The organism is Staphylococcus sp. HMSC062H10, from assembly GCF_001836945.1.
GTDB classification, from domain to species: Bacteria; Bacillota; Bacilli; order Staphylococcales; family Staphylococcaceae; genus Staphylococcus; species Staphylococcus aureus.
In genome coordinates this window covers 36,934-152,276 of the sequence record NZ_KV830980.1, presented here as the reverse complement: position 1 = coordinate 152,276, position 115,343 = coordinate 36,934, and the positions used below count along the sequence as shown (strand labels likewise).

Annotated in this window: 106 protein-coding genes, 1 tRNA gene, 1 pseudogene and 1 riboswitch (1 of these 109 running past the window's edge); of the genes and pseudogenes, 79 read left to right on the top strand and 29 right to left on the bottom strand. The window is 32.3% G+C overall.

Annotated elements, in window-relative coordinates:
* The 5 genes and pseudogenes from HMPREF2658_RS08285 to HMPREF2658_RS08265 form a co-directional block, all read left to right on the top strand.
* A protein-coding gene (locus tag HMPREF2658_RS08285) for an SH3 domain-containing protein (protein ID WP_070854322.1) crosses the window boundary here: on the top strand, window positions 1-516 show its 3' portion. 930 nt of this gene lie to the left of the window's left edge; only the last 516 of its 1,446 coding nucleotides appear in the window; its start codon lies beyond the left edge, outside the window; it ends in the stop codon at window positions 514-516.
* 242 nt (window positions 517-758) lie between these two features.
* Window positions 759-911, top strand: a complete 153-nt coding sequence (locus HMPREF2658_RS08280; protein ID WP_001788502.1) for a hypothetical protein — start codon at window positions 759-761, stop codon at window positions 909-911.
* A 70-nt stretch (window positions 912-981) separates the two neighbouring features.
* Complete coding sequence (locus HMPREF2658_RS08275; protein ID WP_000139425.1) at window positions 982-1,092, top strand: hypothetical protein; 111 nt, start codon at window positions 982-984, stop codon at window positions 1,090-1,092.
* A gap of 1 nt (window position 1,093) precedes the next feature.
* Entirely contained in the window at window positions 1,094-1,279 is a 186-nt protein-coding gene (locus tag HMPREF2658_RS08270) for a hypothetical protein (protein WP_001286805.1), read from the top strand.
* 682 nt (window positions 1,280-1,961) lie between these two features.
* Window positions 1,962-2,101 (top strand): annotated as a pseudogene (locus HMPREF2658_RS08265) (hypothetical protein).
* A 5-nt stretch (window positions 2,102-2,106) separates the two neighbouring features.
* Here HMPREF2658_RS08265 and HMPREF2658_RS08260 read toward each other — a convergent pair.
* Complete coding sequence (locus HMPREF2658_RS08260; protein ID WP_000274031.1) at window positions 2,107-2,421, bottom strand: hypothetical protein; 315 nt, start codon at window positions 2,419-2,421, stop codon at window positions 2,107-2,109.
* 364 nt (window positions 2,422-2,785) lie between these two features.
* Here HMPREF2658_RS08260 and HMPREF2658_RS08255 point away from each other — a divergent pair, with 364 nt between their 5' ends.
* From HMPREF2658_RS08255 to HMPREF2658_RS08220, 7 genes are all read left to right on the top strand, one after another.
* A complete protein-coding gene (locus HMPREF2658_RS08255; protein ID WP_000582326.1) occupies window positions 2,786-3,826 on the top strand; it encodes a hemolysin family protein in 1,041 nt (346 codons plus the stop codon).
* A gap of 13 nt (window positions 3,827-3,839) precedes the next feature.
* Window positions 3,840-4,907 (top strand): NAD(P)H-dependent flavin oxidoreductase, encoded by a 1,068-nt coding sequence (locus HMPREF2658_RS08250; protein WP_000267233.1) that lies wholly within the window; start codon window positions 3,840-3,842, stop codon window positions 4,905-4,907.
* Between the two features lie 298 nt (window positions 4,908-5,205).
* The gene (locus tag HMPREF2658_RS08240) at window positions 5,206-6,054 is read left to right on the top strand and encodes a DUF72 domain-containing protein (protein ID WP_000608123.1); all 849 of its coding nucleotides are present in this window, start codon (window positions 5,206-5,208) and stop codon (window positions 6,052-6,054) included.
* A gap of 12 nt (window positions 6,055-6,066) precedes the next feature.
* Window positions 6,067-6,894 carry a sulfite exporter TauE/SafE family protein gene (locus tag HMPREF2658_RS08235; protein WP_000927629.1) on the top strand — a complete coding sequence of 276 codons (828 nt, stop codon included), beginning with the start codon at window positions 6,067-6,069 and terminating at the stop codon, window positions 6,892-6,894.
* A 26-nt stretch (window positions 6,895-6,920) separates the two neighbouring features.
* Complete coding sequence (locus HMPREF2658_RS08230) at window positions 6,921-8,240, top strand: bifunctional metallophosphatase/5'-nucleotidase (RefSeq protein ID WP_001241244.1); 1,320 nt, start codon at window positions 6,921-6,923, stop codon at window positions 8,238-8,240.
* Between the two features lie 83 nt (window positions 8,241-8,323).
* The gene (gene lipA / locus HMPREF2658_RS08225) at window positions 8,324-9,241 is read left to right on the top strand and encodes a lipoyl synthase (protein WP_070854319.1); all 918 of its coding nucleotides are present in this window, start codon (window positions 8,324-8,326) and stop codon (window positions 9,239-9,241) included.
* A gap of 129 nt (window positions 9,242-9,370) precedes the next feature.
* Window positions 9,371-9,754, top strand: coding sequence for a YutD family protein (locus HMPREF2658_RS08220; protein WP_000598444.1), 384 nt, complete (start codon window positions 9,371-9,373; stop codon window positions 9,752-9,754).
* A 78-nt stretch (window positions 9,755-9,832) separates the two neighbouring features.
* Here the strand turns inward: HMPREF2658_RS08220 and HMPREF2658_RS08215 are convergent, their stop codons facing one another.
* On the bottom strand, window positions 9,833-10,099 hold the full coding sequence (locus HMPREF2658_RS08215; RefSeq protein WP_000566643.1) for a DUF3055 domain-containing protein: 267 nt from the start codon (window positions 10,097-10,099) through the stop codon (window positions 9,833-9,835).
* Window positions 10,100-10,196: 97 nt separating this feature from the next.
* Here HMPREF2658_RS08215 and HMPREF2658_RS08210 point away from each other — a divergent pair, with 97 nt between their 5' ends.
* From HMPREF2658_RS08210 to dltD, 9 genes are all read left to right on the top strand, one after another.
* Window positions 10,197-10,631 carry a DUF86 domain-containing protein gene (locus tag HMPREF2658_RS08210; RefSeq protein ID WP_000273986.1) on the top strand — a complete coding sequence of 145 codons (435 nt, stop codon included), beginning with the start codon at window positions 10,197-10,199 and terminating at the stop codon, window positions 10,629-10,631.
* On the top strand, window positions 10,631-11,410 hold the full coding sequence (locus tag HMPREF2658_RS08205) for a TIGR01457 family HAD-type hydrolase (RefSeq protein WP_000816182.1): 780 nt from the start codon (window positions 10,631-10,633) through the stop codon (window positions 11,408-11,410). Before HMPREF2658_RS08210 ends, HMPREF2658_RS08205 begins: the two co-directional genes overlap by 1 nt.
* A gap of 32 nt (window positions 11,411-11,442) precedes the next feature.
* Complete coding sequence (locus tag HMPREF2658_RS08200; protein WP_000239118.1) at window positions 11,443-12,402, top strand: 2-hydroxyacid dehydrogenase; 960 nt, start codon at window positions 11,443-11,445, stop codon at window positions 12,400-12,402.
* A gap of 254 nt (window positions 12,403-12,656) precedes the next feature.
* A complete protein-coding gene (locus tag HMPREF2658_RS08195) occupies window positions 12,657-12,767 on the top strand; it encodes a hypothetical protein (protein WP_001790652.1) in 111 nt (36 codons plus the stop codon).
* Between the two features lie 47 nt (window positions 12,768-12,814).
* Complete coding sequence (locus tag HMPREF2658_RS08190; RefSeq protein ID WP_000837752.1) at window positions 12,815-12,967, top strand: teichoic acid D-Ala incorporation-associated protein DltX; 153 nt, start codon at window positions 12,815-12,817, stop codon at window positions 12,965-12,967.
* A gap of 15 nt (window positions 12,968-12,982) precedes the next feature.
* Window positions 12,983-14,440, top strand: coding sequence for a D-alanine--poly(phosphoribitol) ligase subunit DltA (gene dltA / locus HMPREF2658_RS08185; protein ID WP_000129643.1), 1,458 nt, complete (start codon window positions 12,983-12,985; stop codon window positions 14,438-14,440).
* A complete protein-coding gene (dltB, locus tag HMPREF2658_RS08180; protein WP_000613541.1) occupies window positions 14,437-15,651 on the top strand; it encodes a PG:teichoic acid D-alanyltransferase DltB in 1,215 nt (404 codons plus the stop codon). Before dltA ends, dltB begins: the two co-directional genes overlap by 4 nt.
* Window positions 15,652-15,668: 17 nt before the next feature.
* Window positions 15,669-15,905, top strand: coding sequence for a D-alanine--poly(phosphoribitol) ligase subunit 2 (gene dltC, locus HMPREF2658_RS08175; protein ID WP_000395692.1), 237 nt, complete (start codon window positions 15,669-15,671; stop codon window positions 15,903-15,905).
* Window positions 15,902-17,077, top strand: a complete 1,176-nt coding sequence (dltD, locus tag HMPREF2658_RS08170) for a D-alanyl-lipoteichoic acid biosynthesis protein DltD (RefSeq protein ID WP_054194541.1) — start codon at window positions 15,902-15,904, stop codon at window positions 17,075-17,077. Before dltC ends, dltD begins: the two co-directional genes overlap by 4 nt.
* Window positions 17,078-17,339: 262 nt before the next feature.
* Here dltD and HMPREF2658_RS08165 read toward each other — a convergent pair whose 3' ends face one another.
* A complete protein-coding gene (locus HMPREF2658_RS08165) occupies window positions 17,340-17,582 on the bottom strand; it encodes a NifU family protein (protein ID WP_001141883.1) in 243 nt (80 codons plus the stop codon).
* Between the two features lie 100 nt (window positions 17,583-17,682).
* On the opposite strand from HMPREF2658_RS08165, the gene HMPREF2658_RS08160 reads away from it, so the two are divergent.
* Window positions 17,683-18,006 carry a YuzD family protein gene (locus HMPREF2658_RS08160; RefSeq protein ID WP_000401414.1) on the top strand — a complete coding sequence of 108 codons (324 nt, stop codon included), beginning with the start codon at window positions 17,683-17,685 and terminating at the stop codon, window positions 18,004-18,006.
* A 59-nt stretch (window positions 18,007-18,065) separates the two neighbouring features.
* Here the strand turns inward: HMPREF2658_RS08160 and HMPREF2658_RS08155 are convergent, their stop codons facing one another.
* A complete protein-coding gene (locus HMPREF2658_RS08155; RefSeq protein ID WP_000794020.1) occupies window positions 18,066-19,130 on the bottom strand; it encodes an NAD(P)/FAD-dependent oxidoreductase in 1,065 nt (354 codons plus the stop codon).
* A 316-nt stretch (window positions 19,131-19,446) separates the two neighbouring features.
* Here HMPREF2658_RS08155 and HMPREF2658_RS08150 point away from each other — a divergent pair, with 316 nt between their 5' ends.
* The 6 genes from HMPREF2658_RS08150 (at window position 19,447) to HMPREF2658_RS08125 (ending at window position 25,443) form a co-directional block, all read left to right on the top strand.
* Entirely contained in the window at window positions 19,447-19,683 is a 237-nt protein-coding gene (locus tag HMPREF2658_RS08150; protein WP_001068337.1) for a YuzB family protein, read from the top strand.
* Between the two features lie 12 nt (window positions 19,684-19,695).
* Window positions 19,696-20,055, top strand: coding sequence for a HesB/IscA family protein (locus HMPREF2658_RS08145; RefSeq protein ID WP_001143497.1), 360 nt, complete (start codon window positions 19,696-19,698; stop codon window positions 20,053-20,055).
* A gap of 453 nt (window positions 20,056-20,508) precedes the next feature.
* Window positions 20,509-21,717: an NAD(P)/FAD-dependent oxidoreductase gene (locus tag HMPREF2658_RS08140; protein ID WP_070854316.1), complete on the top strand. Its 1,209-nt coding sequence runs from the start codon at window positions 20,509-20,511 to the stop codon at window positions 21,715-21,717.
* A 130-nt stretch (window positions 21,718-21,847) separates the two neighbouring features.
* The gene (locus HMPREF2658_RS08135) at window positions 21,848-23,323 is read left to right on the top strand and encodes a M17 family metallopeptidase (protein ID WP_054194542.1); all 1,476 of its coding nucleotides are present in this window, start codon (window positions 21,848-21,850) and stop codon (window positions 23,321-23,323) included.
* Window positions 23,324-23,733: 410 nt separating this feature from the next.
* On the top strand, window positions 23,734-25,050 hold the full coding sequence (locus tag HMPREF2658_RS08130) for a Na+/H+ antiporter family protein (protein WP_000606324.1): 1,317 nt from the start codon (window positions 23,734-23,736) through the stop codon (window positions 25,048-25,050).
* 18 nt (window positions 25,051-25,068) lie between these two features.
* The gene (locus tag HMPREF2658_RS08125) at window positions 25,069-25,443 is read left to right on the top strand and encodes a PaaI family thioesterase (RefSeq protein ID WP_000149294.1); all 375 of its coding nucleotides are present in this window, start codon (window positions 25,069-25,071) and stop codon (window positions 25,441-25,443) included.
* 55 nt (window positions 25,444-25,498) lie between these two features.
* Here the strand turns inward: HMPREF2658_RS08125 and HMPREF2658_RS08120 are convergent, their stop codons facing one another.
* The 9 genes from HMPREF2658_RS08120 to HMPREF2658_RS08080 form a co-directional block, all read right to left on the bottom strand.
* Window positions 25,499-26,653, bottom strand: coding sequence for an FAD/NAD(P)-binding protein (locus HMPREF2658_RS08120; RefSeq protein WP_000558761.1), 1,155 nt, complete (start codon window positions 26,651-26,653; stop codon window positions 25,499-25,501).
* Window positions 26,654-26,915: 262 nt separating this feature from the next.
* Window positions 26,916-27,272 (bottom strand): Na+/H+ antiporter Mnh1 subunit G, encoded by a 357-nt coding sequence (gene mnhG1 / locus HMPREF2658_RS08115; RefSeq protein WP_000590451.1) that lies wholly within the window; start codon window positions 27,270-27,272, stop codon window positions 26,916-26,918.
* Window positions 27,250-27,543 carry a Na+/H+ antiporter Mnh1 subunit F gene (mnhF1, locus tag HMPREF2658_RS08110; protein WP_001016306.1) on the bottom strand — a complete coding sequence of 98 codons (294 nt, stop codon included), beginning with the start codon at window positions 27,541-27,543 and terminating at the stop codon, window positions 27,250-27,252. The genes mnhG1 and mnhF1 overlap by 23 nt, the downstream gene beginning before the upstream one ends.
* On the bottom strand, window positions 27,543-28,022 hold the full coding sequence (mnhE1, locus tag HMPREF2658_RS08105) for a Na+/H+ antiporter Mnh1 subunit E (RefSeq protein ID WP_000290674.1): 480 nt from the start codon (window positions 28,020-28,022) through the stop codon (window positions 27,543-27,545). The genes mnhF1 and mnhE1 overlap by 1 nt, the downstream gene beginning before the upstream one ends.
* A 1-nt stretch (window position 28,023) precedes the next feature.
* On the bottom strand, window positions 28,024-29,520 hold the full coding sequence (gene mnhD1 / locus HMPREF2658_RS08100) for a Na+/H+ antiporter Mnh1 subunit D (RefSeq protein WP_000573077.1): 1,497 nt from the start codon (window positions 29,518-29,520) through the stop codon (window positions 28,024-28,026).
* Complete coding sequence (gene mnhC1, locus HMPREF2658_RS08095) at window positions 29,513-29,854, bottom strand: Na+/H+ antiporter Mnh1 subunit C (RefSeq protein ID WP_000402803.1); 342 nt, start codon at window positions 29,852-29,854, stop codon at window positions 29,513-29,515. The genes mnhD1 and mnhC1 overlap by 8 nt, the downstream gene beginning before the upstream one ends.
* Entirely contained in the window at window positions 29,854-30,282 is a 429-nt protein-coding gene (mnhB1, locus tag HMPREF2658_RS08090) for a Na+/H+ antiporter Mnh1 subunit B (RefSeq protein WP_001081626.1), read from the bottom strand. Before mnhB1 ends, mnhC1 begins: the two co-directional genes overlap by 1 nt.
* Window positions 30,275-32,680 (bottom strand): Na+/H+ antiporter Mnh1 subunit A, encoded by a 2,406-nt coding sequence (mnhA1, locus tag HMPREF2658_RS08085; protein WP_000054618.1) that lies wholly within the window; start codon window positions 32,678-32,680, stop codon window positions 30,275-30,277. Before mnhA1 ends, mnhB1 begins: the two co-directional genes overlap by 8 nt.
* Window positions 32,681-32,810: 130 nt before the next feature.
* A complete protein-coding gene (locus HMPREF2658_RS08080; protein ID WP_070854314.1) occupies window positions 32,811-33,194 on the bottom strand; it encodes a kinase-associated lipoprotein B in 384 nt (127 codons plus the stop codon).
* A 63-nt stretch (window positions 33,195-33,257) separates the two neighbouring features.
* Between HMPREF2658_RS08080 and HMPREF2658_RS08075 the strand changes: the two genes are divergently transcribed.
* The 5 genes from HMPREF2658_RS08075 to HMPREF2658_RS08055 all read left to right on the top strand — a co-directional run bounded on the left by HMPREF2658_RS08075 (window position 33,258) and on the right by HMPREF2658_RS08055 (window position 38,983).
* Complete coding sequence (locus HMPREF2658_RS08075) at window positions 33,258-33,851, top strand: peptidylprolyl isomerase (protein WP_000035064.1); 594 nt, start codon at window positions 33,258-33,260, stop codon at window positions 33,849-33,851.
* 415 nt (window positions 33,852-34,266) lie between these two features.
* Entirely contained in the window at window positions 34,267-34,644 is a 378-nt protein-coding gene (gene ygs, locus HMPREF2658_RS08070) for a S1 domain-containing post-transcriptional regulator Ygs (protein WP_001067294.1), read from the top strand.
* Between the two features lie 360 nt (window positions 34,645-35,004).
* Window positions 35,005-36,132 carry an NADH-dependent flavin oxidoreductase gene (locus HMPREF2658_RS08065; RefSeq protein ID WP_000838022.1) on the top strand — a complete coding sequence of 376 codons (1,128 nt, stop codon included), beginning with the start codon at window positions 35,005-35,007 and terminating at the stop codon, window positions 36,130-36,132.
* Window positions 36,133-36,439: 307 nt separating this feature from the next.
* The gene (locus HMPREF2658_RS08060) at window positions 36,440-37,630 is read left to right on the top strand and encodes an ornithine--oxo-acid transaminase (RefSeq protein ID WP_000167314.1); all 1,191 of its coding nucleotides are present in this window, start codon (window positions 36,440-36,442) and stop codon (window positions 37,628-37,630) included.
* 108 nt (window positions 37,631-37,738) lie between these two features.
* Entirely contained in the window at window positions 37,739-38,983 is a 1,245-nt protein-coding gene (locus HMPREF2658_RS08055) for a Glu/Leu/Phe/Val family dehydrogenase (RefSeq protein ID WP_000138487.1), read from the top strand.
* A gap of 448 nt (window positions 38,984-39,431) precedes the next feature.
* Here HMPREF2658_RS08055 and HMPREF2658_RS08050 read toward each other — a convergent pair whose 3' ends face one another.
* From HMPREF2658_RS08050 to HMPREF2658_RS08040, 3 genes are all read right to left on the bottom strand, one after another.
* Complete coding sequence (locus tag HMPREF2658_RS08050; RefSeq protein WP_000185324.1) at window positions 39,432-40,361, bottom strand: glycerophosphodiester phosphodiesterase; 930 nt, start codon at window positions 40,359-40,361, stop codon at window positions 39,432-39,434.
* A gap of 241 nt (window positions 40,362-40,602) precedes the next feature.
* A complete protein-coding gene (gene argH / locus HMPREF2658_RS08045; RefSeq protein ID WP_000066054.1) occupies window positions 40,603-41,982 on the bottom strand; it encodes an argininosuccinate lyase in 1,380 nt (459 codons plus the stop codon).
* A complete protein-coding gene (locus HMPREF2658_RS08040; protein ID WP_000660057.1) occupies window positions 41,972-43,177 on the bottom strand; it encodes an argininosuccinate synthase in 1,206 nt (401 codons plus the stop codon). The genes argH and HMPREF2658_RS08040 overlap by 11 nt, the downstream gene beginning before the upstream one ends.
* Before the next feature lie 350 nt (window positions 43,178-43,527).
* Here HMPREF2658_RS08040 and HMPREF2658_RS08035 point away from each other — a divergent pair, with 350 nt between their 5' ends.
* From HMPREF2658_RS08035 to HMPREF2658_RS07995, 8 genes are all read left to right on the top strand, one after another.
* Window positions 43,528-44,859 carry a glucose-6-phosphate isomerase gene (locus tag HMPREF2658_RS08035; RefSeq protein ID WP_000148855.1) on the top strand — a complete coding sequence of 444 codons (1,332 nt, stop codon included), beginning with the start codon at window positions 43,528-43,530 and terminating at the stop codon, window positions 44,857-44,859.
* 925 nt (window positions 44,860-45,784) lie between these two features.
* On the top strand, window positions 45,785-46,360 hold the full coding sequence (locus HMPREF2658_RS08025) for a TVP38/TMEM64 family protein (protein WP_000007965.1): 576 nt from the start codon (window positions 45,785-45,787) through the stop codon (window positions 46,358-46,360).
* Window positions 46,361-46,364: 4 nt separating this feature from the next.
* Window positions 46,365-46,889 (top strand): signal peptidase I, encoded by a 525-nt coding sequence (gene lepB, locus HMPREF2658_RS08020; protein ID WP_000758209.1) that lies wholly within the window; start codon window positions 46,365-46,367, stop codon window positions 46,887-46,889.
* Between the two features lie 15 nt (window positions 46,890-46,904).
* Window positions 46,905-47,480: a signal peptidase I gene (gene lepB, locus HMPREF2658_RS08015; protein ID WP_000711897.1), complete on the top strand. Its 576-nt coding sequence runs from the start codon at window positions 46,905-46,907 to the stop codon at window positions 47,478-47,480.
* 159 nt (window positions 47,481-47,639) lie between these two features.
* Window positions 47,640-51,116: a helicase-exonuclease AddAB subunit AddB gene (gene addB, locus HMPREF2658_RS08010; RefSeq protein ID WP_000172361.1), complete on the top strand. Its 3,477-nt coding sequence runs from the start codon at window positions 47,640-47,642 to the stop codon at window positions 51,114-51,116.
* Window positions 51,117-54,770, top strand: coding sequence for a helicase-exonuclease AddAB subunit AddA (addA, locus tag HMPREF2658_RS08005; RefSeq protein WP_070854312.1), 3,654 nt, complete (start codon window positions 51,117-51,119; stop codon window positions 54,768-54,770).
* 165 nt (window positions 54,771-54,935) lie between these two features.
* Window positions 54,936-55,838: a fumarylacetoacetate hydrolase family protein gene (locus HMPREF2658_RS08000; protein ID WP_000670752.1), complete on the top strand. Its 903-nt coding sequence runs from the start codon at window positions 54,936-54,938 to the stop codon at window positions 55,836-55,838.
* 326 nt (window positions 55,839-56,164) lie between these two features.
* A complete protein-coding gene (locus HMPREF2658_RS07995; protein ID WP_000902814.1) occupies window positions 56,165-56,554 on the top strand; it encodes a YisL family protein in 390 nt (129 codons plus the stop codon).
* Between the two features lie 313 nt (window positions 56,555-56,867).
* Here the strand turns inward: HMPREF2658_RS07995 and HMPREF2658_RS07990 are convergent, their stop codons facing one another.
* Together HMPREF2658_RS07990 and HMPREF2658_RS07985 are read right to left on the bottom strand one after the other, a co-directional pair.
* Window positions 56,868-58,184 carry a CoA-disulfide reductase gene (locus HMPREF2658_RS07990; RefSeq protein WP_054194544.1) on the bottom strand — a complete coding sequence of 439 codons (1,317 nt, stop codon included), beginning with the start codon at window positions 58,182-58,184 and terminating at the stop codon, window positions 56,868-56,870.
* Window positions 58,185-58,235: 51 nt separating this feature from the next.
* The gene (locus HMPREF2658_RS07985; protein ID WP_001182436.1) at window positions 58,236-59,060 is read right to left on the bottom strand and encodes a Cof-type HAD-IIB family hydrolase; all 825 of its coding nucleotides are present in this window, start codon (window positions 59,058-59,060) and stop codon (window positions 58,236-58,238) included.
* A 113-nt stretch (window positions 59,061-59,173) separates the two neighbouring features.
* Between HMPREF2658_RS07985 and HMPREF2658_RS07980 the strand changes: the two genes are divergently transcribed.
* From HMPREF2658_RS07980 to clpB, 3 genes are all read left to right on the top strand, one after another.
* A complete protein-coding gene (locus tag HMPREF2658_RS07980) occupies window positions 59,174-59,482 on the top strand; it encodes a metal-sulfur cluster assembly factor (RefSeq protein ID WP_000390575.1) in 309 nt (102 codons plus the stop codon).
* 579 nt (window positions 59,483-60,061) lie between these two features.
* Window positions 60,062-61,876 (top strand): acyltransferase family protein, encoded by a 1,815-nt coding sequence (locus HMPREF2658_RS07975; protein ID WP_001044231.1) that lies wholly within the window; start codon window positions 60,062-60,064, stop codon window positions 61,874-61,876.
* A gap of 202 nt (window positions 61,877-62,078) precedes the next feature.
* Complete coding sequence (gene clpB / locus HMPREF2658_RS07970; RefSeq protein ID WP_000353969.1) at window positions 62,079-64,688, top strand: ATP-dependent chaperone ClpB; 2,610 nt, start codon at window positions 62,079-62,081, stop codon at window positions 64,686-64,688.
* A gap of 58 nt (window positions 64,689-64,746) precedes the next feature.
* On the opposite strand, the gene HMPREF2658_RS07965 is transcribed toward clpB, so the two are convergent.
* Window positions 64,747-65,616, bottom strand: a complete 870-nt coding sequence (locus HMPREF2658_RS07965; RefSeq protein ID WP_001047063.1) for a LysR family transcriptional regulator — start codon at window positions 65,614-65,616, stop codon at window positions 64,747-64,749.
* Between the two features lie 130 nt (window positions 65,617-65,746).
* On the opposite strand from HMPREF2658_RS07965, the gene HMPREF2658_RS07960 reads away from it, so the two are divergent.
* The gene (locus tag HMPREF2658_RS07960) at window positions 65,747-66,262 is read left to right on the top strand and encodes a YbhB/YbcL family Raf kinase inhibitor-like protein (RefSeq protein WP_054194545.1); all 516 of its coding nucleotides are present in this window, start codon (window positions 65,747-65,749) and stop codon (window positions 66,260-66,262) included.
* A gap of 310 nt (window positions 66,263-66,572) precedes the next feature.
* Complete coding sequence (locus HMPREF2658_RS07955) at window positions 66,573-67,007, top strand: MAP domain-containing protein (protein WP_000769691.1); 435 nt, start codon at window positions 66,573-66,575, stop codon at window positions 67,005-67,007.
* Between the two features lie 255 nt (window positions 67,008-67,262).
* Here HMPREF2658_RS07955 and HMPREF2658_RS07950 read toward each other — a convergent pair whose 3' ends face one another.
* Entirely contained in the window at window positions 67,263-67,448 is a 186-nt protein-coding gene (locus tag HMPREF2658_RS07950) for a YjzD family protein (protein ID WP_000682088.1), read from the bottom strand.
* 294 nt (window positions 67,449-67,742) lie between these two features.
* Between HMPREF2658_RS07950 and HMPREF2658_RS07945 the strand changes: the two genes are divergently transcribed.
* The gene (locus HMPREF2658_RS07945) at window positions 67,743-68,684 is read left to right on the top strand and encodes a beta-ketoacyl-ACP synthase III (protein ID WP_001100526.1); all 942 of its coding nucleotides are present in this window, start codon (window positions 67,743-67,745) and stop codon (window positions 68,682-68,684) included.
* A gap of 11 nt (window positions 68,685-68,695) precedes the next feature.
* Window positions 68,696-69,940 carry a beta-ketoacyl-ACP synthase II gene (fabF, locus tag HMPREF2658_RS07940; RefSeq protein WP_000081241.1) on the top strand — a complete coding sequence of 415 codons (1,245 nt, stop codon included), beginning with the start codon at window positions 68,696-68,698 and terminating at the stop codon, window positions 69,938-69,940.
* Between the two features lie 54 nt (window positions 69,941-69,994).
* On the opposite strand, the gene HMPREF2658_RS07935 is transcribed toward fabF, so the two are convergent.
* The gene (locus tag HMPREF2658_RS07935) at window positions 69,995-70,366 is read right to left on the bottom strand and encodes a DUF3899 domain-containing protein (RefSeq protein ID WP_000915164.1); all 372 of its coding nucleotides are present in this window, start codon (window positions 70,364-70,366) and stop codon (window positions 69,995-69,997) included.
* Window positions 70,367-70,608: 242 nt separating this feature from the next.
* On the opposite strand from HMPREF2658_RS07935, the gene opp3b reads away from it, so the two are divergent.
* From opp3b to opp4C, 10 genes are all read left to right on the top strand, one after another.
* Window positions 70,609-71,535 carry an oligopeptide ABC transporter permease gene (gene opp3b / locus HMPREF2658_RS07930; RefSeq protein ID WP_000521533.1) on the top strand — a complete coding sequence of 309 codons (927 nt, stop codon included), beginning with the start codon at window positions 70,609-70,611 and terminating at the stop codon, window positions 71,533-71,535.
* Complete coding sequence (gene opp3C / locus HMPREF2658_RS07925) at window positions 71,535-72,605, top strand: oligopeptide ABC transporter permease (RefSeq protein WP_000829643.1); 1,071 nt, start codon at window positions 71,535-71,537, stop codon at window positions 72,603-72,605. Before opp3b ends, opp3C begins: the two co-directional genes overlap by 1 nt.
* 15 nt (window positions 72,606-72,620) lie before the next feature.
* Window positions 72,621-73,703, top strand: coding sequence for an ABC transporter ATP-binding protein (locus HMPREF2658_RS07920; protein WP_000140054.1), 1,083 nt, complete (start codon window positions 72,621-72,623; stop codon window positions 73,701-73,703).
* Entirely contained in the window at window positions 73,693-74,634 is a 942-nt protein-coding gene (locus HMPREF2658_RS07915) for an ABC transporter ATP-binding protein (protein WP_001258350.1), read from the top strand. The genes HMPREF2658_RS07920 and HMPREF2658_RS07915 overlap by 11 nt, the downstream gene beginning before the upstream one ends.
* Before the next feature lie 18 nt (window positions 74,635-74,652).
* Window positions 74,653-76,308 carry a peptide ABC transporter substrate-binding protein gene (locus HMPREF2658_RS07910; protein WP_000197092.1) on the top strand — a complete coding sequence of 552 codons (1,656 nt, stop codon included), beginning with the start codon at window positions 74,653-74,655 and terminating at the stop codon, window positions 76,306-76,308.
* 211 nt (window positions 76,309-76,519) lie between these two features.
* Entirely contained in the window at window positions 76,520-78,235 is a 1,716-nt protein-coding gene (opp4A, locus tag HMPREF2658_RS07905; protein ID WP_000517178.1) for an oligopeptide ABC transporter substrate-binding protein, read from the top strand.
* 50 nt (window positions 78,236-78,285) lie between these two features.
* Window positions 78,286-79,272: an ABC transporter ATP-binding protein gene (locus HMPREF2658_RS07900; protein WP_001067045.1), complete on the top strand. Its 987-nt coding sequence runs from the start codon at window positions 78,286-78,288 to the stop codon at window positions 79,270-79,272.
* A 2-nt stretch (window positions 79,273-79,274) separates the two neighbouring features.
* Window positions 79,275-80,255, top strand: a complete 981-nt coding sequence (locus HMPREF2658_RS07895; RefSeq protein ID WP_000427779.1) for an ABC transporter ATP-binding protein — start codon at window positions 79,275-79,277, stop codon at window positions 80,253-80,255.
* Entirely contained in the window at window positions 80,248-81,210 is a 963-nt protein-coding gene (opp4B, locus tag HMPREF2658_RS07890) for an oligopeptide ABC transporter permease (protein WP_000593421.1), read from the top strand. Before HMPREF2658_RS07895 ends, opp4B begins: the two co-directional genes overlap by 8 nt.
* An 11-nt stretch (window positions 81,211-81,221) precedes the next feature.
* Window positions 81,222-82,103, top strand: coding sequence for an oligopeptide ABC transporter permease (gene opp4C / locus HMPREF2658_RS07885; protein ID WP_001180265.1), 882 nt, complete (start codon window positions 81,222-81,224; stop codon window positions 82,101-82,103).
* Window positions 82,104-82,144: 41 nt separating this feature from the next.
* On the opposite strand, the gene trpS is transcribed toward opp4C, so the two are convergent.
* On the bottom strand, window positions 82,145-83,134 hold the full coding sequence (trpS, locus tag HMPREF2658_RS07880; RefSeq protein WP_000448938.1) for a tryptophan--tRNA ligase: 990 nt from the start codon (window positions 83,132-83,134) through the stop codon (window positions 82,145-82,147).
* Window positions 83,135-83,428: 294 nt separating this feature from the next.
* Here trpS and spxA point away from each other — a divergent pair, with 294 nt between their 5' ends.
* The 4 genes from spxA (at window position 83,429) to pepF (ending at window position 87,878) form a co-directional block, all read left to right on the top strand.
* Window positions 83,429-83,824, top strand: a complete 396-nt coding sequence (spxA, locus tag HMPREF2658_RS07875; RefSeq protein WP_000258003.1) for a transcriptional regulator SpxA — start codon at window positions 83,429-83,431, stop codon at window positions 83,822-83,824.
* A gap of 371 nt (window positions 83,825-84,195) precedes the next feature.
* Window positions 84,196-84,915 carry an adaptor protein MecA gene (gene mecA, locus HMPREF2658_RS07870; protein ID WP_001217728.1) on the top strand — a complete coding sequence of 240 codons (720 nt, stop codon included), beginning with the start codon at window positions 84,196-84,198 and terminating at the stop codon, window positions 84,913-84,915.
* A 120-nt stretch (window positions 84,916-85,035) separates the two neighbouring features.
* Window positions 85,036-86,022, top strand: a complete 987-nt coding sequence (locus tag HMPREF2658_RS07865; protein WP_000959271.1) for a competence protein CoiA — start codon at window positions 85,036-85,038, stop codon at window positions 86,020-86,022.
* A gap of 47 nt (window positions 86,023-86,069) precedes the next feature.
* Window positions 86,070-87,878 (top strand): oligoendopeptidase F, encoded by a 1,809-nt coding sequence (pepF, locus tag HMPREF2658_RS07860; RefSeq protein ID WP_000082725.1) that lies wholly within the window; start codon window positions 86,070-86,072, stop codon window positions 87,876-87,878.
* A 459-nt stretch (window positions 87,879-88,337) separates the two neighbouring features.
* Here pepF and yjbH read toward each other — a convergent pair whose 3' ends face one another.
* The 3 genes from yjbH to HMPREF2658_RS07845 form a co-directional block, all read right to left on the bottom strand.
* Entirely contained in the window at window positions 88,338-89,144 is an 807-nt protein-coding gene (gene yjbH, locus HMPREF2658_RS07855; RefSeq protein WP_000896697.1) for a protease adaptor protein YjbH, read from the bottom strand.
* A gap of 22 nt (window positions 89,145-89,166) precedes the next feature.
* Entirely contained in the window at window positions 89,167-89,532 is a 366-nt protein-coding gene (locus HMPREF2658_RS07850) for a truncated hemoglobin YjbI (protein ID WP_000214067.1), read from the bottom strand.
* A gap of 103 nt (window positions 89,533-89,635) precedes the next feature.
* The gene (locus HMPREF2658_RS07845) at window positions 89,636-90,229 is read right to left on the bottom strand and encodes a CYTH domain-containing protein (RefSeq protein WP_000224615.1); all 594 of its coding nucleotides are present in this window, start codon (window positions 90,227-90,229) and stop codon (window positions 89,636-89,638) included.
* 185 nt (window positions 90,230-90,414) lie between these two features.
* On the opposite strand from HMPREF2658_RS07845, the gene HMPREF2658_RS07840 reads away from it, so the two are divergent.
* From HMPREF2658_RS07840 to fabI, 7 genes are all read left to right on the top strand, one after another.
* Window positions 90,415-90,762: a UPF0738 family protein gene (locus HMPREF2658_RS07840; protein WP_001242102.1), complete on the top strand. Its 348-nt coding sequence runs from the start codon at window positions 90,415-90,417 to the stop codon at window positions 90,760-90,762.
* A 16-nt stretch (window positions 90,763-90,778) separates the two neighbouring features.
* The gene (locus tag HMPREF2658_RS07835; RefSeq protein ID WP_001077683.1) at window positions 90,779-91,414 is read left to right on the top strand and encodes a GTP diphosphokinase; all 636 of its coding nucleotides are present in this window, start codon (window positions 90,779-90,781) and stop codon (window positions 91,412-91,414) included.
* 16 nt (window positions 91,415-91,430) lie between these two features.
* Window positions 91,431-92,240 (top strand): NAD kinase, encoded by an 810-nt coding sequence (locus HMPREF2658_RS07830; protein WP_001270834.1) that lies wholly within the window; start codon window positions 91,431-91,433, stop codon window positions 92,238-92,240.
* On the top strand, window positions 92,237-93,091 hold the full coding sequence (locus HMPREF2658_RS07825) for an RluA family pseudouridine synthase (protein ID WP_000669934.1): 855 nt from the start codon (window positions 92,237-92,239) through the stop codon (window positions 93,089-93,091). Before HMPREF2658_RS07830 ends, HMPREF2658_RS07825 begins: the two co-directional genes overlap by 4 nt.
* A gap of 20 nt (window positions 93,092-93,111) precedes the next feature.
* Window positions 93,112-94,497 carry a magnesium transporter gene (mgtE, locus tag HMPREF2658_RS07820; RefSeq protein ID WP_000062413.1) on the top strand — a complete coding sequence of 462 codons (1,386 nt, stop codon included), beginning with the start codon at window positions 93,112-93,114 and terminating at the stop codon, window positions 94,495-94,497.
* Window positions 94,498-94,506: 9 nt separating this feature from the next.
* The gene (locus HMPREF2658_RS07815) at window positions 94,507-96,351 is read left to right on the top strand and encodes a monovalent cation:proton antiporter family protein (protein WP_000395154.1); all 1,845 of its coding nucleotides are present in this window, start codon (window positions 94,507-94,509) and stop codon (window positions 96,349-96,351) included.
* Window positions 96,352-96,628: 277 nt separating this feature from the next.
* Window positions 96,629-97,399, top strand: coding sequence for an enoyl-ACP reductase FabI (gene fabI / locus HMPREF2658_RS07810; protein ID WP_000933195.1), 771 nt, complete (start codon window positions 96,629-96,631; stop codon window positions 97,397-97,399).
* A gap of 195 nt (window positions 97,400-97,594) precedes the next feature.
* On the opposite strand, the gene cozEa is transcribed toward fabI, so the two are convergent.
* Entirely contained in the window at window positions 97,595-98,680 is a 1,086-nt protein-coding gene (gene cozEa / locus HMPREF2658_RS07805; protein WP_000933107.1) for a lipoteichoic acid biosynthesis protein CozEa, read from the bottom strand.
* A 340-nt stretch (window positions 98,681-99,020) separates the two neighbouring features.
* Here cozEa and HMPREF2658_RS07800 point away from each other — a divergent pair, with 340 nt between their 5' ends.
* The 3 genes from HMPREF2658_RS07800 to HMPREF2658_RS07790 all read left to right on the top strand — a co-directional run bounded on the left by HMPREF2658_RS07800 (window position 99,021) and on the right by HMPREF2658_RS07790 (window position 102,193).
* Window positions 99,021-100,589 carry an alanine/glycine:cation symporter family protein gene (locus HMPREF2658_RS07800; RefSeq protein ID WP_000570704.1) on the top strand — a complete coding sequence of 523 codons (1,569 nt, stop codon included), beginning with the start codon at window positions 99,021-99,023 and terminating at the stop codon, window positions 100,587-100,589.
* Window positions 100,590-100,732: 143 nt separating this feature from the next.
* Window positions 100,733-101,491, top strand: coding sequence for an esterase family protein (locus HMPREF2658_RS07795; RefSeq protein ID WP_000889180.1), 759 nt, complete (start codon window positions 100,733-100,735; stop codon window positions 101,489-101,491).
* Window positions 101,492-101,683: 192 nt separating this feature from the next.
* On the top strand, window positions 101,684-102,193 hold the full coding sequence (locus HMPREF2658_RS07790) for a YjcG family protein (protein ID WP_000600388.1): 510 nt from the start codon (window positions 101,684-101,686) through the stop codon (window positions 102,191-102,193).
* 111 nt (window positions 102,194-102,304) lie between these two features.
* On the opposite strand, the gene ltaA is transcribed toward HMPREF2658_RS07790, so the two are convergent.
* Together ltaA and HMPREF2658_RS07780 are read right to left on the bottom strand one after the other, a co-directional pair.
* Entirely contained in the window at window positions 102,305-103,495 is a 1,191-nt protein-coding gene (ltaA, locus tag HMPREF2658_RS07785; RefSeq protein ID WP_001154224.1) for a lipoteichoic acid biosynthesis MFS flippase LtaA, read from the bottom strand.
* Window positions 103,473-104,648, bottom strand: a complete 1,176-nt coding sequence (locus HMPREF2658_RS07780; RefSeq protein WP_000258636.1) for a diglucosyl diacylglycerol synthase — start codon at window positions 104,646-104,648, stop codon at window positions 103,473-103,475. Before HMPREF2658_RS07780 ends, ltaA begins: the two co-directional genes overlap by 23 nt.
* 431 nt (window positions 104,649-105,079) lie before the next feature.
* Between HMPREF2658_RS07780 and HMPREF2658_RS07775 the strand changes: the two genes are divergently transcribed.
* The 7 genes from HMPREF2658_RS07775 (at window position 105,080) to HMPREF2658_RS07745 (ending at window position 115,040) form a co-directional block, all read left to right on the top strand.
* Window positions 105,080-106,564: a UDP-N-acetylmuramoyl-L-alanyl-D-glutamate--L-lysine ligase gene (locus tag HMPREF2658_RS07775; RefSeq protein ID WP_000340128.1), complete on the top strand. Its 1,485-nt coding sequence runs from the start codon at window positions 105,080-105,082 to the stop codon at window positions 106,562-106,564.
* The gene (locus HMPREF2658_RS07770) at window positions 106,554-106,805 is read left to right on the top strand and encodes a YueH family protein (RefSeq protein ID WP_000247590.1); all 252 of its coding nucleotides are present in this window, start codon (window positions 106,554-106,556) and stop codon (window positions 106,803-106,805) included. The genes HMPREF2658_RS07775 and HMPREF2658_RS07770 overlap by 11 nt, the downstream gene beginning before the upstream one ends.
* Window positions 106,805-108,367 (top strand): peptide chain release factor 3, encoded by a 1,563-nt coding sequence (locus tag HMPREF2658_RS07765; protein WP_001049954.1) that lies wholly within the window; start codon window positions 106,805-106,807, stop codon window positions 108,365-108,367. The genes HMPREF2658_RS07770 and HMPREF2658_RS07765 overlap by 1 nt, the downstream gene beginning before the upstream one ends.
* A 119-nt stretch (window positions 108,368-108,486) precedes the next feature.
* Window positions 108,487-108,593, top strand: a riboswitch (yybP-ykoY riboswitch).
* Between the two features lie 75 nt (window positions 108,594-108,668).
* Entirely contained in the window at window positions 108,669-109,472 is an 804-nt protein-coding gene (locus HMPREF2658_RS07760) for a TerC family protein (RefSeq protein ID WP_000928413.1), read from the top strand.
* A 218-nt stretch (window positions 109,473-109,690) separates the two neighbouring features.
* Window positions 109,691-112,015, top strand: coding sequence for a S1C family serine protease (locus HMPREF2658_RS07755; RefSeq protein ID WP_083320054.1), 2,325 nt, complete (start codon window positions 109,691-109,693; stop codon window positions 112,013-112,015).
* Between the two features lie 16 nt (window positions 112,016-112,031).
* A complete protein-coding gene (locus HMPREF2658_RS07750; RefSeq protein WP_000021872.1) occupies window positions 112,032-113,390 on the top strand; it encodes a TrkH family potassium uptake protein in 1,359 nt (452 codons plus the stop codon).
* Window positions 113,391-113,528: 138 nt separating this feature from the next.
* On the top strand, window positions 113,529-115,040 hold the full coding sequence (locus HMPREF2658_RS07745) for a bifunctional metallophosphatase/5'-nucleotidase (RefSeq protein ID WP_000414181.1): 1,512 nt from the start codon (window positions 113,529-113,531) through the stop codon (window positions 115,038-115,040).
* Between the two features lie 179 nt (window positions 115,041-115,219).
* Here HMPREF2658_RS07745 and HMPREF2658_RS07740 read toward each other — a convergent pair.
* Window positions 115,220-115,308: transfer RNA gene (locus tag HMPREF2658_RS07740), tRNA-Ser, on the bottom strand.
* Between the last annotated feature and the right edge of the window lie 35 nt (window positions 115,309-115,343).

Below are 115,343 nucleotides of genomic sequence, written 5' to 3'. Positions count from 1 at the left end.
AGATTACACAACGAATTCACTTCAACATCATGCCCACACAGAAGCTCAGTATTGCACACTGGTTTTGACCCAGTAACTCGTGGCCTATTGCCGGAAGATAAACAATTACAACTTAAAGACTACTTTATCAAGCAAATTAGAGTGTATATGGACGGTAAGATACCAGTTGCCACTGTCTCTAATGAGTCAAGCGCTTCAAGTAATACAGTTAAACCAGTTGCGAGTGCATGGAAACGTAATAAATATGGTACTTACTACATGGAAGAAAGTGCTAGATTCACAAACGGTAATCAACCAATCACTGTAAGAAAAATAGGACCATTCTTATCATGCCCGGTAGCTTACCAATTCCAACCTGGTGGATATTGTGATTATACAGAAGTGATGTTACAAGATGGTCATGTTTGGGTAGGATATACATGGGAGGGGCAACGTTATTACTTGCCTATTAGAACATGGAATGGTTCTGCCCCACCTAATCAGATATTAGGTGACTTATGGGGAGAAATCAGTTAGAATGACATAGTCATGTCTATTTGAGCAGGTGCGTTACATACCTGCTTTCTATTTACATTTAAAGATAAAATGTGCTATTATTTTACTAGAACTTTTTAACATTTCTCTCAAGATTTAAATGTAGATAACAGGCAGGTACTACGGTACTTGCCTATTTTTTATGCAAATTTAAAAAAACACTTGCTTAATAAACAATTGTTTAGTATAATTATATTTGTAGGTTAGTTGATGACTTACAAATTATGTGTAAGGAGGTGAAAAGCCTCATGCTAGACATAATAAAAACACTTCTAGAACATCAAGTATTGGCAGTACTGATAATTCCAGAAGTGTTAAAACAACTTAGAGAATGGCATCTCGGCTACCTAGACCGAAAGCCAAACAACAAAGATTAACATTATGCTTGGAGCCTGATGGCTCCTCCTTACACTTATATAATATAATATTATTTGGAGGTTTTCAATTATGACAGAACAAATGTATTTATTATTGTTTTTATTAAGCCTACCATTGTTATTATTTATCGGGAGAAAAACACATTTTTATTGTTTAGATAAAAAGAATGGACGTAGATAATATGAGTGATTATAAATTAAAAATAATTGAATTGATCAAAAGTGATATAACAGGTTACCAAATTCACAAACAAACTGGCGTAGCGCAATATGTAATTTCACAATTAAGGCAAGGAAAGCGCGAAGTAGATAACTTAACTTTAAATACAACTGAAAAACTATACAGTTACGCACGACAAGTGTTATAATATAAATGTGAAATGGTCATTCTTGAAATGACTCGGTCGCTACTGGCACAGACCGTTTAAAGTGTCACCACAACATGAACTGAGAATTCATATGACGTTGCTGACGAGCGACAAAGCTCTGTGTTCCTGGATGGGAGTAAGTTTGTGTGGTGGTGCATAACAAGTCGCTGAAATATTTGCGACATAATAAAGCATATTATCGGTTTTATTAAGTGCTAAAGGCACATCTTAACCACCCATACTAGTTACTGGGTGGTTGTTTTTTATGTTATATTATAAATGATCAGACCACACCACCTATTAATTTAGGAGTGTGGTTATTTTAATATGTGAAGCTAAAATAACTACAAATGATACCATTTTTGATACCAAAAAATAATAACCTCAAAATTTCGAGAGAAATAACTTCATTTTAAATCGCATTAAATCAATGTTTCTATAAAAAAAGTCCTTAAAAATTAGTTTTTTCAATCGAAATGGAAGGTAGTATTGGATAGCTTTAAACTACGTTGTTAAGCTATTCTTAACTGTCGAAAACGGTTATTGATACCATTTTGATACTGAATATAACAAAAAGCCACATTACTGTGGCTTTTTTGTTTTATAACTAAATCGGATTGATAGATAAGCTTTGTACTTATTTATATCAGTCCGATTTTTTGATTGGTGTAAAAAATAATCATTGGTGGAGGATAAAGCGACAACACAAATACAACATGATTGTGGCATTAGAGTGCTGGTCTTTATTAAATTAATTGAAAACTACACCAAATATTTTTTAAAGATGATTCGATAATAGTTCGATTAAGTTTCAATGTATAAGTAAGTTAAAATAAGAAAACTATTAATAATATTAAGTTCACTACAGATGTTGCTAATGGACCGTAAGTTTTAAAGCCATCTTTACTTTTATAACCAACAATCGCATCTAAAAATTGAACTAAAATCATTGCAATGGATATAGTTATCAAAAATATAGCACTATGAATGACTAAAGAAAAAATAGCTAATAAAAATAAAGGTAAGCTTCGACTAAGTGCATAATATGCATTTATATTATGGCTAGATGCACATGCTTGAATTGAATAACCTAAACTTACACTGGCACTAATGATTGTAAATATTGCTAAAACAAAATACATGTTAATCCTTCTTTCTATATTTGAATATAAACAAGTACTTGTCTAAAGATATTTAAAAGATAATTAGAATAAATTTATGAGAAACTTGTTGCTAAAATTATAACGGTTTCAAATTATTATAACTATGTCATAAACTGAATTTGTTGAAATTTTTCATTATGTAAATTTATTCGTAACAATCAGGTCGAACTATAGCATCATTTTACTAATGAATGCATTAAAGTAACTATGATTAAAAATGCATATTAATTATCATTATTAAGTCTATTATATATAATGAATTTTAACTGGTTTATTAAACGAGAACGTCGGGAATTAAGTAACTACAATAAAAATAAGATATGACAATAAGGAGACTACACGCGTGATCATTGCCATAATTATATTGATATTTATTTCGTTTTTCTTTTCAGGAAGCGAGACAGCATTAACGGCTGCCAATAAAACAAAATTTAAAACTGAAGCTGACAAAGGTGATAAAAAAGCAAAAGGCATTGTAAAGTTGCTTGAAAAACCAAGTGAGTTTATTACAACGATTCTAATTGGGAATAATGTCGCGAATATTTTATTACCAACACTAGTTACAATTATGGCTTTACGTTGGGGGATTAGCGTTGGTATTGCATCAGCTGTGTTAACAGTTGTTATCATTTTGATTTCCGAAGTGATTCCCAAGTCTGTCGCTGCAACATTTCCAGATAAAATAACAAGGCTTGTATATCCAATTATTAATATTTGTGTAATTGTGTTCCGTCCTATCACATTACTTTTAAATAAGTTGACGGACAGTATTAATCGAAGTTTATCTAAGGGACAACCTCAAGAACATCAATTTTCAAAAGAAGAATTTAAAACAATGTTAGCAATTGCTGGACATGAAGGCGCTTTAAATGAAATTGAGACGAGTAGGTTGGAAGGTGTCATTAATTTTGAAAATTTAAAAGTAAAAGATGTTGATACAACACCTAGAATTAATGTGACGGCATTTGCTTCAAATGCGACATACGAAGAAGTTTATGAAACGGTTATGAATAAGCCATACACTAGATATCCAGTGTACGAGGGAGATATTGATAACATTATTGGGGTGTTTCATTCTAAATATTTGTTGGCTTGGAGTAATAAAAAAGAAGATCAAATTACAAACTATTCAGCTAAGCCATTATTTGTGAATGAACACAATAAAGCTGAATGGGTATTACGTAAGATGACTATTTCTAGAAAACATTTAGCAATTGTGTTGGACGAATTTGGTGGTACTGAAGCGATAGTGTCACATGAAGACTTAATTGAAGAATTATTAGGTATGGAAATTGAAGATGAGATGGATAAAAAGGAAAAAGAAAAACTTTCTCAACAGCAAATTCAATTTCAACAACGGAAAAATCGCAACGTATCTATATAAGGAGCGAACAGCTATGTGGAATAAGAATCGACTTACTCAAATGTTAAGTATTGAATATCCAATTATACAAGCAGGTATGGCAGGAAGTACGACACCGAAATTAGTTGCATCAGTAAGTAACAGTGGTGGATTAGGCACAATAGGCGCAGGTTACTTTAATACGCAGCAATTAGAAGACGAAATAGATTATGTACGCCAATTAACGTCAAATTCTTTTGGTGTAAATGTCTTTGTACCAAGTCAACAATCATTTACCAGTAGTCAAATTGAAAATATGAATGCATGGTTAAAACCTTATCGACGTGCATTACATTTAGAAGAGCCGGTTGTAAAAATTACCGAAGAACAACAATTTAAGTGTCATATTGATACGATAATTAAAAAGCAAGTGCCTGTATGTTGTTTTACTTTTGGAATTCCAAATGAATCTATTATAAAAAGATTGAAAGAAGCAAACATTAAGCTTATAGGTACAGCAACGAGTGTTGATGAAGCTATTGCGAATGAAAAAGCGGGTATAGATGCTATCGTTGCTCAAGGTAGTGAAGCAGGTGGACATCGTGGTTCATTTTTAAAACCTAAAAATCAATTACCTATGGTTGGAACAATATCTTTAGTGCCACAAATTGTAGATGTCGTTTCAATTCCGGTCATTGCCGCTGGTGGAATTATGGACGGTAGAGGAGTTTTGGCAAGTATTGTCTTAGGTGCAGAAGGGGTACAAATGGGCACCGCATTTTTAACATCACAAGATAGTAATGCATCAGAACTACTGCGAGACGCAATTATAAATAGTAAAGAAACAGATACTGTCGTTACAAAAGCGTTTAGTGGAAAGCTTGCACGCGGTATCAACAATAGGTTTATCGAAGAAATGTCCCAATACGAAGGCGACATCCCAGATTATCCAATACAAAATGAGCTAACAAGTAGCATAAGAAAAGCCGCAGCAAACATCGGCGACAAAGAGTTAACACATATGTGGAGTGGACAAAGCCCGCGACTAGCAACAACGCATCCCGCCAACACCATCATGTCCAATATAATCAATCAAATTAATCAAATCATGCAATATAAATAATCGACCGCAATCCACAAAAGCACAAGCACCCCCAAACTTTATTTTAGCGCTTGTCATTTCGTGGATTGCGTTTCTATTTTACCAATCTAATTAAACGAAATTATCGAGCTAAAGTTCGCTAAAATGATTATGATTAAACGAAAACATCAAGCTAAAGTTCGCTGAAATGATTATAGTCAAACGAAAACATCAAGCTAAAGTTCACTGAAATGATTATAGTCAAACGAAAACATCAAACTAAAGTTCACTGAAATGATTATAATAAAAGTTATATGGTATGATGACATTGGTGATATATATGATAAACATCGGATTAACAGGTTGGGGTGATCACTATTCATTATATGAAGATTTAGAACGCCAAACCGATAAACTTAAAACATATGCTGGACATTTTCCGGTTGTCGAATTAGATGCGACATACTATGCGATACAACCGGAAAGAAATATATTGAAATGGATAAAAGAAACGCCTGATACATTTGAATTTGTGGTCAAAATTCATCAAGCACTCACATTGCATGCAGACTACAAATCATTTGCAGATACAAGGCAAGAACTATTTGATCAATTTAAGAATATGTTAGAGCCCTTACATACACAGAAAAGGTTAGCAATGGTATTGGTTCAATTTCCGCCATGGTTTGACTGCAATGCACAAAATATCAAATATATTTTGTATGTAAGACAGCAATTACAAGCATTTCCAATGTGTGTAGAATTTAGGCATCAATCATGGTTTAGTGATGCATTTAAAGAACAAACATTGGCATTTTTAACAGAACATCAAATCATTCATGCAGTAGTTGATGAACCACAAGTGAAAGATGGCAGTGTACCTTTAGTCAATCGAATCACAAATGAAATTGCGTTTGTACGTTATCATGGACGTAATCATTACGGTTGGACTAAGAAAGATATGTCAGATCAAGAATGGCGAGATGTACGCTATTTATATGATTATAATGAGCAAGAATTGATAGACTTGGCACAAAAGGCACAAATATTAGCACAAAAAGCTAAGAAAGTTTACGTCATATTTAACAATAATTCTGGTGGTCATGCAGCTAATAATGCCAAAACATATCAGCGATTATTGAATATAGAATATGAAGGGTTAGCACCACAACAATTAAAATTATTTTAAGAGGCGACGACTATGTTATTAACAATTACATTATTAGTTCTAATCGGTGGTTTGTCAGCAATCATCGGATCAATCGTAGGCATTGGAGGCGGTATTATTATCGTTCCAACAATGGTTTACCTCGGTGTTGAACATGGATTACTACATAATATTACAACACAAGTAGCGATAGGGACGTCTTCAGTCATTCTAATTGTGACTGGACTTTCTTCATCGCTTGGATATCTAAAAACAAAACAAGTTGATATTAAAAATGGTTCCATCTTTTTATTTGGACTATTACCAGGTTCATTGCTTGGGTCCTTCATTAGTAGATATTTAACATTTGAGTCATTTAATTTATATTTTGGTATCTTTTTAATTTTCGTAGCCATTTTATTAATGATAAGAAATAAGATTAAACCGTTTAAAATATTTGATAAACCAAAATATGAAAAAACTTATGTAGACGCTAAAGGTAAAACATATCATTATAGTGTGCCGCCTTTATTCGCTTTTGTTACTACATTTTTAATTGGTATTTTGACAGGTTTATTTGGTATTGGAGGTGGCGCACTAATGACGCCACTAATGCTTATTGTATTTAGATTTCCACCTCATGTAGCTGTTGGAACAAGTATGATGATGATTTTCTTTTCAAGTGTCATGAGTTCTATAGGGCATATTGCTCAAGGGCACGTAGCATGGGGTTATGCAATCATTTTAATTATTTCTAGTTATTTTGGTGCGAAAATCGGTGTCAAAGTGAATCAGTCAATTAAGTCAGATACGGTAGTAACATTATTGAGAACAGTAATGTTGTTAATGGGTATATATTTAATTATTCGTGCGTTGATTTAATACAACTTAAAAAGGAGGACGTCAATTTGAGGCTTACAATTTATCATACTAACGATATTCATAGTCATTTACATGAATACGAACGCATTAAAGTATATATGGCAGAACAACGGCCACGACTTAATCATCCTTCTTTATATGTTGATCTAGGTGATCATGTAGATTTATCCGCACCTATAACTGAAGCAACTTTAGGTAAAAAGAATGTGGCATTACTAAATGAAGCAAAATGTGATGTTGCAACCATCGGTAATAATGAAGGGATGACCATTTCACATGAAGCTTTAAATCACCTTTACGACGAAGCAAAATTTATAGTGACATGTAGCAATGTTATAGATGAATCAGGTCATTTACCAAATAATATCGTTTCTTCTTATATTAAGGATATAGACGGTGTGAAAATACTATTCGTTGCAGCGACAGCACCTTTTACCCCATTTTATCGTGCACTAGATTGGATTGTTACCGATCCACTTGATTCTATAAAAGAAGAAATTGAACTTCAACGAGGTAAATTTGATGTATTAATCGTGCTAAGTCATTGTGGCATTTTCTTCGATGAAACATTATGCCAAGAATTGCCTGAAATTGATGTCATTTTTGGTAGTCATACGCATCATTATTTTGAACATGGTGAAATTAATAATGGTGTACTGATGGCGGCAGCTGGAAAGTATGGTAATTATCTTGGAGAGGTTAATTTAACTTTTGAGGCACATAAAGTAGTACATAAAACTGCAAAGATTATTCCTTTAGAAACATTACCTGAAGTTAAAACTTCATTTGAAGAAGAAGGAAAAACGCTAATGTCTAATCCGGTAATTCAACATCCAGTAGTGCTTAAGCGTAGTATGAACCACATAACTGAAGCTGCATACTTATTAGCTCAAAGTGTTTGTGAGTATACACATGCACAATGTGCCATCATCAATGCTGGCTTACTCGTTAAAGATATTGTAAAAGATGAAGTGACAGAATATGACATTCATCAAATGTTACCGCATCCGATTAATATGGTAAGGGTTAGACTTTCTGGTGTGAAATTAAAAGAGATTATAGCTAAAAGTAATAAGCAAGAATATATGTATGAACATGCACAAGGTTTGGGTTTCAGAGGGAATATATTTGGAGGATATATTCTTTATAATTTAGGGTACATTCATTCTACAGGGCGTTACTATCTGAATGGAGAAGAAATCGAAGACGACAAAGAATATGTACTAGGTACGATAGATATGTATACGTTCGGTCGTTATTTCCCAACATTGAAAGAATTACCAAAAGAGTATTTAATGCCAGAGTTTTTAAGAGATATATTTAAAGAAAAATTATTGGAATATTAAAAAGTAAGATTATTGGATTTTCATTTGTCATGAATTTCGATATAATGTTTAAAGATACACTTAACAGGAGGGTATGTGTTGTTATGGCGACAAAAAACGAGGAAATATTACGTAAACCGGATTGGTTGAAAATAAAATTAAATACCAACGAAAACTATACAGGACTTAAGAAGATGATGAGGGAAAAAAAACTTAATACTGTATGTGAAGAAGCTAAATGTCCTAATATACATGAATGTTGGGGTGCACGTCGTACAGCGACATTTATGATTTTAGGTGCCGTATGTACAAGAGCTTGTCGTTTTTGTGCGGTTAAGACAGGTTTACCTAATGAACTTGATTTAAATGAGCCTGAACGTGTAGCTGAATCAGTTGAATTAATGAACTTGAAACACGTTGTTATCACTGCTGTTGCGCGTGATGATTTAAGAGATGCTGGTTCAAATGTTTATGCTGAGACAGTACGTAAAGTTAGAGAAAGAAATCCATTTACAACGATTGAAATTTTACCATCAGATATGGGCGGGGACTATGATGCGTTAGAAACATTAATGGCTTCAAGACCTGACATTTTAAACCATAATATTGAAACTGTTCGTCGATTAACACCGAGAGTTCGTGCGCGTGCGACATACGACAGAACATTAGAGTTTTTACGTCGTTCAAAAGAATTACAACCGGATATCCCAACTAAATCAAGTATTATGGTTGGATTAGGTGAAACTATAGAAGAAATTTATGAAACGATGGATGATTTACGTGCGAATGATGTAGATATTTTAACGATTGGTCAATATTTACAACCTTCACGTAAACATTTAAAGGTTCAAAAATATTACACGCCTTTAGAGTTTGGTAAATTAAGAAAAGTGGCAATGGATAAAGGGTTTAAACATTGCCAAGCTGGACCTTTAGTACGTAGTTCTTATCATGCGGATGAGCAAGTAAATGAAGCTGCTAAAGAAAAGCAACGCCAAGGTGAGGCACAGTTAAATAGTTAATATTTAACCATTAATAAGGCATAAAGGCTTAGTTTGTACAAAACGAACGTGTCATAGAAGTAATCATTATTTTTATGAAACACTAAAAGTATAAACTGAGCCTTTCATTGTCATAGATAGGTGAAGAATTTGATAAAAGTAGATCAACATTACTTTGAATTAATAGAAAATTATCGCGAATGTTTTAATGAAGAACAATTTATTGCTAGGTATTCAGATATTTTAGATAAATATGATTACATTGTTGGTGACTATGGTTACGATCAATTACGATTAAAAGGTTTTTACAAAGATTCTAATAAAAAAGCAGAGATGAGTAAACGTTTTTCAAATATTCAAGATTACATATTTGAATATTGTAACTTTGGTTGTCCTTACTTTGTATTAAGACATTTGTCTAAACAAGAGGTTAAAAAGTTAATCGAAGAAGTTCATCCGTCTGATGTGATAGATGACGACAATAAACTTCAAGATGTGAAGATTAAGCCAACCATTCAAGATACTGAACATTAATAAAACCCTTAGCTAGATTGAAAATGGGAATCATGCAATTCAAGCATGGACCTGTAATCTAGTTAGGGGTTTTTATCTTTAATGAATGACTTCATTTAAATACTCAGTAATTTCATCGCCTTCTTCAGCATTTACACCTAAAATATGAGCGATATAGCCTTCTTCTTTTAAATCATCAGTACCGATAATACCGAATTTATTTGTTTGCATATTAAGTACGAGTGTCTTACCATAATGTCTATTTGTATGGACTAACATTAAATCATATCGACCATGCTCGCCAACAAAACCAACAAACTGAACTTGACTCTCTTCGTTGTCATCATATAAATACATATCAATCATTTTGTAGCGACTCCTTTTAAAAGTAGTAAAGTTAGTATAACGACAAATGAAGTATACTGCAAAATTATGATAATATATAAGCGAGAGGTGACAAGGAATGTATTTTGTAGACAAAGATAAACTAACTCAGAAATTAGCCTATTTACAAGCATTAACTGATGATTATTATGAGAGTAAGCACAATCATTATGCATTTGAACGTATTGCTCAAATGTTGATAGAATCATCGGTAGATATAGGGAATATGATTATCGATGCATTTATTTTAAGGGATCCTGGTAATTATAAAGATGTGATTGATATATTAGAACTAGAAAATGTTATTACTAAAGAAACACAGCAGGCGATTAATAAAACTGTCGATATTCGTAAACAATTTACATATGATTACACAGTCTTAGATATTAAGGTTATCATGCCAATGTTTGATGACGCATTACCTTATTACAAACAATTTATTACAGAAGTAACGACATTTTTACATCAAGAAAATGTACCAGTAACAGCTTTTGGTAAAGGAGAAAATCAATAATGAAACAGTATAAAGCGTATTTAATCGATTTAGATGGCACAATGTATATGGGAACAGATGAGATTGATGGAGCAAAACAATTCATCGATTATTTAAATGTAAAAGGCATTCCTCATTTATACGTAACTAATAATTCAACGAAAACACCTGAGCAAGTAACTGAAAAATTACGTGAAATGCACATTGATGCTAAACCAGAAGAGGTTGTAACGTCAGCGTTAGCCACTGCTGATTATATTTCAGAACAATCACCAGGAGCATCAGTATATATGTTAGGTGGGAGCGGTTTAAATACTGCGTTAACCGAAGCGGGACTTGTCATTAAAAATGACGAGCATGTTGATTATGTAGTTATTGGACTTGACGAACAAGTTACATATGAAAAGCTTGCGATTGCAACGTTAGGTGTAAGAAATGGAGCAACATTTATTTCTACAAATCCAGATGTGTCAATTCCAAAAGAACGAGGATTTTTACCAGGGAATGGTGCTATTACAAGTGTTGTAAGTGTATCGACAGGCGTATCGCCACAATTTATTGGTAAACCAGAACCGATCATTATGGTTAAAGCATTAGAAATTTTAGGATTAGATAAATCCGAAGTTGCTATGGTAGGCGATTTGTACGATACCGATATTATGTCTGGTATTAACGTAGGTATGGATACGATTCATGTACAAACAGGTGTATCTACGTTAGAAGATGTGCAAAATAAAAATGTGCCACCAACGTATTCTTTTAAAGATTTAAATGAAGCAATAGCTGAATTAGAAAAATAGATATAGTCATTTTATAAAGTAGGTGAATTGATTTGGTAAAAATAGTTGTTTCGAGGAAAATTCCGGATAAATTTTATCAACAATTAAGTAAACTTGGTGACGTTATTATGTGGCAAAAATCATTAGTGCCTATGCCTAAAGATCAATTTGTGACAGCACTTCGTGACGCAGATGCTTGTTTTATCACATTAAGTGAACAGATCGATGCAGAAATTTTAGCACAATCACCAAATTTAAAAGTAATTGCGAATATGGCTGTAGGGTATGACAACATCGATGTTGAAAGTGCAACAGCGAACAACGTGGTTGTTACGAATACACCAAATGTACTTACTGAAACAACTGCAGAATTAGGATTTACATTAATGCTTGCTACAGCACGCCGTATTGTAGAAGCTGAAAAATATGTAGAAGCAGATGCATGGCAAAGCTGGGGTCCTTATTTATTATCAGGTAAAGATGTCTTCAATTCAACTATTGGAATATATGGTATGGGAGATATTGGTAAAGCTTTTGCAAGAAGGTTGCAAGGGTTTAATACTAAAATTCTTTATCATAATCGATCAAGACATAATGATGCAGAGGCGGACTTTAATGCAACATATGTTTCTTTTGAAACGTTGTTAGCAGAAAGTGATTTTATCATCTGTACAGCGCCACTTACAAAAGAAACACATCATAAATTTAATGCTGAAGTATTTGAACAAATGAAAAATGATGCAATTTTCATTAATATCGGTAGAGGGCAAATTGTAGATGAAACAGCATTAATCGATGCACTAGACAATAAAGAAATTTTAGCATGTGGTTTAGATGTATTAGCAAATGAACCAATTGATCATACACATCCATTAATGGGACGTGATAATGTTCTGATTACACCACACATTGGTAGCGCATCAGTAACAACACGGGACAATATGATTCAATTATGTATTAATAATATAGAAGCGGTTATGACAAATCAGGTACCACATACTCCAGTAAATTGAAAATAAGTATGGTTTTTTAATCATTGGTAAAACAAGCAAAGCAATTGTAAAATTGGTTATGTTTGACTTGCGAATGTATATATTTGCGCTGATGATAATTCCATAACATTATAAACTCGTCATATTAATGTGATGAGTTTATTTGATTTTGACGTATATAACAAAATTGTTATATAGACTGTAATTGTTTATTGTTTAAATAACCTTTAAAATGAATGATGTTCTCAACAAAGTGTATCATTTAAAATAATTGAGTGATGACAACCAATTACTATGTTGAATCTATAAAATTAAAATTGAATTTCATTATGAATATCGATATAATGAATTGTAAAAAACAAATTTTAAAACGTATTTTATATTGAACGGTCTTTATAAAGACGTTTTTACTAAGAACTTTAAGAGGTGCAATATGAAATCTAAAAGTAAACAGCCACCTAATAAATATGTTGAAGCATTCAAACCATATTTATTAACACTATTGTATTTGGCAATATTTATTACTTTATATTTAATTTATGGCAGTGGCGACACACACAATAACTTCATTTATAATGAGTTCTAATGAGGGAGACTTAATATGACAGATATTATTAACAAGCTGCAAGCGTTTGCGGATGCAAATCCACAAAGCATTGCTGTTAGACACACAACTGATGAATTAACTTATCAACAGTTAATGGATGAGTCTAGTAAATTAGCACATCGATTACAAGGTAGTAAGAAACCGATGATTTTATTCGGTCACATGTCACCATATATGATTGTTGGGATGATTGGTGCCATTAAAGCAGGATGTGGATATGTACCTGTAGACACTTCAATTCCTGAAGACCGTATTAAAATGATTATTAACAAGGTTCAACCAGAGTTTGTATTTAATACGACTGATGAATCATTTGAAAGTTTAGCAGGCGAAGTATTTACAATAGAAGATATTAAAACATCTCAAGACCCAGTAATTTTTGATAGTCAGATTAAAGATAACGACACAGTATACACAATCTTTACATCTGGTTCTACTGGGGAACCTAAAGGTGTTCAAATTGAATATGCAAGTTTAGTTCAATTTACTGAGTGGATGTTAGAACTTAATAAATCAGGAAATGAACAACAATGGCTTAACCAAGCACCATTTTCATTTGATTTATCTGTAATGGCTATTTATCCATGTTTAGCATCAGGCGGTACATTAAATCTTGTAGATAAAAACATGATTAATAAACCTAAATTATTAAATGAAATGCTAACAGCAACACCGATTAACATTTGGGTATCAACACCATCATTTATGGAAATGTGTTTATTATTACCAACGCTTAATGAAGAACAGTATGGTAGTCTTAACGAATTCTTCTTCTGTGGTGAAATTCTACCTCACAGAGCAGCAAAAGCGTTAGTAAGCCGTTTCCCAAATGCGACGATTTACAACACATATGGTCCAACTGAAGCTACGGTAGCAGTTACAAGTATTCAAATTACACAAGAAATATTAGATCAATATCCGACATTACCTGTTGGTGTTGAAAGACCAGGCGCAAGATTATCTACTACAGATGAAGGTGAACTTGTTATCGAAGGTCAAAGTGTAAGTTTAGGATACTTAAAAAATGACCAAAAAACAGCTGAAGTATTTAATTTCGATGACGGTATTCGTACTTATCACACTGGTGATAAAGCGAAGTTTGAAAATGGTCAATGGTTCATTCAAGGTCGTATTGATTTCCAAATCAAATTGAATGGCTACAGAATGGAATTAGAAGAAATTGAAACACAATTACGCCAGTCTGAGTTCGTAAAAGAAGCGATTGTTGTACCTGTATATAAAAATGATAAAGTTATTCATTTAATTGGTGCAATTGTGCCAACGACTGAAGTTACGGACAATGCAGAAATGACTAAAAATATTAAAAATGACTTGAAATCACGCTTACCAGAGTATATGATTCCTAGAAAGTTTGAATGGATGGAACAATTGCCATTGACTTCAAATGGTAAAATTGACAGAAAGAAAATTGCAGAGGTAATTAACGGATGATTCCATATGGTGATTTTACATTCTTCTTAATTGCTTTAATTGCATTATTACCAGTCATTATACTTGGATTTTTAGGTAAGCGAAGTTACATTTATAATGGCGTAGTTACAGCATTTATGATTGTGTTAATCTTTTCTTCTGATAAACATAATCTGTTTGACCAAAAGTATTTAAGTGTTCAATTAATTAGTTTTATTATTTACGTCGTATGGCAAGTTTTATTGATAATGTTTTATTATCATTCAAAACCAAAAAATAATTCATTTTCAAAATTTGTAACTGTAATGGTTTTATCAATATTGCCATTAGCACTTGTGAAAGTGTTACAAAGTACATGGTTAGGTGGACATCAGATTCACTTCCATGAAAGTAAATTAATTGAGTTTGTTGGTTTCTTAGGAATTTCTTATGTTACATTCAAAAGTGTGCAGTTAATTATGGAAATTCGTGATGGTTCTATCAAAGAAATTAAAGTATGGAAATTAATTCAATTTATTTCATTCTTCCCAACGATTTCATCTGGACCAATCGATCGTTACAAACGTTTCGTTAAAGACGATAAAAAAGTACCAACAGGCAATGAATACCGTGAATTAGTATTAAAAGCAATTCACATGATTATGCTTGGTTTCTTGTATAAATATATTGTTGCTTACTTTATTAACACATATGCAATCATGCCGTTACAATTAGACTTACATGGCTTTGTCAATTTGTGGTTATATATGTACGCATACAGCTTATATTTATTCTTTGACTTTGCAGGTTATAGTTTATTTGCGATAGCATTTAGTTATTTATTCGGTATTAAAACACCACCAAACTTCGATAAACCTTTCAAAGCGAAAAATATTAAAGATTTCTGGAATAGATGGCATATGACATTATCATTCTGGTTCAGAGATTGTATTTACATGAGATCTTTATTCTACATGTCTCGTAAAAAATTATTGAAGAGTCAATTTGCAATGTCTAACGTGGCATTCTTAATCAACTTCTTCATAATGGGAATTTGGCATGGTATCGAAGTGTATTACATTGTTTATGGTTTATACCATGCAGCATTGTTTATAGGTTATGGCTATTATGAACGTTGGCGCAAGAAACATCCGCCACGTTGGCAAAATGGTTTCACAACAGCACTTAGCATTGTGATTACATTCCACTTTGTAACATTTGGCTTTTTAATCTTCTCAGGTAAACTTATATAATAAAGGAGAATTTAATTATGGAATTTAGAGAACAAGTATTAAATTTATTAGCAGAAGTAGCAGAAAATGATATTGTAAAAGAAAATCCAGACGTAGAAATTTTTGAAGAAGGTATTATTGATTCTTTCCAAACAGTTGGATTATTATTAGAGATTCAAAATAAACTTGATATCGAAGTATCTATTATGGACTTTGATAGAGATGAGTGGGCAACACCAAATAAAATAGTTGAAGCATTAGAAGAGTTACGATGAAATTAAAACCTTTTTTACCCATTTTAATTAGTGGAGCGGTATTCATTGTCTTTCTATTATTACCAGCACGTTGGTTTACAGGCTTAGTAACTGAAAAGACTGTAGAAGATAATAGAACTTCATTGACAGATCAAGTACTAAAAGGCACACTCATTCAAGATAAGTTATACGAATCAAACAAGTATTATCCTATATACGGCTCTAGTGAATTAGGTAAAGATGACCCATTTAATCCTGCAATTGCATTAAATAAGCATAACGCCAACAAAAAAGCATTCTTATTAGGTGCTGGTGGCTCTACAGACTTAATTAACGCGGTTGAACTTGCATCACAGTATGATAAATTAAAAGGTAAGAAATTAACATTTATTATTTCACCACAATGGTTTACAAACCATGGTTTAACGAATCAAAACTTTGATGCTCGTATGTCTCAAACTCAAATTAATCAAATGTTCCAGCAGAAAAACATGTCTACTGAATTAAAACGTCGTTATGCACAGCGTTTATTACAGTTTCCACATGTACACAATAAAGAATACTTGAAATCTTATGCTAAAAACCCTAAAGAAACTAAAGATAGTTATATTTCTGGTTTTAAAGAGAATCAATTGATTAAAATAGAAGCGATTAAATCATTGTTTGCAATGGATAAATCTCCATTAGAACATGTTAAACCTGCTACAAAACCAGACGCTTCTTGGGATGAGATGAAACAAAAAGCAGTTGAAATTGGTAAAGCTGATACTACATCGAATAAATTTGGTATTAGAGATCAATACTGGAAATTAATTCAAGAAAGTAAGCGTAAAGTTAGACGTGACTATGAATTCAATGTTAATTCTCCAGAATTCCAAGATTTAGAATTACTTGTAAAAACAATGCATGCTGCTGGTGCAGATGTTCAATATGTAAGTATTCCATCAAACGGTGTATGGTATGACCACATTGGCATCGACAAAGAACGTCGTCAAGCAGTGTATAAAAAAATCCATTCTACTGTTGTAGATAATGGTGGTAAAATTTACGATATGACTGATAAAGATTATGAAAAATATGTTATCAGTGATGCCGTACACATCGGTTGGAAAGGTTGGGTTTATATGGATGAGCAAATTGCGAAACATATGAAAGGTGAACCACAACCTGAAGTAGATAAACCTAAAAATTAAAATACAAATAGCACATAACTCAACGATTTTGATTGAGGGTATGTGCTATTTTTATATTTTAAATTTCATAGAATAGAATAGTAATATGCGCTTGGATATGTGGCTATAATAAAATAATTAATCAGATAAATAGTATAAAATAACTTTCCCATCAGTCCAATTTGACAGCGAAAAAAGACAGGTAATAACTGATTATAAATAATTCAGTATTCCTGTCTTTGTTGTTATTCATAATATGTTCTGTTAACTTAATATCTTTATATTAGAATACTTGTTCTACTTCTATTACACCAGGCACTTCTTCGTGTAATGCACGCTCAATACCAGCTTTAAGAGTGATTGTAGAACTTGGGCATGTACCACATGCACCATGTAATTGTAATTTAACAATACCGTCTTCCACGTCAATCAATGAGCAGTCGCCACCATCACGTAATAAAAATGGGCGAAGACGTTCAATAACTTCTGCTACTTGATCAAACATCGTTGTATCTTCAGTAGGCATCAGGCAAGTCTCCTTTCGAGAGATGAATTTGATAATCTTTATTAGTATATTATAATAGATAGTGTAACAAAAATCTATCAAACCAATGGGGGATAAATATATGGAGCACGTGAGTGTGGTAGTATATGGGGCAGATGTTATATGTGCAAGTTGCGTTAATGCGCCAACATCGAAAGATATTTATGACTGGCTACAGCCACTATTAAAAAGAAAATACCCAAATATATCATTTAAATATACGTATATAGATATTACAAAAGATAATGACAACTTAACAGATCATGATTTACAATTTATTGAAAGAATAGAACAAGATGAACTATTTTATCCATTAATTACAATGAACGATGAATATGTAGCAGATGGTTATATACAAACAAAGCAAATCACTCGATTTATAGACCAAAAGCTTGTGAATGAATAATATACACATAATAAAAAGCAATGTCAGTAATAGTGTGAACTGACATTGCTTTTTAATTTTTAACCATTATGATATTTATATAACCAAAGTACGCCGGATTTTAAAATAGAAGCGAGTCGTCCTGTTACAGTGCGATCCATGATATATGCAAAACCTTGTTTATCTCCTAATGACCCAACGATACCTTGTACCTTTAGTTCCGGCATTTTGTCAGGTAATGGTTCATTTAGCCATTGCTTTTTAAGCACATCGGCAATTTGATCACCTTGAACTTCGGCTAACTGAGCACTTGGCGCATGTGGTAAATCAGCACAATCACCAACTACATAGACGTTACGATATGTTGGTACTTGATGATACTGGTTAACTATCACGCGTCCATTACTATTTATATCAATCGGCAAGTTACGAACAACTTCAACAGGTTGAATTCCTGCTGTCCATACAACTAAATCAATATCTTTAGGTTCATCACAGTTATATATTTTACCAGGTTCAACTTTATTAATATTTGAATTTGGAACAACGGTAACATTATTTTTGGCGAACCATTTCGCAACATACTTACTTAATTTTTCAGGAAAATTTCTTAAAATTCGCGGCCCACGGTCATAAAGATATATTTCCAAGTCTGATCTACTTTCTCTTAATTCGCTGGCAAGTTCTATGCCACTTAATCCAGCACCAACGATACCAACTTTAGCACCTTCTGGTAGTTCACTAATACTATGGAAAGTATCCCGAGCCTTTGAGAGTGTTTGAATACTATGTGTATATTCTTCGGCTCCTGGAACGTTATGATATTTATCTTCACATCCTAAACCAATGATTAGCTCATCATAATCAATTTTAGAATTACCGACTGAGACAATTTGAGCATCTAAATCTATGTCGTTAATTTCACCATAAACCGTATTCACTTGTGGATGATTAGGGAATTTCATGCGAACATCTTTATCTGATTTCGTGCCCGCAGCTAAAGCATAAAATTCTGGTTTCAATCCATGAAATGGCATACGATCAACTAATGTGACTGTATAATCTTGTGGTAAAGATGTAGTTAAAATGCGTGACATGATACGCATATTACCATATCCGCCGCCTAACAAAACTAAGTTTTTCATAATGAAGTACCCCTTTTATATGTTAATATTTACTTTAATTTTGAAAAGATCAAAGTGCATAGATATATTTGTTAATGAACAGTTATAAAATGCAAGTGTCTTTGATTCATCAATAACCCCTAAAAAAGTAAATATGTATTTATATGCTTATTATATATTTTTTTGAAAATGACTACAAATAAATATTTGTACCAACTAAGGCACTATTGCATAACTGGGATAAGAAACATCAGTTGTTGCTAATTGAGCACATCATGTTAAAATACCAGTTTTAAAATGCTATAATATTGTAACAAATGAAATAAGAAGGTGAAGTATGAATCCGATCGTAGAATTTTGTCTCTCTAACATGGCAAAAGGTGGAGATTATGTTTTTAATCAACTGGAAAATGACCCAGATGTCGATGTGTTAGAGTATGGTTGCCTGACACATTGTGGTATATGTTCAGCCGGGTTGTATGCTTTAGTAAATGGTGATATTGTTGAAGGTGATTCGCCGGAAGAATTATTACAAAATATATATGCACATATAAAAGAAACTTGGATTTTTTAAGGAGGAGTTATCATGCCAACAGTTATATTAACAGAAGCAGCTGCCTACGAAGTAAAAGATATGCTTAAAGCAAATGAAATGCCAGATGGCTATTTAAAAATTAAAGTGAATGGTGGCGGGTGCACTGGTTTAACATACGGTATGGGTGCAGAAGAAGCGCCTGGTGAAAATGATGAAGTCTTAGAATACTTTGGATTAAAAGTTTTAGTGGACAAAAAAGATGCACCCGTATTAAATGGTACGACTATTGATTTTAAGCAATCATTAATGGGTGGCGGTTTCCAAATCGACAATCCTAATGCAATTGCATCATGTGGCTGTGGTAGTTCATTTAGAACTGCAAAAGTTGCAGGTAATCCTGAAAACTGCTAATAAAATAACTTTTTAATGATTAACCCAATTTTTGGGATACAAATTGATATCAATTACGATTAGGGACATATTTGATTATGTCCTATTTTTGCGTAAAGATATTTTGTTTTATTAAAAAGCTTATTAAAAATTAAGAATCTGACTATTAATAGTATTTTAAATGATTGTGATAGCGGATACATTTTTAATCGAAATCAGGCTACGAAAAAATTAATTAATTTTTTCACAATCTGACTGAATCTTGCTTGAAAATATAACATAAAAGCTATAGAATTAGTATTGGATTAAAAATGTCTTTTTTGTGAACATCACAGGTTTTTACATAATTTAAAAGACTTAAATAACAAAATGATGATAAACTAGTATACATTGTGGTAAAAGTAGGAATGACCAGTTGTTACTAGTAATTATCAGCATTTGGTTAAAAAAATATGAAAGCTTAGGTGAAATTAAATGGCTCAAGATCGTAAAAAAGTACTTGTACTTGGTGCTGGTTATGCAGGTTTACAAACTGTAACTAAATTGCAAAAAGCGATATCAACAGAAGAAGCAGAAATTACGCTTATTAATAAAAATGAATATCACTATGAAGCGACATGGTTACATGAAGCATCAGCAGGTACACTAAACTATGAAGATGTATTATATCCTGTGGAAAGTGTCTTGAAGAAAGACAAAGTGAACTTTGTTCAAGCAGAAGTAACAAAAATTGACCGTGATGCTAAAAAGGTAGAAACAAATCAAGGTATTTATGACTTTGATATTTTAGTAGTAGCATTAGGTTTCGTTAGTGAAACATTCGGCATCGAAGGTATGAAAGATCATGCTTTCCAAATTGAAAATGTTATCACAGCACGTGAATTATCACGTCATATCGAAGACAAATTTGCTAACTATGCAGCATCAAAAGAAAAAGATGATAACGATTTATCTATCTTAGTTGGTGGTGCTGGATTCACTGGTGTTGAATTCTTAGGTGAATTAACAGACAGAATTCCTGAATTATGTAGCAAATATGGTGTGGATCAAAATAAAGTTAAAATCACTTGTGTTGAAGCAGCACCTAAAATGTTACCAATGTTCTCAGAAGAATTAGTTAACCACGCAGTTAGCTACTTAGAAGACCGCGGTGTTGAATTTAAAATTGCTACACCAATCGTTGCTTGTAACGAAAAAGGTTTTGTAGTTGAAGTAGACGGTGAAAAACAACAATTAAATGCAGGTACTTCAGTATGGGCAGCTGGTGTACGTGGTAGTAAATTAATGGAAGAATCATTTGAAGGCGTTAAACGTGGACGTATCGTTACAAAGCAAGATTTAACAATCAATGGTTACGACAACATTTTTGTTATTGGTGATTGTTCAGCGTTTATCCCAGCTGGAGAAGAACGTCCATTACCAACTACAGCACAAATTGCAATGCAACAAGGTGAAAGTGTTGCTAAAAACATTAAACGCATCTTAAACGGTGAATCAACTGAAGAATTCGAATACGTTGATCGTGGAACTGTTTGTTCTTTAGGTTCACATGACGGTGTAGGTATGGTATTTGGTAAACCTATCGCTGTTAAAAAAGCAGCATTCATGAAAAAAGTGATTGATACACGTGCGGTATTCAAAATCGGTGGTATCGGTTTAGCATTCAAAAAAGGTAAATTCTAGGCTTTAGATTAAGATACAGCTAAACGCATAAAATTAAATTATTCATTTATAAAGTCCTTCAGTGTCACTGAAGGGCTTTATTGTTGTACAATTTGAAGTGAGTAACATATCAAATCTAAGGAGGTACATTATGAATTTTAAATTAAATAACACATTAAGCAACGAAATAAATACGTTGATTATTGGTATACCAGAACATTTAAATCAGTTAGAACGCATTAGTTTTAATCATATCGATATTACAGAATCACTTGAAAGACTAAAACATCAACATATTATTGGTAGTAAAGTTGGGAAGATTTATACAACTGCATTTGATGTACAAGATCAAACATATCGTTTAATTACAGTTGGTTTAGGAAACTTAAAAACACGTAGTTATCAAGATATGTTGAAAATATGGGGACATCTTTTCCAATACATAAAGTCAGAACACATTGAAGATACGTATTTACTTATGGATTCATTTATTTCAAAATATGATCAGTTATCAGATGTATTAATGGCATGCGGTATTCAAAGTGAGCGTGCAACATATGAATTCGATCATTATAAATCAAGTAAGAAGGCACCGTTTAAGACGAATTTAAACCTTATTAGTGAATCATTAATTGAATTAGATTTCATTCATGAGGGTATCAGTATTGGCCTATCCATTAATTTGGCAAGAGACTTTAGTAATATGCCACCGAATTTATTAACACCACAAACATTTGCAGAAGATATTGTTAATCATTTTAAAAATACAAAGGTCAAAGTAGAGGTTAAAGATTATGACACTATAGTTTCTGAAGGATTTGGACTTTTACAAGCGGTAGGTAAAGGTAGTAAGCATAAACCGAGATTAGTAACCATCACATATAATGGCAAAGACAAAGATGAAGCACCAATTGCCTTAGTTGGTAAAGGTATAACGTATGATTCTGGTGGTTATAGTATTAAAACGAAGAATGGCATGGCTACAATGAAGTTTGACATGTGTGGCGCTGCGAATGTCGTTGGTATCATTGAAGCGGCTAGTCGTTTACAACTGCCTGTAAATATTGTCGGAGTGCTTGCTTGTGCTGAAAATATGATAAATGAAGCGTCAATGAAGCCTGACGATGTATTTACAGCATTGAGTGGTGAAACTGTAGAAGTAATGAATACAGACGCTGAAGGTAGATTAGTCCTTGCAGATGCTGTGTATTATGCAAATCAATATCAGCCTAGTGTGATTATGGACTTTGCTACATTAACGGGTGCAGCAATTGTTGCACTAGGCGACGATAAAGCTGCTGCATTTGAATCGAATAGTAAAGTGATATTAAAAGACATATTACAAATAAGTTCCAAAGTCGATGAAATGGTATTTGAATTACCGATTACTGCAACCGAACGTGCAAGTATTAAACACAGTGATATCGCTGATTTAGTTAACCATACGAATGGACAAGGTAAAGCGCTATTTGCGGCAAGTTTTGTAACACATTTTAGTGGTCAAACACCCCACATTCATTTCGATATTGCAGGTCCAGCAACGACTAATAAAGCTTCATATAATGGTCCAAAAGGGCCAACAGGATTTATGATTCCGACGATAGTACAATGGTTAAAACAACAATAATTTAATTAATTGCCTGATACAACTTGTGTCTTGTTTTACATTTCTAATTTAACTCTTGAAAGTATAAAGGATCGCATTGTATCAGGCATTTTTATTGTTGTAAGAAAATATAAATCGCATATCCTTGTGAGCATAAATCAACTTGACTAGCATTGCAAAAACTTAATGTAATCATATGTTCATTCAGTCAACGACTACTAATATAACATTATAGAACTTAGGATTTTGATTGGTGTTCCAGGCTTGTAAAATTGTTTAATTTAATGAAAGCGAAAATTATTTTAAGAAAGACAATTAACTAAAAAATAAAGATTATTGGTATAGTTTGCTATTGACAGGTGTTAAAGCTACTGATACTATGTAGTCTATAAACGCTTTAGTTCGATAGAGTGGTAAAGGATGGTTGTCATATGATAAATGCAGTAGTAATAGCAGTAATATTAATGATTGTGCTATGTTTATGTCGATTAAACGTAGTTATAAGCTTATTTATCAGTGCGCTAGTTGGTGGCTTAATTTCAGGCATGAGCATTGAAAAAGTTATAAATGTATTTGGGAAAAATATAGTCGATGGTGCTGAGGTAGCATTAAGCTATGCCTTATTAGGTGGATTTGCAGCATTAATTTCATACAGTGGTATCACAGACTATTTAGTAGGAAAAATTATAAATGCAATTCACGCTGAAAATAGTCGATGGTCAAGAGTTAAAGTAAAAGTGACAATAATCATTGCATTATTAGCTATGAGTATCATGAGTCAAAACTTAATTCCTGTACATATTGCATTCATTCCAATTGTCATCCCACCATTATTAAGTCTGTTTAATGACTTAAAAATAGATAGACGTTTAATCGGTTTGATTATCGGTTTTGGTTTATGTTTCCCGTATGTGTTATTACCATATGGATTCGGTCAAATTTTCCAGCAAATTATTCAAAGTGGCTTTGCAAAGGCGAATCACCCAATTGAGTTTAATATGATTTGGAAAGCAATGCTTATTCCTTCAATGGGGTATATTGTTGGCTTACTTATCGGTTTATATGTATATCGTAAACCACGTGAATATGAAACACGTAAAATTTCAGATAGTGACAATGTTACAGAGTTAAAACCATATATCTTAATAGTAACAATTGTAGCAATACTAGCTACATTTTTAGTACAAACGTTTACAGATTCAATGATTTTTGGTGCCCTGGCAGGGGTACTCGTATTCTTTATTTCACGTGCATATAATTGGTATGAATTAGATGCTAAGTTTGTTGAAGGTATTAAAATTATGGCTTATATTGGTGTAGTTATTTTAACAGCAAATGGATTTGCTGGTGTAATGAATGCTACTGGTGATATAGATGAATTAGTTAAAACTTTAACAAGTATTACTGGTGATAATAAATTATTTAGCATTATCATGATGTATGTGATAGGTTTAATTGTCACTTTAGGTATAGGATCATCATTTGCAACAATTCCTATTATCGCATCATTATTCATTCCATTTGGAGCGTCAATTGGACTAGATACAATGGCATTAATCGCATTGATTGGAACAGCGAGTGCATTAGGTGACTCAGGTTCACCTGCAAGTGATTCAACATTAGGACCTACTGCGGGATTAAATGTTGATGGCCAACATGATCATATACGCGATACATGTGTACCAAACTTCTTGTTTTATAATATTCCTTTAATGATTTTCGGTACTATTGCTGCTATGGTACTATAAGCATAAAGAGGTGAAAATATGACTCATTTATTAGAGACATTTGAGATGTCAATAGATCACCAGGAAGATGGTTTAGTTGTTATTTCTATGCCTGTTACTGATAAAGTAAAACAACCATTTGGATATTTACATGGTGGTGCTTCGATTGCTTTAGGTGAAACAGCATGTTCATTAGGATCTGCTAATTTAATTGATACAACCAAATTTATTCCATTAGGTTTAGAGATGAATGCCAATCATATTCATTCTGCTAAAGATGGTCGTGTTACTGCGACAGCTGAAATTATTCATCAAGGTAAGTCGACACATGTATGGGATATAAAAATTAAGAATGACAAAGAACAATTAATTACAGTTATGCGTGGTACAGTTGCTATTAAACCTTTAAAATAAAAGAACTGCTAGCTGAAAAGTTATGAGATATTCATAACTACGGCTAGCAGTTTTTTTATGCGCTATATTGTTGTAGTTTTAGAAATGCTTGTTCAATGCGTTCGGCAGCTTTACGGCCACCCATAACATTTCTACCAAATGGTCCTAATTCTAAGTCTGCAAAGCATCCTGCGACAAATAGATTTGGTATCCATTCTAATTTTTCGGAAATAACAGGGTAATTACATTCGTTAATAGGTGCATCATAATTTTGTATTAATTGCTTAATAAGTGGTTGTGACATAAAATCTTGTTCAAAACCAGTTGCAACCATAATCTGTTGATATGGAACAGAATCATTTTCAGTGTTAATTAAACCATCACTAATTTGAGTGATAGGTGTTTTATGCACATTTATACGACCATTTTTAATATGTTTTTTAAGGCGTAAGTACAGTTCGTGAGGCATTGATCCTTTATGACGTTCACGTTGTACAATGGCATTTCTTTCAGGCATGCTTTTAGTACTTAAAAATGAAGACATATTTTTCGGACCTAACCAACCAGGATCAGCATCAAAGTCATGTATTTCAATATCCTTATTTAGCCATAAATGAATTTTTTTATCGTCATCATGATTTAACAATTTAAGTGCAAGATGTGCAGCAGTAATGCCACTACCAACGATATGATCGGTCTTATCATATACTACTTGATCATGTTCTTTCTCGAAGATATGTTTTACATTCTGTTTGTCTTTTAAAATGTCAGGCATAAACGGAATATTTGTACTGCCTATTGCAATAACGACGCAATCTGTAGTGATAATTTGTCCATCTTCTAACTTGATATGCCATTTGTCTTCTTGTTTATCTAAAGTTTGAACTAAACCTTGAACCAAGCAATCCTCTAATTGATATTGTTTAGAAGCATGTGCAATATGATCCATAAACATTGTCAATTCAGGTCGTTGATAAGGACCATAAAAAGCATTTGTATATTGGTGCTGTTTAGCGAATTGTTTTAGATGGAACGGTTGTGGATGTACGTGATGTACAATCGGTGATCTTAAATAAGGCATTTCTATTCGATTTGTATATGAGTTAAACCTTTGACAAAAAGTTTCGTGTGGGTCAATGATTGTTAATCGGTCTGTTGTTAATCCGCTTGATAATAGTTTTTGTGCGATTGCAGTTCCCTGTATGCCACCGCCGATAATTGTCCAATGCATAATAAAACCTCTCTCTTTTTAAAGCGTAATCGTTACGATTTATAATTATTATTATCATAATACATAACGACATGAAAGGCAATTAAATTAAAGAGATATACGTAGATAGGGCGAAGCTGTAGTCAAAGAAGTATGTACTAAACTAAATTCATTGAAAAAGGGGTAACAATGTCAAAAGAAAACAGCAGTAAAATCATTCCTAATTTGGAATCATCTTACTGCTGTTTGTTGTTGATTTATATTCATGACTTTGTTATATAATCTACAATTTTGTGTCTTTTAAGTCTTCTGAAATTTCATCGACTTTAGTCTTTTTAGTATAAGGCGTTTTAATATTATATGCTGCTTTCATAATCATATGACTTGAAAGAGGACCTGTAATTAATACAAAGATAATCGCAACGATTAATTGCATATTTACAAAACCTTGAGTAGCAATAAAATATAAAAATGTACCAAATAGTAATGACATTGCACCTAATGTTGATGCTTTTCCGGCAGCATGTGCACGTGAATATACATCTTCAAGTCTCAATAATCCTATAGCTGCTAGGGCGCTAATTAAAGCACCGATGATAACAAAGATAAGTGCAAGACTAATCAGTATGATTTTGATCATGTTCAATCACCTTACCTTTGTCCATAAATTTAGAGAATACTGCAGTACCTAAAAAGGCTAATATACCAATCATCATAATAACGACAATCATGTATTTAATATTTAATAAGATACTGAATAATGCTATAACTGCCATTAATTGAAGACCAATCGCATCTAATGCGACAACACGATCGGCAAGTGATGGGCCTAGCACAACGCGAATGAGCATAGCTAACATAGAAATGACAACTATGATTAATGCAATAACGATAATAACATTATGATTCATTATATTTCGCCCACCTCTCTTACAATTTTCTCTAATGATGTTTTAATACTTTCCACTTCTTGCTCTTTAGTTGAAAAATCTATGGCATGAATATAAATTTTTGTACGATCATCACTTACACCAAGCACTACAGTACCAGGTGTTAATGTAATTAAATTAGACAACAAGACAATTTGCCAATCTTTTTTTAAATCTGTGTGATAAACAAAGAATCCTGGTTCATTTTTAATCGAAGGTTTGATAATAATTTTTAGAACATCAAAATTAGCTTTAATCAGTTCGATTAAGAAAATAATAACTAATTTAATAATACGATATAGCGTGATGACATAAAATCTACCTGGTAACACTCTGTGTAAGAGGTAAACAAGAACTAGGCCAAAGATGAAACCTAACACAAAGTTATTTGTTGTGTAACTATTTGTCACAAACAACCAAAACACTGCGATAATAAAGTTTAATACTAATTGTACAGCCATGTTATTTACCTCCTAATACAGCTTTAACGTAGGTTGATGGATTGTAGAATGTTTCTGCACCAGCTTTTACCATTGGATATAAGTAATCTGCTGACAATCCATATAAAACAGTTATCACAACTGCAACGATTGCAATCGTAGTTAAATATTTGACGTCGACTTTGTTATTAAGATCATATCCTTTTGGTTGACCGAAAAAGCCTTGTAGGAATATGCGAATGACAGAATATAATACGACTAAACTTGATAATAAGACGATGACACCACTTAAATAAAATCCTCTTTCAAATGTTGATTGGACAATGAAAAATTTTCCATAAAAGCCACTGAGTGGGGGAATGCCAGCTAAACTTAATGCTGCGATAAAGAATGACCAACCAAGTACGGGATATCGTTTAATTAAGCCACCAAATTGTCTTAAATCAGCAGTGCCTGTAATTTTAATCATAATTCCAATAAGCAAGAATAATGCAAGTTTTACTAACATGTCGTGCAATGTATAGTAAATAGCACCAATCATACCTGACTCTGTCATCATTGCAACGCCGACTAAGATCACACCTACAGCAATCATGACATTGTATAGGATGATTTTTTTAATGTTGGCATATGCAACAGCACCGACACAACCAAAGATGATCGTTAATAGTGCTAAGAATAAAATGACATAATGTGAAAAGCTTACATTATCACTAAAGAATAGGCTCAATGTTCTAGCGATTGCATAAACACCAACTTTTGTTAACAAAGCGCCAAAGAATGCAATGATTGGAATTGGTGGTGCATAGTATGCACTAGGTAACCAAACAAACATTGGGAATACGCCAGCTTTTGTAGCAAAAACAAAGATAAATAGTATGAAAACGATATTGACTAAGCCACTGTCATGCGCTGAAAGGTTAGCTAATTTATTGCTTATATCTGCTAGATTCAATGTTCCTACTACTGAATATAAAATCGCTACACCCATTACGAAGAAGGACGACGATACAACGTTAACAAGAACATATTTTATTGTTTCTTGTAATTGAATTTTTGTAGAACCTATAACTAATAAGAAATATGATGACATTAGAAATACTTCGAAAAATACGAATAGGTTGAAAATGTCACCAGTTGTAAAGGCACCAATGATACCTATTAACATAAATAGTACTGAAAAATAATAATAATATCTTTCACGTTCAATACCAATTGTTTGGTATGAATATAAAATCACAATAGCTGTAATTATAATACTAGTAATAATTAGTAGGGCACTGAATATGTCTAATACAAAGACAATACTATATGGTGCTTTCCATGAACCTAGCTCTACACGTATTGGTCCATGTTTTACAACATTTGCTAAATTGATAATTGCCGCGACCAAGGTTAATAATGTACCGCCTAGTGCGACATAACGCTTTATAATAGGGCGCTTTCCAATAAAGACAAGTAATATGGCTGTAATTACTGGAATGACGAGCGTTAACACAAGCATATTACTTTCAATCATCTTCTGGAACTCCTTTCATACTCTCAACGTTATCTGTGCCTAATTCTTTATATGTTCTAAATGCTAATACTAAGAAAAAGGCTGTTGTCGCAAAGGCGATAACGATTGCTGTTAAAATAAGTGCTTGCGGGATAGGATCAACATAGCTTTTTACGTTCGCTTCATAAATTGGAACAGTACCATGTTTAAGTCCACCCATAGTTATTAAAAATAAATTTGCTGCATGTGTTAGTAGTGTAGTTCCCATAACAATTCGTATCAGACTTTTAGACAAAACGAGATAGACACTAATTGCTGTGAGAATACCACTAACAAAAATCATAATAATTTCCACTATTCGTTCTCTCCAATCGAAATAATAATTGTCATGACAGTACCAACTACTGCACATAAAACACCGAAATCAAAGAATACTGCTGTTGTCATATGAACAGGTTCTAATATAAATAACGGTATATCAAATGTGACATGCGTAAAGAAATTTTTACCTAAAAACCAACTTGCGATAGGCGTCGCAATACAAAAAACTAATCCAATACCTATCAAGATTTTAAAATCTAATGGGAAAATTTTACGCATTGTTTCTATATCAAATGCAATCGTAATGATAACAAGTGAACTTGCGAATAATAATCCGCCGACGAAACCGCCACCAGGTGTATAATGTCCTGCTAAGAAAAGTGAAAAACCAAAGACCATTACCATGAAAAAGATAATAACTGCAGCAAATTGCAAAATTAGATCATTTTGTTGTCTATTCATGATTTTTCACCTCGTTACCTTGCGTTTGACGCTTTTTACGTAATTTAATCATTGTATATACAGCTAATCCTGCGATACCAAGGACAGATGACTCGAATAAAGTATCCATACCACGGAAATCAACAAGTATAACGTTTACCATGTTTTTACCGTGAGCTAAATCATAAACGTGCTCTTGATAAAACTTAGATATCGATTCAAAATGTCTATTTCCGTATGCAATTAAACCGATAATAATGACGGACAAACCAACACCACCAGCAATTAAAGCATTAGTAAGCTGGAATGAGCGCTTTTCATTATAACGATTTAAATTTGGTAAGTGGTAGAAGCATAATAAGAACAATGCTGTTGAAATAGATTCAACGACAAACTGTGTCAATGCTAAGTCGGGTGCTTTAAAGAATATAAACAATACAGACACAGCATATCCAACTGCACTTAACATAATGATGCTAAATAATCTTGATTTAGCGAAAAGAATTAAAAAGGCAGCACTTAATAATAAAATTACGATACAAACTTCGAAAATTCTAATCGGACTAACGTCTTTAAAATTAATGTTGAAAGGTACTGAGAATACAGTGACAAATGTTAATAAAATTAATGCACCAAAAATGATAACTAAATTATTACGTGAATAATCGGTAACATAGCTATTCGTCATCTTTTCAGAGTAGTTTGGAATAACATTTGCACTTCTGTTGTACCAATAATTGAATGTTAGTTTATCAGGTTGTCGTTGCAACAATTTCACCCAATAACTAAATGTCACAATTAGTAAGATACCTAAAATATAAATCACTAATGTTGATAAAAAGGCAGGCGTTAATCCATGGAACATATGGAATTCAACATCATCAATGACTGTATGATTAATCGAAGATGTAGCTGGTTCAATAATCGAATTAGTTAAAATGCCAGGGAATAAACCAAATACAATTACTAATGTAGCTAAAATAGCTGGTGATAAAAGCATTAATATTGATACTTCGTGTGCTTTTTTAGGTAATTGTTCAGGTTTATATTGTCCGAAAAATATATGCATTATAAATTTAATTGAATATACAAATGTGAAGACACTGCCCACTATACCAATGATTGGGAATAGGTAGCCTAATATATCAACACTGAATAAATTTGCTTGGCTTGCTGTAAATGTTGTTTCTAAAAATGATTCTTTTGATAAGAAACCATTGAACGGTGGTACACCAGCCATACTTAATGCTGTAATAACAGTGATTGTAAATGAGATAGGCATAATTGTTAGTAAGCCACCTAATTTCTTAACATCACGTGTACCAGTAGAATGATCCACTGCACCTGTAATCATAAATAGGGCACCTTTAAATGTTGCATGGTTGATTAAATGGAATATTGCAGCCGTAAATGCAGCAGCATATATTTTGCTATCATCGCCTTGATAGTGATAACTAATGGCACCGATTCCAAGCATCGCCATAATCATACCTAATTGGGATACTGTTGAAAATGCCAGTATACCTTTCAAGTCTTGTTGTTTTGTTGCGTTTAGCGAAGCCCAGAATAACGTAATTAAACCAACGAGTGTGACAGTCCATATCCAACCTTGCGATGCTGCGAAGATTGGTGTCATTCGAGCGATTAAATATAAACCTGCTTTAACCATTGTTGCTGAATGAAGATAAGCACTGACTGGTGTAGGTGCTTCCATTGCATCTGGTAGCCAAATATAAAATGGAAACTGAGCAGATTTTGTAAAAGCACCAATCATGATTAAAATCATCGCAAAAATGAAGAATGGGCTATTTTGAATTTCAGAAGCATGTTGAATCATGTACTGAATGCTAAATGATTGCGTTGGTAAAGCGAGTAAGATGATACCACCTAATAATGATAAACCACCAAATACTGTGATTATGAGCGATTTTTGAGCACCATATATAGATGCTTGTCGTTCGCGCCAGAATGAAATAAGTAAAAAACTAGAAAATGACGTTAGCTCCCAGAATAAATATAGAATAATAACATTATCTGAAAGTACGACACCTAACATTGCACCCATAAATAGTAATAAATAACAATAAAAATTCCCTAGTTGTTCTGACTTACTTAAGTAGCCGATTGAATATAATACTACTAAACTGCCGATTCCTGAAATAAGCAAACTAAAGAGTAAACCTAAGCCATCAAGATATAAATCAAAGTTCATACCAAAATGAGGCATCCAATTTAAGGTTTTCATTACAGTATTACCTGACATCGTCGTTTTAATTAATGTAAGCATATAAATAAATATGACGATAGGGACAGGTAATACGAACCATCCTAAATGTATACGTTTAAAAAATCTATACAGGATAGGAATAATGAGTGCGAATATTAACGGTAATATCACCGCAATATGTAACAAACTCACTATGTTGTCCTCCTTTAAAAAATATTTATGTTATTCATTATACATGAATGATATAGTTCTGAAAAACGTACACACTCCTTGTTGTGCTTTATTTTCAGAAGTATTTAAATAAGAAGAAACACGTCATTTTTTATTTAAAATTTTCTTTGTATTGAAGTGAATAATCTTCTTTTAAGCGTGCTAAACTAGCTAAAGACATTTCAGCATGTTTTGTTTGCTGAGCTTTAAGTTTAGTTTCTAAATCTGTAATTGCTTGTTGAAGTGAATCTTCATAGCGCAATACATCAACATTGAAGTCGCGTAATTGTGAACGTTTCGTATAGCGTTTTTCAAAATGACTTAATGCTTTGCGTTCATGGAAAAATACACCTTCAGTTTCAGTAGGGTTATGTAAATCACCTTGTTTCGGGTGTTTGATAACTTGTTCAACTTTAACTAGTACATCGTCTCCATTTTCTTCAACAATCGTGACACCATAGCTACCTGTTTTGTGTGAAAATCGATATAACCTCATGCTATTTTCCTCCCTTAAAAGTATGTTAATATATATGTATCATAACATGAATGGAGAATATAAATGGCTAACTATCCACAGTTAAACAAAGAAGTACAACAAGGTGAAATTAAAGTGGTTATGCACACAAATAAAGGTGACATGACATTCAAATTATTTCCAAATATTGCACCAAAAACAGTTGAAAATTTTGTGACACATGCAAAAAATGGTTATTATAATGGAATAACATTCCACCGTGTCATTAATGACTTCATGATTCAAGGTGGCGATCCAACAGCTACTGGTATGGGTGGCGAAAGTATTTATGGCGGTGCTTTTGAAGATGAATTTTCATTAAATGCATTTAACTTATATGGCGCATTATCAATGGCTAACTCAGGACCTAATACAAATGGTTCACAATTTTTCATTGTTCAAATGAAAGAAGTACCTCAAAATATGTTAAGTCAACTTGCAGATGGTGGTTGGCCACAACCAATCGTTGATGCATATGGCGAGAAGGGTGGTACACCATGGTTAGATCAAAAACATACAGTATTCGGTCAAATCATTGATGGTGAAACTACATTAGAAGATATTGCAAATACAAAAGTGGGACCACAAGATAAACCACTTCATGATGTTGTAATTGAATCTATTGATGTTGAAGAATAATATCTAAACATAATTAACTACCAACATTTTAAACTCGGATAAAGCTAATTTATGAATGGATTAGTGTATATTCCAACGAAAACAAATAAACTAATATGATGAGCAATCTCAATATATTTATCAAGAAAGCACAGTTTTTAAATAGATGTGTATTCTAAAGATAATAGTTGAGGTTGCTTTTTATGTTTTTACAGAGAATTGCTATTCAAATAGTTAATAAATTGAAAACAAAGTAGCTGGATATCATATTGATTTAGATATGAATTTGTTGCTGATTTTATTTGTAAATCCCAGTTTGTAGTATTCTTATTCATTTATAAAATAATATTCGTATGATTTGATGTTTTAATTAGTCCACCATTTCGATTTGTGCTATGATAATAGTGTTAAGTAAACGAAATAAGGGGTTATTAAGTTGAATAACTACAAAATTGGCCAACATATCAAGGTGCGTGTAACTGGTATTCAACCATACGGTGCGTTTGTTGAGACCCCTAATCATACTGAAGGACTGATTCATATATCAGAAATTATGGATGACTACGTTCATAATTTGAAGAAATTTCTATCAGAAGGCCAAATTGTTAAAGCTAAAATTTTGTCTATAGATGATGAAGGAAAGCTTAATCTATCATTAAAGGATAATGATTACTTCAAAAATTATGAGCGTAAGAAGGAAAAACAATCAGTATTAGATGAAATCAGAGAAACAGAAAAATATGGGTTTCAAACACTTAAAGAACGCTTACCAATCTGGATAAAACAGTCAAAGCGAGCAATTCGAAACGACTAAAGGAACAGATAAATCGTACCGAAAATCATACAAAGGGTCTGAAATGAAAGTTTCTTAGACTATAAAAGAGATTAGTATCTATTAAATTTTATTAGATACTAATCTCTTTTTGTCTACGATAACCTAATAAGATTGATTCTATTTACACATACAAATGGTTTAAGGTGACATATCCATTATCTTTGTTAGATAGAGTCGTTTATTTGCAATAATGTATGTGGTTTTGTTTTTTAATTTATTTTAGAAATGAGAACTACAACTTAAAGCATTAAACGAAATGTAACTATATAAACAGATAATTGGAGAATGAAAAAATTACATGTTATAGTCAACTCAATAATTTTAAGGAGGAATTAAGTAATGAAAAGTAAATACGAACCATTGTTTGATAAAGTAGAATTACCAAATGGAGTAGAGTTGAGAAATCGATTTGTGTTAGCCCCTTTAACACATATTTCTTCAAATGATGATGGTACTATTTCAGATATAGAACTTCCTTATATTGAAAAGCGTTCACAAGATGTTGGTATTACAATTAATGCTGCGAGTAATGTGAGTGATGTCGGAAAAGCATTTCCAGGACAGCCATCAATCGCGCATGACAGTGATATTGAAGGACTAAAACGATTAGCTACAGCAATGAAGAAAAACGGTGCCAAAGCACTCGTACAAATACATCATGGCGGTGCACAAGCATTGCCTGAATTAACACCTGATGGAGACGTCGTAGCACCAAGTCCAATTTCTTTAAAAAGTTTCGGTCAGAAACAAGAGCATAGTGCAAGAGAAATGACGGCTCAAGAAATTGAACAAGCGATAAAAGATTTTGGAGAGGCAACGCGACGTGCAATTGAAGCAGGGTTTGATGGTGTTGAAATACATGGCGCGAATCATTACTTAATTCATCAATTTGTATCACCATACTATAATAGAAGAAATGATGTATGGGCAAATCAATATAAATTCCCGATCGCTGTGATTGAAGAAGTGCTTAAAGCGAAAGAAATGTATGGTAATAAAGACTTTATAGTTGGATACAGATTATCTCCAGAGGAAGCGGAGTCTCCAGGAATCACAATGGAAATTACAGAGGAACTCGTTAATAAAATTAGCCATATGCCAATCGACTATATTCATGTTTCAATGATGGATACGCATGCAACGACTCGTGAAGGTAAATACGCTGGACAAGAAAGACTGCCTTTAATTCACAAATGGATAAATGGTCGTATGCCACTTATCGGTATTGGTTCAATTTTCACAGCTGACGAAGCTTTAGATGCAGTTGAAAATGTTGGTGTTGACTTAGTAGCCATTGGTAGAGAGCTACTACTGGATTATCAATTTGTTGAAAAAATTAAAGATGGACGGGAAGATGAAATTATTAATTACTTTGATCCAGAGAGAGAAGATAATCATCACTTAACTCCTAATTTATGGCATCAATTTAATGAAGGGTTCTATCCATTACCACGTAAAGATAAATAAGTGTTTAACTGTTACCACTAATGATATTGTGTATGCAATTTGTTAGTGGTTTTCAATATTTATAAATAAAAATATTCTTAGTAAAATATACTTTTGATTAAGTGTAAAATTATCAATTCTTTTGCTTGTAATCATTTAAGTAATTATGTCATTATAAATGTAAGGGTTTTCAAAATAGACAAATTTAATGAAACTTAGTGATTATTTCATCTTTTTTGGTGGAAAAGTATCTGCTTTGAAAACTAATGTAATTATTTGGATAATGTTTCATGTATAATAGTTATAAATGATGAAAAGGGGAGATATGATGACTAAATCTGAAAAAATTATTGAGTTAACAAATCATTACGGAGCACATAATTATTTACCATTGCCAATTGTCATTTCAGAAGCTGAAGGGGTATGGGTTAAAGATCCTGAAGGCAATAAATATATGGATATGTTATCTGCATATTCCGCTGTTAACCAAGGTCATAGACATCCGAAAATTATTCAAGCATTAAAAGATCAAGCTGATAAAGTGACTCTAGTTTCACGTGCTTTTCATAGTGATAACTTAGGAGAATGGTACGAAAAAATTTGTAAACTGGCAGGTAAAGATAAAGCTTTACCAATGAATACAGGTGCTGAAGCAGTAGAAACAGCTTTGAAAGCAGCACGACGCTGGGCATACGATGTTAAAGGAATTGAGCCAAATAAAGCAGAAATCATTGCATTTAATGGTAACTTCCATGGTCGAACAATGGCGCCAGTTTCATTATCATCAGAAGCAGAATACCAACGTGGTTATGGTCCGTTATTAGATGGATTTAGAAAAGTTGATTTTGGAGATGTAGATGCATTGAAAGCTGCAATTAATGAAAATACTGCAGCAGTTTTAGTAGAACCAATTCAAGGTGAAGCGGGTATAAATATACCACCAGAAGGATATTTGAAAGCAATTAGAGAATTATGTGATGAACATAATGTCTTATTTATTGCTGACGAAATCCAAGCAGGATTAGGTCGTTCGGGTAAATTATTTGCTACGGATTGGGATAATGTAAAACCTGATGTCTATATTTTAGGTAAAGCACTAGGTGGTGGTGTCTTCCCAATTTCTGTTGTATTAGCAGATAAAGAAGTATTAGATGTCTTTACACCTGGCTCACATGGTTCAACATTTGGTGGTAATCCACTTGCTTGTGCTGCATCAATTGCTGCATTAGATGTTATCGTTGATGAGGATTTACCAGGGCGCTCTTTAGAATTAGGAGATTATTTTAAAGAACAATTAAAGCAAATTGATCATCCATCAATTAAAGAAGTCCGTGGACGTGGTTTGTTTATAGGTGTGGAACTTAATGAAAGTGCTAGACCATATTGTGAAGCTTTGAAAGAAGAAGGCTTATTATGTAAAGAAACGCATGATACTGTCATTCGTTTTGCACCACCATTAATTATTACTAAAGAAGAATTGGACCTTGCACTTGAAAAAATAAGACATGTATTTCAATAATGTCAAAAAGTTGTAACAATCAGTTTGTAAGGGCTTTAAAAAGGAATACGTTATGTTACAATATGTTTGAAAGCGAAATCATTAGGTAAAGAAGAGGCGAAAAGGATCATGACTGAGAACAATAATTTAGTAACTTCTACTCAAGGAATTATTAAAGAAGCATTGCATAAATTGGGATTTGACGAAGGAATGTACGATTTAATTAAAGAACCTTTAAGAATGTTACAAGTGCGTATCCCTGTACGAATGGATGATGGCACTGTTAAAACATTCACAGGTTACCGTGCGCAACATAATGATGCTGTTGGACCAACAAAAGGGGGCGTGCGTTTCCACCCAGATGTTGATGAAGAAGAAGTAAAAGCATTATCAATGTGGATGACTTTGAAATGTGGCATTGTTAACTTACCATACGGTGGTGGTAAGGGTGGTATCGTTTGTGATCCACGTCAAATGAGCATTCATGAAGTTGAACGTTTATCACGCGGATATGTAAGAGCAATTTCACAATTCGTAGGTCCGAACAAAGATATTCCAGCACCAGATGTATTTACAAACTCACAAATTATGGCTTGGATGATGGATGAATATAGTGCATTAGATAAATTTAATTCACCAGGTTTCATCACAGGTAAACCAATTGTATTGGGTGGTTCTCATGGACGCGACAGATCAACTGCACTAGGTGTAGTTATTGCAATTGAACAAGCTGCAAAACGTCGTAATATGCAAATTGAAGGTGCCAAGGTTGTTATTCAAGGTTTCGGTAATGCCGGAAGTTTCTTAGCTAAATTCTTATATGATTTAGGTGCAAAAATTGTAGGTATCTCTGATGCTTATGGTGCATTACACGATCCAAATGGCTTAGATATAGATTATTTATTAGACCGTCGTGATAGTTTTGGTACGGTAACAAATTTATTTGAAGAAACAATCTCAAATAAAGAATTGTTTGAATTAGATTGTGACATTTTAGTACCAGCGGCTATTTCAAACCAAATTACAGAAGACAATGCACATGATATTAAAGCTAGCATCGTTGTTGAAGCTGCTAATGGACCTACAACACCAGAAGCAACACGTATTTTAACTGAACGTGGTATATTATTAGTTCCAGACGTATTAGCAAGTGCTGGTGGTGTAACGGTTTCTTATTTCGAATGGGTACAAAATAATCAAGGTTATTATTGGTCTGAAGAAGAAGTTAATGAAAAGCTACGTGAAAAATTAGAAGCGGCATTTGATACGATTTACGAATTGTCTCAAAATCGAAAAATAGATATGAGACTTGCAGCATATATCATAGGTATTAAACGTACAGCAGAAGCAGCTAGATATCGTGGTTGGGCATAATTAATTATCATATGTGATTTAACGAGCTTGGGACAGAAAACAAAGCCCTAAGCTCGTTAATTTTATTTTAGCAGTAGTTGACTGAATAAAAATACACTTGTAACAAGCTTATTTCAAAAATAGCCGGGGCCCCAACACAGAGAAATTTAGGAGCCAATTTCTACAGACAATACAAGTTGGCGGGGCCCCAACACAGAAGCTGGCGAAAAGTCAGCTTACAATAATGTGCAAGTTGGCGGGGCCCCAACACAGAAGCTGGTGGAAAGCCAGCTTACAATAATGTGCAAGTTGGGGTGGGCCCCGAACACTGAGAATTTCTAATTAAACGGTCAACTATATATTTGATCAAAAAGACAGCAGTAGGATATTTTCTATTCGGAAATATCTTACTGCTGTTTTTTATAGTAATAGCTATATTTTTGTATTTATGTTTTATAGTTGAACAATACTACTTAATGACTTCTTTATATTTATCAGCAAAATTTGTAAAGACACCATCAACGCCGTATTTATTTAATCGTAACATATCAGCTTTTTCATTCACTGTATAAGGATGTACTATAAATCCTAAGTCTTTTAAATGATGGGTATTTTGTTCAGTTAAATCTGTATAATCAGGACCTAATCCAATCGCATAAGAGCGTATCTCTTTTAAGCGTTGGTCGTTAAATTGTTGTAGTTCACCTTTATCAACTAATTTTACTAATGGCACATGCTTATTTTGACGATGAATTTTCTTTAAACTTTCGTCAGAAAATGATTGAATCATTACATGTCCATTTTTTAATTTATTGTTATTTAAAAGGTGATGCCTTTTCAATGAAGCTAATAATTGTTCTTCCATTCCTGGGTATACATCAGGTGACTTTGTTTCAATATAATAGTTTGCATTCGGACCATAACGTTCTAAAATTTCATCTAAAGTGGGTACTTTAGCATTTTTATAACTTGCTCTCGCGTATTTTGGATATTTTTTATTAAACCAACTTCCTGCATCTAATTGTTTTAATTCATCAAGGGTATAATCCTCAACTTTACCGTGTCCATTTGTTGTACGGTTAACAGTTTCATCATGCATAGCAACTAAATGGCCATCTTTGGTACGTTGTAAATCAATTTCGATATAAGATGCTTTCAACTCATTATGACTCTTATCGTATGCTTGAAACGTATGCTCGGGTGCATAGCCACTTGCGCCACGATGTGCGATAGTCGTGAATCGCTCATTTGTTAAATTTGTATGCCATTGAATCGCCTGAGGTTTATTTGCAATTTGATTTGTTTGTTCAGCGCCAGCAGTAGGTACTGATAAAAATCCCATAGTAAAAACAGCAGAAGCAGCCATAAATTTAGTGAAGCTTTTCGAAGAGTTAGTCATAGTCTTTATCCTTTCATCTCTTTATTTGTAGTCTAACAATTTTAAAATACTATAAAATGATGTTTGTGAAAACGCTTTACACATTTCTTTTACAATTTATAACATTTCTGTAATATAAATTTAAAAGAATTATCAAACATTTTAGGAATCTTAAAAATGTGATGTTCAATAAGACAATTAGAGCATTAAAATACCCACAATGTAATTTTCATAGACATTGTGGGTAGGTAGATTAACGTATTTATTGTGATAGTAATTGTTTAGCAACATCAAGTTGTTGTTTGACCGATGATTGACCCGTTGAACCGTAACTTTGACGTCGTTTTAAGCAATTTTCAGGCTGCAAATAATCATAAATATCGGAATCAATACTAGAATGATGTTGTTGATATGTTGCTAAAGGAACATCTAATAAATAATGACCTTGTTGTATACATTCTAAGACGATTTTTCCTACAATTTCATGTGCAGTTCTAAATGGAATATTTTTAGTTACTAAATAATCTGCCAGTTCCGTTGCATTTGAAAAATCTTCTTTAACAGTTTGATTGAGTCGTTCTTTATTAATTGTCATCGTTTGAATCATACCTTCGAAAATACGTAAAGAACCTTTAATTGTATGGACAGCATCGAATAAACCTTCTTTATCTTCCTGCATATCTTTGTTATATGCTAGAGGTAATCCTTTTAAAGTCATAAGCATACTCATTAAATGACCAGTCGTTCGGCCAACTTTACCTCTAATTAATTCTGCCATATCAGGATTTTTCTTTTGTGGCATAATAGATGAGCCAGTTGAAAATGCATCTGATAATGTAATGAATTTAGCTTCGTCTGTGGACCAGAAAATAATTTCCTCTGCAAAGCGTGATAAGTGAACCATCGTTAAAGAAATATTATGCAATGTTTCAATAATATAGTCTCTGTCACTCACAGCATCTAGGCTATTCTCATAGAGACTGCCAAAGTTCAACAATGCTGTTGTCTCGTGTCTATCGATAGGGTATGTGGTACCACTTAAGGCTGCTGCACCTAAAGGATTAATATCGATTCGTTTTAAACTATCTTCAAATCGTTGTTGGTCTCGTTGTAACATCCAAAAATAAGTCATAATATGATGTGCAAATGAAATTGGCTGTGCACGCTGTAAATGAGTATAACCAGGCATAATTGTATCAACATTATTGGAAGCGATGTCTACAATTACACTTTGTAACGACTTAATTAATGCGATGATATCTTGCACTTGTTTCTTAGTGTACAAGTGCATGTCTGTTGCAACTTGATCGTTTCTACTGCGTCCAGTATGCAACTTACCACCAGCATCACCAATACGTTTAATTAATTCATGTTCAATATTTAAATGAATATCTTCTAATGATGCACTAAATTGAATTTGATCTTGATGATAATCATGTTGAATAGATTTTAGTCCTTGTATAATTTGTTCGCTGTCTTGTTGACTAATAATGCCTTGATTCGCAAGCATAGTTGCATGCGCAATGCTGCCTTCGATATCTTGATCTATGAGCGTTTGATCAAAAGTAATGGATGCGTTAAAGTCATCAACCCACTCTTCAGGTTGTACTTCAAATCTACCGCCCCAAGCTTTATTGCTCATTGCTATTGCCTCCATGTAACATCGCATTTACTTGAGTAGGTAAACCATAGATATCGATAAAGCCAACAGCAGCGTCTTGATTAAATGCATCTTCTTTTGTATAAGTTGCTAATTTTTCATCATATAATGTGTAAGGTGATTTTCTACCATTCACGATGGCATTACCTTTGAATAATTTAATTCTGACATCACCACTTACGTATTGCTGAGTACTATCAATAAATAATTTCAAGCTATCAGTTAAAGGTGAGAACCAAAGTCCATTGTATAGTTGTTCAGCAAATTGCTTCTCAATGATTGGTTTAAAGTGTGCAACATCTTTCGTTAACGTAATCGTTTCTAATGCTTTATGCGCTTTTAAAATAACTTCTGCAGCAGGTGCTTCATAAATTTCTCTTGATTTGATACCTACAAGTCTATTTTCTACATGGTCAATTCTTCCAATACCATGCTTACCAGCTAATGCATTCAACGTTAAAATTAAATCGTCTAATTCATATGTTTTGCCATCAATTTGAACTGGGATACCTTTAACAAACGTTAAAATGATTTCATCAGCAGTATCTGGTGTTTCTTCTAAAGCATTTGTTAGATCGAACGCATCCTCTGGTGGCGCAGCATAAGGATCTTCTAAAATACCACATTCATTCGCTCTGCCCCATAGATTTTGATCGATAGAATAAGGTGAATCATGGTTGATTGATACAGGGATATTATGTTTAATTGCATAATCAATTTCTTCTTCACGACTCCAAGCCCACTCACGTACAGGTGCGAATGCTTTCAATGATGGGTTTAATGCTTTAATGGCAACTTCGAAACGTACTTGGTCATTCCCTTTACCAGTACAACCATGTGCAATACCTACTGAATTTGTTTTCTCAGCAATCTCTACTAATTTTTTAGCGATTAATGGTCTTGATAAAGCAGAAACTAATGGATATGCATTTTCATACATTAAATTTCCTTTGATTGCATAACTTACATACTCATCACTAAATTCTTTTGTCGCATCAATAATATGACATTCAATAGCTCCCATATCTAAAGCTTTTTGATAAACGATGTCTAAATCTTTACCTTCACCAACATCTAGGCAACAAGCTACAACGTCGTATCCTTTGTCGATAAGCCATTGAACGGCCACACTTGTATCTAGTCCTCCTGAATATGCTAAAACAATTTTCTCTTTCATAAAATTCACCTCATTGTAGTTATCTGAATATTTCGTATGAACACATGATAGCAAACTTTTAATGAAAATAAAACCATTATTTTACATATTTATTCATAAAATATGATAGAGGCAGTTAGAGTTAGAAGTATAAATGCTTATTTATCAATGTTTAAAAGTGTTTTAAAAAACATGCAAATTGTATAAAAAATGTTTGAGTGTTTGACGCCAGTTTGAAATGTTTGTTGAAAAATAGGTGTGAAACGTCACATAAATATCAATTTTATTGATTAAGTACAAACTTGTGAATTGAATCGCAAACGTAAACTTAGTAAAATTAAGATATTAAATGAAACAGGAGGCTTTTATAGATGACTCATATTCAATTAGATTTTAGTAAAACGTTAGAATTTTTCGGTGAACACGAATTAAAACAACAACAAGAAATTGTTAAATCAATTCACAAAACAATTCATGAAGGTACTGGTGCAGGTAGTGACTTCTTAGGCTGGGTTGATTTACCAGTTGATTACGACAAAGAAGAATTTTCAAGAATTGTTGAAGCATCAAAACGCATTAAAGAAAATTCTGATGTTTTAGTAGTCATCGGTATTGGTGGTTCTTACTTAGGTGCACGTGCAGCAATCGAAATGTTAACGTCATCATTTAGAAACAGCAATGAATACCCTGAAATTGTATTTGTTGGTAATCACTTATCATCAACATACACTAAAGAGTTAGTTGATTATTTAGCAGACAAAGATTTCTCTGTAAACGTTATTTCTAAATCTGGTACAACTACAGAACCAGCAGTTGCATTTAGATTGTTCAAACAATTAGTTGAAGAAAGATACGGTAAAGAAGAAGCACAAAAACGTATATTTGCAACAACGGATAAAGAAAAAGGTGCTTTAAAACAGTTGGCTACAAACGAAGGTTATGAAACGTTCATCGTACCTGATGATGTAGGTGGAAGATATTCTGTTTTAACAGCAGTAGGATTATTACCAATTGCAACAGCTGGAATTAACATCGAAGCTATGATGATTGGTGCTGCAAAAGCACGTGAAGAATTATCTTCAGATAAATTAGAAGAAAACATTGCATACCAATATGCGACAATTCGAAACATTTTATATGCAAAAGGTTATACAACAGAAATGTTGATTAACTATGAACCATCTATGCAATACTTTAATGAATGGTGGAAACAATTATTTGGTGAATCAGAAGGTAAAGACTTCAAAGGTATCTATCCTTCAAGTGCCAACTACACAACTGATTTACATTCTTTAGGTCAATATGTACAAGAAGGCCGTCGTTTCTTATTCGAAACAGTTGTAAAAGTAAATCATCCTAAATATGATATTACTATTGAAAAAGATAGTGATGATTTAGACGGATTAAATTATTTAGCTGGTAAAACAATCGACGAAGTTAACACAAAAGCATTCGAAGGTACATTATTAGCGCATACTGATGGTGGTGTTCCTAACATGGTAGTGAACATTCCACAATTAGATGAAGAAACTTTCGGTTATGTCGTATACTTCTTCGAACTTGCTTGTGCAATGAGTGGATACCAATTAGGCGTAAATCCATTTAACCAACCTGGTGTAGAAGCATATAAACAAAACATGTTCGCATTATTAGGTAAACCTGGTTTTGAAGACTTGAAAAAAGAATTAGAAGAGCGTTTATAAAATACATTACTTCAATGATTAGTGATCTATAAAATGGTATAAATATAGAGCTGAATATTAAGTTCATTGATAAAAATGAAAAGGCAATTTCTATTTAGAGTTATTTAAATAGAAGTTGTCTTTTTATATTATTAAAAATTTTGATTGGTATAGAATTAAGTTACATGTATTTATTATTAGTTAACTATATTTATAGGAGGCGGTTAGTATGAATACAAGTTTGTTTTTAATAATTGCTGTTTTTAGTGTTTTGTTGACGATGATAATTTCTATAAATGAAAAGCATAAAAAATAAACATTGTACATCGAAGTGTATATTAAATAAATAGTGATGAAAGAGATTAATTATATTACTTGTTCGAAGTGATAGTATGTTTTGTGATATTTAATTAGCACCTATAATTTTCACTGTAAAAGAAACTTTAAAGAGAGGTTTATGTTGGAAAGTTTATATAGAAAAATACAGATAGTATTAATAATATTAACAGCAGTTGTTTGTTTTAATGGGTTATTAAATACTAATGTAACGATAAAAATGAATATAAATATTTTTGTTTTTAGTGGCATATTGTTATTAGCTTTTATTTGTTGGGCTTATGTTAAACTTAACAAATTTAAGTAATGGATGGTCAATGGATTAGAAAAGCATTGAGAAATTTTAAAATATAAAATGCAAGTAGTCAACGTCAGTAAGTGTCTGATATATATATAAAGGTCCTAGGCTCGTTCCTACGTTTAGACAAATACTTAAGACGAAGAATGTTAAGAGAAAATTAAAGATAAAATAATATCTGCCATACAATAATATTGTTATACTACTAGAGACTGATTTATTAGCATGATTACATGTTAATGTTTCTTTACTTAGTAATTAACTTTATAATGTAAGAATAATTATCTTCAGCCAAAGAAAGGGATTGATGATTTGTCGTTTCATCAAGTAGAAGAATGGTTTGAGATATTTCGACAGTTTGGTTATTTACCTGGATTCATATTGTTATATATAAGAGCGATTATTCCAGTATTTCCATTAGCACTCTATATTTTAATTAATATTCAAGCCTATGGACCTATTTTAGGTATATTGATTAGTTGGCTTGGATTAATTTCTGGAACATTTACAGTCTATTTGATCTGTAAACGATTGGTGAACACTGAGAGGATGCAGCGAATTAAACAACGTACTGCTGTTCAACGCTTGATTAGTTTTATTGATCGCCAAGGATTAATCCCATTGTTTATTTTACTTTGTTTTCCTTTTACGCCAAATACATTAATAAATTTTGTAGCGAGTCTATCTCATATTAGACCTAAATATTATTTCATTGTTTTGGCATCATCAAAGTTAGTTTCAACAATTATTTTAGGTTATTTAGGAAAGGAAATTACTACAATTTTAACGCATCCTTTAAGAGGGATATTAATGTTAGTTGTGTTGATTGTATTTTGGATTGTTGGAAAAAAGTTAGAACAGCATTTTATGGGGTCGAAAAAGGAGTGACATCGTGAAAAAAGTTGTAAAATATTTGATTTCATTGATACTTGCTATTATCATTGTACTGTTCGTACAAACTTTTGTAATAGTTGGTCATGTCATTCCGAATAATGATATGTCACCAACCCTTAACAAAGGGGATCGTGTTATTGTAAATAAAATTAAAGTTACATTTAATCAATTGAATAATGGTGATATCATTACATATAGGCGTGGTAACGAGATATATACTAGTCGAATTATTGCCAAACCTGGTCAATCAATGGCGTTTCGTCAGGGACAATTATACCGTGATGACCGACCGGTTGACGCATCTTATGCCAAGAACAGAAAAATTAAAGATTTTAGTTTGCGCAATTTTAAAGAATTAGATGGAGATATTATACCGCCTAACAATTTTGTTGTGCTAAATGATCATGATAACAATCAGCATGATTCTAGACAATTTGGTTTAATTGATAAAAAGGATATTATTGGTAATATAAGTTTGAGATATTATCCTTTTTCAAAATGGACGATTCAGTTCAAATCTTAAAAAGAGGTGTCAAAATTGAAAAAAGAATTATTGGAATGGATTATTTCAATTGCAGTCGCTTTTGTCATTTTATTTATAGTAGGTAAATTTATTGTTACACCATATACAATTAAAGGTGAGTCAATGGATCCAACTTTGAAAGATGGCGAGCGAGTAGCTGTAAACATTATTGGATATAAAACAGGTGGTTTGGAAAAAGGTAATGTAGTTGTTTTCCATGCAAACAAAAATGATGACTATGTTAAACGTGTCATCGGTGTTCCTGGCGATAAAGTAGAATATAAAAATGATACATTATATGTCAATGGCAAAAAACAAGATGAACCATATTTAAACTACAATTTAAAACATAAACAAGGTGATTACATTACTGGGACTTTCCAAGTTAAAGATTTACCGAATGCGAACCCTAAATCAAATGTAATTCCAAAAGGTAAATATTTAGTTCTTGGGGATAATCGTGAAGTAAGTAAAGATAGCCGTGCGTTTGGCCTCATTGATGAAGACCAAATTGTTGGTAAAGTTTCATTTAGATTCTGGCCATTCAGCGAATTTAAATATAATTTCAATCCTGAAAATACTAAAAATTAATATGAATATAATACAACATCGTTTGTCGGTTTTAATACTGATAAACGATGTTTTATTTTGTCAGTACCACAATAAAAGCTAAGTTCGAAATGAACTTATAATAAATCAATCACAATCACTTTGTGTTAAAATATGTGTCAAAGGAAGTGAGGGTTTGTCATGACATTACATGCTTATTTAGGTAGAGCGGGAACAGGTAAGTCTACGAAAATGTTGACCGAAATAAAACAAAAAATGAAAGCAGATCCGCTTGGAGATCCAATCATTTTAATTGCGCCAACTCAAAGTACATTTCAATTAGAACAAGCCTTTGTCAATGATCCGGAATTAAATGGTAGTTTAAGAACAGAAGTGTTGCATTTTGAACGATTAAGTCATCGTATTTTCCAAGAAGTTGGTAGTTATAGCGAACAAAAGTTATCTAAAGCTGCAACGGAAATGATGATTTATAACATTGTTCAAGAACAACAAAAGTATTTAAAACTTTATCAATCACAAGCAAAATATTATGGGTTTAGTGAAAAATTAACAGAACAAATTCAAGATTTTAAAAAATATGCAGTAACGCCTGAACATTTAGAAAGCTTTATTGCTGATAAAAATATGCAAACTCGAACTAAAAATAAGTTAGAGGATATTGCTTTAATATACCGAGAGTTCGAACAACGCATTCAAAACGAGTTTATTACGGGTGAGGATGCATTACAATATTTTATTGATTGTATGCCGAAATCAGAGTGGCTAAAACGTGCTGATATATATATTGATGGTTTTCACAACTTTTCAACGATTGAGTATTTAATAATCAAAGAATTAATTAAATATGCGAAGAGTGTCACAATTATATTGACGACAGATGGTAACAACGATCAATTCAGTTTATTTAGAAAACCATCGGAAGTGTTACAACATATTGAAGAAATAGCAAATGAACTCAATATTTCTATTGAACGTCAATATTTCAACCAATTTTATCGCTTTAATAATCAAGATTTAAAGCATCTTGAACAGGAATTTGATGCGTTTCAAATCAATCGAGTGGCATGTCAAGGTCATATCAATATTTTAGAATCTGCGACTATGAGAGAGGAAATAAATGAAATTGCACGACGTATCATCGTTGATATTCGTGATAAGCAATTACGATATCAAGATATTGCTATTTTATATCGTGACGAGTCTTATGCTTATTTATTTGATTCCATATTACCGCTTTATAATATTCCTTATAACATTGATACAAAGCGTTCGATGACACATCATCCGGTCATGGAAATGATTCGTTCATTGATTGAAGTTATTCAATCTAATTGGCAAGTTAATCCAATGCTACGCTTATTGAAGACTGATGTGTTAACGGCATCATATCTAAAAAGTGCATACTTAGTTGATTTACTTGAAAATTTTGTACTTGAACGTGGTATATACGGTAAACGTTGGTTAGATGATGAGCTATTTAATGTCGAACATTTTAGCAAAATGGGGCGTAAAGCGCATAAACTGACCGAAGATGAACGTAACACATTTGAACAAGTCGTTAAGTTAAAGAAAGATGTCATTGATAAAATTTTATATTTTGAAAAGCAAATGTCACAAGCCGCAACTGTAAAAGACTTTGCAACTGCTTTTTATGAAAGTATGGAATATTTCGAACTGCCAAATCAATTGATGACTGAGCGAGATGAACTTGATTTAAATGGTAATCATGAAAAGGCGGAAGAAATTGATCAAATATGGAATGGTTTAATTCAAATCCTTGATGACTTAGTTCTAGTATTTGGCGATGAACCAATGTCGATGGATCGTTTCTTAGAAGTATTTGATATTGGTTTAGAACAATTAGAATTTGTTATGATTCCGCAAACATTGGACCAAGTTAGTATTGGTACGATGGATTTGGCTAAAGTCGACAATAAGCAACATGTTTACTTAGTTGGAATGAATGATGGTACGATGCCACAACCAGTAACTGCGTCAAGCTTGATTACAGATGAAGAAAAGAAATACTTTGAACAGCAGGCCAATGTCGAGTTAAGTCCAACATCAGACATTTTACAGATGGATGAAGCATTTGTTTGTTATGTTGCTATGACTAGAGCTAAGGGAAATGTTACATTTTCTTATAGTTTAATGGGATCAAGTGGCGATGATAAAGAGATTAGTCCGTTTTTAACGCAAATTCAAGCGTTATTCAATCGACTTGAAATTACTAACATTCCTCGTTATCACGAAGTAGCACCGCTATCGTTAATGCAACATGTTAAGCAAACGAAAATTGCATTATTTGAGGCGTTACGATCATGGTTAGATGATGAAATTGTCGCTGATAGTTGGTTAGATGCTTATCAAGTAATTAGAGATAGCGATCATTTAAATCAAGGTTTAGATTATTTAATGTCAGCATTAACGTTTGACAATGAAACAGTACAATTAGGTGAAACGTTGTCTAAAGATTTATATGGTAAGGAAATCAATGCCAGTGTATCTCGATTTGAAGGTTATCAACAATGCCCATTTAAACACTATGCCTCACATGGTCTGAAACTAAATGAGCGAACGAAGTATGAACTTCAAAACTTTGATTTAGGTGATATTTTCCATTCTGTTTTAAAATATATATCTGAACGTATTAATGGCGATTTTAAACAATTAGACCTGAAAAAAATAAGACAATTAACGAATGAAGCATTGGAAGAAATTTTACCTAAAGTTCAGTTTAATTTATTAAATTCTTCAGCTTACTATCGTTATTTATCAAGACGCATTGGCGCTATTGTAGAAACAACACTAAGCGCATTAAAATATCAAGGCACGTATTCAAAGTTTATGCCAAAACATTTTGAGACAAGTTTTAGAAGGAAACCAAGAACAAATGACGAATTAATTGCACAAACATTAACGACAACTCAAGGTATTCCAATTAATATTAGAGGGCAAATTGACCGTATCGATACGTATACAAAGAATGATACAAGTTTTGTTAATATCATTGACTATAAATCCTCTGAAGGTAGTGCGATACTTGATTTAACGAAAGTATATTATGGTATGCAAATGCAAATGATGACATACATGGATATCGTTTTACAAAATAAACAACGCCTTGGATTAACAGATATTGTGAAACCAGGTGGTTTATTATACTTCCATGTACATGAACCTAGAATTAAATTTAAATCTTGGGCAGATATTGATGAAGATAAATTAGAACAAGATTTAATTAAAAAGTTTAAGCTCAGTGGTTTAGTGAATGCGGACCAAGCAGTTATTGATGCGTTGGACATCCGTTTAGAACCTAAATTTACTTCAGATATTGTACCAGTTGGTTTGAATAAAGATGGCTCTTTGAGTAAACGAGGCAGCCAAGTTGCAGATGAGGCAACGATTTATAAATTCATCCAACATAACAAAGAGAATTTTATAGAAACAGCTTCAAATATTATGGATGGACATACTGAAGTTGCACCATTAAAGTACAAACAAAAATTGCCATGTGCTTTTTGTAGTTATCAATCGGTATGTCATGTAGATGGTATGATTGATAGTAAGCGATATCGAACTGTAGATGAAACAATAAATCCAATTGAAGCAATTCAAAATATTAACATTAATGATGAATTTGGGGGTGAGCAATAGATGACAATTCCAGAGAAACCACAAGGCGTGATTTGGACTGACGCGCAATGGCAAAGTATTTACGCAACAGGACAAGATGTACTTGTTGCAGCCGCGGCAGGTTCAGGTAAAACAGCTGTACTAGTTGAGCGTATTATCCAAAAGATTTTACGTGATGGCATTGATGTCGATCGACTTTTAGTCGTAACGTTTACAAACTTAAGTGCACGTGAAATGAAGCATCGTGTAGACCAACGTATTCAAGAGGCATCGATTGCTGATCCTGCAAATGCACACTTGAAAAACCAACGCATCAAAATTCATCAAGCACAAATATCTACACTTCATAGTTTTTGCTTGAAATTAATTCAACAGCATTATGATGTATTAAATATTGACCCGAACTTTAGAACAAGCAGTGAAGCTGAAAATATTTTATTATTAGAACAAACGATAGATGAAGTTATAGAACAACATTACGATATCCTTGATCCTGCTTTTATTGAATTAACAGAGCAATTGTCTTCAGATAGAAGTGATGATCAGTTTCGAATGATTATTAAACAATTGTATTTCTTTAGCGTTGCAAATCCAGATCCTACAAATTGGTTGGACCAATTGGTGACACCATACGAAGAAGAAGCACAACAAGCGCAACTTATTCAACTACTAACAGACTTATCTAAAGTATTTATCACAGCTGCCTATGATGCTTTAAATAAGGCGTATGATTTGTTTAGTATGATGGATGGCGTCGACAAACATTTAGCTGTTATAGAAGATGAACGACGTTTAATGGGGCGTGTTTTAGAAGGTGGCTTTATTGATATACCTTATTTAACTGGTCACGAATTTGACGCGCGTTTGCCTAATGTAACAGCGAAAATTAAAGAAGCAAATGAAATGATGGTCGATGCGTTAGAAGATGCTAAACTTCAGTATAAAAAATATAAATCATTAATTGATAAAGTGAAGAGTGATTACTTTTCAAGAGAAGCTGATGATTTGAAAGCTGATATGCAACAATTGGCGCCACGAGTAAAGTATCTTGCGCGTATTGTGAAAGATGTTATGTCAGAATTCAATCGAAAAAAGCGTAGCAAAAATATTTTGGATTTTTCTGATTATGAGCATTTTGCATTACAAATTTTAACTAATGAGGATGGTTCGCCTTCAGAAATTGCCGAATCATACCGTCAACACTTCCAAGAAATATTGGTCGATGAGTATCAAGATACGAACCGAGTTCAAGAGAAAATATTATCTTGCATCAAAACGGGTGATGAACATAATGGTAATTTATTTATGGTTGGAGATGTTAAGCAATCCATTTATAAATTTAGACAAGCTGATCCAAGTTTATTTATTGAAAAGTATCAACGCTTTACTATAGATGGTGATGGCACTGGACGTCGAATTGATTTGTCGCAAAACTTCCGTTCACGTAAAGAAGTACTGGCAACGACAAACTATATATTCAAACATATGATGGATGAACAAGTCGGTGAAGTAAATTATGATGAATCAGCACAATTGTATTATGGTGCACCATATGATGAATCGGACCATCCAGTAAATTTAAAAGTGCTTGTTGAAGCGGATCAAGAACATAGTGATTTAACTGGTAGTGAACAAGAAGCACATTTTATAGTAGAACAAGTTAAAGATATCTTAGAACATCAAAAAGTTTATGATATGAAAACAGGAAGCTATAGAAGTGCGACATACAAGGATATCGTTATTCTAGAACGCAGCTTTGGACAAGCTCGCAATTTACAACAAGCCTTTAAAAATGAAGATATTCCATTCCATGTTAATAGTCGTGAAGGATACTTTGAACAAACAGAAGTCCGTTTAGTATTATCATTTTTAAGAGCGATAGATAATCCATTACAAGATATTTATTTAGTTGGGTTAATGCGCTCCGTTATATATCAGTTCAAAGAAGACGAATTAGCTCTAATTAGAATATTGAGTCCAAATGATGACTACTTCTATCAATCGATTGTAAATTACATTAATGACGAAGCAGCAGACGCTATTTTAGTTGATAAATTAAAAATGTTTTTATCAGATATTCAAAGTTACCAACAATATAGTAAAGATCATCCGGTGTATCAGTTAATTGATAAATTTTATAATGATCATTATGTTATTCAATACTTTAGTGGACTTATTGGTGGACGTGGACGACGTGCAAATCTTTATGGTTTATTTAATAAAGCTATCGAGTTTGAGAATTCAAGTTTTAGAGGTTTATATCAATTTATTCGTTTTATCGATGAATTGATTGAAAGAGGCAAAGATTTTGGTGAGGAAAATGTAGTTGGTCCAAACGATAATGTCGTTAGAATGATGACAATTCATAGTAGTAAAGGTCTAGAGTTTCCATTTGTCATTTATTCTGGATTGTCAAAAGATTTTAATAAACGTGATTTGAAACAACCAGTTATTTTAAATCAGCAATTTGGTCTCGGAATGGATTATTTTGATGTGGATAAAGAAATGGCATTTCCATCTTTAGCTTCGGTTGCATATAGAGCTGTTGCCGAAAAAGAACTTGTGTCAGAAGAAATGCGATTAGTCTATGTAGCATTAACAAGAGCGAAAGAACAACTTTATTTAATTGGTAGAGTGAAAAATGATAAATCATTACTAGAACTAGAGCAATTGTCTATTTCTGGTGAGCACATTGCTGTCAATGAACGATTAACTTCACCAAATCCGTTCCATCTTATTTATAGTATTTTATCTAAACATCAATCTGCGTCAATTCCAGATGATTTAAAATTTGAAAAAGATATAGCACAAATTGAAGATAGTAGTCGTCCGAATGTAAATATTTCAATTGTGTACTTTGAAGATGTGTCTACAGAAACCATTTTAGATAATGATGAATATCGTTCGGTTAATCAATTAGAAACTATGCAAAATGGTAATGAAGATGTTAAAGCACAAATTAAACACCAACTTGATTATCGATATCCATATGTAAATGATACTAAAAAGCCCTCAAAACAATCTGTTTCTGAATTGAAAAGACAATATGAAACAGAAGAAAGTGGCACAAGTTACGAACGAGTAAGGCAATATCGTATCGGTTTTTCAACGTATGAACGACCTAAATTTCTAAGTAAACAAGGTAAACGAAAAGCGAATGAAATTGGTACGTTAATGCATACAGTGATGCAACATTTACCATTCAAAAAAGAACGCATATCTGAAGTTGAGTTACATCAGTATATAGATGGATTGATCGATAAACATATTATCGAAGCAGATGCGAAAAAAGATATCCGTATGGATGAAATTATGACATTTATCAATAGTGAGTTATATTCGATTATTGCTGAAGCAGAGCAAGTTTATCGTGAATTACCGTTTGTAGTTAACCAAGCATTAGTGGACCAATTGCCACAAGGAGACGAAGACGTCTCAATTATTCAAGGTATGATTGACTTGATCTTTGTTAAAGACGGTGTGCATTATTTTGTAGACTATAAAACCGATGCATTTAATCGTCGCCGTGGGATGACAGATGAAGAAATTGGTACACAATTAAAAAATAAATATAAGATACAGATGAAATATTATCAAAATACGCTTCAAACGATTCTTAATAAAGAAGTTAAAGGTTATTTATACTTCTTCAAATTTGGTACATTGCAACTATAGTATTTTGATTTTCAAAAGAATAAAAAATAATTTCGATTAAGTGCAAAGTCCTTGTAGCAGAATGAACACAACTCATTTTCAAAATTGTCTTACTTATTTATTTGTTATTTGATAACGAAAAAAGTTATAATGTGAATTAAGATAAAGATGAGGAGTTGAGAATGAATGAAATTCTTATCATTCAAGTATAATGACAAAACTTCATATGGCGTTAAAGTAAAACGCGAAGATGCTGTATGGGATTTAACACAAGTATTTGCTGACTTTGCAGAAGGAGATTTCCATCCTAAAACATTGTTAGCTGGTTTACAACAAAATCATACTTTAGATTTTCAAGAACAAGTACGTAAAGCAGTTGTAGCAGCAGAAGATAGCGGCAAAGCTGAAGACTATAAAATTTCATTTAATGACATTGAATTCTTACCACCAGTAACACCTCCGAATAATGTGATTGCTTTTGGTAGAAATTACAAAGATCATGCGAACGAATTAAATCATGAAGTGGAAAAATTATATGTATTTACAAAAGCAGCGTCATCTTTAACAGGAGATAATGCAACAATTCCAAATCATAAAGATATTACTGATCAATTAGATTATGAAGGTGAATTAGGTATTGTTATTGGTAAGTCTGGTGAAAAGATTCCAAAAGCATTAGCTTTAGATTATGTTTACGGCTATACAATTATTAACGATATCACTGATCGCAAAGCACAAAGTGAACAAGATCAAGCATTTTTATCAAAAAGTTTAACTGGCGGTTGCCCAATGGGTCCTTATATCGTTACTAAAGACGAACTACCATTACCTGAAAATGTAAATATTGTTACAAAAGTTAACAATGAAATTAGACAAGATGGTAACACTGGCGAAATGATTCTTAAAATTGATGAATTAATAGAAGAAATTTCAAAATATGTTGCACTACATCCGGGAGATATTATTGCAACTGGTACACCAGCAGGCGTTGGTGCAGGTATGCAACCACCTAAATTCTTACAACCAGGTGATGAAGTTAAAGTGACTATTGATAATATTGGAACGCTGACAACTTATATCGCTAAATAATTATCATTTAAAAAGCTAACCAGTCTTTATATAGATTGGTTAGTTTTTTCTTGCTTTTCTAAAAAGGTGTTAAAGATTATTGTTTATAATGTTACCATTTTGAGACGAAAGTGAAATATTGATATTAAGAAGTAGTTGATTATTTTACAGCAGATGCACAATATTCTAATAAGTAATAAAATGTCATGTTCTTCCTCTCAAATATAGAAGTGTGGTAAAATATATATTTGTGTATGAACAAATAATGATTAAATTATAAGAAAGTGGGTATTTATCCCACGAAGTTTTAATTTAATAACTAAAATTATTAAAGTGGGGGAATTAATATGTTACATTTACATATTTTAAGTTGGGTATTAGCAATCATTTTATTTATCGCTACATACTTAAATATTTCAAAAAATCAAGGTGGTACGCCATATTTCAAACCATTACATATGGTACTACGATTATTTATGCTGTTGACGTTAATTTCAGGATTTTGGATATTAATTCAGTCATTTATGAATGGCGGGGCAAATCATATGTTGCTTACATTGAAAATGCTGTGTGGTGTAGCAGTAGTTGGATTGATGGAAGTGTCGATTGCTAAAAGAAAGAGACATGAACAAAGTCACACAATGTTTTGGATAACAATTGCATTAATTATCATCACAATGGTATTAGGTGTCATTCTACCGTTAGGGCCTTTATCAAAATTATTCGGTATTGGCTAATTGATAAGACATATAGTATATGACATAAGGCATGGACAATTATTAGTCCAATACCTTATGTCTTTTTTTTGATTCTAAAAATGTTTAAACAAAAAAATGAGCCTGAGACATAAATCAATGTTCTATGCTCTACAAAGTTATAATGGCAGTAGTTGACTGAACGAAAATGCGCTTGTAACAAGCTTTTTTCAATTCTAGTCAACCTTGCCGGGGTGGGACGACGAAATAAATTTTACGAAAATATCATTTCTGTCCCACTCCCAACATAATACTAACCTAGAGAATTAAGATTAGATTGAATCGCATGATTCATTTATTTAGCTTTGTAACCAATCATATTGATTAAATCTTTAGGATGGCTATATGGTGGTGCATAAGCCACTTCAAACTCAGTTAACTCATCTACAGTTAGCTGGTTCATCATTGCCATCGATAGTACATCAATACGTTTATTTGCGCCTTCTTTTCCTACTGCAGCTGCTCTTAAAATCTGACGGTTTGAAGTGTCATAATACACTCTTAAGTGTAAAGGGGAATTTCCTGGGTAATAATTCGCGTGTGCACCTTGAGTGACTTCCACCATTTTATAGTCAAATTGCTTTAGTTCGTTTGGTTTAACGCCGACACTCGCAAATGTATAATCAAAGAACTTCACAATATTGTTGCCTAAGAAGCCTTTGAATTCAATAGTGTCATTTCCAGCAATTTGTTCGGCAACAATACTTGCTGCACGGTGAGCGCCCCAAGCTAAAGGAACACTAGCCGGTAGATCGACATGTCGATAATGTGATGTTGCAATATCGCCTATTGCATAAATGTTTGGAACATTTGTTTCAAATTTATCGTTTACCGGTATGAAACCTTTTCGATCAAGTTTGATATTTGAACTTTCGATAAATTTTGAATTGGGGTGAGTACCGACACCTTCAATAATCATATCGTAATGTTCAACTTTTCCTGATTTAAATGTAATTTCATTTCCATTGATAGCAACAATTTCCTCATTTAAACGGTATGGAATCTCCCGCTTATCTAATTCATCAAGTATAGGTTGATTCATATCGGCATCCATTAATTTATTTATCTTATCAGATCGATGAATTAAAGTAGGGTGTAAACCACGTTCATAAAGGTTTTCAAGAACTTCTAGTGAAACATACCCTGCACCTACAACCAATACTTTATCAACTTGATTTGCTTTGATGAATTGATCGATAGCATCAGTGTCTTCTAAATTTCTAAGTGTAAATGTAATATCACTTTCAAAGCCAAGGCTATTTGCACTTGCACCAGGGCTTAAAATGAGTTTATCGTATGATTCTTCAAATTGTTCGTTGGTCTTTCTATTTAATACAGATACAGTTTGTCTTTCATCATTGATTGCAATAACTTCATGATAAGTTTTTACTGTAATTTGCTTTCTATCATAAAATTTTTCAGGTGTATACGCTAAAGCATATTTTCTATCTTCAACAACTTCGCCAATGACATAAGGCAATGCACAATTAGCAAAGCTCATATCACGATCTTTTTCAAAAATAATAATGTCACTTTCTTTATCTAAACGTCGAATTTGGCTGGCACATGTAGCACCGCCAGCGACTGCTCCGACTACGACTATTTTGGGCATCGTAACTTACCTCCTATTGTTTTAAAATATTATAAAATGATTAGTTATAAATTAACAGTAATATCTAATATTTAAATTAAAGAAATCATTCAAATATCGACCAATGCCATCTTCATTATTGTTGAATGTAATATTGTTCGCTACATCTTTAAGTTCTTGCAAACCATTTTCCATAGCAACACCGTGACGCGCGTACTCAATCATTTCTATATCATTATCTTCATCACCGAATGCAATAATATTATTTCGGTCAATATTTAAAAATTGTCTAACTTGTTCAATACCTCTCGCTTTATTAATTCCAAGTTTTACAATTTCAATGACAGGGAATGGTGCGCCCCAGCGTCGATGCTCAATATGATCGGCATAAAAATGAGTAAGCATATTTTTGATTTCAGGTATTTTACTTTCTTCGGCTTCAATTAAAATTGAGGTAGGGGATTCTTTCAAGTGGACAAGTAAATTACCAGTTTGAATTCTTGGATTACCCATTGAAAAACCTTCAAATAATCTTGGATCATGATTGTTAATGAAAACATAATCTTTTACTTCTGCAATAATATTCGATACTTGATATTGTTGTAATCCTTGAATAATATTTTGTGCGATGCCTAAATCTAAAATTTCATGGCAAGTTTTGAAGTTTTTATCTTTAGGGTGATGTACGTAAGCGCCATTAAAATTAACAATTGGTGTCGTTAAATTTAATTCATGATAATACATTTGACTTGCACGATAAGGTCTGCCAGTCGCAATCATAATTTGGTGTCCACGTTGTTGTAATTCATTTAATACTTGTTTAGTATATGATGAAATTTCTTTGTTATCGTTTAATAATGTTCCGTCTAAGTCTAGACATATTAAATGTGGTTGCATATCTCTCTCCTCATAAGTTGCTTAGTTCATATAGATACATCATAGCATTTTATTGGCGTTTTGTCGGATATTTGATATATTATGAATAATATGACATTAAAGAGGTGATATGGATGGAAGAGGCATTGAAAGATAGTATCTTAGGTGCATTAGAAATGGTAATTGACCCTGAATTAGGAATTGATATCGTTAATTTAGGTTTAGTATACAAAGTGAATGTTGATGATGAAGGCGTATGTACAGTTGATATGACTTTAACATCAATGGGATGTCCAATGGGACCTCAAATTATTGATCAAGTTAAAACAGTATTAGCAGAGATTCCTGAAATTCAGGATACTGAAGTGAATATCGTATGGAGTCCACCTTGGACAAAAGATATGATGTCACGTTACGCTAAGATTGCACTTGGTGTGAGCTAACATAAACGTGCATTGCCTGTAGAAAATGGAAACCCAATTGGGGCTCCGCGTCCAACTTGCATTGCTTGTAGAATTTCTTTTCGAAATTCTCTGTGTTGGGGTCCCGCAGTCAATATAACATTGTAGAGTATAATTCATTGTGAATAAGCTCCCTTCAAAGTAGACATTGAAGGGAGCCTTATTTACGTTCTAGGTTCTGATTTTATTTTGAAAATTTATATCTAACTTGTTTCAAAAATATGAACTAAGACAGTGACTTGCACTTCTAAGAGTGCACAATTCATTTCCTAGTTGAATATTTTCTTGAAAATTTCTATAATAAATTGAATTTATATTACAGTTATATTACAATACATAATACTTCATAGTTTTTAAGTTGCCGAGTTGCATTACAAATTGGATTTCGAAATAAGAATCATCATTGGTAATTTTTTTAATTTAACAGTATTTTAGTCAATATGATTTTGATGATGTCGTAATTCAATAATATACATATGCATTTCAATATTCTTTTAAACAGCATAACTAAATTTAATTAAGCATCTAAGAAGAACAGTTTTAAAAGGGAAGAATGCAAAAATGAACAAAACAAAGGGTTTTACAAAATATAAGAAAATGAGATATATGCCAGGGCTCGATGGTTTGAGGGCAATCGCTGTTCTAGGAATTATTATTTACCACTTAAATAAGCAATGGTTGACAGGTGGCTTTTTAGGTGTGGATACATTTTTTGTGATCTCTGGTTATTTAATTACAAGCTTATTACTCAAAGAGTATGATGACACAGGTATCATTAAATTGAAAAGCTTTTGGATACGTCGTTTAAAACGTTTATTACCAGCAGTCATAGTTTTATTAATGGTTGTAGGGACAGCAACCTTATTATTAAAATCAGATAATATCATTAGGGTTAAACATGATATTATTGCTGCGATATTTTATGTATCAAACTGGTGGTATATAGCAAAAGATGTTAATTATTTTGAGCAATTTTCATTTATGCCATTAAAGCATTTATGGTCTTTAGCAATTGAAGAACAGTTTTACATATTTTTCCCAGTTATTTTGGTTACATTATTGTTAACAATTAAAAAGCGATACAAAATAGGATTTATTTTTTGGGGAGTATCTATAATTTCTTTAGGGTTAATGATGTTTATCTACAGTATTAATGGGGATCATTCACGAGTGTATTTTGGAACAGATACAAGATTACAGACATTGTTACTGGGTGTTATTTTAGCTTTTTTATGGCCACCGTTTAAATTGAAAAATGATCCACCTAAAGTTGTAAAATATGTTATTGATAGCATAGGTAGTTTATCATTTATAGTACTTATATTATTATTTTTCATTATTAATGATGAGACGAATTGGATATATGATGGTGGTTTCTATTTAATATCCATATTAACGTTATTTATTATTGCCAGTGTCGTTCATCCATCTACATGGATAGCGAAAATATTTTCAAATCCAGTGTTAGTATTTATCGGGAAAAGGTCTTACAGTCTATATTTATGGCATTTTGCAGTAATTAGTTTCGTACATAGTTACTATGTAGACGGACAGATACCTGTATATGTGTACTTTATAGATATAAGTTTAACAATTATATTTGCAGAGCTATCATATCGCTTTATAGAAACTCCATTTAGAAAAGAAGGTATTAAAGCTTTAAATTGGCGACCTTCTTATATACCACAATTTATAAGAATGGCAATTGTAGTAACCTTGTTAATTCCATTTATGTTGATTTTAGTAGGTGCATTCAATAAATATGGTAAAGACATTATAGGAGAAAAAGCGAATAGCTTTGATACCACTATTGAAGATAATTATTTAATGCGGATAGCACCAATTGATAACATTCACATTGATGGCTTAGTAAGTGAGAAGAAAAAGGAATCTTCCGACGTATATAATAATATTAAACCTCTTTTAATCGGTGATTCAGTAATGGTTGATATCGGTGAGTCATTTAAGTCATCAGTTCCTAAGTCTAGAATTGATGGAAAAGTAGGGCGTCAATTGTATCAAACCTTACCTTTAGTTAAAGCGAATTATTCACAATATAAAAAATCATCTGATCAAGTCGTATTAGAATTAGGTACAAATGGCGACTTTACTGTCAAACAGCTCGACGATTTACTTAATCAATTTGGAAAAGCCAAGATTTATTTAGTTAATACACGTGTTCCAAGAATTTATGAGGCAAATGTAAATCGATTATTAGCTGACGCGGCGAAACGAAAGTCCAATGTCACATTAATTGATTGGTATAAGCGATCACAAGGACATAGTGAATATTTTGCACCAGACGGTGTACATTTAGAGTACAAAGGAGTTCTAGCTTTAAAAGATGAAATATTAAAAGCACTTAAAAAGAAATAACATATGTTTAATAAGTCTAGTTAATGTGTAACGTAACATTAGCTAGATTTTTTTAATTCAAAAAATTATTTACAAATATTAGGAAATTTAAGTGTAAAAGAGTTGATAAATGATTATATTGGGACTATAATATAATTAAGATCAAAGAAAGTCAAAGTCAAAAGTGCAACTTGACCAACTCTACAAATTAGAGGTGAAATTAATGGATATAAATAAAATGACATATGCTGTTCAAAGTGCTTTACAACAAGCAGTTGAACTGAGTCAGCAACATAAATTACAAAATATAGAAATTGAGGCAATTTTAAGCGCTGCCTTAAATGAAAGTGAAAGCTTATATAAAAGTATTTTAGAACGAGCAAATATTGAGGTAGATCAATTAAACAAAGCTTATGTAGACAAACTAAACACGTATGCATCTGTAGAAGGTGACAATATACAATATGGTCAATATATTAGCCAACAAGCAAACCAATTGATAACTAAGGCTGAATCATACATGAAAGAATATGAAGATGAATATATTTCAATGGAGCATATTTTACGTTCGGCAATGGACATTGATCAAACAACAAAACATTATATAAATAATAAAGTAGAAGTTATCAAAGAAATTATTAAAAAAGTAAGAGGGGGAAATCACGTGACATCACAAAATCCAGAAGTTAATTACGAAGCATTAGCTAAATATGGCCGCGACTTAGTAGAAGAAGTTAGACAAGGTAAAATGGATCCTGTTATAGGAAGAGATGAAGAAATTCGAAATACGATTCGTATTTTAAGTCGTAAAACTAAAAACAACCCTGTGCTCATTGGTGAACCAGGTGTTGGTAAAACTGCAATTGTTGAAGGATTAGCGCAACGTATAGTTAAGAAAGATGTGCCAGAATCATTATTAGATAAAACTGTTTTTGAGTTAGATTTAAGCGCATTAGTAGCGGGCGCTAAATATCGTGGTGAATTTGAAGAGAGATTAAAAGCAGTCCTAAAAGAAGTTAAAGAGTCTGATGGTAGAATTATATTATTTATTGATGAAATCCATATGCTTGTAGGTGCTGGTAAAACAGATGGTGCCATGGATGCAGGCAACATGCTAAAACCAATGTTAGCACGAGGAGAGTTACATTGTATTGGTGCAACAACTTTAAATGAATATCGAGAATATATTGAAAAAGATTCGGCATTAGAGCGTCGTTTCCAAAAAGTAGCAGTTAGTGAGCCTGATGTTGAAGATACAATTTCAATTTTACGTGGTTTAAAAGAACGATATGAAGTGTATCATGGTGTGCGTATTCAAGATAGAGCCTTAGTTGCTGCCGCTGAATTGTCTGATCGTTACATCACTGATCGTTTTTTACCAGATAAAGCGATTGATTTAGTTGACCAAGCATGTGCAACAATTCGTACGGAAATGGGATCAAATCCAACTGAATTGGATCAAGTTAATAGACGTGTCATGCAATTAGAAATTGAAGAAAGCGCACTTAAAAATGAATCTGACAATGCGAGCAAACAGAGATTACAAGAACTACAAGAAGAGCTTGCCAATGAAAAAGAGAAACAAGCAGCACTTCAATCTCGTGTAGAATCAGAAAAAGAAAAAATAGCAAATTTACAAGAAAAACGTGCGCAACTAGATGAAAGTAGACAAGCGTTGGAAGATGCACAAACAAATAACAATTTAGAAAAAGCTGCTGAACTACAATATGGAACAATTCCTCAATTGGAAAAAGAACTTAGAGAATTAGAGGATAATTTCCAAGATGAGCAAGGTGAAGATACAGATCGAATGATTCGTGAAGTTGTAACAGACGAAGAAATTGGCGATATTGTCAGCCAATGGACAGGCATACCAGTTTCAAAATTAGTTGAAACAGAACGTGAAAAATTACTTCACTTAAGTGATATCTTGCATAAACGTGTTGTAGGTCAAGATAAAGCGGTTGACCTGGTTTCAGATGCAGTAGTTAGAGCTAGAGCAGGTATTAAAGATCCAAACAGACCTATTGGTAGTTTCTTATTCCTAGGTCCAACTGGGGTAGGTAAAACTGAATTAGCTAAATCATTAGCTGCATCATTATTTGATTCTGAAAAACATATGATTCGTATCGATATGAGTGAATATATGGAAAAACATGCAGTATCAAGATTGATAGGGGCACCTCCAGGATATATTGGACATGATGAAGGGGGTCAATTAACTGAAGCGGTTCGTCGTAATCCATACTCAGTTATTTTATTAGATGAGGTTGAAAAAGCGCATACTGACGTCTTTAATGTATTATTGCAAATTTTAGATGAAGGCCGTTTAACTGATTCTAAAGGACGTAGCGTTGATTTTAAAAATACTATTATTATTATGACAAGTAATATTGGATCTCAGGTTTTATTAGAAAACGTAAAAGAGACTGGTGAAATTACAGAATCAACAGAAAAAGCTGTTATGACAAGTTTAAACGCATATTTCAAACCAGAAATTTTGAATCGTATGGATGACATCGTATTATTTAAACCTTTATCTATTGATGATATGAGTATGATTGTAGACAAAATATTAACGCAATTAAATATAAGATTACTAGAACAACGAATCTCAATTGAAGTTTCTGATGATGCTAAAGCTTGGCTAGGTCAAGAAGCTTATGAACCTCAATACGGTGCAAGACCATTAAAACGTTTTGTACAACGCCAAATTGAAACACCATTAGCACGTATGATGATTAAAGAAGGATTCCCAGAAGGTACAACTATTAAAGTTAATTTAAATTCAGACAATAACTTAACGTTTAATGTTGAAAAAATTCATGAATAAAATTGAACCAAGAATGTGATGATTAATCGCATTCTTGGTTTTTTAGATTTGAAATTTATTATAATTGTTCATTGGCAATATACTTTTTAAATGATTTAATAAACGCCAATATTTCTGGACTTTCTTTTTGGCTGTATATATATGTAAATGAAATAGGTGCTTGTAAAATTTTCGTGTTAATAACCAAAATATTGTAATCACTATTTGTTGTTATATAAATAGGCAGGAATGATATACCTTGATTCATTTCGATTAATTTAATTGAAGTATGCACATCATTGATAGATAGAAATTGTGCTTTTTCATAAATATTTAAAATATTATTTTTAAGTGATGACCAATATTCTGGATGGTTATCACTTATTATTTTGTATTTTTCAAATAAAGATGCCTCAGTTAGAAGATGATTATTCTCTTTATTGGGAGCAATCAATACAATTTTACCTTCGCATACTTTTTCAGAATGAACTTCTCTTAGTTTAGGTTGATTTCTGCTAATCCCAATATCATACGTATGATTATTAATATCTTTTTCAATATTTTCATTTTTGACATGAAGAGAAACATCGATAAAAGGATGCTCGTTAAAGAATGATTTTAAAAATTTGGGCATAATGAATGTCGCGATATATGAAGACACGACAACATTTAATTTCGATTGAAACATCGTTTTTTTAAGTTGGATATGTTTGATGCCACTTTCATATTGTTCAATAAAACTTTGTGCAATTGGAAGAAATGTATGACCATCTTCAGTCAAGATAATTTGATTTTTATAAGTTTCAAATAGTTTCACATTGAGATGCTGTTCTAAATTTTTAATTTGCTTATGTATAGAAGGTATAGTTAGATTAATTTCTTCACTAGCTAATCGATAGTTTAACGTCTTCGCTAAAATGACAAATGTATAGTACCAATCCAAATTCATGAACTTACCTCTTTCAAAAAAGTTAATGATTCATTAGATAATATTTAATTTTTAATGCATAAAAATAATATTAATATTATATCAGAGGTTAAGGCTGAATGAATAAAAAATTTTACAAGGAGAGAGCAACATGAAAATAAAAACTGAATTTAAAGGGAACAATATACCATATGAATACGCAGCAGGTGCAGATGTGAGTGATTCTATTAACGGGAATCCAATTAAATCATTTCCATTTGAAGTAACTGAATTACCGGAAGGGACTAAATATCTTGCTTGGTCTTTAATTGACTATGATGCAATTCCTGTGTGTGGCTTTGCATGGATTCATTGGAGTGTTGCTAATGTAGGTGTTAGTGGCAATTTAATTTCTATAAAAGCAGATTTATCAAGAACAAAGGGTGACTATGTACAAGGTAAAAATAGCTTTACTAGTGGGTTGTTGGCTGAAGATTTTTCAGAAATAGAAAATCACTATGTAGGACCAACACCACCTGATAAAGATCATCAATACGAATTAACAGTTTATGCGTTAGATCATTCTTTAAATTTGAAGAATGGGTTCTACTTGAATGAATTTTTAAAAGAAGTAAATCAACATAAAATTGATCAAACAAGTATTAACCTTATTGGAAGAAAAATTTAATACTAAATATCTCATCAATATAAAATTGTTCAATTAAAAGTATGAAGAAACAAGGGATTTAATTTATATATTAGGTACGGCGTTCGCTATAATGCAAAGAAGTAATTAAATTTAAGAAATGTAAACTTAGTTATTGTAATATGAATTTATTTGAAAAAATAGAAAGTATTAACAATTATAGATTTTAGATTTATTAAAATTAATTTTTAAAAACAAGTAAACAATTCACATACTTATAATTTTTGAAACTTTTAGATTTGTGTTATATTGATTTTGTAAGATACTTTAACTCACAAAGGAGAGAGATTATATGAAATTAAAATCATTTATAACTGTAACTTTGGCACTGGGCATGATCGCAACGACTGGCGCTACTGTGGCAAGTAATGAGGTATCTGCAGCAGAAAAGGACAAACTACCGGCAACTCAAAAAGCTAAAGAAATGCAAAATGTTCCATATACAATTGCAGTAGATGGCATTATGGCTTTCAATCAATCTTACTTAAATTTACCAAAAGATAGCCAATTATCATATTTAGATTTAGGAAATAAAGTTAAAGCTTTATTATATGATGAACGTGGTGTAACACCTGAGAAGATTCGAAATGCAAAATCAGCCGTTTACACGATTACTTGGAAAGATGGCAGTAAAAAAGAAGTGGATTTAAAGAAAGATAGTTATACAGCAAACTTGTTTGATTCAAATTCAATTAAACAAATTGATGTTAATGTAAAAACTAAATAAACACTTAAAATTATCAATTCAACATGAAGCATTTAATTTTACAGTGATGATTATAATATAATTGCCTTGATACAAAGATTACTCGTAAATGACATCTTTGTATTAAGGCTTTTTCTATATTTAAAAGTGATGGGATAGAGGTCATTGAGTTTTAAAATATTCAAAATACAAAACATTAATGGCCAAAAATAAAAGCCGCCTTTATCTGGGCAGCTTCAATAATAAGAAAGACATATTTCATTTTATACTAAATAGTTATTGTGATGAATCTTTCGGCGGTTTAATTACTGCAGCAAAAATTGCTGTGAAAATCGTGAACAATACTGCCATGATAATTGGATTCACTAAATTTAAGCTGTCTCCACCTACTAGGCTATTAAGTACAAAGTTAACCATTTGCATTAATAATAATGCCCAAAAGAATGTTACGAGGTGTTTCATGTCATTCTACCTCCACTTTAATTATATATATTTTATTTTAAGTGAAAGTTAGAAATTTGTATAGTAACATCTCATATATTTTGACCATATTATACAGTTTAAATAAATGATTTTATCTGAATGGCTATTCTAATTTAAGCCCATTAAAACCAATTTCATACTGAAATTTGACGATAATAAAGCTTTAAAATTTTATTAACTAGTCAATATTCCTATCTCTGACTTGAGTTTAAAAAGTAATCTATGTTAAATTAATACCTGGTATTAAAAATTTTATTAAGAAGGTGTTCAACTATGAACGTGGGTATTAAAGGTTTTGGTGCATATGCACCAGAAAAGATTATTGACAATGCCTATTTTGAGCAATTTTTAGATACATCTGATGAATGGATTTCTAAGATGACTGGAATTAAAGAAAGACATTGGGCAGATGACGATCAAGATACTTCAGATTTAGCATATGAAGCAAGTGTAAAAGCGATCGCTGACGCTGGTATTCAGCCCGAAGATATAGATATGATAATTGTTGCCACAGCAACTGGAGATATGCCATTTCCAACTGTCGCAAATATGTTGCAAGAACGTTTAGGGACGGGCAAAGTTGCCTCTATGGATCAACTTGCAGCATGTTCTGGATTTATGTATTCAATGATTACAGCTAAACAATATGTTCAATCTGGAGATTATCATAATATTTTAGTTGTCGGTGCAGATAAATTATCTAAAATAACAGATTTAACTGACCGTTCTACTGCAGTTCTATTTGGAGATGGTGCAGGTGCGGTTATCATCGGTGAAGTTTCAGAAGGTAGAGGTATTATTAGTTATGAAATGGGTTCTGATGGCACTGGTGGTAAACATTTATATTTAGATAAAGATACTGGTAAACTGAAAATGAATGGTCGAGAAGTATTTAAATTTGCTGTTAGAATTATGGGTGATGCATCAACACGTGTAGTTGAAAAAGCGAATTTAACATCAGATGATATAGATTTATTTATTCCTCATCAAGCTAATATTAGAATTATGGAATCAGCAAGAGAACGCTTAGGTATTTCAAAAGACAAAATGAGTGTTTCTGTAAATAAATATGGAAATACTTCAGCTGCGTCAATACCTTTAAGTATCGATCAAGAATTAAAAAATGGTAAACTCAAAGATGATGATACAATTGTTCTTGTCGGATTCGGTGGCGGCCTAACTTGGGGCGCAATGACAATAAAATGGGGAAAATAGGAGGATAACGAATGAGTCAAAATAAAAGAGTAGTTATTACAGGTATGGGAGCCCTTTCTCCAATCGGTAATGATGTCAAAACAACATGGGAGAATGCTCTAAAAGGCGTAAATGGTATCGATAAAATTACACGTATCGATACTGAACCTTATAGCGTTCACTTAGCAGGAGAACTTAAAAACTTTAATATTGAAGATCATATCGACAAAAAAGAAGCGCGTCGTATGGATAGATTTACTCAATATGCAATTGTAGCAGCTAGAGAGGCTGTTAAAGATGCGCAATTAGATATCAATGAAAATACTGCAGATCGAATCGGTGTATGGATTGGTTCTGGTATCGGTGGTATGGAAACATTTGAAATTGCACATAAACAATTAATGGATAAAGGCCCAAGACGTGTGAGTCCATTTTTCGTACCAATGTTAATTCCTGATATGGCAACTGGACAAGTATCAATTGACTTAGGTGCAAAAGGACCAAATGGTGCAACAGTTACAGCATGTGCAACAGGTACAAACTCAATAGGAGAAGCATTTAAAATTGTGCAACGCGGTGATGCAGATGCAATGATTACTGGTGGTACAGAAGCACCAATTACTCATATGGCAATTGCAGGTTTCAGTGCAAGTCGAGCGCTTTCTACAAATGATGACATTGAAACAGCATGTCGTCCATTCCAAGAAGGTAGAGACGGTTTTGTTATGGGTGAAGGTGCTGGTATTTTAGTAATCGAATCATTAGAATCAGCACAAGCTCGAGGTGCCAATATTTATGCTGAGATAGTTGGCTATGGTACTACAGGTGATGCTTATCATATTACAGCACCGGCTCCAGAAGGTGAAGGCGGTTCTAGAGCAATGCAAGCAGCTATGGATGATGCTGGTATTGAACCTAAAGATGTACAATACTTAAATGCCCATGGTACAAGTACTCCTGTTGGTGACTTAAATGAAGTTAAAGCTATTAAAAATACATTTGGTGAAGCAGCTAAACACTTAAAAGTTAGCTCAACAAAATCAATGACTGGTCACTTACTTGGTGCAACAGGTGGAATTGAAGCAATCTTCTCAGCGCTTTCAATTAAAAACTCTAAAGTCGCACCGACAATTCATGCGGTAACACCAGACCCAGAATGTGATTTGGATATAGTTCCAAATGAAGCGCAAGACCTTGATATTACTTATGCAATGAGTAACAGCTTAGGATTCGGTGGACATAACGCAGTATTAGTATTCAAGAAATTTGAAGCATAATTATAAAAATCTTCAGTAACGTTGTTTTAGTTACTGAAGATTTTTTCAGTTTCTTTATACTAAGATGAGCGACAGCACAATCGTCATAATAAAATATAAAATATTTATTAATAATAATGGTATTATCCATGTAGAAACAAAGTAATGCTCTTTTTTTACCTCTTGTGGGTTGAAAAATGGATCATCAGAGATAGACTTCTTCTTTTTCGAAGATGACATTTGATACTTTAATCTTCTAAAACCATAACTTGTCGCATCAAAAATGCCTTCTTGTACAAGTAAAATCAAAAAAATGCTAATAAAAATAATTAATGAAACATAAAACAATATATTTAAATATGTAATGATAGTATGGCTATTAAAAACCCATATAATAAACGTTAACATTGGGGTTATTACTGCCATTCCAAGCCATTTTTTCAACATTTGATCACTCCCACATATAAAAAACTCTTACGCATAGTTTACATTAAAATGAGACAATGAGGAATGATTTTTTAATTTCTTCAGCTTTATTGAAATTCTAAAATCAATCATTCTTCATTAGTTTAAAGCAAAAAAATATTGATATATAGTAAATATTGTATATATAATATTAGTTAAGATTTCAGAAAATTTTGAAGGGAATGGAAATTTAGAAATCGGAATTTGTTAGAGGAGGGGATTAGATGGGGAAATATATTTTTAAACGATTTATTTATATGCTTATTTCTTTATTTATTATTATTACAATTACATTTTTCTTAATGAAATTAATGCCAGGTTCGCCATTTAACGATGCTAAATTAAATGCTGAACAAAAAGAAATTTTAAATGAAAAATATGGATTAAATGATCCTGTAGCTACGCAGTATTTACATTATTTAAAAAATGTTGTTACAGGCGATTTTGGTAATTCATTCCAATATCATAATCAACCTGTGTGGGATTTGATTAAACCGAGACTACTACCTTCTTTTGAAATGGGACTTACAGCAATGTTCATCGGTGTGATACTGGGACTTATTTTAGGTGTTGCAGCAGCTACTAAACAAAATTCTTGGGTTGACTATACAACTACAGTTATTTCAGTTATTGCAGTATCTGTACCATCTTTTGTACTTGCTGTTCTTTTACAATATGTATTTGCAGTTAAATTAAGATGGTTCCCAGTAGCTGGGTGGGAAGGTTTTTCGACCGCGGTATTACCGTCACTTGCATTATCTGCAGCTGTTTTAGCAACTGTCGCCAGATACATAAGAGCAGAGATGATAGAGGTATTAAGTTCAGACTACATTTTATTAGCGAGAGCTAAAGGTAATTCGACAATGCGTGTACTTTTTGGACATGCACTTAGAAATGCTTTAATTCCAATTATTACAATTATCGTTCCTATGTTAGCAAGTATTTTAACAGGCACTTTAACAATTGAAAATATTTTTGGGGTTCCTGGATTAGGGGATCAATTCGTACGTTCAATTACAACAAATGATTTCTCAGTAATCATGGCAATCACACTATTATTTAGCACATTGTTTATCGTTTCTATTTTTATTGTAGATATTTTGTACGGTGTGATAGATCCACGAATTCGTGTTCAAGGAGGTAAAAAATAATGGCTGAAAATAAAAACAATTTGTCGATTAACGACGATCATTCTAATGCAGCTATGACGCATACCTCTGACGCTATCGCATCATCTGATTTTATTATTAGAAAATTAGATTTGAATCAGGAACCTGAAATGCAACGAGAAAGCAAAAACTTTTGGCAAGATGCTTGGGCTCAGTTAAAACGAAATAAGTTAGCTGTTGTCGGTATGATAGGTTTAATTATCATTGTAATATTTGCTTTTATCGGTCCAGTTATAAATAAACATGATTATGCTGAACAAAATGTACAACATAGAAATCTCCCGGCAAAAATACCTGTATTAGACAAAGTTCCATTTTTACCTTTTGATGGTAAAGATGCAGATGGCAAGGATGCTTATAAAGCAGCAAATGCTAAAGAAAATTATTGGTTTGGTACTGATCAGTTGGGTCGAGATTTATGGACAAGAACATGGAAAGGTGCTCAAATTTCATTGTTTATCGGTGTTGTTGCAGCGATGTTAGATATTTTTATTGGCGTTGTATATGGTGCGATTTCTGGATTCTTCGGTGGACGTGTCGATACGATTATGCAACGTATACTTGAAGTCATAGCATCTATTCCGAATTTAATTGTCGTAATTTTATTTGTATTAATTTTTGAACCATCCATTTGGACAATTATATTGGCTATGTCTATCACAGGCTGGTTAGGCATGAGCAGAGTTGTACGTGGAGAATTTTTAAAATTGAAAAATCAAGAGTTTGTCATGGCTTCGAAAACATTGGGGGCTTCAAAATTCAAATTGATATTTAAGCATATTTTACCTAATACGTTAGGTGCTATCGTGGTTACATCAATGTTTACAGTACCTAGTGCTATTTTCTTCGAAGCATTTTTAAGTTTCATTGGTATAGGTGTACCCGCACCTCAAACATCTCTTGGTTCATTAGTCAATGACGGACGTGCAATGTTATTAATTTATCCACATGAATTATTTATACCAGCAATGATTTTAAGTTTATTAATTCTATTCTTTTACTTATTTAGTGATGGATTACGTGATGCATTTGATCCGAAAATGCGTAAATAAAAGGGGGCATAGCATATGACTGAAAGAATATTAGAAGTAAATGATTTGCATGTTTCCTTTGATATTACAGCAGGGGAAGTGCAGGCAGTGAGAGGTGTAGATTTTTATTTAAACAAAGGGGAAACATTGGCAATTGTTGGTGAATCAGGTTCAGGTAAATCTGTAACAACAAAAGCAATTACAAAATTATTCCAAGGGGACACAGGAAGAATTAAAAAGGGAGAAATTTTATTTTTAGGGGAAGATTTAGCAAAAAAACCTGAAAATGAGTTAATTAAATTACGTGGCAAAGATATTTCAATGATCTTTCAAGATCCAATGACATCTTTAAACCCAACGATGCAAATTGGTAAACAAGTCATGGAACCACTCATGAAGCATAAAAATTATAGTAAATCAGAAGCAAAGAAGCGCGCATTAGAAATTTTGAATCTTGTAGGTTTACCAAATGCTGAAAAACGATTTAAAGCATATCCTCATCAGTTTTCAGGTGGCCAAAGACAAAGAATTGTTATTGCTACAGCTTTAGCATGTGAACCGAAAGTACTTATTGCTGATGAACCTACAACAGCACTTGATGTTACGATGCAGGCACAAATTTTAGATTTAATGAAAGAGCTGCAACAAAAAATTGATACAGCGATTATCTTTATTACGCATGATTTAGGGGTTGTTGCGAATATCGCTGATAGAGTTGCAGTTATGTATGGCGGTCAAATGGTTGAAACAGGAGATGTTAATGAGATATTTTATGACCCCAAACATCCATATACTTGGGGACTCTTATCATCAATGCCTGATTTATCAACAACAAATGACACACCATTATTAGCAATTCCGGGTTCGCCACCTGATTTATTACATCCACCTCAAGGTGATGCATTTGCTAGACGTAGTCAATATGCATTAGATATTGATTTTAAAGTAGAACCACCGTGGTTTAAAGTTTCACCGACACATTTTGTGAAATCTTGGTTATTAGACGCACGTGCACCAAAAGTTGAACTACCCGAGTTGGTAAAACAACGTATGAAACCGATGCCTAATAATTATGAAAAACCACTCAAGGTAGAAAGGGTGTCGTTCAATGAGAACTGATGAAATATTACTATCGATTAAAAATTTAAAGCAATATTTTAACGCAGGAAAGAAAAACGAAGTGAGAGCAATTGAAAATATTTCGTTTGATATATACAAAGGGGAAACATTAGGTTTAGTAGGAGAATCGGGGTGTGGTAAATCTACAACTGGTAAATCAATTATCAAACTTAATGATATTACAAGTGGAGAAATTTTGTATGAGGGTATTGATATACAAAAGATTCGTAAACGTAAAGATTTGCTTAAATTTAATAAAAAGATACAGATGATTTTTCAAGACCCATATGCGTCTTTAAATCCTAGGTTAAAAGTAATGGATATAGTAGCTGAAGGTATTGATATCCATCATTTAGCTAGTGATAAACGTGACCGTAAAAAGCGTGTTTATGATTTACTTGAAACTGTTGGATTAAGTAAAGAACATGCCAATCGTTATCCGCACGAATTTTCAGGTGGACAACGCCAACGTATTGGAATTGCCCGTGCATTAGCCGTTGAACCAGAATTTATTATAGCAGATGAACCTATTTCAGCATTGGATGTTTCAATTCAAGCTCAAGTAGTCAATTTGTTATTAAAATTACAGCGTGAAAAAGGTATTACATTCCTATTTATTGCACATGATTTATCAATGGTGAAGTATATCTCTGATCGAATTGCAGTCATGCATTTTGGGAAAATTGTAGAAATCGGACCAGCAGACGATATTTATCAATATCCATTACATGATTATACTAAGTCTTTATTGTCGGCAATTCCTCAACCGGATCCTGAATCGGAACGTAGTCGTAAACGATTTAGTTATATTGATGATGAAGCAAATAATCATTTAAGACAATTACATGAAATAAGACCACAGCATTTTGTCTTTAGTACTGAAGAAGAAGCGGCACGACTACAAAAAAATTTGTTGGTGACACAAGATTAAGGGGAAGGGGGAAATGAAATGACAAGAAAGTTGAAAGCGCTAATTTTAATATTGGTTGCCACAATTGCATTAAGTGGTTGTGCTAATGATGATGGTATTTATTCAGATAAAGGGCAAGTATTCAGAAAAATTTTGTCATCAGACTTAACATCCCTTGATACATCATTAATAACGGATGAAATATCTTCTGAAGTGACAGCGCAAACATTCGAAGGTTTATACACATTAGGAAAAGGTGACAAACCGGTGTTAGGTGTTGCGAAAGCTTTTCCTGAAAAGAGTAAAGATGGTAAAACGTTAAAGGTTAAATTAAGAAGCGATGCTAAATGGAGCAATGGTGACAAAGTGACTGCACAAGACTTTGTTTATGCTTGGAGAAAAACAGTTGACCCTAAAACAGGTTCTGAATTTGCATACATTATGGGGGACATTAAAAATGCGAGTGATATTAGTACTGGTAAGAAACCTGTAGAGCAATTAGGTATCAAAGCATTAGATGATGAAACATTACAAATTGAATTAGAAAAGCCGGTTCCATATATTAATCAATTATTAGCACTTAATACATTTGCACCTCAAAATGAAAAAGTTGCCAAAAAATATGGTAAAAATTACGGTACGGCAGCTGATAGAGCGGTATACAATGGTCCATTTAAAGTTGATGATTGGAAACAAGAAGATAAAACGTTACTATCTAAAAATCAGTATTATTGGGATAAAAAGAAAGTAAAATTAGATAAAGTGAATTATAAAGTTATTAAAGACTTACAAGCAGGTGCATCATTGTATGATACTGAATCAGTAGATGACGCAGTTATTACAGCAGATCAAGTAAATAAATATAAAGATAATAAAGGATTAAACTTTGTGTTAACGACTGGGACATTTTTTGTAAAAATGAATGAAAAACAATATCCTGATTTTAAAAACAAAAATTTAAGACTGGCTATCGCACAAGCAATAGATAAAAAAGGATACGTTGATTCAGTGAAAAACAATGGTTCAATCCCTTCCGATACACTAACAGCCAAAGGCATTGCGAAAGCACCTAATGGCAAAGATTATGCGAGTACCATGAATTCACCTCTAAAATATAATCCTAAAGAAGCAAGAGCACACTGGGACAAAGCTAAAAAAGAGTTAGGTAAAAATGAATTGACATTTTCAATGAACACAGAAGATACACCAGATGCAAAAATATCTGCTGAATATATCAAATCGCAAGTTGAGAAAAATTTACCAGGAGTTACTTTGAAAATTAAGCAATTACCATTTAAACAAAGAGTATCACTAGAACTGAGTAACAATTTTGAAGCATCGCTTAGTGGTTGGTCTGCAGATTACCCTGATCCTATGGCTTATTTAGAAACAATGACCACAGGTAGCGCACAAAATAATACAGACTGGGGTAATAAAGAATACGATCAATTACTTAAAGTAGCAAGAACCGAATTGGCGCTTCAACCGAACGAACGATATGAAAACTTGAAAAAAGCAGAAGAAATGTTCCTAGGAGATGCACCGGTAGCACCAATTTATCAAAAAGGTGTTGCACATTTAACAAATCCTCAAGTAAAAGGATTAATTTACCATAAATTTGGTCCAAATAACTCACTTAAACATGTATATATTGATAAATCGATAGATAAAGAAACAGGTAAAAAGAAAAAATAATTTGTTTTGTAAATTAGGCTGGAGACATATCTCCAGTCTTTTTGTATTGCAGAAAAACATTGGGAATAAAAATTTAAAATAAGTCGGTTTTTAAATTACTAAAATTGATTAAATGCATAAATGACTGAATATTCTAAAAATAAACTTGTAATAATTTTTTCTATGAGTAAACTAAAAAGAAAATATTAGATTGAAAGTAGGAGGCATATGTATGGGGAAGCTTATTAAATATATTTCAATACTTCTTATTGTCGTTTTAGTGTTGAGTGCTTGCGGAAAAAGCAGTAATAAAGATGAAGGAGTAAAAGATGCTACTAAAACAGAAGCGTCAAAACATAAAGGTGGTACGCTAAATGTAGCGTTAACAGCACCGCCAAGTGGTGTTTATTCTTCGTTATTAAATAGTACACATGCGGACGCTGTAGTTGAAGGATATTTTAACGAAAGTTTATTAGCAATTGATAAAAAAATACGTCCTAAAGCTTATATTGCGTCATGGAAGGACATCGAGCCGGCTAAGAAAATAGAATTTAAAATTAAAAAAGGTATTAAATGGCATGATGGTAATGAATTGAAAATTGATGATTGGATTTATTCAATTGAAGTCTTAGCTAACAAGGATTACGAAGGTGCTTATTATCCAAGTGTAGAAAATATCCAAGGTGCAAAAGATTATCATGAAGGAAAAGCTGATCATATTAGCGGATTGAAGAAAATAGATGACTACACAATGCAGGTTACATTTGATAAAAAGCAAGAAAATTACTTAACAGGATTTATTACTGGACCTTTATTAAGTAAAAAATATTTATCAGATGTACCAATTAAAGATTTAGCGAAATCAGATAAAATCCGAAAATATCCTATTGGTATTGGACCATATAAAGTTAAGAAAATCGTCCCAGGTGAGGCTGTTCAACTTGTTAAATTTGATGATTATTGGCAAGGTAAGCCTGCATTAGACAAAATCAATTTAAAAGTTATTGATCAAGCTCAAATTATTAAGGCAATGGAAAAAGGCGATATTGATGTTGCGAATGATGCTACCGGTGCAATGGCAAAAGATGCTAAGTCATCTAATGCTGGTCTCAAGGTATTATCTGCGCCAAGCTTAGACTACGGTTTAATAGGATTCGTATCTCATGATTACGATAAAAAAGCTAATAAAACTGGTAAAGTGAGACCAAAATATGAAGACAAAGAATTACGTAAAGCAATGCTTTATGCAATTGATAGAGAAAAATGGATCAAAGCATTTTTCAATGGTTACGCTAGTGAAATAAATAGTTTTGTACCATCAATGCATTGGATAGCAGCTGATCCTAAGGAACTAAACGATTATAAATATGATCCTGAAAAAGCTAAAAAAATCTTAGATAAGTTAGGTTATAAAGATCGAGATGGTGACGGATTTAGAGAAGATCCTAAAGGTAATAAATTTGAGATTAACTTTAAACATTATTCAGGTTCAAATCCTACTTTTGAACCAAGAACTGCTGCGATAAAAGATTTCTGGGAAAAAGTTGGCTTGAAAACAAATGTGAAGTTAGTAGAATTCGGTAAATATAATGAAGACTTAGCAAATGCATCAAAAGATATGGAAGTGTACTTCAGATCATGGGCAGGTGGTACAGATCCAGACCCATCAGATTTATACCACACTGATAGACCTCAAAATGAAATGAGAACAGTTTTACCAAAATCAGATCAATATTTAGATGATGCATTAGACTTCGATAAAGTAGGCATTGATGAAAAGAAACGTAAAGATATTTATGTTAAATGGCAAAAATATATGATTGATGAGTTACCTGGATTACCAATGTTCCAAGGTAAATCGATAACTATAGTTAATGATAAAGTACGAAACTTAGACATTGAAATTGGTACTGATCAAAGTTTATATAATTTAACTAAAGAAGCTTAGTAATGTAACCTCGACGATTTTGTCGAGGTTTACTTATATGGGGGGATGTTATGAATAATGTATTGTTAGAGGTTAAAGATTTAGAAACATCATTAAAAATAAATAATGAATGGTTAGCAACTGTTGAAAATATTTCTTTTGAATTATCTAAAGGAGAAGTTTTGGGTATAGTAGGGGAATCTGGTTGCGGTAAGTCAATATTAAGTAAGTCAATTATTAAATTATTACCAGAAAAGATATCTAAACTAAGTAATGGAGAAGTTATATTTGATGGTAAACGAATCGATACGCTAAATGAGAAGCAATTGCTAGATATTCGAGGAAATGATATTGCTATGATTTTTCAAGAACCTATGACTGCTTTAAATCCGGTATTTACCATAAAAAATCAACTAGTGGAATCTATAAAATCCCATAAAAAAATTTCTAAAAAAGAAGCAAATAACTTAGCAAAAGATTTACTAAAAAAAGTTGGAATTGCAAGACAAGATGAAATATTAAATAGCTATCCTCATCAATTATCTGGTGGTATGAGGCAAAGAGTAATGATTGCAATGGCCATTTCATGTTCTCCTAAATTATTAATTGCTGATGAACCTACAACTGCATTGGATGTTACGATTCAAGCGCAAATATTAGATTTATTAAAAGAATTGCAAAAGGAAACGCAAATGGCAATTATGATGATTACACATGATTTGAGTGTAGTTGCTGAGTTTTACGATAAAGTCTTGGTTATGTATGCAGGTCAAATTGTAGAATTTGGAGATATAAAAGAAATACTACACAATCCGAAACATCCTTATACCCAAAAATTATTATCTACAATTCCAAAACTTAAAGAAGAACAGAAACGACTTGAAACAATAGAAGGAATTGTGCCATCAATCCAAGCATTTCACGTTAATAAGTGCAGATTTGCAAATAGATGTAACAAAAAACTGGATATTTGTAATAATCAATCTCCTAAAATGCATGTTTGTGAAGACGTCATTGTACGGTGTCATTTATACCAAAATGAATATAAGGAGATATAAGAATGGAAAATATTTTAGAAGTAAATCAAGTAAAAAAATACTACAAAATTAAAACTGGATTATTACAAAAAACTCAGTACGTTAAAGCTGTTGATGACGTATCGTTTTCAATAAAAAAAGGACAGACTTTTGGATTAGTAGGCGAATCAGGTTGTGGTAAGTCAACGTTAGGAAAAGTGATTATCAGACTTGAAGATGCAACTTCAGGCTCAATAATTGTTAATGGTAAAGATATAACAAGATTACAAGGTAATAAACTAAGAAAATCACGACAACAATATCAGATGATATTTCAAGATCCATATGCATCATTGAATCCGATGCAAATGGTTGGAGATATCATTTCAGAACCTATTTTAAATTATAAAAAATTGCCAAAAGAAGAAATAAAAAAAGAAGTTCTATATTTATTAAAATGTGTTGGTCTAAGTGAAGATGCATATTATAAATATGCACATGAATTTTCAGGTGGACAGAGACAAAGAGTGGGAATTGCAAGAGCACTGGCTTTGCGTCCGAGTTTAATTGTTGCTGATGAGCCTGTAAGTGCATTAGATGTATCTGTTCAATCTCAAGTACTGAATTTATTAAAAGATTTACAAGAACAATTTAACTTAAGCTATTTATTTATCGCACATGATTTAAGTGTAGTAAAACATATAAGTGATGTCATTGGAGTTATGTATTTAGGTCATATAGTTGAAATCGCATCTGATAAAGAAATTTATGAAAATCCCAAACATCCATATACAAAAGCATTAATTTCATCAATACCACAAATTGATAAACATAATAACAATAGAATTATATTAAAAGGAGAATTACCTTCGCCAAGTAATCCGCCGCAAGGTTGTCCTTTCCATACTAGATGTCCAATTGCTCAAGATAAATGTAAAGAAAATATACCACAATTAAAAGACATAGGTGATGAACATCAAGTTGCTTGTTTCTACTTAGATAAAGTAGGTGATTTAAATGATTAAATTAATACTTAAAAGGTTAGGGTTAATGATCCCGTTACTAATTTTAATCTCAATAGTTGTATTTTCATTAGCAATCATACAACCAGGAGATCCATTTTCAGATTTACAAAACGGTAAAATAAAACAAGAAGCAATAAATGCACAAAGGGAAAAATTAGGTCTCAACGACTCAATACCACATCAATACATTAGATGGGTCAATCATGTTATACACGGTGATTTAGGGGAGTCAATCAAATATAAAAGGCCGGTAATTGATGTTATTGAGGAAAGAATTCCAAATACAATATTACTCGGTGCTATGTCATTAATTATTACTTATATTATCTCATTTGCTTTAGGAATAACGTCAGGTAGATATTCTTACAGTTTGACGGATTATACTGTGCAAATATTTAATTATTTGATGTTAGCCATTCCATCTTTTATTGCGGGAGTATTTGCAATTTTTATTTTTTCTTTTGAATTACAATGGTTCCCGTTTCAAGGTTCTGTTGATATTAACCTTAAAGAAGGTACCTTTGAATATTATATGAGTAAAATTTATCATACATTTTTACCTGCATTAACTTTAGGATTATTATCTACTGCTGGTTATATTCAATATTTACGTAATGATATTATTGAAAATTCTAAAAAAGATTATGTATTGACGGCAAGGTCAAAAGGATTATCTATGAATAAAATTTATAATAAACATATATTGAGAAATTCTCTAATACCTATTATTACATTTTTAGGTGCTGATATTGTCAGTATTTTAGGTGGAGCTGTGATTACTGAGACGATTTTTTCATATAACGGTATCGGTAAATTATTTTTAGAATCGGTAATAGGTCAAGACTATCCATTAATGATGGCATTAACGTTATTTTTCTCATTTTTAGGTTTACTGGGTAATTTGATTTCTGATATTACTTATGGATTTATAGATCCAAGAATTAGAAGTAACTAGGGGGGATTAGAATGCAAAATAAGTCAAAATCGCCTTTTAAAATTGCATTGTCTAAATTTATTCATAATAAAATTGCAATGTTATCGATTATTTTTTTATTAATCATAACTATTGTATCAATTATAGCGCCATTAATAGCTCCTTTTCCAGTGAACCAACAAGATTTATTAAATATAAAAGGTGAAATGACAGCACAAAACATTCTTGGTACAGACTCTGGTGGTAGGGATAACTTTAGTCGTTTGTTATATGCAGGTCGTATTTCATTATCCATTGGAATTACATCTACAATAGGAATGCTTTTGATTGGAATTACAGTTGGAGTGATTTCTGGTTATTTTGGAGGTATTGTTGATACATTATTAATGAGAATAACCGAATTTGTTATGTTATTTCCATTTTTAATATTTGCAATTGTATTAAATGCTGCACTTGGAGATAAAATTAAAAATCCTTATGGATCTGCCATAATTCTTGTTCTAGTTATTATCGTATTAAGTTGGGGAGGTATTGCAAGACTTGTTCGTGGTAAAGTACTTCAAGAAAAAGAAAATGAATACTTTTTAGCAGCAAAATCAATTGGTACACCTACATATAAAGTTATTTTGAAACATCTTTTGCCGAATATATTAAGTGTAGTTATCGTACAAGCAACATTGTTATTTGCCGGTATGATTGTAGTGGAATCAGGATTGAGCTTTTTAGGATTCGGAATAAGTAAAGCAATCCCATCTTGGGGTAATATGTTGAGTGATGCTCAAGAAGGGGATGTTATAAGTGGTAAACCGTGGATATGGATGCCACCTGCTATAATGATTACATTAACTATATTAAGTATAAACTTTGTAGGGGAAGGGCTTAAAGATGCTTTTAATCCTAGAGGTAGACGTTAAATAATAAAAGAGGCACTAGTTAATTCTAGTACCTCTTTATTTTATCTCTTACGTCCTAAACCCATCGCTTTTTCCATTTTCTTGACAGTTTTAAATGAAACTTTGTGTGCTTTATCTCTACCTTGATCTAAAATATTATCAAGTTTATCTGAGTTATAGAAACTTTCGTATTTTTCTTGGAATTCTACTAAAAATGCTTTAACTATTTCAGCAAGGTCGCCTTTGAATTTACCGTAACCTTCGCCTTCATATTTTACCTCAATATCTTTAATAGGCATGTCTGTTAATCCAGCGTATATTGAAATTAAATTTGTAATACCTGGTTTATTGTCGCGGTCGAATTTAATAATACCGTCTGAATCAGTCACAGCACTTTTAATTTTTTTAGCAGCAACATTTGGTTCGTCTAATAATGAAATAAAGTTTTTAGCGTTGTCATCACTTTTGCTCATTTTTCTTGTTGGATCTTGTAAACTCATAACACGGCCACCAACTTTAGGCATACGAATTTCAGGTTTCACAAGGACATCATTATAACGACTATTAAATCTATCTACAAGATTACGTGTTAATTCAATGTGCTGCTTTTGGTCATCGCCAACTGGAACGATATTAGTATTGTAAAGAACAATATCAGCTGCCATTAAAGGTGGATATGTTAATAGACCAGCTGGTATACCTTCAACTGCTTTCTGAGCTTTATCTTTGTATTGCGTCATACGCTCTAATTCTCCGACAGAAGCAATTGTAGTTAACATCCATCCTGCTTGTACGTGTGCAGGGACTTCAGATTGTATGAACAATGTTGCTTTGTCTGGATCTATACCAGAAGCTAAATAAATCGCTGCTAATTGTCTAGTTTGTTTACGTAATTTTAAGCGATCTTGTGGCATTGTAATTGCATGTTGATCTACGATACAGAAATAACAATCATAGTCGTTTTGCACATCAACAAATTGCTTTAATGCGCCAATATAATTTCCAATAGTAGGAATTCCACTAGGTTGAATGCCTGAAAATAATGTTTCCATTTAAATGCCTACTTTCTTAGTAATAATTTAACAATTATCATTATAACAGTATTTCTTAAAAATGTAAGATGTGTTAGAATATATGTATAACTTGCTACTAACAAAGGGATTTATTACCTTAAAAATAAGTGTAGAAACTTATCTGAAAAATTAGGTTTTTCTCATTTAATTTTAATGTTAGATAGTTATAATAAATAGTAACGATTAAGAATTTTAGAAAAAAATGTTTTTTCTTGATCTATAACTAAATTTTAAGCAATGAATTTTATTCATTCAAATAGGAGAGTGAGATGTATGGTAACATTATTTACTTCACCAAGTTGCACATCTTGCCGTAAAGCGAAAGCATGGTTACAAGAACATGACATTCCGTATACGGAGCGTAATATTTTTTCTGAACATTTAACAATTGATGAAATTAAGCAAATATTAAAAATGACTGAAGACGGTACTGATGAAATCATTTCTACACGTTCTAAAACATACCAAAAATTAAATGTTGATATTGATTCACTACCATTACAAGACTTATATTCAATCATTCAAGATAATCCTGGCTTATTACGTCGTCCAATTATTTTAGATAATAAACGACTACAAGTTGGTTATAATGAGGACGAGATTCGACGTTTCTTACCTAGAAAAGTTCGTACGTTCCAATTACAAGAAGCACAACGTATGGTTGACTAATAACCATTTAACTATGTGTCATACTTTACTAAAAGATATGTCAAGCAACACTATTTCTATAGTGTTGCTTTTTTGGTTTTAATTTTACAATAATTGCTTAGTATCTTTTAAATCAAATGTGCAATTGTTAATATAGCTCTATATTTAGAGTGTTTTGGATGAAACATTTGCTATGATAAGGTAAAATTAAATTAAGAAAGTGCTTTAATGCTTTAACTGTATAAATCATTTAAATAGTTTTGCTACAACGAATATGTTATTATAAGTTACCAAAATATTTTAGAGAAAGAAATCAAACAAATATATTGTATTTTGTTTGATGCTTTAATACAATGTGGATACTATTCATCGACTGTAAGGAGTGAGATGATATGAGAATAGAACGAGTAGATGATACAACTGTAAAATTGTTTATAACATATAGCGATATCGAGGCCCGTGGATTTAGTCGTGAAGATTTATGGACAAATCGCAAACGTGGCGAAGAATTCTTTTGGTCAATGATGGATGAAATTAACGAAGAAGAAGATTTTGTTGTAGAAGGTCCATTATGGATTCAAGTACATGCCTTTGAAAAAGGTGTCGAAGTCACAATTTCTAAATCTAAAAATGAAGATATGATGAATATGTCTGATGATGATGCAACTGATCAATTTGATGAACAAGTTCAAGAATTGTTAGCTCAAACATTAGAAGGTGAAGATCAATTAGAAGAATTATTCGAGCAACGAACAAAAGAAAAAGAAGCTCAAGGTTCTAAACGTCAAAAGTCTTCAGCACGTAAAAATACAAGAACAATTATTGTGAAATTTAACGATTTAGAAGATGTTATTAATTATGCATATCATAGCAATCCAATAACTACAGAGTTTGAAGATTTGTTATATATGGTTGATGGTACTTATTATTATGCTGTACATTTTGATAGTCATGTTGATCAAGAGGTCATTAATGATAGTTACAGTCAATTGCTTGAATTTGCTTATCCAACAGACAGAACAGAAGTTTATTTAAATGACTATGCTAAAATAATTATGAGTCATAATGTAACAGCTCAAGTTCGACGTTATTTTCCAGAGACAACTGAATAACGATATTAATTAAGCAACGCACTATGAAAGGAGACTCTTTGGAGTCTCTTTTTTTATTGATTTCAAAAGCTGAAAAAGTAATAGTAGTTAAACTTACGTGTAATATTTTGAGGTGAAGATATGTTAGTAGCTTTAAATGAAGAAAAGGAACGTGTGTTAGCAACTACTGCATTGAGAAAGATAAAATATTTTTGTCCGGTGTGTGGCAAGCAAGTTATTTTAAAGCGTGGGCTCAAAGTAATTAGTCATTTTGCACATAAACATTTAACGGAACAAAAATGTTTTAATAATGAATCGTTTAAACATTATAAAAGTAAATTGATTTTAGCACAGATGATACAGCAACAAGGATGTAAAGTAGAGATAGAACCATTTTTAAAAGAAATAAAACAAATTCCGGATATTTTGATTAATAATAAATATGTTATTGAGCTACAGTATTCGCCAATTCCTTATAAACAGATTCTTCAACGAACGGAAGGTTTAAAGAAAATGGGATATAAAGTAAGTTGGTTATTAAATGATGTTGATTATTGTCATAATAAAGTGAAGTTCAATCATTTTCAAAGTATATTTATTAATCCAATCACTCGAAAACTTCATACGTTCAATTTAGAGAAAAAACAAATAATGATGTTTCAACAAATACAATATTTAGGCGGGCACAAATATGTCGCTGAAAAAAGGAATGCCAAAATTAGTGAGTTGTTTAATGAGGCGCCTTGTGATTATCATGCTGTTTATAAATTATCAAAGTTCGCAATTAATCAATATATCAAATACTGTCGCTGGCAAAATTCTGTTTTAGAACCCACTTTAAGTGCAATGTATCAATTACAGTTAACTGATCAAGAAGTAGTGCACAATTATGGTTATATTTTTCCAGAGCAAATTTATATTGAAAATCATCCAATTGAGTGGCAATTACAAGTTGATTTATGGTTAAAGAATGGAAAAAGCAAATTACTAAGTGACAATCTTAATTATTTTAAACTGAAAAAGTTTATTGTTGCTCTAGAAAGTAAAACAGCAATTATAGAAAAACTTATTAACAATTATTTAAATATTAGTTCAAATAGAGGTAATGACGTGCAAATTTTGTTCTAAAATGAGAAAATTATATCAATTATATTTTATTAGGAGGTTTACTACATATGAGTCAACAATTATCGAGAGAAGAACAGGAACGTAAATATCCTGAATATACATGGGACTTAACAACAATTTTCAAAGATGATGAAGCTTTTGAGGCTGCATTTAAAGAAGTTGAAAATGAGTTAGGCAAAGAAGAACAATTTAAAGGGCACATTGGTGATAGTGCTGAGACATTATACAATGCGTTAGAATTAGAAGATACATTAGGTACTAAATTAGAAAAAGTATATGTATACGCGCATCTAAAACAAGACCAAGATACAACGAACGACAAGTATACTGGTATGGAGTCAAGAGCACATCAATTAATTATTAAATTTAGCTCGGCATGGAGTTTCTTAGTGCCAGAGATTTTACAAATTGATGAAGATAAAATTCAATCATTTGTAAATTCATATGATAAATTACAAAAATTCGCATTTGATTTGAAGTTGATTAATGAAAAACGTCCTCATATTTTAGATGCTGAAACTGAAAAGTTATTAACAGAAGCGCAGGACGCGTTATCAACACCATCAAATGTATACGGTATGTTTAGCAACGCTGATTTAGTATTTGAAGATGCGATTGATAAAGATGGAAATGCACATCCGTTAACACAAGGCACATTTATTAAGTATTTAGAATCAGATGATCGCAAACTAAGAGAAAGTGCTTTTAGAAATGTATATAAAGCATATGGTGCTCATAATAATACGCTTGGCGCTACGCTAGCAGGTGAAGTGAAGAAAAATGTATTTAATGCTCGTACACACAATTACAAAACTGCAAGAGAAAAAGCATTGAGTAATAATCATATTCCAGAAAATGTATATGACAATCTAGTAAAAACTGTACATAAATATTTACCATTGCTACATAGATATACTGAATTGCGCAAAGAATTGCTAGGTTTAGATGACTTGAAAATGTATGATTTATATACACCATTAATTAAAGATATTAAGTTTGAAATGCCTTATGAAGAAGCTAAAGAGTGGATGTTAAAAGCTTTAGAACCAATGGGTGAAGAATATTTAAATGTAGTTAAAGAAGGCTTAAACAATCGTTGGGTCGATGTCTATGAGAATAAAGGTAAACGTTCAGGTGGCTATTCATCAGGTGCACATTTAACTAATCCATTTATTCTACTTAACTGGTCTAATACTATTTCAGACTTATACACATTAGTTCATGAATTTGGACATTCAGCACATAGTTACTTCAGTAGAAAATTCCAACCGTCAAATTCTAGTGACTACACTATTTTTGTCGCTGAAGTTGCATCAACTTGTAACGAAGCACTTTTAAGTGATTATATGGATAAACATCTTGATGATGAAAAACGCTTATTATTATTAAACCAAGAATTAGAACGTTTCAGAGCTACATTATTCCGACAAACAATGTTCGCAGAATTTGAGCATAAAATTCATGCCATTGAAGAAGCAGGTGAACCATTAACGCCAACTAGAATGAATGAAGAATATGCCAAATTAAATAAATTATACTTCGGTGATTCTGTAGAAACTGATGAAGATATTAGTAAGGAATGGTCACGTATTCCACACTTCTATATGAATTATTATGTATATCAATACGCAACTGGTTACAGTGCAGCTCAAAGCTTAAGTCATCAAATTTTAACAGAAGGTAAGCCAGCAGTAGATAGATATATTAATGAATTCTTGAAAAAAGGTAGCTCAAATTATCCAATTGAGATATTAAAAAATGCTGGTGTAGATATGACAACACCTGAACCAATTGAACAAGCTTGTGAAGTTTTCGAACAAAAATTGAACGCTTTTGAAAAATTAATGAAAGCTTAGCGCTGTTGTATTCGCTTACATTATGAACAGATTGTGACAATTTAAATTAAGTACTATTAAAAGGTTGAAATGGGAGAGATAGCGTGTTATATTATGAACATGAAATTAATCACATAACAAACATACCCCTTTGTTTGAAGTGAAAAATTTCTCCCATCCCCTTTGTTTAGCGTCGTGTATTCAGACACGACGTTTTTTTATGTTCTTTTTTAATAAGAGGGAAGTGACGTTGTATAAAAATGTATTAAATTTGCACTTTTTATACATTAACGATTAATATATGTCTATTATGTACCAAATTTATAATTTGTATAATTTTCGAACTGGTTAAATTCGAAAAACATCACTATTATATTTAGATCGATGCGTAACATTACGTTTTAATAATTTAATGTTGCAAAATTAAGAGTCAATAAAAAGACCTCGTTACATTTATGGTGTACGAGGTCTTTAATTTATTTATTTTGATTTGATTTTAGGCATTTTAGATTTCCAGAAATCGCCATCTGGATATTTAAGTTTTTCAATTTTTTGTTGAATAGCTAACTTCTTTAACTCTTTGTTTAAAAGTTTTTCTGGCCATTCATAAATAGTAAGTAATTCTTCCATCGTTACAAGTTGTTGTTGCTGTATATAAGTTTCTAGTTTAGGAGGAAGATTCTTTTCGATAGGTTTACCCATCAATTCATTAATTATATAAGTATAGATATGATATGGGTATAATCCTTCGACTTTTAAACCTTCTTCATGAACATCTTCACTAAAGAAAACGAGAGAAGGGGCTTGTTCGATTTCCATTTCTCTTGCAATATGCAAATCAATTTTCAAGCTTTCGGTTAGTTTGCTTTTTTGTAAGTCGTCTTTAAATACTTCTAAATCAATACCTGCATTTTGAATACAGTCACAAATCATTGATTCTGTAATAATATCTCTTTTAGGTATGATTTCATTTTGCATTAAATGTATAAATCGTTCCGCACGTACACGACCTTGTAACTCAGCTGCTTTATAAGCTAGGGCGATGTTATCAAAGTTGGATGTACTTTGAGCTTGGCATTTCGTTAATACTTTTAACGAAGGATTTAATATATGTCTGATACGTATATATTGATTATATTCAATTCTTAATTTGGATAAGATTGCTGATAATTTAAAGCAATCGGAGCTAAATGGATCGAAAAATGAATAAATTTCGATTTTACTTACAGGTGATAGATTAATATCTTCACGACTCTTATTTTCCATTATTCGTAATTCTCCAGCCATGTTTATTCACCTACAATTAATTTTAGGAATTCACCATATGATTAGCAGTTAATCTTAAGCGCTCAAATAAATAATCTCCAACACCTTGTGGAAACGCAGCGCGATTAATTGCTGTCTGCATATTTTCTAACCATGCATCTCTTTCAAATTCAGTTATTGTAAACGCCATATGTCTTTTTCTTAGCATAGGATGTCCGTGTTCTTCGGTATAAATGTTTGGACCGCCCAAAAACTGTGTTAAAAATTGTTTTTGTTTACGACTTGTTTCTGCAAAATCTCCTGGAAACAGGTGATTAAGTCGTTCATCTTTTTCTACAAGGGTGTAAAAATAATCAATCATATCGTATAACGCTTCTTTACCAATGATGTCATATGGTGTTGTTGTCATTTAATCACCCATTTTCAAAAATTTACTGTTACGGACTTAAGTTAATATATAACTAATATAACATGATTTTAAACATTTGAAAGAAATATGCATATTTGCCAATTTAATTTATATTGTTTGAAAGTGTTTCTTTTTTCTTAAAAAAACGTTGAACTTTATTTAAAGGTTGATGATGTTCGAGGTTTAGTTCGTTTAATAAAGATTGGAACTTTTGTAAACCTTGATTATAGTCTTTAACTTCGAACTCTAACTCATAATCCGTAGTATCGAAATACTCACTTTTATCTAAAACAAGTAAATCACCTTTATATTTAGTTTCTTGGCGATATGTCGTTAATGCGCCAAGTATTGATAAAGTTGTATCCTTTACACCAAACTGTTCAACTACAATTTGACGAATGTCATCTGGAAGATTGTCGTTTGAAATAATCAAGTTCATCTCTGGTTTAATGTCGACGATATAGTTGTATTCTAATAGACCAACCTTTGCTGGTGTCTTTAAAGTCATTTCATATTGATTGTCTTTAACTCTTATGCGTAGTGCAGAGCAATGTTCCTTTAATTTGAAATCGGGTGTATCAATATAGTAATTGACTTGCTTAAACAGTACACTGTCTTTAAAATATTTCTCTTGCAATTTATTATAGATTGATGCAGTTATCATTTGTTTAAATTCTATTTCATGATTTGTTGCCATGATATGTATACACCTCGTATCAAATTCAATTTATCTTAACTATATTATGAATGACAAAGTTGAATTTTAAAAGTAATTTCCTTTATCTATTATCAATGTTAGTTTGACCATTAAAAATAGTGTTCGTAAGTGTTTTGTATTATTGAATTGTGTTAAAATGTTATGGAATAAGAGGAGGATTAAGCATGCGTTTATATATTAATGAAATTAAAATTAAAGATGACATACTTTATTGTTATACAGAAGATTCTATTAAAGGATTATCTGAAGTAGGACAAATGCTCGTTGATAGTGATAATTATGCCTTTGCGTATACATTAGATGATGGTAAAGCGTATGCTTATCTCATTTTCGTACAAGAAACATGGACGATGTTGCATGAAAACATGACTAAAAAAATTATTATCAATGATGAACTAGAATTGACTGAATTCCACCAAGAACTTACTTATATTTTAGACAACATAAAAGGGAATAATAATTATGGTAAGGAATTTGTTGCAACCGTTGAAGAAACATTCGACATTGAATAAAGCGGGGTGAAGCACTATGAATCAATGGGATCAGTTCTTAACACCTTATAAGCAAGCGGTTGATGAGTTGAAAGTGAAACTTAAAGGCATGCGCAAACAATATGAAGTTGGTGAACAAGCGTCGCCAATAGAATTTGTTACTGGTCGTGTTAAACCAATCGCTAGTATTATAGATAAGGCAAACAAACGACAAATACCATTTGATAGGTTAAGAGAAGAAATGTACGATATCGCTGGTTTAAGAATGATGTGCCAATTTGTTGAAGATATTGATGTTGTCGTCAATATTTTAAGACAAAGAAAAGATTTTAAAGTAATTGAAGAACGAGATTATATTCGTAACACTAAAGAGAGTGGTTACCGGTCGTATCATGTCATTATTGAATATCCAATTGAAACATTACAAGGCCAAAAATTTATATTGGCTGAGATTCAGATTCGTACATTAGCAATGAATTTCTGGGCAACGATTGAACATACTTTACGATATAAATATGATGGTGCTTATCCGGATGAAATTCAACATCGTTTGGAAAGAGCGGCAGAAGCAGCGTATTTACTTGATGAAGAGATGTCTGAAATTAAAGATGAAATTCAGGAAGCTCAAAAATATTACACGCAAAAACGTTCTAAAAAACATGAAAATGATTAACGAGGTGTTATAAATCATGCGTTATACAATTTTAACTAAAGGTGACTCCAAGTCTAATGCCTTAAAGCATAAAATGATGAACTATATGAAAGATTTTCGCATGATTGAGGATAGTGAAAATCCTGAAATTGTTATTTCAGTTGGTGGTGATGGTACATTACTACAAGCATTCCATCAATATAGCCACATGTTATCAAAAGTGGCATTTGTTGGAGTTCATACAGGTCATTTAGGATTTTATGCGGATTGGTTACCTCATGAAGTTGAAAAATTAATCATCGAAATTAATAATTCAGAGTTTCAGGTCATTGAATATCCATTGCTTGAAATTATTATGAGATACAACGACAACGGCTATGAAACAAGGTATTTAGCATTAAATGAAGCAACGATGAAAACTGAAAATGGCTCAACACTTGTTGTGGATGTTAACTTAAGAGGGAAACACTTTGAGCGATTTAGAGGCGATGGATTATGTGTATCAACACCTTCGGGTTCAACGGCTTATAACAAAGCGCTAGGTGGCGCGCTGATACATCCTTCACTTGAAGCAATGCAAATTACAGAAATTGCCTCAATAAATAATCGTGTGTTTAGAACGGTAGGATCACCACTTGTATTACCAAAGCATCATACATGTTTAATATCACCAGTTAATCATGATACCATTAGAATGACGATAGATCATGTTAGTATCAAACATAAAAATGTTAATTCAATACAATACCGTGTAGCAAATGAAAAAGTGAGGTTTGCACGTTTTAGACCATTCCCATTCTGGAAACGTGTACACGATTCTTTCATATCAAGTGATGAAGAACGATGAAATTTAAGTATCATATATCGCAACAAGAAACTGTTAAAACTTTTTTAGCACGACATGATTTTTCTAAGAAGACAGTGAGCGCCATTAAAAATAATGGCGCTTTAATTGTTAATGATGAACCAGTCACAGTGCGTAAGCAATTAATGCCAAATGATATATTAGAAATTCATTTACCGCGAGAAATACCGAGTGTTAATTTAATACCTTATGCTCGTAAGCTAGAAGTATTGTATGAAGATGCTTTTATCATCATAGTTACTAAACCAAACAATCAAAATTGTACGCCTTCGAGAGAACATCCTCATGAAAGTTTAATCGAACAAGTACTATATCATTGTCAGGAACATGGTGAAAATATTAACCCACATATTGTTACGCGTCTAGATCGTAATACAACTGGTATTGTGATATTCGCTAAATATGGACATATCCATCATTTATTTTCTAAAGTAAACTTGAAAAAAATATATACTTGCCTTGTATATGGTAAAACCCATACATCTGGTATTATTGAAGCTAATATTAGACGGTCAAAGGATAGTATTATAACTAGAGAAGTTGCCTCGGATGGTAAATACGCTAAAACATCTTATGAAGTAATAAATCAGAATGATAAATACAGTTTATGCAAAGTTCATTTGCATACGGGTCGTACACATCAAATTCGTGTACATTTTCAACATATTGGGCATCCAATTGTGGGAGATTCTTTGTATGATGGTTTTCATGATAAAATTCATGGTCAAGTACTGCAATGTACGCAAATATATTTTGTTCATCCAATCAATAAGAACAATATTTATATTACAATTGATTATAAGCAATTACTTAAATTATTCAATCAACTCTAATTCACACAGGGGGTGTAAGTATGTCAATGAACACAGATGAAAAAGAGCGTGTTCAAGAGGAATTATACGACCAAACTTTATTAGATCAATACTTAGAAAATGATGATATTGATCAATTTAGAGATGAATTTCTAGCATTACACACATATGAACAAAGTGAGTATTTTGAAGATACTACCGATGAAAATAGACAAAAGATTTTTCAATATTTATCACCTGAAGAAGTTGCAAATTTCTTTGATCAATTAGATATTGATGACGATGAATATGAGTTGCTATTTGATAAGATGAATGCGACATACGCAAGTCACATATTAGAAGAAATGTCATACGACAATGCAGTAGATATTTTAAATGAGTTGACTAAACCAAAAGTTGCTAGTCTTTTAACATTGATGAATAAAGATGACGCGAATGAAATCAAAGCATTACTTCACTATGATGAGGATACGGCCGGCGGTATTATGACGACGGAGTATTTATCACTTAAAGCGCATACGCCTGTTAAAGAAGCGTTATTATTGGTCAAAGCGCAAGCGCCAGACGCAGAAACAATATATGTTATCTTTGTCGTTGATGATGATGGTAAATTAGTAGGTGTTTTATCGCTAAGAGATTTAATTGTAGCTGAAAATGATGCTTATATTGAAGATATTATGAATGAACGTGTCATTAGTGTGAATGTAGCAGACGACCAAGAAGATGTTGCTCAAGTTATGAGAGACTATGATTTCATGGCTGTACCTGTTATAGATTACCAAGACCATTTGCTTGGTATCATCACGATTGATGATATTTTAGACGTTATGGATGAAGAGGCTAGTGAAGACTACTCTCGTTTAGCCGGGGTTTCAGATATCGATTCGACTAATGATTCAATCATTAAAACAGCATTAAAGCGTTTACCATGGTTGATTATTTTAACATTTTTAGGAATGATTACTGCGACAATTTTAGGGAGATTCGAAAAAACATTAGAAAATGTAGCGCTACTCGCAGCGTTTATTCCTATTATTAGTGGTATGTCAGGAAATTCAGGTACACAATCTTTAGCCGTTTCAGTTCGTAACATTACGACAGGGGAAATTAATGAGCAAAGTAAATTTAGAATTGCATTAAGAGAAGCGGGAAGTGGTGTATTATCAGGTGTTGTATGTTCAACAATATTATTTACAATTATTGTTGCAATATATCATCAGCCACTTTTAGCATTAATCGTTGCAGGAAGTTTAACTTGTGCGATGACGGTGGGGACGTTTGTAGGTTCGATGATTCCATTATTGATGAATAAATTGAATATCGATCCAGCAGTGGCTAGTGGACCATTTATTACAACAATTAATGATATTATTAGTATGTTGATTTATTTTGGTTTAGCTACATCATTTATGGCTTACTTAATTTAAGGAGGAGTTATGGAGTTTTTATCTTTAGTTATTGTTGTTTTAGCAGCGTTTTTAACTCCAATAATTGTCAATCGATTAAATATTAATTTCTTGCCAGTTGTTGTTGCAGAAATTTTGATGGGGATTGTGATTGGAAATTCATTTCTAAATATAGTAGAAAGGGATTCAATTCTAAATATTTTATCAACGTTAGGCTTTATCTTTTTAATGTTTTTAAGTGGTTTAGAAATTGATTTTAAAGCTTTTAAAAAAGATAAACGCGCACGTCAAGGACAAAATGATGATGAATCCTCAATTCCAGGGCATCTTAATCTAGCGTTAACTGTATTTGCATTTATTATGATTATTTCGATTCTTTTAGCGTATGTATTTAAATGGCTTGGATTAGTGGATGATGTGTTATTAATGGTCATTATCATTTCAACTATTTCCTTAGGTGTAGTTGTTCCAACTTTAAAAGAAATGAATATTATGAGAACAACTATAGGTCAATTTATCTTATTAGTAGCAGTACTTGCGGACTTAGTAACTATGATTTTATTAACGGTCTATGGTGCAATCAATGGTCAAGGCGGCAGTACAATATGGTTAATAGGTATATTAGTTGTTTTCACAGCAATTTCATATATTTTAGGTGTTCAATTTAAAAGAATGTCATTTTTACAAAAATTGATGGATGGTACGACTCAAATCGGTATTCGTGCGGTGTTTGCATTAATAATATTATTAGTAGCCCTAGCAGAGGGAGTTGGCGCAGAAAATATATTAGGTGCATTCTTAGCAGGTGTCGTTGTTTCATTATTAAATCCAGATGAAGAAATGGTTGAAAAGTTAGACTCATTTGGTTATGGGTTCTTTATTCCTATTTTCTTTATAATGGTTGGTGTAGATTTAAACATACCTTCATTAATTAAAGAACCGAAATTACTAATTATCATACCGATTTTAATCGTTGCATTTATCATTTCAAAATTAATTCCAGTCATGTTTATTCGACGTTGGTTTGATATGAAAACAACGATTGCATCAGCATTTTTATTAACATCAACATTATCGCTCGTGATAGCTGCAGCCAAAATTTCAGAAAGATTAAATGCTATTTCAGCTGAAACGTCAGGTATATTAATTTTAAGCGCAGTCATTACATGTGTATTCGTTCCGATTATTTTCAAAAAACTGTTTCCAGTTCCAGATGAGTTTAACCGTAAAATTGAAGTTAGTTTAATTGGTAAAAATCAATTAACGATTCCTATAGCGCAAAATTTAACATCTCAGTTATATGACGTGACATTATATTATCGCAAAGACTTGAGTGATCGTCGTCAATTGTCGGATGATATCACTATGATAGAAATTGCTGATTATGAACAAGATGTTTTAGAACGACTAGGTCTGTTTGACCGAGACATAGTTGTTTGTGCCACGAATGACGATGATATTAACCGAAAAGTTGCTAAATTAGCCAAAGCACATCAAGTTGAGCGTGTCATTTGCAGACTTGAAAGCACAACGGACGATACAGAGTTAGTTGATTCAGGTATTGAAATTTTCAGTAGCTACTTAAGTAATAAAATCTTATTAAAAGGTTTAATTGAAACACCTAACATGTTGAATTTATTAAGTAATGTTGAAACGTCACTATATGAAATTCAAATGTTAAATTATAAATATGAAAATATTCAATTACGTAATTTCCCATTCGGAGGAGACATCATCTTCGTGCGTATTATCCGTAATAATGAGTCGATTGTTCCGCATGGAGATACACAATTGCGATATGGAGATCGCTTAATTGTTACCGGTGCTAAAGAATACGTTGATGAATTGAAGCGAGAGTTAGAATTTTATTTTTAACAATAATGATATTAAAATGCAAACGTATTTTAGTACGACGTAAAATTAATGATTTTAAAATGCTTGTATGTATATGATTTTGATAAATAAATGCTTTTTACGTAAATCAAGTTTGATACAGAAAGGACTAAATCAAACATTTATCGTTGTAATACGTTTAAATAACTTTATTAAAAAGTCATAATAGTGTTAAAATGTATTGACGAATAAAAAGTTAGTTAAAACTGGGATTAGATATTCTATCCGTTAAATTAATTATTATAAGGAGTTATCTTACATGTTAAATCTTGAAAACAAAACATATGTCATCATGGGAATCGCTAATAAGCGTAGTATTGCTTTTGGTGTCGCTAAAGTTTTAGATCAATTAGGTGCTAAATTAGTATTTACTTACCGTAAAGAACGTAGCCGTAAAGAGCTTGAAAAATTATTAGAACAATTAAATCAACCAGAAGCGCACTTATATCAAATTGATGTTCAAAGCGATGAAGAGGTTATTAATGGTTTTGAGCAAATTGGTAAAGATGTTGGCAATATCGATGGTGTATATCATTCAATCGCATTTGCTAATATGGAAGACTTACGCGGACGTTTTTCTGAAACTTCACGTGAAGGTTTCTTGTTAGCTCAAGACATTAGTTCTTACTCACTAACTATCGTTGCTCATGAAGCTAAAAAATTAATGCCAGAAGGTGGTAGCATTGTTGCAACAACATATTTAGGTGGCGAATTCGCAGTTCAAAACTACAATGTGATGGGTGTTGCTAAAGCGAGCTTAGAAGCAAATGTTAAATATTTAGCATTAGACTTAGGTCCAGATAATATTCGCGTTAATGCAATTTCAGCTGGTCCAATCCGTACATTAAGTGCAAAAGGTGTGGGTGGTTTCAATACAATTCTTAAAGAAATCGAAGAGCGTGCACCTTTAAAACGTAACGTTGATCAAGTAGAAGTAGGTAAAACAGCGGCTTACTTATTAAGTGACTTATCAAGTGGCGTTACAGGTGAAAATATTCATGTAGATAGCGGATTCCACGCAATTAAATAATATCATTCAACAGCTTTGTTCACGTTATTATATATGTGAGCAAAGCTTTTTTTGCTTTTATAATAATCGGACTGATGGAAAATTATTTGATATTTCATCTGACTGATTTTTTTATGCACAAAAAATCGCCTCAAAAGCTGTAGTTTCAACTTTTGAGGCGATAGTATCTTATATTATTAAAAGACATCCACAGAATTAGTCTTTAACATCGCTGTTTGCTTTATCAATAATGCGTTGGCGGTATTTGAAAATATTACTAACAACCGTTTTAAGTACAGCATATAATGGCACTGCAATCAGAACTAATGTAAAGCCACCTAAATCTCCTGCTGCTAAAATAACAACGATAATTGTTAAAGGATGAATACTTAAAGATTTACCCATTACATTTGGTGTAATGATATTACCTTCAAGTTGGTGTGCAATTAATGTAATGATACAAACCCATATAAATGTAGTAGGACTATCTATAATACCGAGTATTGCTGCAGGTGCAAATGATAACCATGAACCTAAGAAAGGAATTAAGTTTGCGACACCAGCAAATAGTACTAATAAAGGAATATATGGTAAGTCAATAATTGAATAACCGATATATAAGAATACACCTAAAATAACACTGACAGTTACTTGACCTTGAATGTAAGATTTTAATGTAAAGTTTAAATCAGTTAATAAATCTACGAAAAATACTTTACGTTCACCTTTGAAAAATTTAGCAACTGCTGGGATAAATTTTTCATGGTCTTTTAACATATAAATTAAGAAGAATGGAACCATAATCAATAAGAAGATGGTTGAAATTAATGATGTAATATATTGTAATGAATTAGATAAAATATTAGTAACGCCATCACCCATTGATTTAACCATATTTGTAATTCTACTTGTTACGTCTTCAGGTAATTTATCCATTTGAGCTAGTGCGAATTTAATAATTTGCTCTGCTTCTTTTTGTAAGGCAGGTGTTTGACTAATTAAATTGTTGATATTTGAAATGATGATTGGTGCAACAAACGCAACAATTAAGCCGATAATAGCAAACAAAGCTAACATGATTGTTGTTATACTAGCCCATCTTGGAAAACCGACTTTTTCAAGTAAGTTTTGAAAAGGTAGACAGATATAAAATAAAAAACCACTAATTAAAAATGGAAGAAATACAGAACCGATGATTGTAGCTATTGGAGTAAATACTTCGTGCACTTCCATAAATAGTTTGATGAGAATGAACAGCATAATCAGAGCAATGCCAGTTCGGAACCAAACCTTGTTTAACATAAACGATGTTCCTCCTATTTTTCTAAACTTAGTTATTATTTAGTATATCCTAAATAGCAGTGCTTAAAAAGGTTAATATTTTTTAAATATACTTAAATTAACCATTCACTTTCTATTTTAAGATATTTACTTTCAATAGTTTGTGAGACTTTTCAATGACTCGTATGTCTGCAAATGGATCAAACAGTGCCAATTTATATGAATAACTTATTTTAATATTAAACGTGTTAAAAAAAGAAATGATCATATTATCATTTATAAGAATATTCTGAAAAATATATTGAAGTGTCTCGTGCTTAATCGTATAATATTTTTATGTTTAAACAATAGGGGGAATCTTATGATTGAAAAATTAGTAACCTTTTTAAATGAGGTTGTTTGGAGTAAGCCATTAGTTTATGGTTTGCTAATTACTGGTGTGCTATTTACATTGCGTATGCGATTTTTTCAAGTTAGACATTTTAAAGAAATGATTCGATTAATGTTTCAAGGAGAGAAGTCTCCTAATGGTATTTCAAGTTTTCAAGCGATAGCCATGTCTTTAGCAGGCAGGGTTGGTACAGGTAATATTGTCGGTGTATCTACTGCAATATTTATAGGAGGACCTGGTGCAGTATTTTGGATGTGGATTACTGCGTTTTTAGGTGCAAGTAGTGCTTTTATTGAATCTACACTTGGTCAAATATTCAAGAGAGTTGAAAATAATGAATATCGTGGTGGACCAGCGTATTATATTGAATATGGTATTGGTGGTAAATTTGGTAAAATTTACGGAATTATCTTTGCTATTGTTACGATTATCTCAGTAGGTCTATTGCTTCCTGGTGTGCAATCTAACGCTATAGCAAGTTCTATGCACAATGCGATTCATGTTCCACAATGGTTAATGGGTGGTATTGTTGTAGTTATTTTGGGATTAATTATTTTTGGTGGTGTACGTAGTATTGCCAATGTTGCAACAGCAGTTGTACCATTTATGGCAATTATTTACATACTAATGGCTGTCATTATCATTTGTATCAATATACAAGAAGTGCCAGCATTATTTGCATTAATTTTCAAATCAGCATTTGGATTACAATCTGCTTTTGGTGGTATCGTTGGCGCAATGATAGAGATTGGTGTTAAACGTGGATTATACTCAAATGAGGCTGGTCAAGGTACAGGTCCACACGCAGCAGCGGCAGCAGAAGTATCACATCCAAGTAAACAAGGTCTAGTACAAGCATTTTCAGTTTATATTGATACATTATTTGTATGTACTGCAACTGCTCTGATTATACTTATTTCTGGTACATATAATGTGACTGATGGTACGGTTAATGCGAATGGCACACCGCATTTAATTAAAGACGGTGGGATTTATGTTGAAAATGCAACAGGTAAAGATTATTCAGGTACTGCGATGTATGCACAAGCCGGCATTGATAAAGCGTTCCATGGCAGTGGTTATCAATTTGATCCTACTTTCTCTGGCGTAGGTTCGTACTTTATTGCATTTGCTTTATTCTTCTTTGCATTTACTACAATTTTGTCGTACTACTATATTACAGAAACAAATGTTGCTTATTTAACGCGTAATCAAAATAATCAAGTTTCATCGGTATTTATTAATATTGCTCGTGTGATTATTTTGTTCGCTACATTTTACGGTGCAGTTAAAACAGCTGATGTAGCATGGGCATTCGGTGATTTAGGTGTAGGTCTAATGGCTTGGTTAAATATCATTGCGATTTGGATTTTACATAAGCCTGCCGTAAATGCTTTAAAAGATTATGAAATTCAAAAGAAACGTTTGGGCAGCGGTTATAATGCAGTTTATCAACCTGATCCGAATAAATTACCTAATGCTGTCTTTTGGTTGAAGACATATCCAGAACGTTTAAAACAAGCACGTGCCAAAAAGTAGTCAACTTTTAGTTATGGTATATATAGTAATCATTTGATAAAAAAGAAAAAGTATTGAGAATTTTAGGTGCTCAGAAATTTGAATTTTAAAATATAGTGTCTCTTGGTACAATAATAATACAATTACTAGGGGGCACTTTTTTTATGTTGGAATTTAAAGCTGGAAAGATTAATAAACATGTTTTATATAGTGATATTTTAAATAGAGATGTCACACTAAGTATTTATTTGCCTGAATCTTATAATCAACTTGTTAAATATAATGTCATTCTTTGCTTTGACGGATTAGATTTTTTACGTTTCGGGAGAATACAACGTACATATGAATCGTTAATCAAAGAAGCGCGTATTGATGATGCGATCATTGTCGGATTCCATTATGAAGACGTTGATAAGCGTAGAGAGGAATTTCATCCACAAGGAAGTCGTTCTCATTTAACTATTCAATCAGTCGGTAAAGAAATATTGCCATTTATTGACTCGACGTTTTCTACACTGAAAGTAGGTAATGCAAGGTTATTAGTAGGGGATAGTTTAGCGGGTAGTATTGCCTTATTAACGGCGTTGACCTATCCAACGATTTTTAGTCGTGTAGCAATGTTAAGTCCACATTCAGATGAAAAAGTATTAGATAAGCTAAATCAATGTGCTAATAAAGAACAATTGACAATTTGGCATGTCATTGGTCTAGATGAAAAAGATTTCACTTTACCAACAAATGGTAAGCGTGCCGATTTCTTAACACCGAATAGAGAATTAGCTGAACAAATTAAGAAATATAATATAACTTATTATTACGATGAATTTGAAGGTAGTCACCAATGGAAAGATTGGAAACCATTGCTGTCAGATATATTATTGTATTTTTTAAGTAAAAACACAGATGATCAACTTTATGAATAATTTACATTAGTAGATTTAGTATGAATTGTCTTCATATAGTCTGGTCTATAATATATTTATAAAAGATTTTACTGTTTAATTTAATTTAAATTTGTCTAATTTGCAAAAGATGTATAATGAATTATTTTTAATGTAACGGTTTTCAAAGAAATTTGATATAATAGCAATAGGTTAAACAAAGGAGGAATTCAGATGATTTTAGGGTTAGCATTAATTCCATCAAAGTCATTTCAAGAAGCGGTGGATTCTTACCGTAAAAGATATGATAAACAGTATTCACGCATTAAACCACATGTGACAATTAAAGCGCCATTTGAAATTGAAGATGGTGATTTAGATTCTGTCATTGAACAGGTTAGAGCTCGTATTAATGGTATACCAGCAGTAGAAGTTCATGCTACAAAAGCTTCTAGCTTCAAACCAACGAACAATGTGATTTACTTTAAAGTTGCAAAGACGGACGACTTAGAAGAATTGTTTAATCGCTTTAATGGAGAAGATTTCTATGGAGAAGCTGAACATGTTTTTGTGCCACACTTTACAATAGCACAAGGACTATCTAGCCAAGAATTCGAAGATATTTTTGGTCAAGTAGCATTAGCTGGGGTAGACCATAAAGAAATTATCGATGAATTAACTTTGTTACGTTTTGACGATGACGAAGATAAATGGAAAGTTATTGAAACGTTTAATTTAGCTTAAGTAACATAATAGTATTGTTAATCGTAGTATGTTTGAATTAATAAGAAAATGGTCATTTTTATTGAATGCAATAAAATGACCATTTTCTTTATTTTAAAAACCGTTTTAACCTTACTTAGCTTTTTCTCTATTTGCTATAAAGTAGCTTCCATAAAATACAGCTAAGACTAAAAAGATTAATGCCGAGAAATAAAATGTATTGTTTAAATTGTTGGTAAATTGTGTAATTAATCCGCCAAATAATGGCCCGATCATTGAGCCGAATCCTTGGATACTATTAAAAACACCCCAAGTTTCTTCTTGTTCATCTGATTTGATAAATCGTGCCATAAAGGTATTCCATGCTGGTAATAAGATGCCATACATTAGACCGATAGCTAAAGCGATAATCCACACGATGTGAATATTAACAATCATAGATAGAGTGAAAATTAATATCATGTATAAAATAAATCCGCTTAGAATGACACCATACATAAAGTTTCTGCTACGGTTATCTATCAGTTTCGATAAAAATAGCATCGAAACTGCACAGCCGATACCACCAATAATGATTGCAACAGTATATTCAATTGTGCTTACGTTAATAACCTTAGTAGCATATGTTGGTAATATAGGAACTAGGGCAGCAATTGCGGCACCTTGTAAAAGAATACCAGGGAACAACAATAAATGGCGCTTTGTCACATCAACAATTTGTCTCAATTGAGCTTTAACTGGACGAGTATTATAATTTGTTAACTTTACATCGACAAAATAATATAATATCCAAGCAATTAAAACGACTAAAGACATCATGAAGGCGAAGCGTGTTGGGTGCACTTTGATAAGTAAATTCATAAAAACCATACCTACCAATAGGCCTAACAACCATGAAAAATAAACATAGCCCATTTGCTTGCCACGCTTATCTTCTTCAACACTGGATAACATAATGACCCAAATAGGACTAACTGCAATACCGAGCATCATAGCACTAAATATGATTACAAAAGGTGATGCTGGAAACCAAATAACTAAAAATAAACTTGTAAATGCTAAAATAAATCCAGTCGTTAAAACGATTTTTGTGCCGAATTTTTTTAGTAAAAATCCTATAACAAAGTTTGTAGATGCATCAGCAATAAAATGTATTGAAAATGCTAGAGACGTTATTGCTACAGCAATGGATGTAACTGTTGGCAAGAAATTAATATAGCTTAGGATATACATGCCTCTCGCAAATTCCATTAAAAATAAGATAATAAGCATTAAAATGAAATTTTTATGATTAGCGTAATTATTTAACGAAGAATCTTGCATATAAAGGAACCTTTCCATAAATCTCTTGTGGTTGTGATGAATGACCGATTAAATCAAGTAAGTCTCTACATATTGTCTGTGTAGCATACTTAATTTTATCTTGTTCCATTGTACTAATCATGTTAGTTAATTGCTCATTACCGTTCGTTAAACCTGCTACAATTTTTATTGCTTCTTCTGGAGTATCAGCGATTTTACCAAAACCTTTTTCTTCAAAGTAAAGGGCATTTTCAAGCTCTTGACCAGGTGCAGGATTTAGGAAAATCATTGGAATACAACGGGCGAAACCTTCAGTTATTGTGATACCACCAGGTTTCGTAATCATAAGTTGACTTGATGCCATCCATTCATTCATGTGTTTGGTATAACCTAGAATCAATACATTCTCGTTAGATTTAAACTTAGCTGTTAAAGAACGCTTTAGCTCTTTGCTCTTACCACAAATCATAACTACTTGTGCATTTGCACTTTTCGCTAATATATCAGTGATCATCGTGTCAAAACCTTTAGATACACCAAATGCACCAGCTGACATTAAAATAGTTTGCTTATCTGGATCTAAGTTGTTGTCTATTAACCACTGCTTTTGATTAATAGGTGTTTCAAATTTGTTATCAATAGGAATACCTGTCACTTTAACTGTTGAAGGATCAATACCTACGTCTATGAAGTCTTGTTTCGTTTCTTTTGTTGCCACATAATATCTTGTTGAATACGGCGTAATCCAGTTTTTATGTAAGCGATAGTCTGTCATCACTGTAGCAATTGGAATATTAATGTTAAATTGCTCAGTTAGTACCGACATAACTGGTGTAGGAAACGTTAATAATATTAAATCTGGCTTTTCTTTTATCAATAAATTAATTAATTTATTAAGTCCATAGTATTTGTAGAAACATTTGTCTAGTTTATCTGGGCGGCTGTAATAAAACCCTTTGTACATATTTCTAAAATATTTAAAGCTATTGATATACCATTTTTTACAAATAGAAGTCAAAATTGGATGAGCTTCCATAAATAAATCGTGCTCAATGACGCTTAAATGGTCTAGATTCATATCATTAAGTTGATTAACGATACTCTGTGTAACTTGCATATGACCGTTACCGAAAGAGCCAGTAATAATCAATATCTTTTTATTTTGAGTAACCATTAATAGCCACCCTCCGTTAGTTTGAAAATTTTATTTAAGTGTAACTTATTTTACGGCATTATAAAAGAAATAAAGACGCAAAGTCGTTACATTTATAGCATTTTAATCAATAGATGAATTGATACAAAATAAAACGTTATTTTATAAAGCAATTTATTGTTCTACGTTTTATTTGTATATTTAAAATTATCCAGTATACAATTATAGCATATTTTTGGAAACAATTATGATATTATACCATGTTACAAGATGGTTTTAATAATTTAAGATGAGCCATAATTGTGAAACTAATTCATAATACCTTAAGTTTTATTTTTAATAGTAGAAATTAGAAAATGCTGATTAGTAGGACATATCAGTGAAATTATAAATTTATTAACATCAACAAAACGTGTATAATAAACATATTGTAGAAAAAGGAGCGGTTCAGTTTGGATGCAAGTACGTTGTTTAAGAAAGTAAAAGTAAAGCGTGTATTGGGTTCTTTAGAACAACAAATAGATGATATCACTACTGATTCACGTACAGCGAGAGAAGGTAGCATTTTTGTCGCTTCAGTTGGATATACTGTAGACAGTCATAAGTTCTGTCAAAGTGTAGCTGATCAAGGGTGTAAGTTGGTAGTGGTCAATAAAGAACAATCATTACCAGCTAACGTAACACAAGTGGTTGTGCCGGACACATTAAGAGTAGCTAGTATTCTAGCACACACATTATTTGATTATCCGAGTCATCAGTTAGTGACATTTGGTGTAACGGGTACAAATGGTAAAACTTCTATTGCAACGATGATTCATTTAATTCAAAGAAAGTTACAAAAAAATAGTGCATATTTAGGAACTAATGGTTTCCAAATTAATGAAACAAAGACAAAAGGTGCAAATACGACACCAGAAACAGTTTCATTAACTAAGAAAATTAAAGAAGCAGTTGATGCAGGCGCTGAATCCATGACATTAGAAGTATCGAGCCATGGCTTAGTATTAGGACGACTGCGAGGCGTTGAATTTGACGTTGCAATATTTTCAAATTTAACACAAGACCATTTAGATTTTCATGGCACAATGGAAGCATACGGACACGCGAAGTCTTTATTGTTTAGTCAATTAGGTGAAGATTTGTCGAAAGAAAAGTATGTCGTGTTAAATAATGACGATTCATTTTCTGAGTATTTAAGAACAGTGACGCCTTATGAAGTATTTAGTTATGGAATTGATGAGGAAGCCCAATTTATGGCTAAAAATATTCAAGAATCTTTACAAGGTGTCAGCTTTGATTTTGTAACGCCTTTTGGAACTTACCCAGTAAAATCGCCTTATGTTGGTAAGTTTAATATTTCTAATATTATGGCGGTAATGATTGCGGTGTGGAGTAAAGGTACATCTTTAGAAATGATTATTAAAGCAGTTGAAAATTTAGAACCTGTTGAAGGGCGATTAGAAGTTTTAGATCCTTCATTACCTATTGATTTAATTATCGATTATGCACATACAGCTGATGGTATGAACAAATTAATCGATGCAGTACAGCCTTTTGTAAAGCAAAAGTTGATATTTTTAGTTGGTATGGCAGGCGAACGTGATTTAACTAAAACCCCTGAAATGGGGCGAGTTGCATGTCGTGCAGATTATGTCATTTTCACACCTGATAATCCGGCAAATGATGACCCGAAAATGTTAACAGCAGAATTAGCCAAAGGTGCAACACATCAAAACTATATTGAATTTGATGATCGTGCAGAAGGGATAAAACATGCAATTGACATAGCTGAGCCTGGGGATACTGTCGTTTTAGCATCAAAAGGAAGAGAACCATATCAAATCATGCCAGGGCATATTAAGGTGCCACATCGAGATGATTTAATTGGCCTTGAAGCAGCTTACAAAAAGTTCGGTGGTGGCCCTGTTGGTCAATAAAAGACTTATTGATGAAGGTAAAACTATTGATGTTTATTTATTCGAAGCATTAAATGACCAGATAATTATTGCTATACCAGATTGGTTTTGGTCATATCAGATGGCAATGACATTAAATGAAGAAACTTGTTTTGAAGCAATACTCATGCAATTGTTTGTTTTTAAAGAAGAGGAAGAGGCAGAATCGATTGCATCACAACTAACAGATTGGATAGAAACATATAAAAAGGAGAAAGACTAATGAACTTAAAGCAAGAAGTTGAGTCTAGAAAGACTTTTGCGATTATTTCACATCCCGATGCAGGGAAAACAACGTTAACTGAAAAACTATTGTACTTCAGTGGTGCTATTCGTGAAGCGGGTACAGTTAAAGGGAAGAAGACTGGTAAATTTGCGACAAGTGACTGGATGAAAGTTGAACAAGAGCGTGGTATTTCTGTAACAAGTTCAGTAATGCAATTTGATTACGATGATTATAAAATCAATATCTTAGATACACCAGGACATGAAGACTTTTCAGAAGATACGTATAGAACATTAATGGCAGTTGACAGTGCTGTCATGGTCATAGACTGTGCAAAAGGTATTGAGCCACAAACATTGAAGTTATTTAAAGTTTGTAAAATGCGTGGAATTCCAATCTTTACATTCATTAATAAATTAGACCGAGTAGGTAAAGAACCATTTGAATTATTAGATGAAATCGAAGAGACATTAAATATTGAAACATACCCTATGAATTGGCCAATTGGTATGGGACAAAGTTTCTTTGGCATCATTGATAGAAAGTCTAAAACAATTGAACCATTTAGAGATGAAGAAAATATATTACATTTGAATGATGATTTTGAGTTGGAAGAAGATCATGCAATTACAAATGATAGTGCTTTTGAACAAGCGATTGAAGAATTAATGTTGGTTGAAGAAGCGGGTGAAGCCTTTGATAATGACGCGCTGTTGAGTGGAGACTTAACACCTGTATTTTTCGGTTCAGCTTTAGCTAACTTTGGTGTACAAAATTTCTTAAATGCATATGTTGATTTTGCGCCAATGCCAAATGCGAGACAAACAAAAGAAGAGGTTGAAGTAAGCCCGTTTGATGATTCATTTTCAGGATTTATCTTTAAAATTCAAGCCAACATGGACCCTAAACACCGTGATAGAATTGCCTTTATGCGTATCGTTAGTGGTGCATTTGAACGTGGTATGGATGTTACTTTGCAACGTACTAATAAAAAGCAAAAAATCACACGTTCAACGTCTTTTATGGCAGACGATAAAGAAACTGTGAATCATGCTGTAGCAGGCGATATCATTGGACTATACGATACTGGTAATTATCAAATTGGAGATACTTTAGTTGGTGGAAAACAAACCTACAGTTTCCAAGATTTACCACAATTTACGCCAGAAATTTTTATGAAAGTTTCTGCTAAAAACGTCATGAAACAGAAGCATTTCCATAAAGGTATTGAACAATTAGTACAAGAAGGTGCGATTCAATACTATAAAACATTACACACAAACCAAATTATTTTGGGTGCTGTTGGTCAGTTACAATTTGAAGTTTTCGAACATAGAATGAAAAACGAATATAATGTTGATGTTGTTATGGAGCCAGTAGGCCGTAAAATTGCACGTTGGATTGAAAATGAAGACCAAATTACAGATAAGATGAACACATCAAGATCGATTTTAGTGAAAGATAGATATGACGATTTAGTATTCTTATTTGAAAATGAATTTGCAACAAGATGGTTTGAAGAGAAATTCCCTGAAATTAAATTGTATAGTTTACTTTAATGGCTCAATTGTATAATCGAATTTGTTACTTTAAAAATAATTGTTTCGTTGAAGAAAAATAAATTGTATATTTTAAAAGAAAAAGGTATACTATGATGTATCAAATGAATAACCTATGGCATTCTGTCAGAGGGGAGTAACTTAAGAATCATGACCGTATAAATGATTCGACACTTTATCGTCATTACGAAGATATCTTCCGGTAAAGTGGGCAATTAAAATTGCTTAGTGAGACCTTTGCTATTTATTTAGCATAGGTCTTTTTGTTTGTACTTAACTTATTTATTTAAAGGAGTTGTACATGTTAATGGATCCAAGTTTGATCTTACCTTATTTATGGGTACTTGTCGTTTTAGTATTTTTAGAAGGCTTATTAGCAGCAGATAACGCGATTGTTATGGCTGTAATGGTTAAGCACTTACCACCCGAACAACGTAAAAAAGCTTTGTTTTACGGTTTGCTAGGTGCATTTGTATTTAGATTTTTAGCTTTATTCTTAATTAGTATTATCGCGAACTTTTGGTTTATTCAAGCTGCAGGAGCGGTTTACTTAATTTATATGTCAATCAAAAATCTGTGGCAGTTCTTTAAACACCCAGAAATTGAAAGTCCTGAAGCTGGAGATGATCATCATTATGATGAGTCTGGTGAAGAGATTAAAGCAAGTAACAAATCATTCTGGGGAACTGTGTTGAAAATAGAATTTGCAGATATCGCATTTGCCATTGATTCTATGCTTGCTGCTTTAGCTATTGCTGTAACACTTCCTAAAGTTGGTATTCACTTTGGTGGTATGGACTTAGGTCAGTTCGTAGTCATGTTCCTAGGTGGAATGATTGGTGTTATTCTAATGCGTTATGCAGCAACATGGTTCGTAGAGCTATTAAACAAATATCCAGGACTTGAAGGTGCAGCCTTCGCGATCGTTGGTTGGGTAGGTGTTAAATTAGTTGTCATGGTATTAGCTCACCCAGACATCGCTGTATTGCCTGAGCACTTCCCACATGGCGTATTATGGCAATCTATTTTCTGGACAGTACTAATTGGATTAGTAATTATCGGTTGGTTAGGTTCAGTTGTTAAAAATAAAAAATCGCATAAATAATTGATGTGAAGCGGACAATCTTAATTTAGTTTAAGGTTGTCCTTTTTCATTTAATTGAGTGATTTATGAAAAATGGATTTTGAAGAATGTGAATCAAAAGATGCGATATAGTATAAAGAAAATGTGCCTTTTATATTTAGCATTTTTTCAATAGAAATTATATAGATTTTAAAGCAAATTAGGTGTTAATGTGTCATAATGATAAGTGATTTTATTGAATGGAGTGGACATTAGTGGATATTGGTAAAAAACATGTAATTCCTAAAAGTCAGTACCGACGTAAACGTCGTGAATTCTTCCACAACGAAGACAGAGAAGAAAATTTAAATCAACATCAAGATAAACAAAATATAGATAATACAACATCAAAAAAAGCAGATAAGCAAATACATAAAGATTCAATTGATAAGCACGAACGATTTAAAAATAGTTTATCATCGCATTTAGAACAGAGAAACCGTGATGTTAATGAGAATAAAGCTGAAGAAAGTAAAAGTAATCAGGGTAGTAAGTCAACATATAATAGAGATCATTATTTAACAGACGATGTATCTAAAAAACAAAATTCATTAGATTCAGTGGACCAAGATACAGAGGAATCAAAATATTATGAGCAAAATTCTGAAGCGACTTTATCAACTAAATCAACCGATAAAGTAGAATCAACTGACATGAGAAAGCTAAGTTCAGATAAAAACAAAGTTGGTCATGAAGAGCAACATGTACTTTCCAAACCTTCAGAACATGATAAAGAGACTAGAATTGATTTTGAGTCTTCAAGAACTGATTCAGACAGCTCGATGCAGACAGAGAAAATAAAAAAAGACAGTTCAGATGGAAATAAAAGTAGTAATCTGAAATCTGAAGTAATATCAGACAAATCAAATTCAGTACCAATATTGTCGGAATCTGATGATGAAGTAAATAATCAGAAGCCATTAACTTTGCCGGAAGAACAGAAATTGAAAAGACAGCAAAGTCAAAATGAGCAAACAAAAACCTATACATATGGTGATAGCGAACAAAATGACAAGTCTAATCATGAAAATGATTTAAGTCATCATACACCATCGATAAGTGATGATAAAGATAACGTTATGAGAGAAGATCATATTGTTGACGATAATCCTGATAATGATATCAATACACCATCATTATCAAAAACAGATGACGATCGAAAACTTGATGAAAAAAATCATGTTGAAGATAAACATAAACAAAATGCAGACTCGTCTGAAACGGTGGGATATCAAAGTCAGTCAAGTGCATCTCATCGTAGCACTGAAAAAAGAAATATTGCTACTAATGACAATGATAAATTAAATGGTCAAAAACCAAATACAAAGACATCGGCAAATAATAATCAAAAAAAAGCTACATCAAAATTGAACAAAGGGCGCGCTACAAATAATAATTATAGTGACATTTTGAAAAAGTTTTGGATGATGTATTGGCCTAAATTAGTTATTCTAATGGGTATTATTATTCTAATTGTTATTTTGAATGCCATTTTTAATAATGTGAACAAAAATGATCGCATGAATGATAATAATGATACAGATGCTCAAAAATATACGACAACGATGAAAAATGCCAATAATACAGTTAAATCGGTCGTTACAGTTGAAAATGAAACATCAAAAGATTCATCATTACCTAAAGATAAAGCATCTCAAGACGAAGTAGGATCAGGTGTTGTATATAAAAAATCTGGAGATACGTTATACATTGTTACGAATGCACACGTTGTCGGTGATAAAGAAAATCAAAAAATAACTTTCTCGAATAATAAAAGTGTTGTTGGGAAAGTGCTTGGAAAAGATAAATGGTCAGATTTAGCTGTTGTTAAAGCGACTTCTTCAGACAGTTCAGTGAAAGAGATAGCTATTGGAGATTCAAATAATTTAGTGTTAGGAGAGCCAATATTAGTCGTAGGTAATCCACTTGGTGTAGACTTTAAAGGCACTGTGACAGAAGGTATTATTTCAGGTCTGAACAGAAATGTTCCTATTGATTTCGATAAAGATAATAAATATGATATGTTGATGAAAGCTTTCCAAATTGATGCATCAGTAAATCCAGGTAACTCGGGTGGTGCTGTCGTCAATAGAGAAGGAAAATTAATTGGTGTAGTTGTAGCTAAAATTAGTATGCCAAACGTTGAAAATATGTCATTTGCAATACCTGTTAATGAAGTACAAAAGATTGAAAAAGATTTAGAAACAAAAGGTAAAATTGACTATCCGGATGTAGGTGTTAAAATGAAGAATATTGCCAATCTAAATAGTTTTGAAAGACAAGCAGTTAAATTGCCAGGAAAAGTTAAGAATGGTGTTGTTGTAGATCAAGTTGACAACAATGGTTTAGCAGATCGATCTGGTCTGAAAAAAGGTGATGTAATTACTGAATTAGATGGCAAACTTTTAGAAGATGATTTACGCTTTAGGCAGATTATATTTAGTCATAAAGATGACTTGAAATCAATTACAGCGAAGATTTATAGAGATGGTAAAGAGAAAGAAATTAATATTAAACTAAAATAATGTTGAGGTGAACAACGTGTCAATTTTTAGCCAGTTTTTAAAAAGATCAAGCCCTCAACAAGGTATTGTATTGTACTATATCGTCGCAATTGTCGTTGCATTTTTATTATTAAACTTACCGTATGTTCATAAACCAGGTGTAGAAGTAAATCCAATTGACACATTGTTTGTTGCCGTATCCGGAATTAGTGTTACTGGATTGTCTCCGATAAGTATTGTCGATACCTATTCTACATTTGGACAATTAATTATCCTCGTGATATTAAATATTGGTGGAATTGGCGTCATGGCAATTGGTACGATGTTATGGGTGGTACTAGGTAAACATATTGGAATTAGAGAACGTCAGTTAATTATGTTAGATAATAACAAAAACACAATGAGTGGTACCGTCAAATTGATTATTGATATTGTAAAATCAATATTTGTAATCGAACTCGTAGGAGCCATGTTATTAGCATTTTACTTTTATCGAGATAATCCAGATTTAAAATATGCAATCATGCAAGGTGTTTTTGTTTCTATTTCTGCCACTACCAATGGTGGATTAGATATTACAGGTAAGTCATTAATTCCTTATGCACATGATTATTTTGTACAAGCGATAGTTATATTTTTAATAATTTTAGGATCAATCGGCTTCCCAGTGTTATTAGAAGTTAAAGCTTATATTCAAAATAGGGTTACTAATTTTAGATTTTCATTATTTACTAAAATTACGACATCAACATATTTATTCCTATTTATTGTTGGGGTATTAGCCATTCTATTATTTGAACATAACCATGCGTTCAAAGGATTAAGTTGGCATCAATCGTTATTCTATTCGCTGTTTCAATCAGCGACTACAAGAAGTGCGGGTCTTCAAACAATTGATGTGACAACACTAAGTGACCCTACGAATATTATCATGGGTATTTTAATGTTTATAGGTTCTTCGCCAAGTTCGGTTGGTGGCGGTATTCGTACAACAACTTTCGCTATTTTAATTTTGTTTTTAATTAACTTTAGTAATAATGCCGATAAAACATCCATTAAAGTTTACAATAGAGAAGTACACATTATGGATATTCAACGTTCATTTGCAGTATTTACAATGGCGACAATTTTAACATTTTTAGGAATGCTAATTATATCAGCTACTGAAAATGGTAAGCTTACATTTTTACAAGTATTTTTTGAAGTCATGTCTGCATTTGGAACTTGTGGACTATCGCTTGGTGTCACAAGTGATATTAGTGATATTTCCAAGGTCGTACTAATGGTACTCATGTTTATAGGACGTGTTGGCTTAATATCATTTATCATTATGATAGCAGGACGTCGAGAACCAGATAAATTCCATTATCCAAAAGAACGTATTCAAATAGGATAATATAATAGCAATCTAAGTTTAGTTAATGTAGATTTTAACTGGAACTTAGATTGCTTTTTTAGTTTGTATTTTTAACTTATTTTATAAGACGATTGGTTTTGAAAATGGTAAACTAGTAACAATGAGAGGTGTAACATGATGGAAAAAAATGAAAACATTAATGTAGAGATTTTAACTACGTCAGATATGCATAGTCATTTCTTAAATGGTGATTATGGTTCAAATATTTATAGAGCTGGTACTTATGTTAACCAAGTAAGAGCACAAAATCATCGCGTCATTTTATTAGATAGTGGCGGAAGTTTAGCTGGCTCGTTAGCGGCCTATTATTATGCTATTGTTGCACCTTATAAACGACATCCAATGATAAAGTTGATGAACAGAATGCATTATGATGCTAGCGGTGTGAGTCCAAGTGAATTCAAGTTTGGTTTATCATTTTTAACTCGTTCAATTGCATTGGCACGTTTTCCATGGTTATCAGCAAATATTGAATACAATGTTACTAAGGAGCCTTATTTTTCAACTCCATATTGTATTAAACATTTTGGTGACTTAAAAATTGCTATCGTAGGCGTCACAGCAGATGGTTTAATGGAAAATGAGTATTCTGAAATGGAGCAAGATGTATCTATTGAAAAGACATTAGTGGCATCAAAACGTTGGATTAGATATATCCATGAAGTTGAAGAGCCGGATTTTTTGATTGTAATTTATCATGGTGGATTGAATAAAATTAGTAATAGTACGAAAAATAAAAAGGCAAGTTCGAATGAAGCTGAAAAATTAATGGAAGAACTCGGTGTTATAGATTTAATGATTACAGCACATCAGCATCAAACAATAGTAGGTCAAGATCATGAAACGTATTATGTTCAGGCTGGTCAAGATGCAAAAGAGCTTGTACATCTCTCGATTAATTTTAAAAAGAGAACAACAACTTATGATGTTGAAAGCATTGATTCTAAAGTGATTGACTTAAATGAGTATGAAGAGGATCAAGAATTATTAGATTTAACATTCTATGATAGAAAGGCAGTGGCTTATTGGTCACAGGAAATCATAAGTGATAAAGGTTTGATGTTATCAGTAAATGGGTTACAAGATTTAGTCTGTCAAACACATCCATTTTCGCAATTATTACATGATGCAATTCACCTTGCATTTGATAATGATATAACATGTGTTCACGTGCCTATGAACGGAGAGAAGGGATTGAGTGGACAGATTCGAAACGAAGATTTGTATCATGCATACCCATATCCAGATAAGCCAATGGATATGACAATTAGTGGTCAAAATATCAAAGATATATTGGAGTATAGTTATTCATATTTAGATTTTGTTAATGAGCAATTAAGCTTAACAATTATTGATGAAACGTTATGTACAATGTGGCAAGGATTCAATTATGAGATTGATATGAATCAAGAACCTGGGCAACGAGTAATGTTAGATCAAATTGATTTGACTAAGAGTTATAGAGTTACAATGACTGACTATTGTTATCGTAACTACAAGAATTATTTAAAAAATGCTATTATACATGAATCATACGATGAAACAATGAGTACATTAATTGCAGAGAAGTTAAGAAATCCGAATTATCGTATTTCATGTAGTGATAATTTTGTAGTTAAAAACAGGTAAATATTGCTATGTAATAAATTAATTATAAGTTTAACAAGTATAAAAACCTTTCTTAGAAAAGATTATCTAGGAAAGGTTTTTAGAATTTTAAAATTGATATAAAAGAACAGTGAAATTCTCATTCATTATATATAAGTAAACAAAAAAGCTTAAATGGTATATACCATTTAAGCAAGTAACGGAAACGGAGGGATTCGAACCCTCGCGCCGCTTTCGCGACCTACACCCTTAGCAGGGGCGCCTCTTCAGCCAACTTGAGTACGTTTCCAATGGCTCCACAGGTAGGACTCGAACCTACGACCG

Coding starts and splice junctions, on each gene's coding strand:
- HMPREF2658_RS08280 (WP_001788502.1), top strand. CDS start 759: ATGTGTAAGGAGGTGAAAAGCCTCATGCTAGACATAATAAAAACACTT.
- HMPREF2658_RS08275 (WP_000139425.1), top strand. CDS start 982: ATGACAGAACAAATGTATTTATTATTGTTTTTATTAAGCCTACCATTG.
- HMPREF2658_RS08270 (WP_001286805.1), top strand. CDS start 1,094: ATGAGTGATTATAAATTAAAAATAATTGAATTGATCAAAAGTGATATA.
- HMPREF2658_RS08260 (WP_000274031.1), bottom strand. CDS start 2,421: ATGTATTTTGTTTTAGCAATATTTACAATCATTAGTGCCAGTGTAAGT.
- HMPREF2658_RS08250 (WP_000267233.1), top strand. CDS start 3,840: ATGTGGAATAAGAATCGACTTACTCAAATGTTAAGTATTGAATATCCA.
- HMPREF2658_RS08240 (WP_000608123.1), top strand. CDS start 5,206: ATGATAAACATCGGATTAACAGGTTGGGGTGATCACTATTCATTATAT.
- HMPREF2658_RS08235 (WP_000927629.1), top strand. CDS start 6,067: ATGTTATTAACAATTACATTATTAGTTCTAATCGGTGGTTTGTCAGCA.
- lipA (WP_070854319.1), top strand. CDS start 8,324: ATGGCGACAAAAAACGAGGAAATATTACGTAAACCGGATTGGTTGAAA.
- HMPREF2658_RS08215 (WP_000566643.1), bottom strand. CDS start 10,099: ATGATTGATATGTATTTATATGATGACAACGAAGAGAGTCAAGTTCAG.
- HMPREF2658_RS08210 (WP_000273986.1), top strand. CDS start 10,197: ATGTATTTTGTAGACAAAGATAAACTAACTCAGAAATTAGCCTATTTA.
- HMPREF2658_RS08205 (WP_000816182.1), top strand. CDS start 10,631: ATGAAACAGTATAAAGCGTATTTAATCGATTTAGATGGCACAATGTAT.
- HMPREF2658_RS08190 (WP_000837752.1), top strand. CDS start 12,815: ATGAAATCTAAAAGTAAACAGCCACCTAATAAATATGTTGAAGCATTC.
- dltA (WP_000129643.1), top strand. CDS start 12,983: ATGACAGATATTATTAACAAGCTGCAAGCGTTTGCGGATGCAAATCCA.
- dltB (WP_000613541.1), top strand. CDS start 14,437: ATGATTCCATATGGTGATTTTACATTCTTCTTAATTGCTTTAATTGCA.
- dltC (WP_000395692.1), top strand. CDS start 15,669: ATGGAATTTAGAGAACAAGTATTAAATTTATTAGCAGAAGTAGCAGAA.
- dltD (WP_054194541.1), top strand. CDS start 15,902: ATGAAATTAAAACCTTTTTTACCCATTTTAATTAGTGGAGCGGTATTC.
- HMPREF2658_RS08165 (WP_001141883.1), bottom strand. CDS start 17,582: ATGCCTACTGAAGATACAACGATGTTTGATCAAGTAGCAGAAGTTATT.
- HMPREF2658_RS08160 (WP_000401414.1), top strand. CDS start 17,683: ATGGAGCACGTGAGTGTGGTAGTATATGGGGCAGATGTTATATGTGCA.
- HMPREF2658_RS08155 (WP_000794020.1), bottom strand. CDS start 19,130: ATGAAAAACTTAGTTTTGTTAGGCGGCGGATATGGTAATATGCGTATC.
- HMPREF2658_RS08150 (WP_001068337.1), top strand. CDS start 19,447: ATGAATCCGATCGTAGAATTTTGTCTCTCTAACATGGCAAAAGGTGGA.
- HMPREF2658_RS08145 (WP_001143497.1), top strand. CDS start 19,696: ATGCCAACAGTTATATTAACAGAAGCAGCTGCCTACGAAGTAAAAGAT.
- HMPREF2658_RS08140 (WP_070854316.1), top strand. CDS start 20,509: ATGGCTCAAGATCGTAAAAAAGTACTTGTACTTGGTGCTGGTTATGCA.
- HMPREF2658_RS08135 (WP_054194542.1), top strand. CDS start 21,848: ATGAATTTTAAATTAAATAACACATTAAGCAACGAAATAAATACGTTG.
- HMPREF2658_RS08130 (WP_000606324.1), top strand. CDS start 23,734: ATGATAAATGCAGTAGTAATAGCAGTAATATTAATGATTGTGCTATGT.
- HMPREF2658_RS08125 (WP_000149294.1), top strand. CDS start 25,069: ATGACTCATTTATTAGAGACATTTGAGATGTCAATAGATCACCAGGAA.
- HMPREF2658_RS08120 (WP_000558761.1), bottom strand. CDS start 26,653: ATGCATTGGACAATTATCGGCGGTGGCATACAGGGAACTGCAATCGCA.
- mnhG1 (WP_000590451.1), bottom strand. CDS start 27,272: ATGATCAAAATCATACTGATTAGTCTTGCACTTATCTTTGTTATCATC.
- mnhF1 (WP_001016306.1), bottom strand. CDS start 27,543: ATGAATCATAATGTTATTATCGTTATTGCATTAATCATAGTTGTCATT.
- mnhE1 (WP_000290674.1), bottom strand. CDS start 28,022: ATGGCTGTACAATTAGTATTAAACTTTATTATCGCAGTGTTTTGGTTG.
- mnhD1 (WP_000573077.1), bottom strand. CDS start 29,520: ATGATTGAAAGTAATATGCTTGTGTTAACGCTCGTCATTCCAGTAATT.
- mnhB1 (WP_001081626.1), bottom strand. CDS start 30,282: ATGAATAGACAACAAAATGATCTAATTTTGCAATTTGCTGCAGTTATT.
- HMPREF2658_RS08080 (WP_070854314.1), bottom strand. CDS start 33,194: ATGAGGTTATATCGATTTTCACACAAAACAGGTAGCTATGGTGTCACG.
- HMPREF2658_RS08075 (WP_000035064.1), top strand. CDS start 33,258: ATGGCTAACTATCCACAGTTAAACAAAGAAGTACAACAAGGTGAAATT.
- HMPREF2658_RS08065 (WP_000838022.1), top strand. CDS start 35,005: ATGAAAAGTAAATACGAACCATTGTTTGATAAAGTAGAATTACCAAAT.
- HMPREF2658_RS08060 (WP_000167314.1), top strand. CDS start 36,440: ATGACTAAATCTGAAAAAATTATTGAGTTAACAAATCATTACGGAGCA.
- HMPREF2658_RS08055 (WP_000138487.1), top strand. CDS start 37,739: ATGACTGAGAACAATAATTTAGTAACTTCTACTCAAGGAATTATTAAA.
- HMPREF2658_RS08050 (WP_000185324.1), bottom strand. CDS start 40,361: ATGACTAACTCTTCGAAAAGCTTCACTAAATTTATGGCTGCTTCTGCT.
- argH (WP_000066054.1), bottom strand. CDS start 41,982: ATGAGCAATAAAGCTTGGGGCGGTAGATTTGAAGTACAACCTGAAGAG.
- HMPREF2658_RS08040 (WP_000660057.1), bottom strand. CDS start 43,177: ATGAAAGAGAAAATTGTTTTAGCATATTCAGGAGGACTAGATACAAGT.
- HMPREF2658_RS08035 (WP_000148855.1), top strand. CDS start 43,528: ATGACTCATATTCAATTAGATTTTAGTAAAACGTTAGAATTTTTCGGT.
- addB (WP_000172361.1), top strand. CDS start 47,640: ATGACATTACATGCTTATTTAGGTAGAGCGGGAACAGGTAAGTCTACG.
- addA (WP_070854312.1), top strand. CDS start 51,117: ATGACAATTCCAGAGAAACCACAAGGCGTGATTTGGACTGACGCGCAA.
- HMPREF2658_RS08000 (WP_000670752.1), top strand. CDS start 54,936: ATGAAATTCTTATCATTCAAGTATAATGACAAAACTTCATATGGCGTT.
- HMPREF2658_RS07995 (WP_000902814.1), top strand. CDS start 56,165: ATGTTACATTTACATATTTTAAGTTGGGTATTAGCAATCATTTTATTT.
- HMPREF2658_RS07990 (WP_054194544.1), bottom strand. CDS start 58,184: ATGCCCAAAATAGTCGTAGTCGGAGCAGTCGCTGGCGGTGCTACATGT.
- HMPREF2658_RS07985 (WP_001182436.1), bottom strand. CDS start 59,060: ATGCAACCACATTTAATATGTCTAGACTTAGACGGAACATTATTAAAC.
- HMPREF2658_RS07980 (WP_000390575.1), top strand. CDS start 59,174: ATGGAAGAGGCATTGAAAGATAGTATCTTAGGTGCATTAGAAATGGTA.
- HMPREF2658_RS07975 (WP_001044231.1), top strand. CDS start 60,062: ATGAACAAAACAAAGGGTTTTACAAAATATAAGAAAATGAGATATATG.
- clpB (WP_000353969.1), top strand. CDS start 62,079: ATGGATATAAATAAAATGACATATGCTGTTCAAAGTGCTTTACAACAA.
- HMPREF2658_RS07965 (WP_001047063.1), bottom strand. CDS start 65,616: ATGAATTTGGATTGGTACTATACATTTGTCATTTTAGCGAAGACGTTA.
- HMPREF2658_RS07960 (WP_054194545.1), top strand. CDS start 65,747: ATGAAAATAAAAACTGAATTTAAAGGGAACAATATACCATATGAATAC.
- HMPREF2658_RS07955 (WP_000769691.1), top strand. CDS start 66,573: ATGAAATTAAAATCATTTATAACTGTAACTTTGGCACTGGGCATGATC.
- HMPREF2658_RS07950 (WP_000682088.1), bottom strand. CDS start 67,448: ATGAAACACCTCGTAACATTCTTTTGGGCATTATTATTAATGCAAATG.
- HMPREF2658_RS07945 (WP_001100526.1), top strand. CDS start 67,743: ATGAACGTGGGTATTAAAGGTTTTGGTGCATATGCACCAGAAAAGATT.
- fabF (WP_000081241.1), top strand. CDS start 68,696: ATGAGTCAAAATAAAAGAGTAGTTATTACAGGTATGGGAGCCCTTTCT.
- HMPREF2658_RS07935 (WP_000915164.1), bottom strand. CDS start 70,366: ATGTTGAAAAAATGGCTTGGAATGGCAGTAATAACCCCAATGTTAACG.
- opp3b (WP_000521533.1), top strand. CDS start 70,609: ATGGGGAAATATATTTTTAAACGATTTATTTATATGCTTATTTCTTTA.
- opp3C (WP_000829643.1), top strand. CDS start 71,535: ATGGCTGAAAATAAAAACAATTTGTCGATTAACGACGATCATTCTAAT.
- HMPREF2658_RS07920 (WP_000140054.1), top strand. CDS start 72,621: ATGACTGAAAGAATATTAGAAGTAAATGATTTGCATGTTTCCTTTGAT.
- HMPREF2658_RS07915 (WP_001258350.1), top strand. CDS start 73,693: ATGAGAACTGATGAAATATTACTATCGATTAAAAATTTAAAGCAATAT.
- HMPREF2658_RS07910 (WP_000197092.1), top strand. CDS start 74,653: ATGACAAGAAAGTTGAAAGCGCTAATTTTAATATTGGTTGCCACAATT.
- opp4A (WP_000517178.1), top strand. CDS start 76,520: ATGGGGAAGCTTATTAAATATATTTCAATACTTCTTATTGTCGTTTTA.
- HMPREF2658_RS07900 (WP_001067045.1), top strand. CDS start 78,286: ATGAATAATGTATTGTTAGAGGTTAAAGATTTAGAAACATCATTAAAA.
- HMPREF2658_RS07895 (WP_000427779.1), top strand. CDS start 79,275: ATGGAAAATATTTTAGAAGTAAATCAAGTAAAAAAATACTACAAAATT.
- opp4B (WP_000593421.1), top strand. CDS start 80,248: ATGATTAAATTAATACTTAAAAGGTTAGGGTTAATGATCCCGTTACTA.
- opp4C (WP_001180265.1), top strand. CDS start 81,222: ATGCAAAATAAGTCAAAATCGCCTTTTAAAATTGCATTGTCTAAATTT.
- trpS (WP_000448938.1), bottom strand. CDS start 83,134: ATGGAAACATTATTTTCAGGCATTCAACCTAGTGGAATTCCTACTATT.
- spxA (WP_000258003.1), top strand. CDS start 83,429: ATGGTAACATTATTTACTTCACCAAGTTGCACATCTTGCCGTAAAGCG.
- mecA (WP_001217728.1), top strand. CDS start 84,196: ATGAGAATAGAACGAGTAGATGATACAACTGTAAAATTGTTTATAACA.
- HMPREF2658_RS07865 (WP_000959271.1), top strand. CDS start 85,036: ATGTTAGTAGCTTTAAATGAAGAAAAGGAACGTGTGTTAGCAACTACT.
- pepF (WP_000082725.1), top strand. CDS start 86,070: ATGAGTCAACAATTATCGAGAGAAGAACAGGAACGTAAATATCCTGAA.
- yjbH (WP_000896697.1), bottom strand. CDS start 89,144: ATGGCTGGAGAATTACGAATAATGGAAAATAAGAGTCGTGAAGATATT.
- HMPREF2658_RS07850 (WP_000214067.1), bottom strand. CDS start 89,532: ATGACAACAACACCATATGACATCATTGGTAAAGAAGCGTTATACGAT.
- HMPREF2658_RS07845 (WP_000224615.1), bottom strand. CDS start 90,229: ATGGCAACAAATCATGAAATAGAATTTAAACAAATGATAACTGCATCA.
- HMPREF2658_RS07840 (WP_001242102.1), top strand. CDS start 90,415: ATGCGTTTATATATTAATGAAATTAAAATTAAAGATGACATACTTTAT.
- HMPREF2658_RS07835 (WP_001077683.1), top strand. CDS start 90,779: ATGAATCAATGGGATCAGTTCTTAACACCTTATAAGCAAGCGGTTGAT.
- HMPREF2658_RS07830 (WP_001270834.1), top strand. CDS start 91,431: ATGCGTTATACAATTTTAACTAAAGGTGACTCCAAGTCTAATGCCTTA.
- HMPREF2658_RS07825 (WP_000669934.1), top strand. CDS start 92,237: ATGAAATTTAAGTATCATATATCGCAACAAGAAACTGTTAAAACTTTT.
- mgtE (WP_000062413.1), top strand. CDS start 93,112: ATGTCAATGAACACAGATGAAAAAGAGCGTGTTCAAGAGGAATTATAC.
- HMPREF2658_RS07815 (WP_000395154.1), top strand. CDS start 94,507: ATGGAGTTTTTATCTTTAGTTATTGTTGTTTTAGCAGCGTTTTTAACT.
- fabI (WP_000933195.1), top strand. CDS start 96,629: ATGTTAAATCTTGAAAACAAAACATATGTCATCATGGGAATCGCTAAT.
- cozEa (WP_000933107.1), bottom strand. CDS start 98,680: ATGTTAAACAAGGTTTGGTTCCGAACTGGCATTGCTCTGATTATGCTG.
- HMPREF2658_RS07800 (WP_000570704.1), top strand. CDS start 99,021: ATGATTGAAAAATTAGTAACCTTTTTAAATGAGGTTGTTTGGAGTAAG.
- HMPREF2658_RS07795 (WP_000889180.1), top strand. CDS start 100,733: ATGTTGGAATTTAAAGCTGGAAAGATTAATAAACATGTTTTATATAGT.
- HMPREF2658_RS07790 (WP_000600388.1), top strand. CDS start 101,684: ATGATTTTAGGGTTAGCATTAATTCCATCAAAGTCATTTCAAGAAGCG.
- ltaA (WP_001154224.1), bottom strand. CDS start 103,495: ATGCAAGATTCTTCGTTAAATAATTACGCTAATCATAAAAATTTCATT.
- HMPREF2658_RS07780 (WP_000258636.1), bottom strand. CDS start 104,648: ATGGTTACTCAAAATAAAAAGATATTGATTATTACTGGCTCTTTCGGT.
- HMPREF2658_RS07765 (WP_001049954.1), top strand. CDS start 106,805: ATGAACTTAAAGCAAGAAGTTGAGTCTAGAAAGACTTTTGCGATTATT.
- HMPREF2658_RS07760 (WP_000928413.1), top strand. CDS start 108,669: ATGTTAATGGATCCAAGTTTGATCTTACCTTATTTATGGGTACTTGTC.
- HMPREF2658_RS07755 (WP_083320054.1), top strand. CDS start 109,691: ATGGAGTGGACATTAGTGGATATTGGTAAAAAACATGTAATTCCTAAA.
- HMPREF2658_RS07745 (WP_000414181.1), top strand. CDS start 113,529: ATGGAAAAAAATGAAAACATTAATGTAGAGATTTTAACTACGTCAGAT.